The sequence below is a fragment of the Celeribacter sp. HF31 genome, from assembly GCF_011806455.1.
In the GTDB taxonomy this organism is placed as follows: domain Bacteria; phylum Pseudomonadota; class Alphaproteobacteria; order Rhodobacterales; family Rhodobacteraceae; genus Celeribacter.
On the sequence record NZ_JAATOT010000001.1, the window covers coordinates 387,047 to 498,147 of the forward strand.

At 60.9% G+C, this 111,101-nt stretch carries 106 protein-coding genes and 4 tRNA genes (2 of these 110 running past the window's edge); 62 read left to right on the top strand and 48 right to left on the bottom strand.

All coding sequences use genetic code 11. The annotated features are described in order from the left end of the window. Nucleotides 1-59, top strand: partial view of a 6,7-dimethyl-8-ribityllumazine synthase gene (locus tag HCZ23_RS02000; RefSeq protein WP_167600012.1) — the final stretch only. The gene continues 478 nt to the left of window position 1, outside the view; only the last 59 of its 537 coding nucleotides appear in the window; the start codon falls outside the window, past its left edge; the stop codon is at nt 57-59. Nucleotides 60-72: 13 nt separating this feature from the next. After that, on the top strand, nt 73-558 hold the full coding sequence (gene nusB / locus HCZ23_RS02005; protein WP_167600013.1) for a transcription antitermination factor NusB: 486 nt from the start codon (nt 73-75) through the stop codon (nt 556-558). A gap of 134 nt (nt 559-692) precedes the next feature. Here nusB and HCZ23_RS02010 read toward each other — a convergent pair whose 3' ends face one another. After that, complete coding sequence (locus HCZ23_RS02010; RefSeq protein ID WP_167600014.1) at nt 693-1,778, bottom strand: acyltransferase; 1,086 nt, start codon at nt 1,776-1,778, stop codon at nt 693-695. A gap of 146 nt (nt 1,779-1,924) precedes the next feature. Here HCZ23_RS02010 and HCZ23_RS02015 point away from each other — a divergent pair, with 146 nt between their 5' ends. Further along, a complete protein-coding gene (locus tag HCZ23_RS02015) occupies nt 1,925-2,236 on the top strand; it encodes a hypothetical protein (RefSeq protein WP_167600015.1) in 312 nt (103 codons plus the stop codon). A gap of 310 nt (nt 2,237-2,546) precedes the next feature. Then, nucleotides 2,547-3,032: an MmcB family DNA repair protein gene (locus HCZ23_RS02020; RefSeq protein WP_167600016.1), complete on the top strand. Its 486-nt coding sequence runs from the start codon at nt 2,547-2,549 to the stop codon at nt 3,030-3,032. Nucleotides 3,033-3,088: 56 nt separating this feature from the next. Here HCZ23_RS02020 and HCZ23_RS02025 read toward each other — a convergent pair whose 3' ends face one another. After that, nucleotides 3,089-3,280, bottom strand: coding sequence for a DUF6324 family protein (locus HCZ23_RS02025; protein ID WP_167600017.1), 192 nt, complete (start codon nt 3,278-3,280; stop codon nt 3,089-3,091). Between the two features lie 192 nt (nt 3,281-3,472). Here HCZ23_RS02025 and HCZ23_RS02030 point away from each other — a divergent pair. Continuing rightward, nucleotides 3,473-3,549, top strand: a tRNA-His gene (locus HCZ23_RS02030). Nucleotides 3,550-3,587: 38 nt separating this feature from the next. Here HCZ23_RS02030 and HCZ23_RS02035 read toward each other — a convergent pair. Further along, on the bottom strand, nt 3,588-3,809 hold the full coding sequence (locus HCZ23_RS02035; RefSeq protein WP_254869855.1) for an antibiotic biosynthesis monooxygenase: 222 nt from the start codon (nt 3,807-3,809) through the stop codon (nt 3,588-3,590). A gap of 529 nt (nt 3,810-4,338) precedes the next feature. Continuing rightward, on the bottom strand, nt 4,339-4,686 hold the full coding sequence (locus tag HCZ23_RS02040) for a DUF6476 family protein (RefSeq protein WP_167600019.1): 348 nt from the start codon (nt 4,684-4,686) through the stop codon (nt 4,339-4,341). Here HCZ23_RS02040 and HCZ23_RS02045 point away from each other — a divergent pair. The 4 genes from HCZ23_RS02045 (at nt 4,685) to HCZ23_RS02060 (ending at nt 9,050) form a co-directional block, all read left to right on the top strand. Then, nucleotides 4,685-5,701 carry an RluA family pseudouridine synthase gene (locus HCZ23_RS02045; RefSeq protein WP_167600020.1) on the top strand — a complete coding sequence of 339 codons (1,017 nt, stop codon included), beginning with the start codon at nt 4,685-4,687 and terminating at the stop codon, nt 5,699-5,701. The genes HCZ23_RS02040 and HCZ23_RS02045 overlap by 2 nt on opposite strands. A 209-nt stretch (nt 5,702-5,910) precedes the next feature. Next, nucleotides 5,911-6,807 (top strand): RNA polymerase sigma factor RpoH, encoded by an 897-nt coding sequence (gene rpoH, locus HCZ23_RS02050; protein WP_167600021.1) that lies wholly within the window; start codon nt 5,911-5,913, stop codon nt 6,805-6,807. A gap of 107 nt (nt 6,808-6,914) precedes the next feature. Beyond that, nucleotides 6,915-7,883: a Gfo/Idh/MocA family protein gene (locus HCZ23_RS02055; protein WP_167600022.1), complete on the top strand. Its 969-nt coding sequence runs from the start codon at nt 6,915-6,917 to the stop codon at nt 7,881-7,883. A 408-nt stretch (nt 7,884-8,291) separates the two neighbouring features. Next, nucleotides 8,292-9,050, top strand: coding sequence for a triacylglycerol lipase (locus HCZ23_RS02060; RefSeq protein WP_167600023.1), 759 nt, complete (start codon nt 8,292-8,294; stop codon nt 9,048-9,050). A 2-nt stretch (nt 9,051-9,052) separates the two neighbouring features. On the opposite strand, the gene HCZ23_RS02065 is transcribed toward HCZ23_RS02060, so the two are convergent. Then, complete coding sequence (locus HCZ23_RS02065) at nt 9,053-10,222, bottom strand: dipeptidase (RefSeq protein WP_217703098.1); 1,170 nt, start codon at nt 10,220-10,222, stop codon at nt 9,053-9,055. A gap of 143 nt (nt 10,223-10,365) precedes the next feature. Between HCZ23_RS02065 and HCZ23_RS02070 the strand changes: the two genes are divergently transcribed. Genes HCZ23_RS02070 through HCZ23_RS02080 form a run of 3 tightly spaced genes read left to right on the top strand, consistent with a single transcriptional unit; the run spans nt 10,366 to nt 11,401 of the window. Further along, the gene (locus tag HCZ23_RS02070; protein WP_167600024.1) at nt 10,366-10,683 is read left to right on the top strand and encodes a DUF4389 domain-containing protein; all 318 of its coding nucleotides are present in this window, start codon (nt 10,366-10,368) and stop codon (nt 10,681-10,683) included. Between the two features lie 10 nt (nt 10,684-10,693). Beyond that, a complete protein-coding gene (locus HCZ23_RS02075) occupies nt 10,694-10,963 on the top strand; it encodes a DksA/TraR family C4-type zinc finger protein (protein WP_167600025.1) in 270 nt (89 codons plus the stop codon). A 9-nt stretch (nt 10,964-10,972) separates the two neighbouring features. Continuing rightward, nucleotides 10,973-11,401: a hypothetical protein gene (locus tag HCZ23_RS02080; RefSeq protein ID WP_167600026.1), complete on the top strand. Its 429-nt coding sequence runs from the start codon at nt 10,973-10,975 to the stop codon at nt 11,399-11,401. Nucleotides 11,402-11,421: 20 nt separating this feature from the next. Here HCZ23_RS02080 and HCZ23_RS02085 read toward each other — a convergent pair whose 3' ends face one another. The 4 genes from HCZ23_RS02085 to HCZ23_RS02100 form a co-directional block, all read right to left on the bottom strand. Then, nucleotides 11,422-11,901: a GNAT family N-acetyltransferase gene (locus HCZ23_RS02085; protein ID WP_167600027.1), complete on the bottom strand. Its 480-nt coding sequence runs from the start codon at nt 11,899-11,901 to the stop codon at nt 11,422-11,424. After that, the gene (locus tag HCZ23_RS02090) at nt 11,898-13,736 is read right to left on the bottom strand and encodes a M3 family oligoendopeptidase (RefSeq protein ID WP_175580859.1); all 1,839 of its coding nucleotides are present in this window, start codon (nt 13,734-13,736) and stop codon (nt 11,898-11,900) included. The genes HCZ23_RS02085 and HCZ23_RS02090 overlap by 4 nt, the downstream gene beginning before the upstream one ends. A 72-nt stretch (nt 13,737-13,808) precedes the next feature. Then, nucleotides 13,809-14,750 carry an alpha/beta fold hydrolase gene (locus HCZ23_RS02095; protein WP_167600028.1) on the bottom strand — a complete coding sequence of 314 codons (942 nt, stop codon included), beginning with the start codon at nt 14,748-14,750 and terminating at the stop codon, nt 13,809-13,811. A 6-nt stretch (nt 14,751-14,756) separates the two neighbouring features. Then, a complete protein-coding gene (locus HCZ23_RS02100; protein ID WP_167600029.1) occupies nt 14,757-15,047 on the bottom strand; it encodes an SCP2 sterol-binding domain-containing protein in 291 nt (96 codons plus the stop codon). A gap of 138 nt (nt 15,048-15,185) precedes the next feature. Here HCZ23_RS02100 and HCZ23_RS02105 point away from each other — a divergent pair, with 138 nt between their 5' ends. The 5 genes from HCZ23_RS02105 (at nt 15,186) to HCZ23_RS02125 (ending at nt 20,436) form a co-directional block, all read left to right on the top strand. Then, the gene (locus HCZ23_RS02105; protein ID WP_368487270.1) at nt 15,186-15,707 is read left to right on the top strand and encodes a tetratricopeptide repeat protein; all 522 of its coding nucleotides are present in this window, start codon (nt 15,186-15,188) and stop codon (nt 15,705-15,707) included. Nucleotides 15,708-15,748: 41 nt separating this feature from the next. Next, complete coding sequence (locus tag HCZ23_RS02110) at nt 15,749-18,739, top strand: helicase-related protein (protein ID WP_167600031.1); 2,991 nt, start codon at nt 15,749-15,751, stop codon at nt 18,737-18,739. Further along, nucleotides 18,740-19,120: an RNA-binding S4 domain-containing protein gene (locus HCZ23_RS02115; RefSeq protein ID WP_167600032.1), complete on the top strand. Its 381-nt coding sequence runs from the start codon at nt 18,740-18,742 to the stop codon at nt 19,118-19,120. A 53-nt stretch (nt 19,121-19,173) separates the two neighbouring features. Next, nucleotides 19,174-19,512 carry a ferredoxin FdxA gene (gene fdxA, locus HCZ23_RS02120; RefSeq protein ID WP_167600033.1) on the top strand — a complete coding sequence of 113 codons (339 nt, stop codon included), beginning with the start codon at nt 19,174-19,176 and terminating at the stop codon, nt 19,510-19,512. 414 nt (nt 19,513-19,926) lie between these two features. After that, the gene (locus tag HCZ23_RS02125; protein WP_167600034.1) at nt 19,927-20,436 is read left to right on the top strand and encodes a CarD family transcriptional regulator; all 510 of its coding nucleotides are present in this window, start codon (nt 19,927-19,929) and stop codon (nt 20,434-20,436) included. A gap of 237 nt (nt 20,437-20,673) precedes the next feature. On the opposite strand, the gene HCZ23_RS02130 is transcribed toward HCZ23_RS02125, so the two are convergent. The 3 genes from HCZ23_RS02130 to cobS (HCZ23_RS02140) form a co-directional block, all read right to left on the bottom strand. Further along, the gene (locus tag HCZ23_RS02130; RefSeq protein WP_167600035.1) at nt 20,674-21,015 is read right to left on the bottom strand and encodes a hypothetical protein; all 342 of its coding nucleotides are present in this window, start codon (nt 21,013-21,015) and stop codon (nt 20,674-20,676) included. 123 nt (nt 21,016-21,138) lie between these two features. After that, nucleotides 21,139-22,854, bottom strand: coding sequence for a hypothetical protein (locus tag HCZ23_RS02135; RefSeq protein ID WP_167600036.1), 1,716 nt, complete (start codon nt 22,852-22,854; stop codon nt 21,139-21,141). Between the two features lie 183 nt (nt 22,855-23,037). Next, nucleotides 23,038-23,802 carry an adenosylcobinamide-GDP ribazoletransferase gene (gene cobS, locus HCZ23_RS02140; RefSeq protein ID WP_167600037.1) on the bottom strand — a complete coding sequence of 255 codons (765 nt, stop codon included), beginning with the start codon at nt 23,800-23,802 and terminating at the stop codon, nt 23,038-23,040. 73 nt (nt 23,803-23,875) lie between these two features. Here cobS (HCZ23_RS02140) and cobT (HCZ23_RS02145) point away from each other — a divergent pair, with 73 nt between their 5' ends. Then, entirely contained in the window at nt 23,876-24,892 is a 1,017-nt protein-coding gene (gene cobT, locus HCZ23_RS02145; protein WP_167600038.1) for a nicotinate-nucleotide--dimethylbenzimidazole phosphoribosyltransferase, read from the top strand. 18 nt (nt 24,893-24,910) lie between these two features. On the opposite strand, the gene HCZ23_RS02150 is transcribed toward cobT (HCZ23_RS02145), so the two are convergent. The 3 genes from HCZ23_RS02150 to HCZ23_RS02160 all read right to left on the bottom strand — a co-directional run bounded on the left by HCZ23_RS02150 (nt 24,911) and on the right by HCZ23_RS02160 (nt 31,108). After that, on the bottom strand, nt 24,911-26,797 hold the full coding sequence (locus HCZ23_RS02150; RefSeq protein WP_167600039.1) for a monovalent cation:proton antiporter-2 (CPA2) family protein: 1,887 nt from the start codon (nt 26,795-26,797) through the stop codon (nt 24,911-24,913). Nucleotides 26,798-26,992: 195 nt separating this feature from the next. Then, nucleotides 26,993-29,914, bottom strand: a complete 2,922-nt coding sequence (locus HCZ23_RS02155; protein ID WP_167600040.1) for a hypothetical protein — start codon at nt 29,912-29,914, stop codon at nt 26,993-26,995. A 189-nt stretch (nt 29,915-30,103) separates the two neighbouring features. Continuing rightward, entirely contained in the window at nt 30,104-31,108 is a 1,005-nt protein-coding gene (locus HCZ23_RS02160; RefSeq protein WP_167600041.1) for a hypothetical protein, read from the bottom strand. Between the two features lie 119 nt (nt 31,109-31,227). Between HCZ23_RS02160 and HCZ23_RS02165 the strand changes: the two genes are divergently transcribed. Next, a complete protein-coding gene (locus tag HCZ23_RS02165) occupies nt 31,228-31,653 on the top strand; it encodes a hypothetical protein (protein ID WP_217703099.1) in 426 nt (141 codons plus the stop codon). A gap of 3 nt (nt 31,654-31,656) precedes the next feature. On the opposite strand, the gene HCZ23_RS02170 is transcribed toward HCZ23_RS02165, so the two are convergent. Then, entirely contained in the window at nt 31,657-32,385 is a 729-nt protein-coding gene (locus HCZ23_RS02170) for a dienelactone hydrolase family protein (RefSeq protein WP_167600042.1), read from the bottom strand. Between the two features lie 120 nt (nt 32,386-32,505). Beyond that, nucleotides 32,506-32,589 (bottom strand) — tRNA-Tyr (locus HCZ23_RS02175). Nucleotides 32,590-32,744: 155 nt separating this feature from the next. Here HCZ23_RS02175 and rlmB point away from each other — a divergent pair. The 3 genes from rlmB to HCZ23_RS02190 all read left to right on the top strand — a co-directional run bounded on the left by rlmB (nt 32,745) and on the right by HCZ23_RS02190 (nt 34,724). Then, nucleotides 32,745-33,542 carry a 23S rRNA (guanosine(2251)-2'-O)-methyltransferase RlmB gene (gene rlmB / locus HCZ23_RS02180; RefSeq protein WP_167600043.1) on the top strand — a complete coding sequence of 266 codons (798 nt, stop codon included), beginning with the start codon at nt 32,745-32,747 and terminating at the stop codon, nt 33,540-33,542. 221 nt (nt 33,543-33,763) lie between these two features. Then, nucleotides 33,764-34,195 (top strand): CoA-binding protein, encoded by a 432-nt coding sequence (locus HCZ23_RS02185; RefSeq protein ID WP_217703100.1) that lies wholly within the window; start codon nt 33,764-33,766, stop codon nt 34,193-34,195. 4 nt (nt 34,196-34,199) lie between these two features. Continuing rightward, nucleotides 34,200-34,724, top strand: a complete 525-nt coding sequence (locus HCZ23_RS02190; protein ID WP_167600044.1) for a hypothetical protein — start codon at nt 34,200-34,202, stop codon at nt 34,722-34,724. A 29-nt stretch (nt 34,725-34,753) separates the two neighbouring features. Here HCZ23_RS02190 and HCZ23_RS02195 read toward each other — a convergent pair whose 3' ends face one another. The 4 genes from HCZ23_RS02195 to hisA form a co-directional block, all read right to left on the bottom strand. Further along, entirely contained in the window at nt 34,754-35,062 is a 309-nt protein-coding gene (locus HCZ23_RS02195) for a phosphoribosyl-ATP diphosphatase (RefSeq protein WP_167600045.1), read from the bottom strand. 10 nt (nt 35,063-35,072) lie between these two features. Continuing rightward, nucleotides 35,073-35,870: an imidazole glycerol phosphate synthase subunit HisF gene (hisF, locus tag HCZ23_RS02200; protein WP_167600046.1), complete on the bottom strand. Its 798-nt coding sequence runs from the start codon at nt 35,868-35,870 to the stop codon at nt 35,073-35,075. 60 nt (nt 35,871-35,930) lie between these two features. Beyond that, the gene (locus tag HCZ23_RS02205) at nt 35,931-36,404 is read right to left on the bottom strand and encodes a DUF2867 domain-containing protein (RefSeq protein WP_167600047.1); all 474 of its coding nucleotides are present in this window, start codon (nt 36,402-36,404) and stop codon (nt 35,931-35,933) included. A 90-nt stretch (nt 36,405-36,494) separates the two neighbouring features. Then, nucleotides 36,495-37,217, bottom strand: a complete 723-nt coding sequence (gene hisA, locus HCZ23_RS02210) for a 1-(5-phosphoribosyl)-5-[(5-phosphoribosylamino)methylideneamino]imidazole-4-carboxamide isomerase (protein WP_167600048.1) — start codon at nt 37,215-37,217, stop codon at nt 36,495-36,497. Between the two features lie 154 nt (nt 37,218-37,371). On the opposite strand from hisA, the gene HCZ23_RS02215 reads away from it, so the two are divergent. Then, on the top strand, nt 37,372-37,755 hold the full coding sequence (locus HCZ23_RS02215) for a DUF2147 domain-containing protein (protein WP_167600049.1): 384 nt from the start codon (nt 37,372-37,374) through the stop codon (nt 37,753-37,755). 81 nt (nt 37,756-37,836) lie between these two features. Here HCZ23_RS02215 and hisH read toward each other — a convergent pair whose 3' ends face one another. Then, nucleotides 37,837-38,475, bottom strand: coding sequence for an imidazole glycerol phosphate synthase subunit HisH (gene hisH / locus HCZ23_RS02220; RefSeq protein ID WP_167600050.1), 639 nt, complete (start codon nt 38,473-38,475; stop codon nt 37,837-37,839). 20 nt (nt 38,476-38,495) lie between these two features. Further along, a complete protein-coding gene (gene hisB / locus HCZ23_RS02225) occupies nt 38,496-39,083 on the bottom strand; it encodes an imidazoleglycerol-phosphate dehydratase HisB (protein ID WP_167600051.1) in 588 nt (195 codons plus the stop codon). 147 nt (nt 39,084-39,230) lie between these two features. Here hisB and HCZ23_RS02230 point away from each other — a divergent pair, with 147 nt between their 5' ends. After that, entirely contained in the window at nt 39,231-39,752 is a 522-nt protein-coding gene (locus HCZ23_RS02230; RefSeq protein WP_167600052.1) for a hypothetical protein, read from the top strand. A 69-nt stretch (nt 39,753-39,821) separates the two neighbouring features. Here HCZ23_RS02230 and HCZ23_RS02235 read toward each other — a convergent pair. After that, nucleotides 39,822-39,896, bottom strand: a tRNA-Gly gene (locus HCZ23_RS02235). 116 nt (nt 39,897-40,012) lie between these two features. Beyond that, nucleotides 40,013-40,087 (bottom strand) — tRNA-Gly (locus HCZ23_RS02240). A 312-nt stretch (nt 40,088-40,399) separates the two neighbouring features. Between HCZ23_RS02240 and HCZ23_RS02245 the strand changes: the two genes are divergently transcribed. Then, on the top strand, nt 40,400-41,533 hold the full coding sequence (locus tag HCZ23_RS02245; RefSeq protein ID WP_254869857.1) for an NAD(P)/FAD-dependent oxidoreductase: 1,134 nt from the start codon (nt 40,400-40,402) through the stop codon (nt 41,531-41,533). Nucleotides 41,534-41,561: 28 nt separating this feature from the next. Here HCZ23_RS02245 and HCZ23_RS02250 read toward each other — a convergent pair whose 3' ends face one another. Together HCZ23_RS02250 and HCZ23_RS02255 are read right to left on the bottom strand one after the other, a co-directional pair. Then, on the bottom strand, nt 41,562-41,948 hold the full coding sequence (locus HCZ23_RS02250; RefSeq protein ID WP_167600054.1) for an MAPEG family protein: 387 nt from the start codon (nt 41,946-41,948) through the stop codon (nt 41,562-41,564). Nucleotides 41,949-42,089: 141 nt separating this feature from the next. Beyond that, a complete protein-coding gene (locus tag HCZ23_RS02255; RefSeq protein WP_254869858.1) occupies nt 42,090-42,635 on the bottom strand; it encodes a helix-turn-helix domain-containing protein in 546 nt (181 codons plus the stop codon). Nucleotides 42,636-42,711: 76 nt separating this feature from the next. Here HCZ23_RS02255 and HCZ23_RS02260 point away from each other — a divergent pair, with 76 nt between their 5' ends. Next, entirely contained in the window at nt 42,712-43,908 is a 1,197-nt protein-coding gene (locus HCZ23_RS02260) for a benzoate/H(+) symporter BenE family transporter (protein WP_254869859.1), read from the top strand. A gap of 61 nt (nt 43,909-43,969) precedes the next feature. Here HCZ23_RS02260 and HCZ23_RS02265 read toward each other — a convergent pair whose 3' ends face one another. Next, nucleotides 43,970-47,413, bottom strand: a complete 3,444-nt coding sequence (locus tag HCZ23_RS02265; RefSeq protein WP_167600055.1) for a pyruvate carboxylase — start codon at nt 47,411-47,413, stop codon at nt 43,970-43,972. Between the two features lie 250 nt (nt 47,414-47,663). Further along, nucleotides 47,664-49,214, bottom strand: coding sequence for an MDR family MFS transporter (locus HCZ23_RS02270; RefSeq protein ID WP_167600056.1), 1,551 nt, complete (start codon nt 49,212-49,214; stop codon nt 47,664-47,666). Nucleotides 49,215-49,392: 178 nt separating this feature from the next. Here HCZ23_RS02270 and HCZ23_RS02275 point away from each other — a divergent pair, with 178 nt between their 5' ends. The 3 genes from HCZ23_RS02275 (at nt 49,393) to HCZ23_RS02285 (ending at nt 53,847) form a co-directional block, all read left to right on the top strand. Beyond that, a complete protein-coding gene (locus HCZ23_RS02275) occupies nt 49,393-50,022 on the top strand; it encodes a MarR family winged helix-turn-helix transcriptional regulator (protein ID WP_167600057.1) in 630 nt (209 codons plus the stop codon). Nucleotides 50,023-50,106: 84 nt separating this feature from the next. Further along, nucleotides 50,107-52,608 carry an ATP-dependent helicase gene (locus tag HCZ23_RS02280; RefSeq protein ID WP_167600058.1) on the top strand — a complete coding sequence of 834 codons (2,502 nt, stop codon included), beginning with the start codon at nt 50,107-50,109 and terminating at the stop codon, nt 52,606-52,608. An 81-nt stretch (nt 52,609-52,689) separates the two neighbouring features. Continuing rightward, nucleotides 52,690-53,847 carry a Hint domain-containing protein gene (locus HCZ23_RS02285; RefSeq protein WP_167600059.1) on the top strand — a complete coding sequence of 386 codons (1,158 nt, stop codon included), beginning with the start codon at nt 52,690-52,692 and terminating at the stop codon, nt 53,845-53,847. Between the two features lie 465 nt (nt 53,848-54,312). Here the strand turns inward: HCZ23_RS02285 and HCZ23_RS02290 are convergent, their stop codons facing one another. Next, nucleotides 54,313-54,528: a DUF1127 domain-containing protein gene (locus tag HCZ23_RS02290; RefSeq protein WP_167600060.1), complete on the bottom strand. Its 216-nt coding sequence runs from the start codon at nt 54,526-54,528 to the stop codon at nt 54,313-54,315. A 391-nt stretch (nt 54,529-54,919) separates the two neighbouring features. Here HCZ23_RS02290 and HCZ23_RS02295 point away from each other — a divergent pair, with 391 nt between their 5' ends. The 11 genes from HCZ23_RS02295 to murD all read left to right on the top strand — a co-directional run bounded on the left by HCZ23_RS02295 (nt 54,920) and on the right by murD (nt 68,273). Next, nucleotides 54,920-56,011, top strand: a complete 1,092-nt coding sequence (locus HCZ23_RS02295; protein ID WP_167600061.1) for an Mrp/NBP35 family ATP-binding protein — start codon at nt 54,920-54,922, stop codon at nt 56,009-56,011. A 247-nt stretch (nt 56,012-56,258) separates the two neighbouring features. Next, the gene (locus HCZ23_RS02300) at nt 56,259-56,675 is read left to right on the top strand and encodes a universal stress protein (protein WP_167600062.1); all 417 of its coding nucleotides are present in this window, start codon (nt 56,259-56,261) and stop codon (nt 56,673-56,675) included. Between the two features lie 88 nt (nt 56,676-56,763). Further along, nucleotides 56,764-58,377: a BCCT family transporter gene (locus HCZ23_RS02305; RefSeq protein ID WP_167600063.1), complete on the top strand. Its 1,614-nt coding sequence runs from the start codon at nt 56,764-56,766 to the stop codon at nt 58,375-58,377. Between the two features lie 695 nt (nt 58,378-59,072). Next, complete coding sequence (mraZ, locus tag HCZ23_RS02310; RefSeq protein WP_167600304.1) at nt 59,073-59,564, top strand: division/cell wall cluster transcriptional repressor MraZ; 492 nt, start codon at nt 59,073-59,075, stop codon at nt 59,562-59,564. 1 nt (nt 59,565) lies between these two features. Beyond that, nucleotides 59,566-60,555 carry a 16S rRNA (cytosine(1402)-N(4))-methyltransferase RsmH gene (rsmH, locus tag HCZ23_RS02315; RefSeq protein ID WP_167600064.1) on the top strand — a complete coding sequence of 330 codons (990 nt, stop codon included), beginning with the start codon at nt 59,566-59,568 and terminating at the stop codon, nt 60,553-60,555. A 2-nt stretch (nt 60,556-60,557) separates the two neighbouring features. Then, on the top strand, nt 60,558-60,929 hold the full coding sequence (locus tag HCZ23_RS02320; protein WP_167600065.1) for a cell division protein FtsL: 372 nt from the start codon (nt 60,558-60,560) through the stop codon (nt 60,927-60,929). Beyond that, nucleotides 60,926-62,728 carry a penicillin-binding protein 2 gene (locus HCZ23_RS02325; RefSeq protein WP_167600066.1) on the top strand — a complete coding sequence of 601 codons (1,803 nt, stop codon included), beginning with the start codon at nt 60,926-60,928 and terminating at the stop codon, nt 62,726-62,728. The genes HCZ23_RS02320 and HCZ23_RS02325 overlap by 4 nt, the downstream gene beginning before the upstream one ends. Nucleotides 62,729-62,754: 26 nt before the next feature. Further along, the gene (locus HCZ23_RS02330) at nt 62,755-64,227 is read left to right on the top strand and encodes a UDP-N-acetylmuramoyl-L-alanyl-D-glutamate--2,6-diaminopimelate ligase (protein WP_167600067.1); all 1,473 of its coding nucleotides are present in this window, start codon (nt 62,755-62,757) and stop codon (nt 64,225-64,227) included. Further along, nucleotides 64,227-65,636 carry a UDP-N-acetylmuramoyl-tripeptide--D-alanyl-D-alanine ligase gene (gene murF, locus HCZ23_RS02335; protein WP_167600068.1) on the top strand — a complete coding sequence of 470 codons (1,410 nt, stop codon included), beginning with the start codon at nt 64,227-64,229 and terminating at the stop codon, nt 65,634-65,636. Before HCZ23_RS02330 ends, murF begins: the two co-directional genes overlap by 1 nt. Before the next feature lie 96 nt (nt 65,637-65,732). Beyond that, on the top strand, nt 65,733-66,815 hold the full coding sequence (mraY, locus tag HCZ23_RS02340) for a phospho-N-acetylmuramoyl-pentapeptide-transferase (protein ID WP_167600069.1): 1,083 nt from the start codon (nt 65,733-65,735) through the stop codon (nt 66,813-66,815). Nucleotides 66,816-66,875: 60 nt separating this feature from the next. Then, nucleotides 66,876-68,273, top strand: a complete 1,398-nt coding sequence (gene murD, locus HCZ23_RS02345) for a UDP-N-acetylmuramoyl-L-alanine--D-glutamate ligase (RefSeq protein WP_167600070.1) — start codon at nt 66,876-66,878, stop codon at nt 68,271-68,273. Here the strand turns inward: murD and HCZ23_RS02350 are convergent. Both HCZ23_RS02350 and HCZ23_RS02355 read right to left on the bottom strand, forming a co-directional pair. Further along, on the bottom strand, nt 68,270-69,268 hold the full coding sequence (locus tag HCZ23_RS02350) for a DNA topoisomerase IB (RefSeq protein ID WP_167600071.1): 999 nt from the start codon (nt 69,266-69,268) through the stop codon (nt 68,270-68,272). The genes murD and HCZ23_RS02350 overlap by 4 nt on opposite strands. 60 nt (nt 69,269-69,328) lie before the next feature. After that, complete coding sequence (locus tag HCZ23_RS02355) at nt 69,329-70,705, bottom strand: SLC13 family permease (RefSeq protein ID WP_167600072.1); 1,377 nt, start codon at nt 70,703-70,705, stop codon at nt 69,329-69,331. Between the two features lie 103 nt (nt 70,706-70,808). On the opposite strand from HCZ23_RS02355, the gene HCZ23_RS02360 reads away from it, so the two are divergent. Then, complete coding sequence (locus HCZ23_RS02360; RefSeq protein ID WP_167600073.1) at nt 70,809-71,606, top strand: helix-turn-helix domain-containing protein; 798 nt, start codon at nt 70,809-70,811, stop codon at nt 71,604-71,606. 2 nt (nt 71,607-71,608) lie between these two features. Here HCZ23_RS02360 and HCZ23_RS18190 read toward each other — a convergent pair whose 3' ends face one another. Further along, nucleotides 71,609-72,802 (bottom strand): Hint domain-containing protein, encoded by a 1,194-nt coding sequence (locus HCZ23_RS18190; RefSeq protein ID WP_167600074.1) that lies wholly within the window; start codon nt 72,800-72,802, stop codon nt 71,609-71,611. A 154-nt stretch (nt 72,803-72,956) separates the two neighbouring features. Between HCZ23_RS18190 and HCZ23_RS02370 the strand changes: the two genes are divergently transcribed. Next, nucleotides 72,957-73,751: a hypothetical protein gene (locus HCZ23_RS02370; RefSeq protein ID WP_217703101.1), complete on the top strand. Its 795-nt coding sequence runs from the start codon at nt 72,957-72,959 to the stop codon at nt 73,749-73,751. Here HCZ23_RS02370 and HCZ23_RS02375 read toward each other — a convergent pair whose 3' ends face one another. Next, entirely contained in the window at nt 73,752-74,684 is a 933-nt protein-coding gene (locus HCZ23_RS02375; protein WP_167600076.1) for an L-lactate dehydrogenase, read from the bottom strand. A gap of 268 nt (nt 74,685-74,952) precedes the next feature. On the opposite strand from HCZ23_RS02375, the gene ftsW reads away from it, so the two are divergent. The 15 genes from ftsW to recN all read left to right on the top strand — a co-directional run bounded on the left by ftsW (nt 74,953) and on the right by recN (nt 92,591). After that, complete coding sequence (gene ftsW / locus HCZ23_RS02380) at nt 74,953-76,122, top strand: putative lipid II flippase FtsW (protein ID WP_167600077.1); 1,170 nt, start codon at nt 74,953-74,955, stop codon at nt 76,120-76,122. A 21-nt stretch (nt 76,123-76,143) separates the two neighbouring features. Then, the gene (murG, locus tag HCZ23_RS02385; RefSeq protein WP_167600078.1) at nt 76,144-77,241 is read left to right on the top strand and encodes an undecaprenyldiphospho-muramoylpentapeptide beta-N-acetylglucosaminyltransferase; all 1,098 of its coding nucleotides are present in this window, start codon (nt 76,144-76,146) and stop codon (nt 77,239-77,241) included. Between the two features lie 41 nt (nt 77,242-77,282). Beyond that, nucleotides 77,283-78,686, top strand: coding sequence for a UDP-N-acetylmuramate--L-alanine ligase (gene murC, locus HCZ23_RS02390; protein ID WP_167600079.1), 1,404 nt, complete (start codon nt 77,283-77,285; stop codon nt 78,684-78,686). An 89-nt stretch (nt 78,687-78,775) separates the two neighbouring features. Further along, nucleotides 78,776-79,963, top strand: coding sequence for an APC family permease (locus tag HCZ23_RS02395; protein ID WP_167600080.1), 1,188 nt, complete (start codon nt 78,776-78,778; stop codon nt 79,961-79,963). Further along, nucleotides 79,960-80,223 (top strand): DUF2484 family protein, encoded by a 264-nt coding sequence (locus tag HCZ23_RS02400; RefSeq protein WP_368487271.1) that lies wholly within the window; start codon nt 79,960-79,962, stop codon nt 80,221-80,223. The genes HCZ23_RS02395 and HCZ23_RS02400 overlap by 4 nt, the downstream gene beginning before the upstream one ends. A 12-nt stretch (nt 80,224-80,235) precedes the next feature. Beyond that, complete coding sequence (locus tag HCZ23_RS02405) at nt 80,236-80,496, top strand: DUF2484 family protein (protein WP_167600081.1); 261 nt, start codon at nt 80,236-80,238, stop codon at nt 80,494-80,496. 77 nt (nt 80,497-80,573) lie between these two features. Then, a complete protein-coding gene (locus tag HCZ23_RS02410; RefSeq protein ID WP_167600082.1) occupies nt 80,574-82,172 on the top strand; it encodes a DUF6161 domain-containing protein in 1,599 nt (532 codons plus the stop codon). A 60-nt stretch (nt 82,173-82,232) separates the two neighbouring features. Beyond that, on the top strand, nt 82,233-83,204 hold the full coding sequence (gene murB, locus HCZ23_RS02415; protein WP_167600083.1) for a UDP-N-acetylmuramate dehydrogenase: 972 nt from the start codon (nt 82,233-82,235) through the stop codon (nt 83,202-83,204). A 149-nt stretch (nt 83,205-83,353) separates the two neighbouring features. Next, the gene (locus HCZ23_RS02420) at nt 83,354-84,265 is read left to right on the top strand and encodes a D-alanine--D-alanine ligase (RefSeq protein ID WP_167600084.1); all 912 of its coding nucleotides are present in this window, start codon (nt 83,354-83,356) and stop codon (nt 84,263-84,265) included. Continuing rightward, a complete protein-coding gene (locus HCZ23_RS02425) occupies nt 84,253-85,245 on the top strand; it encodes a cell division protein FtsQ/DivIB (protein ID WP_167600085.1) in 993 nt (330 codons plus the stop codon). The genes HCZ23_RS02420 and HCZ23_RS02425 overlap by 13 nt, the downstream gene beginning before the upstream one ends. Next, a complete protein-coding gene (ftsA, locus tag HCZ23_RS02430; protein ID WP_167600086.1) occupies nt 85,242-86,573 on the top strand; it encodes a cell division protein FtsA in 1,332 nt (443 codons plus the stop codon). Before HCZ23_RS02425 ends, ftsA begins: the two co-directional genes overlap by 4 nt. Nucleotides 86,574-86,988: 415 nt before the next feature. Further along, nucleotides 86,989-88,668, top strand: a complete 1,680-nt coding sequence (gene ftsZ, locus HCZ23_RS02435) for a cell division protein FtsZ (RefSeq protein ID WP_167600087.1) — start codon at nt 86,989-86,991, stop codon at nt 88,666-88,668. Nucleotides 88,669-88,960: 292 nt separating this feature from the next. Further along, nucleotides 88,961-89,902: a UDP-3-O-acyl-N-acetylglucosamine deacetylase gene (lpxC, locus tag HCZ23_RS02440; RefSeq protein ID WP_167600088.1), complete on the top strand. Its 942-nt coding sequence runs from the start codon at nt 88,961-88,963 to the stop codon at nt 89,900-89,902. A 186-nt stretch (nt 89,903-90,088) separates the two neighbouring features. Beyond that, nucleotides 90,089-90,925 (top strand): outer membrane protein assembly factor BamD, encoded by an 837-nt coding sequence (locus HCZ23_RS02445; RefSeq protein ID WP_167600089.1) that lies wholly within the window; start codon nt 90,089-90,091, stop codon nt 90,923-90,925. Between the two features lie 13 nt (nt 90,926-90,938). Further along, entirely contained in the window at nt 90,939-92,591 is a 1,653-nt protein-coding gene (gene recN / locus HCZ23_RS02450; protein ID WP_167600090.1) for a DNA repair protein RecN, read from the top strand. Between the two features lie 230 nt (nt 92,592-92,821). Here recN and HCZ23_RS02455 read toward each other — a convergent pair whose 3' ends face one another. Beyond that, a complete protein-coding gene (locus tag HCZ23_RS02455; protein ID WP_167600091.1) occupies nt 92,822-94,186 on the bottom strand; it encodes an FAD-binding oxidoreductase in 1,365 nt (454 codons plus the stop codon). A gap of 153 nt (nt 94,187-94,339) precedes the next feature. Here HCZ23_RS02455 and HCZ23_RS02460 point away from each other — a divergent pair, with 153 nt between their 5' ends. Further along, on the top strand, nt 94,340-96,025 hold the full coding sequence (locus tag HCZ23_RS02460) for a chloride channel protein (protein ID WP_167600092.1): 1,686 nt from the start codon (nt 94,340-94,342) through the stop codon (nt 96,023-96,025). 172 nt (nt 96,026-96,197) lie between these two features. On the opposite strand, the gene HCZ23_RS02465 is transcribed toward HCZ23_RS02460, so the two are convergent. The 3 genes from HCZ23_RS02465 to cobT (HCZ23_RS02475) all read right to left on the bottom strand — a co-directional run bounded on the left by HCZ23_RS02465 (nt 96,198) and on the right by cobT (HCZ23_RS02475) (nt 100,407). Then, the gene (locus tag HCZ23_RS02465; RefSeq protein ID WP_167600093.1) at nt 96,198-96,539 is read right to left on the bottom strand and encodes a DUF427 domain-containing protein; all 342 of its coding nucleotides are present in this window, start codon (nt 96,537-96,539) and stop codon (nt 96,198-96,200) included. A gap of 168 nt (nt 96,540-96,707) precedes the next feature. Next, complete coding sequence (locus HCZ23_RS02470; protein WP_167600094.1) at nt 96,708-98,489, bottom strand: aminopeptidase P family protein; 1,782 nt, start codon at nt 98,487-98,489, stop codon at nt 96,708-96,710. A 43-nt stretch (nt 98,490-98,532) separates the two neighbouring features. Beyond that, nucleotides 98,533-100,407: a cobaltochelatase subunit CobT gene (gene cobT, locus HCZ23_RS02475; RefSeq protein WP_167600095.1), complete on the bottom strand. Its 1,875-nt coding sequence runs from the start codon at nt 100,405-100,407 to the stop codon at nt 98,533-98,535. A gap of 245 nt (nt 100,408-100,652) precedes the next feature. Here cobT (HCZ23_RS02475) and HCZ23_RS02480 point away from each other — a divergent pair, with 245 nt between their 5' ends. After that, on the top strand, nt 100,653-101,240 hold the full coding sequence (locus HCZ23_RS02480; protein WP_167600096.1) for an NADPH-dependent FMN reductase: 588 nt from the start codon (nt 100,653-100,655) through the stop codon (nt 101,238-101,240). An 84-nt stretch (nt 101,241-101,324) separates the two neighbouring features. Here the strand turns inward: HCZ23_RS02480 and HCZ23_RS02485 are convergent, their stop codons facing one another. The 3 genes from HCZ23_RS02485 to cobS (HCZ23_RS02495) all read right to left on the bottom strand — a co-directional run bounded on the left by HCZ23_RS02485 (nt 101,325) and on the right by cobS (HCZ23_RS02495) (nt 103,347). Further along, nucleotides 101,325-101,666 carry a hypothetical protein gene (locus tag HCZ23_RS02485; protein WP_167600097.1) on the bottom strand — a complete coding sequence of 114 codons (342 nt, stop codon included), beginning with the start codon at nt 101,664-101,666 and terminating at the stop codon, nt 101,325-101,327. Nucleotides 101,667-101,850: 184 nt separating this feature from the next. Next, nucleotides 101,851-102,255: a hypothetical protein gene (locus HCZ23_RS02490; RefSeq protein WP_167600098.1), complete on the bottom strand. Its 405-nt coding sequence runs from the start codon at nt 102,253-102,255 to the stop codon at nt 101,851-101,853. Nucleotides 102,256-102,378: 123 nt separating this feature from the next. After that, the gene (gene cobS, locus HCZ23_RS02495; RefSeq protein WP_167600099.1) at nt 102,379-103,347 is read right to left on the bottom strand and encodes a cobaltochelatase subunit CobS; all 969 of its coding nucleotides are present in this window, start codon (nt 103,345-103,347) and stop codon (nt 102,379-102,381) included. Nucleotides 103,348-103,575: 228 nt separating this feature from the next. Here cobS (HCZ23_RS02495) and HCZ23_RS02500 point away from each other — a divergent pair, with 228 nt between their 5' ends. Together HCZ23_RS02500 and HCZ23_RS02505 are read left to right on the top strand one after the other, a co-directional pair. After that, nucleotides 103,576-104,136 carry a fasciclin domain-containing protein gene (locus HCZ23_RS02500; RefSeq protein WP_167600100.1) on the top strand — a complete coding sequence of 187 codons (561 nt, stop codon included), beginning with the start codon at nt 103,576-103,578 and terminating at the stop codon, nt 104,134-104,136. 136 nt (nt 104,137-104,272) lie between these two features. Continuing rightward, the gene (locus HCZ23_RS02505) at nt 104,273-105,250 is read left to right on the top strand and encodes a DUF808 domain-containing protein (RefSeq protein WP_167600101.1); all 978 of its coding nucleotides are present in this window, start codon (nt 104,273-104,275) and stop codon (nt 105,248-105,250) included. Nucleotides 105,251-105,262: 12 nt separating this feature from the next. On the opposite strand, the gene HCZ23_RS02510 is transcribed toward HCZ23_RS02505, so the two are convergent. Continuing rightward, nucleotides 105,263-105,790 (bottom strand): hypothetical protein, encoded by a 528-nt coding sequence (locus tag HCZ23_RS02510; protein WP_167600102.1) that lies wholly within the window; start codon nt 105,788-105,790, stop codon nt 105,263-105,265. A 139-nt stretch (nt 105,791-105,929) separates the two neighbouring features. After that, on the bottom strand, nt 105,930-106,565 hold the full coding sequence (locus tag HCZ23_RS02515) for a J domain-containing protein (RefSeq protein WP_167600103.1): 636 nt from the start codon (nt 106,563-106,565) through the stop codon (nt 105,930-105,932). A 69-nt stretch (nt 106,566-106,634) separates the two neighbouring features. On the opposite strand from HCZ23_RS02515, the gene HCZ23_RS02520 reads away from it, so the two are divergent. Then, on the top strand, nt 106,635-106,892 hold the full coding sequence (locus HCZ23_RS02520; protein WP_167600104.1) for a BolA family transcriptional regulator: 258 nt from the start codon (nt 106,635-106,637) through the stop codon (nt 106,890-106,892). A 122-nt stretch (nt 106,893-107,014) separates the two neighbouring features. Here HCZ23_RS02520 and HCZ23_RS02525 read toward each other — a convergent pair whose 3' ends face one another. From HCZ23_RS02525 to HCZ23_RS02545, 5 genes are all read right to left on the bottom strand, one after another. Then, nucleotides 107,015-107,443, bottom strand: coding sequence for a DUF4177 domain-containing protein (locus tag HCZ23_RS02525; RefSeq protein ID WP_167600105.1), 429 nt, complete (start codon nt 107,441-107,443; stop codon nt 107,015-107,017). A gap of 95 nt (nt 107,444-107,538) precedes the next feature. Further along, nucleotides 107,539-107,805 carry a hypothetical protein gene (locus tag HCZ23_RS02530; RefSeq protein ID WP_167600106.1) on the bottom strand — a complete coding sequence of 89 codons (267 nt, stop codon included), beginning with the start codon at nt 107,803-107,805 and terminating at the stop codon, nt 107,539-107,541. Nucleotides 107,806-107,863: 58 nt separating this feature from the next. Further along, on the bottom strand, nt 107,864-108,349 hold the full coding sequence (locus HCZ23_RS02535) for a thioesterase family protein (RefSeq protein WP_167600107.1): 486 nt from the start codon (nt 108,347-108,349) through the stop codon (nt 107,864-107,866). A gap of 62 nt (nt 108,350-108,411) precedes the next feature. Beyond that, entirely contained in the window at nt 108,412-109,929 is a 1,518-nt protein-coding gene (gatB, locus tag HCZ23_RS02540) for an Asp-tRNA(Asn)/Glu-tRNA(Gln) amidotransferase subunit GatB (RefSeq protein WP_167600108.1), read from the bottom strand. Between the two features lie 86 nt (nt 109,930-110,015). Next, a protein-coding gene (locus HCZ23_RS02545) for a hypothetical protein (protein ID WP_167600109.1) crosses the window boundary here: on the bottom strand, nt 110,016-111,101 show its 3' portion. The gene runs 282 nt beyond the window's last position; 1,086 of the gene's 1,368 nt are visible here — the last part of the coding sequence; its start codon lies off the right edge, out of view; it ends in the stop codon at nt 110,016-110,018.

A 111,101-nucleotide genomic window follows, 5' to 3' on the forward strand; every position in this document is an offset into this window, starting at 1 on the left:
AGTGCGTGGGATTCCACGCGGACGCGATCAAGCTTGCCGGTGACACCAAGCCAGCCTGATGGACGCTTAAAAATGACCGAAGAGAACACCCATCTGAAACCGCCCACCAAGCGCGAGATGAAATCTGCCGCGCGGCTGTACTCCGTGCAGGCGCTGTTTCAAATGGAAGCGGCGGATATGACCGTCGACAAGGTGCGCCGCCAGTTCTACGACCATTTCTTCGGTCTCGAGACTGAGGAAGAGGGCACGTTCATCGACGGTGACAGCGACCTGTTCCACGAGATCACCGAGATCGCGGTGAACGATCAGGCCAAGATCGACCAGATGACCGACCGGGCTTTGGTGGCGAAATGGCCGATCGCGCGGATCGACTCGACGCTCCGCGCGCTGTTCCGTGCCGCAGGGGCCGAGCTTTTGTCTGGCCGCACGCCGCCCAAGGTGGTGATTGTGGAATTCGTGGATGTGGCCAAGGCGTTCTACCCCGATGGTCGTGAGCCGAAATTCGTCAACGCGGTGTTGGATCATATGGCCCGCGAAGCTCTACCGGAGGCCTTTTAAGGCCATCGGGAGAGCGAGCAAATGAAGCATGCGAAGCTCTACCGGAGGCCTTTTAAGGCCATCGGGAGAGCGAGCAAATTAGGCATGTGAAAAGACACCGGAAGCTCTATGAGCTTCCGGTGTCTTTTTTAAACTTAAACTCCGACGATTTTTCGACTGTACTTGGGGAAGCTGAGTTTCGCTGTGGCGATGGCTGCATAGCATCCTGTCATAACCATCGTCGCCCAGATTGTGACGTCAAGCGCGAGCACACCGCTGCGCGGCAAGAGGCCGGATTGCATAAGGATGTAATAGACAATCGGATGCAAGAGGAAGATCCCGAAACTGTTTTCGGCCAAAGACGTGAGAACGGGCAGGTTCTTGTGCTTGAGGCGCTCGAAAAGCGCCAGCAGGGCGAATGTCAAAACAAGCTTTTGCAGTAGCATTAAATCCGGTCCCGCGTAGCTCAGGGAGAGGGTGCGGAATTGAGTGCCGTGATAGCCAAAGCTCATCTGTAGCCCGATAAGCATCAGCCAGAGCACGAAAAGGGTCCAGACGTTGCGTTGTAAACGCGGTGCGATACGGTCCCAGTTTAGAGCGGTTTCGATCCCGATCATGTAGACGGATGAGAAATAGAGCAGCGCATGCAGTTTCGACACATCCCACATGGGTTTGTGCAGGCACAGACTCATAATAAAGGCGAGGCCGAGAATAAGGGCGCGGACTGTGGGTCTCGCGCGGCTATAAACGACATAGAGCGGTGTCAATGCAAAGAGAAAGATCGCAAAAGTGACGTACCAATGCGCGAACACATGGCGTCCTGTGTACAAGAGCCAAAGCGTGTCCTTCGTGTTTTGAACGAAGTCGCCAGTGCCGAAAGCATGTCCGAGATAGCTCGTGACCAGATTGTTTTGTGATGCTGTCAAAAGAAGGAAGGGTAGGGCGAGAATGAGATAGGGCAGCCAGATGTTTTCGATCTTGTCGCGCATGAAGGCACCATAGCTCAGTCGTCCACTGGCGAAGCGCGGTAGGAAGACATGGATCAATATGAAGCCGGACAGAAAAACGAAGGGCGTTGTCCCGCCTTGGAAGAGATTATAGGCGGCGCTTTCTTCGACCGAGAAGGACCGCGGGTATACGCGCGGCACCATATGCGCGATGACAATGATGAGAATGGCGATACCGCGAAGGTATTGAAATGAATTCAAAATCACGATGGGTTCTCTGATGAGACTGCTCACATATTGCTTCTATTGTTGTGAAGGATTGTGCTGAAAATAAGGCTCGTGTGGGATTTTTCGGAGCAAGGGCTGCGACGGAATGCAGCTGGAAAATTCTACCCAACGTGCTACACTTCTTGAATATGTTTCACGTCGGGAGCACTGCCATGCCCAAACTGGTCAAACTCTACATCACCCAGGTGCTGATCGGCTTTGCCATCGCCGCCGCTTTTGTCGGGACGCTTCTCTATTTCAACGTGGCCAATCTCTGGCATCTGGTGACGCACAATGACGTCGGCATCATTGCCGTAATCGTCTTGTGGTTCGCCAATGGCATCGTCTTCTCCGGCGTGCAATTTGCCATTTCGATCATGCGCATGGCCGAAAGCGAGGACGGTGATCAGGGCGGCAAACGTGATGACATTCCGCTCACCGCCCTTGAGCCGATCCCCGTTGAGGCTCAGTCCCGGCGCCGCTAATCCAAAGAGGTCCCAATAAAAAACGCGCCCCGAGAGGCGCGTTTTTTGGTAAGGCGGCGGGGGACCACAGCATCCGTAGCGACGCTTTGCTCCCGATGCCTGATATATCAGGTGGGCGCCAGGTAACAAAACCAGGGTCTTGACAGAGCCAGCTCCCATTCGGTTGCGTAAGGCCTCCGGAGACTTGCGCCCATGTGTACGAAACGAGCAGATCCCGCCTCAGCCCGAGATAGGGCGAACCACGGGAAAGGACAAGGGGCAGAGGGGCAGGGCGTTGAAATTCATGTCCACTTGCGCCAGATATGTCCTCATGCCCGATCCCAGTGACATCACCACCTTCCAACCCGGTCAACGTATGGCCCGCGGCGTCTCACGCCATATGCGCAGCCATGATTTTACCTGCGTCGAGGAACTCGTGCCCGCGCGCGGCCTGCGCGTCGATGTCATGGCGCTGGGGCCAAAGGGCGAGGTTTGGGTGATCGAATGCAAATCCAGCCGCGCAGATTTCATGTCGGACTGCAAATGGCAGGGCTATCTGGACTGGTGCGACCGCTATTTTTTCGCGGTCGATGCCGAGTTTCCGGTCGAGATCCTGCCAGAAGACGCGGGCCTCATTTTGGCGGATGGTTACGGCGCGGAGATCGTGCGGATGCCCGATGAAGACAAACTGCCGCCCGCCCGGCGCAAGAAAATCCACATGATCTTCGCCCGCACCGCCGCCGCGCGGCTCCAGAGCTACCGCGATCCGGGCGTCGCTGGAATGTTCAGGGAAAACGGCATGTTCAAAGAAAAATAGTCTTCTTCGTGGGGGAAATACTCCCGCCGGAGGCAGATGACCTCTCAGGCGTGAGCTTACTTCGCCAGCTTACGCGCTTGTGCGGCAGCTGCGCGCAGCTCCTCGGCGATCTCTTCGGCCTCTTCCGGCTCGAAATCCATCGGAATCTCGATGCCACCCGTCGCCTCGATGAACATGCGCACCATGCCAAGCGTGGTCGGCCCGATCTGAAGATTGGCTTCGATGTCTTTTTCCGAATTGATACCCATGATGGCTCCTTTGTGGATGCCAAGCCGTTTACGCGTTTGCAGCAGATGAGGCAAGTCGGCACTGAGGTTGGCGGGTCTTGTCGCGCTGCGTGCGCGGGGGCCGCCTCTGCGAAATTTATGCCCGCCAAAGCGCCGTTTTGTCCAAACTGCCTCTTGCATTCATCATCACAGGACAGTAAATCCCCCGACAGTGCCGCCTTAGCTCAGTTGGTTAGAGCGCCTGATTGTGGATCAGGAGGTCCCCCGTTCGAGCCGGGGAGGTGGTACCACTCCCCCCCCCGACATATTTGAGTGCTTAGTGGATGGGTCAGATCTGTGGGCCGTTCCGCGCGATTGCACTGTTCACCGATGTCAGCTTGGCCTGCGACATAACCCGCGTCATCCCGCGCGCCAGCGCCGCTTTGGTATGCGGATATTCGAAATGCGTGGCCAGGTCCTTGGGCGACTGCCAACATTCCCAAATTGTAAAACGCCTGCCATTGTCCAAATCCTGCAATACGTCGAACACCACGCATCCCCGCTCGCCCATGAGCAGACCCAGGAGACCCGCGTTTTGACGCTCTCGGCGGCCGCCGCCTTCGACGATCTGGCGCGGTCCAGAACGCGAGATTTACGTGGTCTGGCCGACGGGACGGTTGCCCAGTGCGCGGGCCAAGGCGATGCGCACGGAAATGGAGCGGTTCATTCGGCTAACCCTCGAACTTCAAGGCGAGATTCCGGGCTTGCATTGGCCTGCGACAAAATGTAGCAATTCGGTGAATTGCATGTTAGTCTTCCAATCAGGGAGGACATCATGCACCTTTATGTCGTAGGATTGGCCTATTCGGCCCTGGTCCTGCTTCCGGTCGCATTGTTTGCTTATGCAGCTTGTGAGTGCTGCAAAGGCAAAACAAAAGGCACCTGATCGGAGCGGTTGGACCCAATGCGAACACTCCCGACGATTGGCCTGTCATGGGCCTCATGTTCGGGGGGAGGAACGCGGCGCAGGGGAGGGCGCCGCGTTCTCTGTTTCAGAGCCGCGAATTTTCGAAAAATTGAGTGCCGCGTTCAGTTCGAGTTCAGTCCGACGGGGTTTCGACAGCAATCCGTTGGCGCAGCGCGCCGGTCGCGGCCTCGAAAATCAAAATCTCATCCCCGGCCACCACAGCAACCCAATCGGACCCACGCGTCACCGCCTCGGGCGTCACACCTTCGGGCAGATCGAGCGTCTCGGGCCAGCTCAGCGCAGGGCCCGTATTGGTGCCCGTTTCCTCGAAATCCGGGAAGCGCGTGACAAGGAAGCCAATCAGCACTAGAAACCCGACAATCATCACCCCCAAAAGCCCGGTGACCAGCCGACGCAACAGCGTCAGCCCCGCCGCATCTTTTGGGTCCAACTCGACGTCCTTACTTATCGGATCATCCATGATTGTCACCGTCTCCTTTGTCATCGGGGAACACCCGCCCAAACGTCTTGATAAGGCGATTGCCCGCGATGTGCCAGAAGAAGCCACGCTGTCGCGCTCGCGGCTTGTGAAACTTTTGGCCGAGGGCGCCGTGAAGGTGAACGGCGTGGTTGTCACCGATCAGAAGGGCAAGGTCGAGGCGGGCGATCAAATCGAGATCACGGTCGAAGAGGCCACCGAAGTCGAGATTAAGGCCGAAGACATCCCGCTCGACGTGATCTACGAGGATGACGACCTGATCGTGGTGAACAAACCCGTCGGCATGGTGGTCCACCCGGCGCCGGGCAGTCCGTCGGGCACTTTGGTCAATGCCTTGATGCATCATTGCGGCGAGAGCCTGTCGGGGATCGGCGGTGAGAAACGCCCAGGAATCGTGCACCGGATTGACAAGGACACCTCGGGCATTCTGGTCGTCGCGAAATCCGACAAGGCGCATCAGGGCCTTGCGAAACAATTTGAGAAACACACGGTCGAGCGGAAATATTTTGCCCTGGTCTACGGCGCGCCGGACCCGATGGACCCGCGGTTGCGCGGCGTCAAAGGCGTGAGTTTCGAGGGCTCGAACATTCTGCGCATCACCACCATGCTGGGCCGCCACAAAACGGACCGGCAAAAGCAGGCTGTGTCCTTCACAGAGGGCCGCCATGCGATCACCCGTGCGCGTGTTCTGGAGCTTTTTGGCACGCCGCCGCAACTGGCGTTGGTGGAATGCTGGCTTGAGACCGGGCGCACGCACCAAATCCGGGTGCATATGGCCCATGCCGGGCACGGCTTGGTCGGCGATCAGACCTATGGCGGGCGGCGGAAACTCAATCATAAAGCGCTCTCCGAGGCGGCCCGCGATGCGGTGGATGCCTTCCCGCGTCAGGCGCTTCACGCCGCTGTTCTGGGCTTTATCCATCCGGTGACACGTGAAGAAATGCGGTTCGAGGCGCCTTTGCCCGAAGATATGCAAACGCTTTTGGACACGCTTTAAGCGCCCGTTTTTTGTAACATGCGACCACATGGCCGTGAGCCGGGTGAAATCTTGACGGTTTCGCTTGGGGAACTTTACGGCGTGGGACATGGTTTGTTCAGACTTAGGACATAGGAATATGCGCGCCGCCCCTTGAAAGCGCTAACAGGCCTTCCCAAATGGCATGTTAAGCCTTATAACATAGGCATGACGCGGGAGAGATGTGAGAGATGAGTAATTACGCCAATTTGCCGGCTCCGAGCCCCGAACAGGGTTTGAACCGCTATTTGCAGGAAATCCGCAAGTTCCCGATGCTGGAACCCGAAGAAGAATACATGCTGGCGAAACGCTGGGTGGATCACGAGGACGCCACCGCGGCGCATAAGCTCGTGACCTCGCACCTGCGTTTGGCCGCGAAAATCGCCATGGGCTATCGTGGCTACGGCTTGCCGCAGGCCGAGGTTGTGTCGGAGGCCAATGTGGGGCTGATGCAGGCGGTGAAACGCTTTGACCCGGAAAAAGGTTTTCGCCTTTCGACCTATGCGATGTGGTGGATCCGTGCGAGCATTCAGGAATACATCCTGCGGTCCTGGTCGCTGGTGAAACTCGGGACCACCTCTGCGCAAAAGAAACTCTTTTTCAACCTGCGCAAGGCCAAGGCCCGGATCGGTGCCTTCGAGGATGGCGATTTGCATCCCGACAACGTCAAACAGATCGCCACCGATCTGGGCGTGACCGAGGATGAGGTGATCTCGATGAACCGGCGGATGTCGGGCGGGGACGCGTCTTTGAACGCTACGGTTGGCAGCGATGAGGAAGGTTCTGCGCAATGGCAGGACTGGCTTGAGGATGAAAACGCCGACCAGGCGGCCGATTACGAGGCCCGCGACGAAATGGACACCCGCCGCCAGCTTTTGGTGCAGGCGATGGATGTGCTCAACGAGCGCGAGAAAGACATCCTGATGCAGCGCCGTCTCAAGGATCAGCCGGTGACGCTTGAGGAGCTGTCGAGCCAATATGAGGTCTCCCGCGAACGCATCCGCCAGATCGAGGTGCGCGCTTTCGAGAAGCTGCAAAAACGCATGCAGGAGCTGGCGAAGGAACAAGGCATCCTTGAAAGCGCCTGATCCAATCGACGATTAAAATTTTCAAAGGGGTGGCCGCAGGGCTGCCCCTTTTTCTTTGCGCCTCCATGACGCATGATGGCGGTAACATGATAGAAGGAGAACCGCACATGACACCTGTCCGCTTCGGCGTTTTGGGCGCCGCGCATTTCGCCCGCGAACATATGGCCCGCGCGATCCATGAGGCGGAGGGCGCCACATTTGCCGCACTTGCCACCTCATCCGAGGACAAAGCTGCGCCGTTTCGGGCCTTTGCCCCCGATCTCAAGGTTTTCACCGATTATGACGCCATGCTGGCCTCGGACGAGATCGACGCGGTTTATATTCCGCTGCCCAATCACCTGCATATCGAGTGGAGCCTCAAGGCGCTTGCGGCCGGGAAACATGTGCTCTGCGAAAAACCGATCGCGATGAAAGCGGAGGAGATCGACGCGCTGATCGCCAAACGCGATGAGACGGGACTTGTCTGTGCCGAGGCCTTCATGATCGTGCATCACCCGCAATGGGCGCGCGTGCGCGATCTCCTGGCGGCGGGCGAGATTGGCGACCTCATGCGGGTCGAGGTCGGGTTCTCCTTTGACAACCCGGACGCGGACAACATCCGAAACCGGCCTGAAACCGGCGGCGGGGCCTTGGGCGATATTGGCGTCTACGCCATGGGGTCGACGCGGTTTGCCACCGGGGAAGAGCCACTCAACATCACCCACGCCGAGATCACCCGCGAGAACGGCGTCGATGTCAGCGCCGAATTTTCCGCCCGCTTCCCAAGCTTTACCTATCACGCCTATGTCTCCATGCGCATGGCACCCTTCCAGGAGGTGCGCTTCCATGGCCGCAAGGGTCTGATCATCGTCAAAACACCCTTCAACGCCGGGGTGGCTGGGCAGGCCGAGATCGAAATTCGCGACACCCAAGGCGGGCTGAAACTCGAACGCTTCCCCCGCGTGCGCCAATATGTCTGTCAGGTCGAAACCTTTGTTCGTGCGGTGCGGGAGGGGGCGGACTATCCGTGGAGTTTGGAAAACGCGCGCGGCACGCAGGCGATGATCGACAGCGTATTTGACGCGGATCAAGGCTAAGCCCCGCGACTCGCGCTATTCTATAGATGTTGGAACGGCAAAGGAGGATGACATGAGAATGTCCCGCATGACTGGCCAGAACAACACGGAGGATCCGCCGCAATAACCGGTGCCTCCGGCTCAAGTGGTCGAACCCGTGGAGGGACGTTGGACCGCAGGGCAGGGGCAAGGATTTGGAGGGTTCGATCACGGGTGCCGCCGATTGAGGCTTGTGACCCCGGATGAAGCGAGACGGAGGAGCATGTGCCCCCTCGCTCAAAGGGCCGACGCCTGTGATGACGAACCTGCTGAATGCGATCGGTAAGTGGTGACAGCTGTTAGGCTGTGTATCCTCAGGGAGGTAAATGGACGGGCGCCCTATGGTTGGGCGCCCTTGTTTTGTCCAAAGCCTTCGGCCATATCGCCCCCATGAAGAGTTTGTTTTATGTCTTGGTTTTCGGTGGCGTGTCTCTGCCTTTGGTGGCTATGTCCTCAGCCGATGCGGAGCCGCGTTGCGTGATCTTGCTGCACGGTCTCGCGCGCACCGATGCCTCCATGTTGGTCATGGAACACGCTTTGCAGGCGGCGGGTTACACTGTCGTCAATCAGGGTTACCCTTCGCGCGAGGCACCCGTGGCGCTCCTGGCCGATCCGGCGTTGCGCGCGGGGCGAGCGGGTTGTGGCGAAGGCATTTCTCCCGATGTGGTGACCCACTCCATGGGCGCGATCCTGCTGCGCAGCTTTGCCGCCGATCACCCGGAGCTGGACTGGGGCCGCGTCGTGATGCTGGGGCCGCCGAACCATGGCTCCGAGATCATCGACACCTTCGGGGGCTACGCGGCCTTCGAGACCGCCAACGGCCCGGCGGGGTTGCAGCTGGGCACAGAGAGCCTGCCCGACAGCCTGCCGCCCTTGCCCTTTGAGACCGGGGTGATCGCCGGGAGCCAGTCGCTCAATCCGATCCTCTCGGCGGTGATCGAGGGTGAGGACGATGGCAAGGTCTCGATTGAGAGCACCAAGGTCGCGGGCATGACGGCGCATTTGACCCTGCCGGTGACGCATACTTTCATGATGCAAAACCCGCGCGTCATCGTTCAGACCCTGAGCTTTCTGAACACTGGCGCCTTCGAGCCGGAACTGAGCGCGGGGGATGCGCTCAGCGAGCTGTGGGAACTGGGTGTCGAATAGGTCTATTCGGGCAAAACCGCGCCCAGCACCCGCATCATATTGCCGCCCATGACGCCGGCGATCTGATCCTCCGTGAGGCCCTGATCCATGAGCGCCTGTGTCAGGGCCGCGAGTTCCGACGTGTCGAATTCCACCGTGACCGAGCCATCGTAATCGGAGCCGAGCGCCACATGTTCGGCGCCGACCAGATCGACCGCCGCCTTGATCGTCTTGGCGACCCCTGCGGGCGAGGCGTCACAGGTCACATCCGCCCAATAGCCGATGCCGATCACGCCGCCCGTGGCCGCGATCTGTTGCATCAAACCGTCCTCGAAATTGCGCTTCACCGGGCAATGCGAATGGATGCCGGTGTGCGACAGCACCAGCGGCTGGTCGGTCATCTCAATGACTTCACGCGCCATTTGCGGCGAGGCATGCGCCAGGTCGATCACCATCCGTTTGTCGACCATCTCCTGCACCACGGCGCGGCCAAACTCGGTCAGCCCGGCGTTGTCCTCGCCATGCAGAGAGCCGCCAAGCGCATTGTCGAAGAAATGCGTGAGCCCCATGAGCCGGTAACCTGCGTCATAAATCTGGTCCAGATTGGCGAGATCACCCTCCAGAATATGCCCACCCTCTGCGCCCAAAAGTGCGCCTGTGAGAGGCTGGCCTTCGGCCCGCGCGGCAAGCACCGCGTCGAGGTCGGATGTCGTGCGAATGATCCGCACCTGATCGGGGGCCTTCGCCTCATAACTCTGCATGCGTTTCGCCATGTAAAGCCCGCGCTCGGTCAGATCACCCCAGCTTTTCACCGGCCAAAGTTCCCCGATGGCCAAAAGCGTGATGTTGTCGCGCGCCTCTGCGGAATTGTGATCGTAATTCTGTCCTGCGGGGCTTTTGGTGACGGCGGTGAAGACCTGCACCGCGACATTGCCCTCGCGCAGGCGTGGGAAATCCACATGGCCCCGGCTGCCCCGTTTCAACAGGTCGCGGTTCCAAAGCAAGCTGTCGGCGTGAAGATCGCCGATCACGATCCGATCGTGCAGCGCCTGTGCCTCGGCTGAGACCGGGTAGGGGGCATGCTCGACCACGCCGTTTTGCCCCTTCTCCACGAGGCCCGGCAAAACGCCAAAGAAAAATGCCGCGCCTGCGACAATCACGACGCCAAGGCCGCGCCCAATCCATTTCATCATTGAAAATCCTCCCGTTTTGACGTGAGCCTAGGCGCAGTCGCAAAATCGCCCAAACGAAACCTCGCGTCACCTCTCACGATCATGATGATTTTGGTCGCGCGGTCTTCGCGCTAAACTGCTGCCACAAAACAAAGGAATCACCCATGGCCGACCCGCATGAATTCGATCACGTGATGCCCGAGATGGGCGGCAAGAAACCGGCGCGGCCCGAGGAAATTTCCGAAAACATCGGCGCGCGTATCCTCTATTCGATCATCATCTGGGTGATGATGAGTTTCGCCTCGACCATTATCGGGGTGTTGGCGGTGTTGCAGGCGATCATCATGCTGATGAATGGCAAAAAACCCAACGACCGCGTGGCGGATGCGGGCACAGACATCGGCATCTGGTTCGCCAAGGCGACGCGCTACATCACCGGCGACAGCGAGGTGAAGCCCTGGCCCTGGACCGAGCTGGATTGAGGCGTTTGTGATGGCAGGCGGCTGGGCAAAAGACGGCGCGGTGAGCGAACAGATCGAGGCCTCGATCTCCGACGAGTTGGCGCGAATGAAACACCACCGCGCGCCGGTGGGCGAGAGTTTCACCGAATGCGCCGAATGCGGCGAGGACATTCCAGAGGCGCGGCGCAAGGCCATTCCGGGGGTGAAGCTCTGCATCGACTGCCAGCAGGAGCGTGATGGGGCGTATAAAGCGCGCGGCGGCATCAACCGGCGTGGATCGAAAGACAGTCAGTTGAAGTGAGTAAAGCGTTTGGCACTTCAGAAGACACTGCAAATATTTCGAAAATTCGGGATCGTTCTCAGTTTGAATCTGACGCTTGTTACGATCTATTTTGTCGCTAGTCTCTTGAGGTCCGCGGGGCAGGATAGCGTTCTGGATATCTTTGCGGCGGGGGGTTTCTATTCCGGCTTATGGCTCATGATCATCTACTCTGTAAGGGCTAATTTCCGCGACAGCCTCGTGGTTGCCTTGAGCCAGCTCTTTGTTGGGGCCTCGCTGATTATGGTTGCGACCCTGTCCGTTGGAAAGATGGATTTCACTTTTTATCTTGAGATCCTTAACAGGAACCTGTGGCCCTCATGTGCGGGTTTGATCATACTGACGCCGTTTATCAGTTTGGCGATGCGTTTCGACGCTAAACAAAAAGCAGAGCTCGGAAAGGACGATACTTTGTCTTAAAGAGACGTCATGCAAGAGATTTACCGTAGCTCCAGTTTTAGGATGTGCTGCGGCCCCAACGCACCGCCATAATAGAGCGCGCCGGTGTCGGTAAAACCACCGTTCAGATAGGCTTTGCGGGCGTGCGGATTGCGGCAATTGACCGTGAGATAGCAGAGGCTGCGTTCCGGGTAAGTCTTCGCCAGATAGGCTTTGAGCATCGCGCAGGCCCCGGAGGCAACCCCGCGTCCCTGCGCCTTGTGATCAATCAGAAACATCCGAAGCCCCAACGCGCCCGGCTCCGCAAACTCATGCGCCTCGGCATAGCTTCGATCTATGGCGAAAAATCCGACGGGCGTGCCACCTTCCTCGATCACATGACCGTCGCGATCGGCGGGCGCGCGGCCCATGGTCTCGGCAGGCAGGCCAGAAAACTGCGCCTGCTCCGGCGGTAGGGAAAACCCCGCAACACGGTGCAACGCGCTGCGTGGCAGGGGATTTATTGTGAGATCGGAGCTCACTCCATCGCTTCCAATTCATCAATGAAGCCGGAGATCATCGACAGGCCCTTGTCCCAGAATTTCGGGTCGGAGGCATCCAAGCCAAAGGGCGCCAAAAGCGCCTTGTGGTGTTTCGAGCCGCCCGCTTTGAGCATGTCGAAATACTTGTCCTGAAAGCCCTCGGGTTGTTCCTGATAGGCCGCGTAAAGCGCGTTTACCAAGCCGTCGCCAAAGGCATAGGCATAGACGTAGAACGGCGAATGCACGAAATGCGGCACGTAGGACCAATAGACCTCGTAGCCCTCCATGAAGTCGAACGCCGGGCCGAGGCTCTCGCCCTGCACCGACATCCAGAGCTTATTGATCTCGTCAGAGGTCAGCTCGCCGCCCTTGCGCGCATTGTGGAGTTTGCATTCAAAGTCATAAAACGCGATCTGGCGCACGACCGTGTTGAGCATGTCCTCGACCTTGCCGGCGAGCAAAACCTTGCGCTCGGCGGGCGTTTTCGCGTCTTTCAACAGCTTCTGGAAAGTCAGCATCTCGCCAAAGACCGAGGCGGTTTCGGCGAGCGTCAAAGGCGTGTTGGCCAAAAGCTCGCCCTGATCTGCGGCCAGAACCTGATGTACGCCATGGCCCAATTCATGGGCGAGGGTCATGACATCGCGCTGTTTGCCCAGATAGTTCAGCATCACATAGGGGTGCGCGTCGGTGACGGTCGGATGGGCAAAAGCGCCCGGCGCCTTGCCCGGTTTCACGCCCGCATCAATCCAGCCATCGGTGAAGAACGGCTTGGCGATCTCGGCCATTTTCGGCGCAAAGCCCGCGTAGGCCTCCATCACCGTGTTCTGCGCCTCGTCCCAACCGATGGTGCGGGTCTCTTCCAGCGGAAGCGGCGCGTTGCGGTCCCAGATTTGCAGCTTATCGAGGCCCAGCCAGCCGCGTTTCAACTCGTAATAGCGATGCGACAGTTTCGGATAGGCGGCGACCACCGCGTCCCGCAGCGCCTCGACCACCTCGGGTTCGACGTCATTCGACAGGTGGCGGCCGGTCTGCGGTGTCGGCATGCCGCGCCATTTGTCCTCGATGTCGCCCATCTTGGCCAGGGTGTTGTGAACGCGGGTGAAAATCTTGATATTGTCGCCCAGAACCCGTGCCACTTCCTTGGCCGCCGCCTCGCGCACCGTGCGGTCGGGGTCGGACATCAGCGTCGTCGTGGCCTCAAGGCCAAGCGTCTCGCCATTCACCTCGAATTTGAGATCGGCGACGGTTTCGTCGAAGAGTTTATTCCACGCAGACGCGCCCACCACGGACATGTCATGCTCATAGCGCTCCAGCTCGTCAGAGAGCTGATAGGGCCGCATCTTGCGCATCCGCTCAAAGATCGGCCGATAGCGCGACAGGCCCTCGTGTTTGAGCATTTCTTCGAGCGTCTCCTCGGGAATGCGGTTCACTTCGAGGGAGAAAAACACCAGCGGCGCGGTGTATGTCGTGATCTTGTCCTGAATGTCGGAAAAGAATTTGGCGCGTTCGCCGTCGACCGTGTTTTGGTAATAAAGAAGGCCCGCGAAGGAGCCCAAACGCCCGGCGACCTGCGAAATACGTTCGTCGCGCAGGATGCATTCATACATGCCCGCGCCGTCGAGTTCGGCGAGCTTGCCCTCGTAATCCTCGGCAAAGCTTGCGCAATGTTCTTCGAGCCAGTCGAGATCGCGTTTCACCTCGGGCGCGTCAGTTGCGGGGTAGAGGTCCGTCAGGTCCCAATCCGGCAGGTCTCCGAACTTCTTTGCGCCGCCCTCGGCACTTGCGTCGAAAACCATGTTTTGCCCCGTGTTGTCTCGCCCTGTGGTGAACCGCATCGCATCACTCCTAATCTCTTTGACACAAGAGATAGGCGCTCCGCGCTGGGGATGCAAAGGGGATAGGGCGGTTTAGCCTCCGCTTTGCTCAAAAAGCGCAGAGAGCCGGTCGTAGAACAGCGCGCGCGTGGCGGGCGTCTCCATCGGCACCTCGTGGCGCGCGCCCGGCACGATCACCAATTCGCAGGACGGCCAACGCGTCGCCAGATCCTTGACCGCTTGGATGTTGACGATCTTCTCGTCACCGCCGAGAAAACACATGACCGGCACATCCGGCAAAGCATGCTCAAACGCCCAGTCGTTTTCCCGGATCGCCTCCGTCACCCAATGCGAGGACGGTCCGCCAAGCCCCAGATCGGGCTGGGCCACGACCTGATCGGTCATGTAATCGAACATCTCACGATCCGAGGTCAAAAGATTGTCCTTGAACCCGTGCCAGATCATGTAGGTCTCCGCTTTGGTCCCCGGCGCGCGCAGGTTTTGCAGGCCGAGCGCATGGAACAGCGGCGAGACGAACCGGACCAGAAGTTTCTGAATGGGCGTCAGGCCAATCCCCCACATCGGCGCGGAAAATCCAGCGGCCTGAAAGGGTTTGCGCTCAATCAGCGCCCGGATGCCAATCGCGCCGCCCATGGAATGGCCGATCAGGAACCATGGTTTCGGCATGGATTTCGCCTCTGCCAGTGCAATCACCGCATCGAGGTCTTTCTGGTAGTCCTGAAAGTCTTCGACATGGCCGATGCGTCGGTCTTTCAACAGACGCTCCGCGATGCCTTGCCCGCGCCAGTCGATGGCCAGAGAGGCAAAGCCACGGGCGGCAAAATCCGCCGCCCCGCGACCGTATTTCTCAACGCATTCGGTGCGGCCGGGAAGGATGAAGACCGTGCCCTTCGCGCCCTCATGCGGCCAAAGTCCGACCCTGATCCGCACCCCGTCCGAGGTGGTCAGCCAATAGGCCGAGCCGCCCTCAGGCCCTTGGGCCAGATCGGCAAAATAGGGTGCGGCCTCGGTCATCTGGGATCAGGCCAGAACAGAGCCAAGCTGCATCGCAAGGCCCATGTCGCCATCGACCGACAGTTTGCCCTGCATGAAGGCGGCGGTCGGGTTCACATCGCCCTCGATCATGCCCTGGAAGGTCTCAACGTCGGCAGTCAGGGTCACATCGGCCTCATCGTCAGAGGCGCGCGCGCCGTCGCTGTCGACCACGATGGCGCCTTCGCCCTCGATCACGAATTTCGCGACACCGGCGTCAAAACCGCCGTCCATCTTTTCGTTCAGGGCCGCGACGGCTTTGGTGATGAGATCGCTCATGGGTTTTCCTTTGGTTGGTCTTTACGGAGCATATAGGCACTCATTTGTGACTTTGAACCTCCGCCTCAGAAAGCTACTATCGAAAGTGTTATGAAAGCATTGCGACAATTACTCAAATGTGCCGTTACGTTTCTCGGCGTGCTCTGGCTAATTTTTGCCGGACAGCCGGGGTTTGCGGCGGATCAGGCGCGGCTTGATACGCTTTTTGCCGAATTGTCCGAGGCCGATCCCTACGGTGCCGGTCAGATCGAACAGGAAATTGCGATGGAGCTGTCGCGTTCCGGCTCTGACGCGATGGACTTGCTTTTGGAGCGAGGCCGCGCGGCGATGGAGGTCGGCGACATTCAGGGCGCGATTGGCCATCTGACCGCTTTGGTCGATCATGCGCCCGAGTTCACCGAAGGCTATAACGCCCGCGCGACAGCCTATTTCATGGCCGGGCTCTACGGCCCCGCGATTGCCGACATCGGTCAGGTTTTGGAGCGTGAGCCGCGTCATTTCGGAGCTTTGTCGGGGCTGGCGCTGATCCTGGAAGAGATCGGCGATACGCCCCGCGCCATGGATGTCCTCTTGCAAGTCCAGAAGATTCACCCGCAAATGCAGGGTCTGTCGGATCGGATTGCGCGTCTGGAACTGGTCCTTCAGGGCACGGCGCTCTAAAACCTCTGGCAAGGACAAAAAACGAAGGACATGGCGGGCCAATGACAGGCATGACCGGTCGGATCACGGCAGTGCTCGGCCCCACGAACACAGGCAAAACCCATTACGCCATCGAGCGCATGCTGTCCTATCGCACGGGCGTTATTGGCTTGCCTTTGCGGCTTTTGGCGCGCGAGGTTTACGACCGCATCGTGGCTGCGCGCGGGCCGTCGGTCGTGGCGCTTGTGACCGGCGAAGAGCGCATCGTGCCGCCGCGCACGCAATATTGGGTCTGCACGGTCGAGGCGATGCCCACCGGCATGGGGTCGGATTTCCTGGCTGTCGATGAGATTCAGCTTTGCGCCGATCCCGAGCGCGGCCATGTCTTCACCGACCGTTTGCTCCATGCCCGTGGCACTCATGAGACCCTGTTCATGGGGTCGGATTCTATGCGCTCGGTGATTGCGCAACTGGTGCCCAAGGCGCAATTCATGCACCGCGACCGGTTTTCCCGCCTGACCTACGCAGGGTCGAAAAAGATAAGTCGCATGCCCGCCAGAGCCGCGATTGTCGGCTTTTCTGTGGATGATGTCTATGCCATCGCAGAACTCCTGCGCCGGCAAAAGGGCGGGGCGGCGGTCGTCATGGGCGCGCTTAGCCCGCGCACCCGCAACGCGCAGGTCGAGATGTATCAGAACGGCGATGTCGATTACCTCGTCGCCACGGATGCCATTGGTATGGGGCTCAATCTTGACGTCACCCATGTGGCCTTTTCCTCGACCGTGAAATTCGACGGGCGCCGGATGCGGCCCTTGATGCCCAACGAACTGGCCCAGATCGCGGGCCGGGCCGGGCGCTATCAAACCGACGGGACGTTCGGCGTGACGGGCGAGGCGGAGCCGTTCGACGAAGAGGTGATCGCGGCCATCGAGGAGCATCGCTTTACCCCGCAAAAGAAACTCAACTGGCGCAACTCCCGGCTGGAATTCGGCACAGTCGACCGGCTGATCGGCTCTTTGGAGATGCCGCCCGATGATCCATCCTTGGTCAAGGCGCGCGAGGCGGATGATTTGCAGGCGCTGAAAACCCTGTCGGACCTGAAATCCGTGCGCCCGCGTCTACGTGGTTCGAAAGACGTGCGGCTCCTGTGGGACGTTTGCCGCATTCCCGATTTCCGGGGAATCAGTCATGGCGAACACACGTCACTTCTGGAGCGGATTTTCGAGTTTTTGCATGAATATGGGCGGGTTCCCGACGATTGGATGGCCGGGCAGATCAAACGCATTGACCGCACCGAGGGCAATATCGACACTCTGTCTAAAAGACTCGCCTATATTCGCACTTGGACCTATGTTGCGCAGCGTGAAAACTGGGTCGATGACGAAAGCCATTGGCGCGGCGCGACCCGCGCTGTAGAAGACCGATTGTCGGATGCATTACATGGTGCACTGACGCAAAGATTTGTGGACCGGCGGACGAGCGTGCTCCTTCGGCGGCTCAAGCAAAAGGAGGGCCTTGTGGCCGACGTGAACGATAAAGGTGAAGTGACGGTTGAAGGCGAATTCGTCGGCCGTCTGGAAGGGTTCCGCTTTCAGCAGGACAAGGCGGCAACGCCCGATGAAGCCAAGACGCTGGCCCAGGCCGCGATGGCCGCATTGGCGCCGGAGTTCAGCCTGCGCGCTGACCGGTTTTACAACGCGCCCGACACGGAAATGGATTTCACCGAACAGGGTGGCCTGATGTGGGGCGAGCACGCCGTGGGCAAATTGGTGCCGGGCGACGATGCGCTCAAACCGCGCGCAGTGGCCTTTGTCGACGACGGTGTCGCGCAAGACGTGGTGGAGAAAGTCCAGCGCCGTTTGCAGCATTTCATCGACCGCAAGATCGCGACCCTTTTCGAGCCGCTGTTGAACATGTCCCGTGACGAGGCCCTCACCGGTCTGGCGCGCGGCTTTGCCTTCCGTCTGGTCGAAAACCTCGGCGTGATCCCGCGCGAGCAGATCGCGCAAGAGGTCAAAGAGCTGGATCAGGATGCCCGTGGCGCGCTGCGCAAACATGGTGTGCGCTTCGGTCAGTACACGATTTTCATGCCGCTTTTGCTGAAACCGGCGCCGACGCGTTTGCGTCTTTTGTTGTGGGCGTTGAACGCGAAATTCGACACCTTCCCCGACAGCCCGCCGCCGGGACTGGTGACCATCCCCGCCGTGGTGGACGCCCCCGAAGGCTATTATGCCATGTCCGGCTATCGCCTCTCCGGTCAGCGCGCGATCCGCATTGATATGCTGGAACGTCTCGCCGATCTGCTGCGCAGTCAGGACAGCCGTGGCGGCTTTGAGGCCAACCCGGATATGCTGTCGATCACCGGCATGACCCTGGAGCAATTCGCCGATCTGATGGGCGGCATGGGCTACAAGGCCGAGCAGGGGGAGCGGACCAAGGTGAAAGCCGTCGATCAGGTCATCCCGACCGACGAGGGCGTGGCGCATGAAGACATCGTGCCGCCTGTGCATGAGGGCGACGATAACGCCGACACGCCGGTGTTCGACAAAGGTCTGCCGGATGCGATCAAGCCGGGTGCGATCACCGAAGAGGCGAAAGCCGAAGAGGCCGCCGATCTCTCCGGTGTGGCCGTGAACCTTCCGGATGAGGGCGAAGCCCCCTCTGCCGAGATCGCGGAGCCTGTGGCCTCGGAAGACGAAGCCGCGCAATATGCCGCAGGCGAAGTGCCAGAGGGTGAGGCCGCCGATGCCGCACTCGCCGGTGCCGAGATGGAGGTGTTCTACACTTTCACTTGGGGTGGCAATCGTGGTGGCAACCGCAACGCTGGCCGTGGTCCGCGCCGTGAGGGCGGGGATCGTCCGCAGGGCAAGAAGGGTGGCGGCAAACCGCAGGGCAAAAAAGGTGGCAAGCCGCGTCGTGACGGGGGCCGTGATGGTGGAAAGGGCGGCAACCAGCCGAAGACCTTCTCCGCCAAACCGCCGCGCAAGGAAAAGCAGATCGACCCGGACAACCCCTTCGCCGCCGCGCTGATGGGGCTCAAGGACAAGAAGTAAATGGAAAAGCGGGAGACCATTCGTCTCGACAAGTGGCTGTGGTATGCCCGCTTTTTCAAAACCCGCGGGCTGGCGGCCAAGACCGTGACGGCGGGGCATGTGCGGGTCAATTCCAACAAAGTGTCAAAGGCTTCGACCTCTGTGGGCGAGGGCGATGTTCTGACCTTCCCGCAGGCGCGCCACATCCGGGTGATCAAGATCATGGCCTGTGGCACCCGCCGTGGCCCGGCCCCCGAAGCGCAAACCCTCTTTGAAGACCTCAGCCCGCCCGTCGTCTCGAAGGACCCTGTTCCGTCTGTGCCACGGTTCGAGGGAAAAGGTCGTCCGACAAAGAAAGATCGTCGCATGACGGACCTTTCGCGCCCTGACATGCTTGATTGATCCGGCACTTGGGGCTAGCAAAGGCGCAAATGATCAGATTTGGATGAGCCGCAATGACCTACGTCGTGATTGATAACTGCATCGCCTGTAAATACACCGACTGTGTCGAAGTCTGCCCCGTGGATTGTTTCTACGAAGGGGAGAATATGCTGGTGATCCATCCTGACGAATGCATCGACTGTGGCGTCTGCGAGCCGGAATGCCCGGCCGACGCGATCCGCCCGGACACCGAGCCGGACATGGAGAAATGGGTCGAGCTGAATCGCAAATATGCCGAGGCCTGGCCTGTGATCCTTGAGAAGAAAGACCCGATGCCGGGGTACGAGGACAAAGACGGCGAAGAGGGCAAGCTGGAGAAATATTTCTCCGAGGCGCCGGGCGAGGGCTCCTGAGCCCATCCGTCTTTTCGAATCATGTGGATGATTCGCATATCAAAGGGCCCCGGAACGAGGGCCCTTTTTATATGCAGAGCCCGCTATAAGTCCTTGATTCATGGGTAACCCCCTGAAAACGGGGGGCTCTTGCTGCCGCTTCACTGAGCTGTGCTTTCTTTGGGGCGTTTTTTGTGCTATGGTCATTCAACCACGTTAGGACATATCGACCTCAACCCCCTGAGCTGTGCTTTTATGGGGATTGAGTTTTTCGCGCCTAAATCCGGGCCCTGACACCAGATTGGCAGGGGACATCGCAGAGAGACTGCGGGCTTTTGTGTGTGCCCGTGCCTTATGCGATCCGGGGCGAGAGCGAAAGCGCGATGCGACCGAAAAGGTGGTGCCAACGGTCCCGTCTGAGGAAAACACCTGCAAATGAGCAAGACCAAGAAATCCGAATTCCGCCCCAATGATTACGTTGTTTATCCGGCCCATGGCGTCGGTCAGATCATGTCGATCGAAGAACAGGAAATCGCGGGCATGTCCCTTGAACTTTTCGTCATCGCCTTTGAGAAAGACAAGATGACGCTGCGCGTTCCGACCAACAAAGCCGTCGAATCCGGCCTGCGGTCGCTGTCCTCGCCGGAACTGATTCAGGACGCGATGAAGACCCTGAAAGGCAAGGCCAAGGTCAAACGCGCCATGTGGTCCCGCCGCGCGCAGGAGTATGAGCAAAAGATCAATTCCGGCGACCTGATCGCCATCGCCGAAGTGGTGCGCGACCTGCACCGCACCGACGACCAGCGCGAACAGAGCTATTCCGAGCGTCAGCTTTACGAAGCGGCGCTTGACCGTCTGACCCGTGAAGTGGCCGCTGTGTCCGGTTCTGACGAGGCGGATGCGCAAAAGAAAGTCAGCGATGTGCTCGTGAGCCGCGCCGCCTGATCTTTGAGTATTTCAGCTACAATGAAGACCGCCGGGAGGGAGACCTTACCGGCGGTTTTTTTGTGGCGGTTTTCTTTTTGGAAGGGCGCAAAAGAAAACGCTGTCCCGAAAGGAGACAGCGTTTCTTCTGACGCGCAGGCGCACCGGCCCGGTCAGAGTGCAGTCACCTCAAAACGTCAGGGCCACTGTTTTGAAGTGTGCTGCGATGTCAGTGGGCCGACGAACCTCAGGCCTCGCTCAGGCCTCGGTCCCACTGACGTCACTCCAAAGAGACTTTGAAGTGCCCGCCCATCCAGATCTCGTTTGGTCAGGAGCCATACGAGATCTGAGGCGCAGGATCAGGCCGACCAGGCCGAAGCCGAGAAAGCAGCACTGTGTGAGCGCCGCAGCCAGGTTGAAATCCACGATCAGACTGACCAGAATAAAGAGCGCGCCCAGGATTTTGCTCAGCGAATAGATCAGGCCCTTGCCCTCGATCCAATGCATTTGCAGTGCCGCAAACCCGCCCACATAGATGACGCTGCCCGCGACGCCGATGGCACGGCACAGGAGGGTGACATCAAACTCAGAAATACTCATTACCCTTCTCCCACGCCCTCCTGCACCGTGCAATCGGCCTGTTTTTTCTATGTGAAGGCAGGGATTTCCACATTCCCCAGATGGGGTAGGCGGGTCAAAAAAGCGGTATGAACGTCGAATTTTTCATGCCATTCGGGTCAAATGCGCCAGTGCTTTGTCCCAGGCACGGAAGAACACGAAGCGGCCCGCGTTCTCGCAAAGCTCGATCTTGATCTCCGGGTAGCGCGCGGCGTGTTGTGCCAACATGTCTGGCGGGATTTCGGTGTCTTCAAGGCCTTGTAGGAACTGCACCGGCAGGCTTTGCGCCATGGCATGTAGGTCCTGCGACCAATCCATCGTCATCTGTTCAATCGTGGTCCGGGTGAAAATATCCGCGGCGTTATAATCTTTCGACAGGGTGAAATGACTGCCGTTGAACAGGGCCTCGCGTGTGTCCAGATCGTCCAGCAACGCCAGATCGCCCGGCGCATCGGCGAAAATGTTGCGAATAAACGCATCTTTCCCGGCCTTCTGCGCCAACGCGAAACCCGCCTTGATCAGGAAAGGCAAAAGCCGGGGCGTGTGGCGGGCGGTGGCCAGAATCATGCGGTGCCATTTGTCCATGCAGGCGATCTGATTGGGCTCGGTCACCGGAAAGACCGCGCCACAGCCGACGACACCGGTGATGAGATGCGGAAAGAGTGCGGCGAATTTCGCGACGAACATCACATCGACGCCGAGCGCCAGATGCGGGCAGGGGCCGAGGTCTAGATGCGCCACCAGCTCGGCGATGTCGCGGGCGTAATGTTCCGACAGGCTGCCCGTTGCGGGGGGCGTGTCCGAGGGGCCGTAGCCCCCACGCAGAGGCAGGATCACGCGAAGCCCCAAAGCGCGGGCCCGCGCCTCCGCCGCTCGTGGCCAATGGGTGAAGCCATAATCCATCGGCCAGACCAGCACCGGTTGGCCCGCAGGCGCCCCAAATTCGCGGTAGTCCAACCGGCGTCCGTCGCTCAGGGTCATACTCTGCCAAAGAACGTCCGGTCTGGTTGCATCCTTCGTGAGTTGTGCCCGCACCCCGCCCGGCGCCGTCGCCATATGCATCATCATCAAGACGATGCGGATCAATTCAGCCTGCGAGCGCGTGTCGGTCTTGCTCAGGATGGTTTTCACCTGGGTGCGGATCGTATCGACGGAGCGCCCGCGCGCGGTGGCGATTTCCTGAATATTCTCGGATTTGATCAACCGCCGGATCACGGCGATCTCGGCGGGCGTCAAGGCGAAAGCAGAGGCCAGAACCGCATCGAAGCCCTCCGGCCAGATCAGTTCGGAGGAGAGGATCAGAACCACCGGCCCGGTCTGCGGCAAGACCTCAGGGTGCAGTTTCAAAAGCGTCGGGCGGGAGTGGTCGTCCTTGTGCAATTCCAACAGCGTGTCAGCCGCCACTGCGGCGCGATGATCCAGACGCGCCTTGACCAGAGTGAGCAGGGTTGCGCGTGTGTCCTCGGGCAAGTTGGCGCAACCGAGCGGCGCTCCGACATCGACCCCGAAAAGCGCCCCCGCGGGACCGTTGGCGGCCAGAACGGTAAGCCGGGCGTCGACCAGAATGGCGGTCGATTGCGAAAATCGCGCCATGAGGCCGGCAATCTCATCACCTTGCGGCTGCGCCGAGCTTCGGGCGAGGATTTCTTCGGCGCGATGAAAATGCTTGAGAAGGGCGCTCTCGGACAGGCTGGCAGGCACCGTTTCGCGATCCATATGCGGCAGGAGACGCGCGTAGCGTTCCGGGCATTCGGGGGCGAGCGCCACGTCATAGAGCGCGGACAGGATATCATCCGGAGGAGAAATGCGGGTCTGGTTCATCACGAGCCGAGGGGTACGAGTGGAGATCTTCCCTCAGGATTGCTTGTGGAGGGGATTGGACAAAGGCTTTTTTGACCGTATGGGAAAAGGGAGTGATTTTTCCCCCTTTAAAGGTAGGGTTAACCGGACCTTCCGTGCCGAAACCTGCCTGAATGCTGTGCAAAATAGGCGGCTGCACACGTTTCAGGCGAGTGCGGCAAAGACCGTAAGCGCCATGATGTCTGCCAAACTCTGGGTCGCCCCCAACACATCGCCGGTCTGCCCACCGATTTTGCGGCTGGCAATCCGGGCCGAGACAAAGGCGGTCGCGGTGACGGCGGAGGCGGCGAGCACCGTGGGCACAAAGCCGACCACGATCCAGGACAGCATAAAGGCCACGACCGCGCCGAGGCTCGCGGCATCGCGCGGCGGACGGCCGGTGCGGACCGACAGACCGTCCCCGCGCGCGGGGGGCATCAAGGCCATGAGATAGGGCAGGGGCGCGCGCGACAGCATAGCACTGGCGATCACCGTGGTGACGATCACATCCTCATGCGCCAGCGTCGAGAGCGCGGTGAAGCGCAGCAGCAGAGACAGGACCAGCGCAAGGACGCCAAAAGCGCCAATGCGGCTGTCCCGCATGATCTCAAGACGCCGCGCCTTCTCAAATCCGCCCCAGAAGCCATCGGCACAATCCGCCAAGCCGTCTTCGTGCATGGCACCCGTGACGATCACCAAGGCCGCCAAGGTGAACCCGGCAGTCATCCCGGCCCCAAGCGTCAGCCATCCTGCAATCGTGGCCACGGCCCCTGCGATCAGCCCCACGGCCAGCCCCGCGAGCGGGAAAGCCCATGTCGCCTCCGCCGTGCGTGAGAACCCGGCGCGGACCGGAATGCGGGTCAAAAGGGCCAGCGCCGTGGCGACATCGCCGGGCACAGGTTGGAAACGTGATGTGAAACGGGGGATCATGTGAAATCGTTCCTGTCCTTGTGGGTGCTCCCGGGATAAAACCCCGGCAAGACAAATACAATGAGGACGACCCATGGTGTTCACCGGTGCTTTTACCGATCTCGCGGGCTTTGAACTTTTGCTGAAACAGGCCCCCGGCCCGGATTTGGCGGCAAAACAGGCGGCGGAGGCGCGCAATGCGCAGCTCACGAAACCGGCGGGCGCCTTGGGGCGGCTCGAAGAGATCGGCATCTGGTACGCCAGCTGGCGCGGCGAGGGCCGTCCCAGGATCAGCCAGCCGCAGGTCGCGATCTTTGCCGGCAATCATGGCGTGACGGCGCGCGGCGTCTCGGCCTTCCCTGTGGAGGTGACCGTTCAAATGGTGGCGAATTTCCAACACGGCGGCGCGGCAATCAACCAATTGGCGCGCAACGCAGGCGCATCGATGTCGGTGCATCCGATCGCTTTGGACCGCCCGACCAATGACTTCACCGAAACCGTTGCGATGTCCGAGGAGGATTGTGTCGAGGCGCTTTTGATCGGGTGGAACGCGGTCAATCCGCAATCGGATCTGCTGGTCGTCGGCGAAATGGGCATCGGCAACACCACCTCTGCGGCGGCCATTGCCAACGCCCTGTTCGGCGGTGATGCGGCCGATTGGGTAGGACGCGGCACGGGCGTCGATGACGCAGGGCTAAAGATCAAGGAAGAGGTCTGCGCCGCCGGTGTTGCGCTCCACGCAGGCAAAACGCCTCTGGAGATTTTGGCAGCACTGGGCGGGCGAGAAGTGGCCGCCATGGCCGGTGCGATTGCCCGCGCGCGGCACCTGCGCATCCCTGTGGTGCTCGATGGTTTCATCTGTTGCGCGGCGGCGGCGACGCTTGAACGTGCGGTGCCGGGCGCTTTGGATCACTGCATCGCAGGCCATGTGTCGGACGAGGCCGCACATCCGGCGGTGCTCAGCGCTTTGGGCAAAGAGCCTCTGGTCTCTCTGGGCCTGCGACTGGGCGAAGGCTCCGGCGCGGGGCTTGTGATCCCGCTGGTGAAGGGCGCCGTCGAATGCCTGTCGGGCATGGCGACCTTCGCCGAGGCCGGTGTGTCGGACAAATAAGCTGGAAGGCGATGCCCGTTAGGCCGCATCGCCTTTCTCGCGTTTTCGCTCCAGCTCGGTGAGCAAAGCGGCCTCGAATTCCTTGTCCAGCGCCTGGGATCGCGCCACATAGGCGGCATTCTCAGACACCGGCTTGTTCGGGTCCCAAAGCTCCGCCAGCGCCCGCAGCGCCTCGCGGTCATGCTGGTAATAGGCCTGTTCCGTGACAGCGGCGTCATATTCGGAAAAGCCCATTTCTTCCAAGACATAGCGACCAGCGCGCAGCGAACTGTCGAACATCTCACGCACGATCTTGTTGGCGCCCGCTTTGAACAGCTCATAGACATGGATGCGGTCGCGGGCGCGCACGATGATGAACAGATCGGGCCGCAGGTTCCGGGCATATGTCACAAGCTGCGTCGCGGCTTTCGGGTCGTCCAAAGTGATCACCAGCACCCGCGCCGTATCGATGCCCGCGGCGTGCAAAAGCTCGGGTCGGGTCGGGTCGCCGAAGAAGCCTTTGAAGCCGAATTTGCGCATCAGCTGAATGGTTTTCAGGTCGTGATCCAAGACGGTGGTCTGAAAGCCCGAAGCCTGCACCAGCCGGTTCACCACCTGACCAAACCGCCCGATGCCCGCGATAATGATCTTTTGCTGATCGTCGATTTCGTCGGCGGGCGTTTCCTCGACACGGTCGGCAAGCCTCAACCGCAGATAGTCCTGCAGCATGAAGAACAGCGGCGTGAACAGGAGAGACAGCGCGATGACCAGCAAGACCCGCTCGCCCATGAAGGAGGTCAAAACCCCCTGTTGCAGCGAGAAGGTCGTTAGCACCATGCCGAATTCCCCGGCCTGCGCCAGCGACAGAGTAAAGAGCCATTGTCCCCGCTGGCGCAGTTTGAAAATCCGCCCGATGACATAGAGGATCAGCCCCTTGGTGATCATCAGGGCAAAGGTCAGACCTATGATTGTGACCGGATCGTGGAACAGCACGGTGAAATTGATCCCCGCGCCGACGGCGATGAAAAACAGCCCCAACAACAGCCCCTTGAAGGGCTCGATGGAGCTTTCCAATTCGTGGCGAAACTCGGAGTTCGCCAAGACCACACCGGCGAGAAACGTGCCCAAAGCCGGTGATAGGCCCACGGCGGTCATCAACCAGGCGATGCCGATCACGATCAACAAAGCGACGGCGGTGTAAATCTCGCGCAGGTTGGCGGAATGGATGTAGCGAAACACCGGACGGGTCAGGAACACGCCAGCCAGAATGATCGCGGCGACGGCGCCCAGCGTCACCAAAGTGACGCCCCAGCCCGGCAACCCTTCGACCAGCGTGGCGCTGTGCCCGGCGGCGTTTTCGAGATCAACAGCGCGGCTGATCGAGCCGTCGGGGTTGATCGTCAGGGCTGATCCCACGGCCAAAAGCGGCATCAGCGCCAGCATCGGGATCACCGCGATGTCTTGGGTCAACAACACCGAAAACGCCGCGCGCCCGCCGCCCGTGTGCATCAGGTTCTTCTCGGATAGCGTCTGAAGCACCACCGCCGTCGACGACAGCGACAGGATCATGCCAAGCGCCAGCCCCGTCTGCCACGTCTGCCCGGCCCAGATCGCGGCACCCATGATGGCCGTGCCGGTCAAAACGATCTGCAATCCGCCCATGCCCAAAAGCTTGTTGCGCATCTCCCATAGGCCGCGCGGGTCCAGCTCTAACCCGATCAGGAACAGCATCATCACCACGCCAAATTCGGCGTAATGCAGCAAATCCTCGCTCTCATTGTGTTGCACCAGCCCCAAAATCGGCCCAACGATCATCCCGGCCAAAAGATAGCCCAAAACGGAGCCGAGCCCCAAGCGGCGCGCCAGAGGCACGGCGATGACGATGGCGGCGAGGTAGATAACGGCTTGGGCCAGAAGGCCTTGCATGGGCGTTGTCCTTATCGGGATCGGGTGGCACGACGAACTTGTGACATCATATTCACGCGTCATTACAGAGAGGTAAAGCCCCGCCGCAGCCGCGAAGCGAAGCAACAAGGGGCATGTGAGATTTTAGGCAGTCTTTGCCCAAATATCAGCGAGCCCGCGGACAGCCGCCTTAGCCCTGAATTCTAGCACTGAATTTTAGCCCTGAATTTCAAGCGTGTGAGAGCGCCCGTTCTTGACGTAGGTCAGGCTGTCCGAGCCGATGGATTGCACCCGTCCGCCGTCCAGACGATCGCCGATCTTCACCTTCGCAAACCGCCCCGACGGCAGACGCACAAGGGCGCGGCGATCCGAGCTTGAGCCATAGACCCCCATCAGGTTCAGCTTGCGCAGAGAAATCGCGTTCTTCACCGTCGCCGCACGCGCCACATTGGCCGGGTCGGATTTCGGCAAGGGCGAGTCCGGCACGCGTGCTGTGACTTGCGTCGCGGCCGAACTGGAGGTGGTCCCCGCCTCGGCTGCGGCCGCTGCGGCGGCCTCTGCGGCACGCGCGGCGGCTGCGAGTTTCTCGAAATTCTGCGGACGTGCTTTCGGGATCAACGACACCGTGACGACGGGCGCTGTGCGTGGCTGCTCATCCGGGGTCTCTGTGCGGGCGTCCTCTTCGGCCAGCTCCTGTGCCGAGGCCGGGCGCAGTTTCGGGGCAAAGCCGCCAAGTTCGGCCCGGGTCATGCCGCCCAGATTGGCCTTTTCGGTGTTCTCGACAAGGCTCTCGGGCCGCAGTTTCGGCTGAAACGCCGCGAGCGCCAGACGCAGGGTATCATTCTCATCGACGGGTGCAGGCGCCAGAGCCGCCTCGACCGCCGCGTCCACCGCACTGCCGGGGCGCGGTTTGGGCGTCACATCCGGGCGACCGGCATAGACCACGGCGCCGCCCGGGGTCACTGTGCCCTCGGGCGTGGCGCGAATGAACCCGTCCTCGTCATAGTCATAGCGCGTGCCCGGCGGTGCCGGTTGCAGGGCGGCGCGCGGGGCAGGCTCGCCAATATGGCGCGCCGCATCGGGCAGGGCGCCCGCATCCTGCGAGGAGATCTTCGGGTCGATGGAGGCGGTGTAAACCGCATTGAGATCGTCTTCGCCGGTCTCGCCTGTGCCGTTTTCTGGCGCCAAGGGCCAGATGCCCGTGGCGGCATATTGCGCATTCAGCGCCTCGAGATCCGGTTCCGGCAGCTCGTTTTGTAAGCCCGGAGGTTCGGGCAGGGCGGCCTGTTCCAAAAGTTCAGGCGTCAGCTCTGGCTCCTCTTCGGGGGCAGCTTCTTCGGTCGGCTCCGAGACATCCTCGGCTAGGGCGGTCTCCGCCGGGATCACGATGGTCGCATCTGCCCCATCCGTCCCATCGGTTAGGTCTCTGGACGTCTCCTCGGCCTGTTCCAGCGCGCTGGTCTGCGCGGTCTTCGGCTGTGCATCATCCTCGGGCAACAGCCCGGCGACCAGCCCGATGAGCAAAAGAGCCACCACCAGAATGGCAGTCAGGATCAGGCCCATGCGCGGCGATCTGCGCTCCGTGCGACTGCGGCGGCGGGCACCAAAAACGGTCAGCGCCTCGGCCTCGTCGAGCGTGTTCTCCACCCGGTCAAGTCCGGCGGCCCGGTCGGACATCGGCGTCATCTCCGGCGCGATGCCAGCGCCCGTCAGACTTTGATCGGGGTCCGCGGGGGCCTCGCGTGGCGGTGTGTCTTTGGTCTTGTCGTCCTTGACCTTGTCCATCCGTGTTTTGGCCGCGGTCGAAAGCCCCGACAAGGATTTCAGCGCGCCCTTGGCGACCTGTTTGGCCGCAGCTTTCGGCGCTTTCTTGTCGGCATTCAGGGCTCCAGCCTGGGCGCGCGGCTCGGGGACAATCGGACTCGCGGGCATGGGCGGCGGTTCTGGCAGGGGCGCGGATTTGCCCGGACGCGGCGCCTTGGGCTTCGGGGCCTCCTCGGCCTCCTCAACCGGCAGATCACCAGAGGTCACGGCCACATGCGGGTGGTCATGGACGGGTTTTTCGACCGTCTTGGGCGCCGGTTTCGATGGCTCTTCCGGCGTCTCCCCAGCGGGCTCTTGCGTGGCGGGGCCAAGCGGTTTGGGCGTCGGTGGGGTGCCTTCGGACACTGCGGAGAAGCGGGCCGGGCGTGCGGAGAGCCGCGGTGCCGTCGGTGTCTCCGTCGCTGCGGGCGTCTCCTTGGAGGTCTCTGTCGCGGTCAGGCGGCGGCTTTGGAACGCGGAGGGCGCGGGCGTTTCCTCAACTGGCGGCTCGGGTGCGTCAGAGGGCGCATCAGAGGGGGTGTCCGCAGACGCCGTTTCCGTGTCACGAGCCTCCTCCGCCTCATCTTGTGAAAGGTCTTCCTGTGGCGAGGTTTCGTCCCCGGCTTCCGGAACGAGAGGCAGCGTCTCTTGCGGGATAGCCTCGCTCACGTCTTCCCCCACGTTTTCAACCACGGCGGTGGGGGCGTCGGTGAGCGGCTCGTCAAGATGGGGGGCGATAGCCGCTTCAACCGGCTCAGCCACCACCGGGTCGACCGGGGGCGGCGGCAGGCTGCGTTTGGGCAAGATGTGGATGGCGCTCTCGTCCGGCTCGACCTTTGTGCCGGCACCGATCAGCGCATCCGCGGCTTTCGCGCGACCGAAAAACGGTTCGCCTGCGTAACTGTCGGCGTCGGGCAGGGCCACGAAAGAGATCGGGTTGAAGCGGTGCTCGGTGGCGAAACCTTCCGCTTCTTCAAGGGTTTCGCGGGCAATAACCGCGACTTGCACCTGGCCATCTGTGACTGTGCTGTCCCAGACCAAATCGTCCAAACCATAGGGTGTCGCGCCATCAAGCGCCGCGCGGATCGCGGCATCGCGGGTGGCCTCACCCGGATCTGGGAGGCTGCGATAGAGGATCTGGCTGTTCGGAATCACCAGTTTGGTGGCCAGCCCGGAGGTCGACACAGAGGTGGCGAGCTTGCGCAGCTCAGCCAGTTCCCCGGCCATATCGGGTGCGTCCAGCGCGACCTCGCCCATCTGATGCCAGCCGCTTGAGGCGCGGTGCAATAAAACGATGCCGTCATGGCTCAGGTTGAGGGCAAAATTCGGTTTCATTTCCGCAGGCTGGCTCGATTATTGGGTCTGAATTCTGACTGTCGTGGCACCCTAACGCAGCTTTGGGATCGGGCCAAGGGAAACCCGTGCCCCTGCGGCCAGATGTTCCGAGTGCTGGCGGAACATTGCCGGGTCAGAGGGGCAGGGTGCGGCGCCTGGGCTGATGCGAAGAGGCTGGGCCGTGGCGCGTCACCGCATCCACAACCCGGCCTTTTTGATCTGATTGCGGATCATCTTTTCGCGCCGGGGCAGGTGATCACGGTCGAACATCGCCCGGATCTTATCACCCTTCGGCTGATAGACGAGGCGCTTGATCGGCTCGTAGTCCTTGAGCGCCTTCTTGATCCAATTCGGGCTTGAGACCTCGCGCAAGACCTCGACCACGCGGTCGTTTTCGCGCGCGAACAGGAGCGGGAAGGTGCGGTAATGGCATGAGATCGCGCCATCGAGCGTGTCTTCGGGGATCGTCCGCCGCGCGCCGCCGAAAGAGTGGATCACCAGCGGCAAAGCGACTTGGTCGAGCCAGGGATCAAAGACCTGAAGGCTGGCGGCCTCGGGCGGGTTGTCGCGAATTTCGAGGGCGTATTCGAGGAAACGCTCGCCGAATTTGCGCGGACACTCATAGAAAAAGAAGCCCGCGTTGAAGTAGAGATAGCGCTTCCAATATTCGTCCGGCTGGTCGAGATCGAGCGTGCTTTCGAACTCCAATCCGAAGCGATCGTAGAGCGATTTCCAAATCTCGGTGTAGCCCGGCCCGTAAAGTTCGATCTGCGGCCAGGTGCCCTCGACCTTTTGGGACGCGCAGGGGCGGGTGAAATCGAAAGGCACGGAAGACACAGGGCCGGTGATCAGCGTGTCGCTGTCGAAAAACACAAAAGGCTCGCCTTCGGGCAGCGCCAAAAGGGCCTCGATTTTATTGCCATAGGGGTAACTCTGGCCGAAATGGCGGCTCTCAAAGGGCAGAATTTCCGCCCCCAGCCGTTTGAAAGCGCTCAGCACATCGGCTTGTTTCATCCGTGGATCGTTCTGCCACATCTCGCCCGGTTGCGGTTCGGCGATGAACAACCGGCCTTTGAAATTGGGGTCCATCGCCCGCAGCGAGGCCGCGAACAACAGCGCCTCATACATCAGCCGCCCGTCCTGTCCGATGACGACAATGTTGAACGGGGCTTGGTTTTGAGGCTTACTGGACATGAGAACTCTGAATGATGGGGAAGTCGCGAGCGTAACAAATGATGGTTCGGTCCGACTATAGGGCGGATCATCGTTTATCAAAAGCCGTTAATTCCCCTGTAGTTAAAAGGATTGTTTCCATGGTATCCGGAACGACACGCACTGTTTTAACGTCGCTTCTCTGCCTCACGGCCACGGGCGCCGTGGCAGAGAATTTCACCACCGCCGCAGAGGTCAAACCCATCCTGCAAGCGACCAAGCCGCAATGGATCGCGGTGCGCAATTACGACGGGCAGGACCTGTTGTATTTCACCAATCTTTTGAGCTGGCGCTGTGGGCTGACTGAGGTTTTTTATGGCGTGAACGGTGGCGAGATGGTGCCTTTCGTGATGGAACCCTGCTACCTCGATACGGCGCAACCCAATGCGCTGAAGGCCGAAAGCCTCGACGCGATCCTCGTCAGTTTTCCGCCGGGGAGCATCGAGACGGTCGATCTCAACGTCACTTTTGACGACGGCACGGCGGAACAGGCGCATTACGAGCGCAAGGCCGTGGAGATTCAGTGAGCGCTAGCGCAACACTTCGGCCAGAAAATCCACCAGCGCGCGCCAGCTCCGCGCGGTGGCTTTGACATCGAACCCGAACCCCGGCTGCGCACCCGGTTTGGCGGCGGGGTTGGTAAAGGCGTGGCCGGTGTTGCCATAGGCATGGAGCTGCCATTTCGCGCCGCGCTCGGTCATTTCCTGACCAAAGGCCAGCACGCTGTCGGGACGCGCGAGCGGGTCGTCCCAGCCGTGCATGACCAAAACGTCAGAGACAATTTTCATGTCAGGCGCTGTCGCTGCTCGGTCGAGAATGCCGTGAAAACTCGCGACGCCACCGATCCCGACACCCTCGCGGGCCAGATCGAGCACCGCCTTGCCGCCAAAACAATAGCCCATGGCGGCGGTGCGCTCCGCGTCCACCAAATCCTGCGATTTCAATGCCTCAAGAGCGGCCAGCATGCGCGCGGCGAGCGTGGCGCGGTCGGCGTCGAGTTTGTCCTTGGCGGCATGGGCTTCGGTTGCATCCGTGGTGGTCCAGCCCTGTCCGTAATAGTCGATGGCAAAGCCGACATAGCCCAAAGCGGCCAGTTCCTGCGCGCGGGCCTCTTCGAACTCCGATCGTCCACGAAAGGCGGGGGCAACCATGACGCCGGGGCGGGGACCTGTGAGGGCATCATCCCAATGCAGCGCGCCGATGAAGGGCCCGCCGATCTCGGGGCTGCCATAGGTGATCTCAACGCGTTGCAGGGCCATGTCGCTCTCCTTTTATGATCGCTTCAAATTCGGCGGATCAGACAGGAGTTGCAAGGGGAGAAAAGCCCAGCGTTTACCGAACGCCAAAGCGTCCGAGCCGTTATGTCTGTAGAGGAGAAGTGGTGGGCGACCCTGGAATCGAACCAGGCATGAGTCTCCTCGGCGGAGTTACAGTCCGCTGCCGCACCTTGCAGCCCGTCGCCCACTTTCACGCTGATCTGTGATCTCTCACCGACCGTTTGCGTTCGTGTGGGCGGTGGATACCTATGGGCGCGATGGGCGTCAACAGGAAAATTACTTGTTCTTCGAGATTGCCTGCGCCAAGAAGGGCCAGCCATCAAAATCGGGACACCAAAGCCATGAAAAAACCCAAATGGGTCGTCGAAAAAGAGCAAGCCAAGCGCAAGGCCGCGCAGGAAACCGTCTGGCTGTTCGGGCTTCATGCGGTGCGCGATGCCTTGGCGAATCCGGCGCGCGAAAAATTGCGGCTTTTGGTGACGAAGAACGCGATGGCGAAACTTGAGGCGGAGATTGCCGCCTGCGGGATCGTGCCCGAAGAAATCGACCCGCGCAAATTTCACGATCCGCGCAAGTTCGACATTCCTGTCGATCCGACCTCTGTGCACCAGGGCGCGCTTTTGGAGGTCAAGCCCCTGAGCTGGGGCTCGGTCGAGGAGGTCTGTCTGGCGAAAGGCGAGGGGCTGCCTTTGGTCGTGCTGCTCGATCAGGTGACCGACCCGCATAACGTCGGCGCGATTTTGCGGTCTGCCGAGGTGTTCGGGGCCGAAGCCGTCATCGCGACCGCGCGTCATGCCGCGCCTGAGACCGGCGCCTTGGCGAAAACCGCCTCCGGCGCGCTGGAACGCCAACCTTATCTGCGGGTCCGCAACCTGTCGGAGACCATCGTGAAATTGCAGGAACTGGGGTTCACCTGTCTGGGCCTCGATGGCGAGGCGGACGAGACCATCGACGAGGCGCTGACGTCTTTGTCGGATCGTCCCGTCGCTTTGGTGATGGGCGCCGAGGGGCCGGGGCTTCGGGAAAAGACCAAGGAGACGGTCGACAGATTGGTGAAAATCCCCTTCGCGCGCGGGTTCGGTTCGCTCAACGTCTCGAACGCCGCTGCCGTCGGGCTTTACGCCGCCTCGCAACGCTGAACGCGCAGAGGTGGGGCAAGGCGCGTCCGATTCACGATGCGTTCACGTTTTTCTTACAAACACTTCCATATCGAGAGTCTCTCCCTATCTCATCAGGTGAGACGCGCAGTTTGGAACACGCGCGTAGCTCTCACTGTCCCTCGTTCCACACTTTGTCCCGGGCCTTCTGTTCGTCAGAGCCCGGGCTTTTTTCTTTTTGAAAATGCGCTATCCTCTCGCACATGCAACATGTTGACCAACTGACCGACGCCGACATTGCCCGCATCTTGGGCGACACGAAAGTGATCGCCCTCGTGGGGGCCTCTCCGAAACCGGACCGCCCGTCTCACAGGGTCGGCACATTTCTGGCCGCGCGTGGCTATAAGGTGATCCCGGTCAATCCGGGGCAGGCGGGCAAGGAGCTGTTCGGCCAGACCTGTGTCGCGGCGCTCTCCGACATCACCGAGCCGGTCGATATGGTGGATATTTTCCGCAGGCCCGAAGAGACCGAACATGTGGTCGATGACGCGCTGCATGCGCTCAAAGGGTTGAAATACATCTGGATGCAGCTCGACATCGTCAACGAGAAAGCCGCCGCCCTTGCGCGTGCGCAGGGGGCCGAGGTGGTGATGGATCGCTGTCCGGCGATTGAAATTCCGCGGCTCGGGTTGTGAGCTCATGAGTTCTGTCGTGTTTAACGCGCTGTGTCTGGGAGGTATCGGCACCATGCGTTTTCATTTTTTTTCGGCCCTATACGTTGCTGCACTATGCGCATTCGCGGCGGAGGCTTCGGACTGCAACGATAGAAACAACCAGTGTACAGAGGTCGTTGGCTGTGTTCTGGGAACGCCAAACGAAATGTTTGTCGGTGAGGTTTATGGGGTCTCAGAAGGAGATTTTGGAGTGATCTCGACGAAGGGCGCGCAGTGTCGGGGGGCGTTTGAGAGAACGCTGGAGGGAACTGCAGTGGTCGAAACCGAATGCTCTGATGGCCGCACGGGGAGCGCTGTGTTCGACTATTTCGACCTGAAATCTGGCACAGGCCGTGGTGCTGGTAAGATGTCGGACGGTGCTCAGATCGTTTTTTGGGCAGGAGAGAACTTAAAGGCTTATTTCGAGAGTGGGGAAGGAGCAGGATTGTCCGAATTTTCTCGCTGCGCTTCGGATGCGCTTGAGGCGCTGAATGCTGGGGCGACACTCTAAAATACGGGCCAACACATATGGCCGTCGGGTTAGCGCGAGGCCTTCTCCGCAATCCCCGAAAGCCCCTGACGGCGGGCCAGTTCACCCAGCACATCGTCCAGCGCCACATCGCGCGCGGCCAACATGACCAGCATGTGATAGAGCACATCGGCGGCCTCATAGGTCAGGTTCTCGCGGTCGTTCTTCACAGCCGCGATAATCGCTTCGACCGCCTCTTCGCCGAATTTCTCGGCGCATTTTTCCGGGCCTTTGGCCAGGAGTTTCGCGGTCCAGGAGGTCTCGGGATCGGCGCCTTTGCGCGAAGCAATGACGGTTTCAAGCGCGTGCAGGATGCTCATGCCGGTCTCCTCAGTTGAGCCGCATGGGGATGCCCTTGGAGGCCATATAGTCCTTGGCCTCCTGGATCGTGTAATCCCCGAAGTGAAAGATGGAGGCGGCCAGAACGGCGCTGGCGTGGCCTTCGGTGACGCCCTCGACGAGGTGGTCAAGAGTGCCGACCCCGCCCGAGGCGATGACCGGGATGTTCACGGCGTCCGCGATGGTGCGCGTCATGGCGATGTTAAAGCCCGCGCGGGTGCCGTCGCGGTCCATAGAGGTCAAAAGGATCTCGCCCGCGCCCTTGCTTTCGATCAGCTTGGCGAATTCAACGGCGTCAATCGGGTGGCCGTCCTTGTCCAGCGCGGCCTTGCGCCCGCCATGGGTGAAGATGGCCCATTTGATCGGGTTGCCAGCTTCGTCCCATTCGATGGTTTTCGCATCAATCGCACAGACGATGCATTGGCTGCCGAAGTGATCGGCGGCGCGGGCAATCACGTCCGGGTCGGCCACGGCGGCGGAGTTGAAGGACACTTTGTCGGCCCCGGCAAGGAGCAGGTTGCGCACATCTTCCGTGGTCCGCACACCGCCGCCGATGGTCAGCGGCATAAAGCACTGTTCCGCAGTGCGGGTCGCGAGGTCATACATCGTGCCACGGTTCTCATGGGTCGCGTGAATGTCGAGGAAACACAGCTCATCGGCACCCGCCGCGTCATAGGCCCGCGCGCTCTCGACCGGGTCGCCCGCGTCGATCAGGTCCACGAAGTTCACGCCTTTCACCACACGGCCATCGGCCACGTCGAGGCAGGGGATGATGCGGGTCTTGAGCATGGGGCGCGCCTTTTTGTCTCTCGCCCGAGTCTTTAAAGCGCAAGGGGGGCGGATGCAACGTCAGGCGCCAGGATTTGCACGTGCATTTCCACGGGCGATCCGGCGCATGGCGTCCCGCACGATCAGCACGTGAAACGGTTTGACCACCCTCAGATAGGCCCGCCCCAGCGCATTGTTGCGATGCACCCAGGTCGCCATATGGATGCGGCCCGCGTCCTGACGGATGCAGATGCGGAAATTCAGATGGCTGTCGTCGGTGCCGATGATCAACTCATCCGCGCCCTCATACTCCACAGGAAAAATCGCGCCCTCGCCGCTGTCCGCGGTCTCTGTCTTCAGGCCAAGAGGCTTCATGATCCGATTGCGCAAACGCAAAAGCGCGTCGGCCCAGCCGGGCATCGTCAGGCCGATATTGGCGGCCTCTCGCGGCGACAGGGCGCTTTGGACCGCGTAGCCGTCGATGAAATCGCCGCTTTGCACCTTCGTCCAAAGACGTGAAGTGGCGGGGAGGGGGGTATGTTGAACCTGTGTCATCGGAACTCTTTACGCCATGTTAAGTGTGTTCACTTACAGGCGAACCATGGCGCAAGGAAAGGGACAGCTTGACGCAGGCGCAAGACGGCTTCAGGCCTTCATCACCTTGAGAGCTTCCGCCAGATCAATCGCCCCATCGTAAAGCGCGCGGCCGGAGATGGCCCCATTCAAAGGCGCACCGCAAGCCTTGAGGTTTTCCAGATCGGCAATCGAAGACACCCCGCCGCTTGCGATCACCGGGATCGACACGGCATTGGCGAGTGCTGCGGTTTCCTCGATGTTCGGGCCCTGCATGGCGCCGTCGCGGTTGATGTCGGTGTAGATGATCGCCGAAACACCCGCGTCTTCGAACGATTTGGCCAGATCCGTGGCGTTCACATTGGTCTCTTCGGCCCAGCCCTTGGTCGCGACCATGCCTTTGCGCGCGTCGATGCCGACGGCGACGTGACCGGGGAAAGCCCGCGCCGCTTCGCGCACCAGATCGGGGTTCTCGACCGCCACGGTGCCGAGAATCACGCGCTCCAGCCCTTTGGAAAGCCACATCTCGATCGTCGCCATATCGCGAATGCCACCGCCCAGTTGTGCGGGCACTTTGCATTGTTTGAGAATCTCTTCCACAGGGGCCGCGTTCACCGGCTCGCCGGCAAAAGCGCCATTCAGATCGACAAGATGCAGCCACTCGCACCCCGCTTCGACAAACTCCAACGCCTGCGCCGCCGGGTTCTCGTTGAACACGGTCGCTTTCTCCATCTCGCCTTTGTAAAGCCGCACGGCGTGGCCGTCTTTCAGGTCGATGGCGGGGTAGAGGATCATGGCGCGGGGCTCCTGTCGTGAAACTGTTGCGCTCCCTTTGGCATGATTGCGTGAGAATTGCAAAACCCGCTTTGAGTTGCATGTGCCGCTGCGTTAATCTTGCCTCAAAGCGCCGAACCCGCTCAGGGTAGGGGCATCTTTGGGAGGATAGAATATGAAACATGTGATCTTCGCGGCCATTGCCGCAGTTGGTCTTGCGACACCCGTTTTCGCAGATCCGGTCGAAGGCGTCTGGCAGACCCAGGTCGACGATGGCGCCTATGCGCATATCACCATCGCGCCCTGCGGTGACAAGCTGTGCGGCACGATCAGCCGGACCTTCAATGACAGCGGCGAATACAACTCCGCCAACAAGGGCAAGCCCATCGTCTGGGACATGGTCGCACAGGGCGGCGGGGCCTACAAAAATGGCAAGATCTGGCAGCCCTCGACGGGCAAGGTCTACAACTCGAAAATGGCGCTCTCTGGCAACACGCTGAAGGTCTCCGGCTGCGTCGGGCCGATCTGTAAAGGCCAGACCTGGAGCCGCGTGCAGTAAGCGCTTTCCCGGACCATCAAACAAAAGGGGCCTCAAACGGGCCCCTTTTCATGTCTTTTTCTTGGCGAAAATACTCAAATCCTACGGTGCCCAGCCGAGGAAGTTCGATACGATGCGCAACCCCGCGCGCTGGCTTTTCTCCGGGTGGAATTGCATGCCGATCATATTGTCGCGCGCCACGATGGCGGTGACCTCTTCACCATAGTCGACATGCGCGAGACGGTGCGCGGGGTTAGCGACCTTGAAATGGTAGGAATGTACGAAATAGGCATGATCGCCCTCTGAAACGCCATCCAAAACCGGGTGTGTGTTCGATATGTGCAAGTCGTTCCAGCCCATATGCGGCACTTTTAGCGCCGGATCGGAGGGCTCGATCTTCACCACCTCGCCGCCGATCCAGTCGAACCCGGCGGTCTCTTCGAACTCGAGGCCACGGGTCGCCAGCATCTGCATGCCGATGCAAATCCCCATAAACGGACGACCTTTTTCCGTGACCGCCTCTGAGATCGCTTCGAACAATCCGGTGTAATCGAACAGCTGTTTCTTGCAGGCCGGAAAAGCGCCGTCGCCCGGCAACACGATGCGGTCGGCCTTGGCCACCACATCGGGTTCCGAGGTCACCACGATGGTGCCGGAGCCGTTATCGCGCGCCATGCGCTCGAAGGCCTTGTGGGCGGAGTGCAGGTTTCCGCTGTCGTAATCGACGAGTGCTGTCAGCATGTCAGTCTCTCTTCAAAACCTTAAAGCGCGCCCTTGGTCGACGGCAGGCTGTCGGCCATGCGCGGGTCGATCTCAAGCGCCATGCGCAGCGCGCGGGCGACCGATTTGAACGCCGCCTCGGCGATGTGGTGCGAATTGATGCCATGCAGCTTGTCGATGTGCAGCGTGATGCCGCCGTGGGTCGAGAGCGCCTGAAAGAACTCGCGCACCAGCTCGGTGTCGAATGTGCCGATCTTGTCGGTCGGAAACTCGACATTCCATACCAGAAAAGGCCGCGCCGAGAGATCGAGCGCGCAGGCTACCTGCGTGTCGTCCATGGCCAGCGCAAAGTGCCCGTAGCGGTAGATGCCCTTCTTGTCGCCGACCGCTTTCACCAAGGCCTGGCCGATGGCAATGCCGGTGTCTTCCACCGTGTGGTGATCGTCGATGTGATAATCCCCTTTGGCGCGGATCGTCATGTCGATGAGGGAATGGCGCGACAGTTGATCGAGCATATGGTCGAAAAAGCCCACACCCGTCTGGTTGTCGTAAATGCCGGTCCCGTCGAGGTTGATCTCGACCGTGATCTCGGTTTCCGCAGTGTTGCGGGTGATGCTTGCCTTGCGCATGGGCTGTCCCTCTTCTCGTCACGCCGCTTATACGCGCCTGCGGGCGGATTTGCCAATGCCTCTGCACGGTTGCGGCAGATGCATCTTAGTCATTTGTTAAGCATGTTTGCGTTTTAATAAGAAAGGTAAACAGGAACGGTAACCCGGATGCGTGTGCTCGTATGGCATGAAGAGATCGAAATCTCGGCGAAATGGCAGACCGCCTTTGGGCTGAGGGGGCATCATGTGCGCCGCAGTCGCTCGTCCGAAGAGGTGATCACCCTCTTGCGCGAGGAGCCCTTCGATCTTTTGCTCTTTGATCTTTTGGTGGACGGAGAGGGGGGCTTGGGCGTCGCGTTGATGGCGGAGTTTCATCAGCCCGGCATTGCATCCGTCCTGATCACGTGGCGGGAACCGGAGCTGCATTTCGATCTGTTCGCGCGGCTGTCGTCCCTGCGCTGTGTGCTGGGAAGCCAGACGCCGATAGACGATCTGGTGACCATCGCCGAAGAAATCGTCTGCGGGCCAAGGGGGGATTGCGAGGGGCTGAGCCAAAGCGTGCCGCAGGTCTGTGACAATTGCCAGATTCGCGTGGCCTGTCTGCGCGGCGAAAGCCCTCTGGTGTTTCGGCATCGCGAGGCGGTTGATGTTTTGACGCATGCGGATCAGCGAACCGCCAACTCTTTGTAAGACGAGCGCCACCGGCGGAGACGCCAGTCTTTACTGTTGTATCTGGTCTGTCATATCGGAAAGAGAAATTGGAGCGGGCGAGGCGATTCGAACGCCCGACCCTAACCTTGGCAAGGTTATGCTCTACCCCTGAGCTACGCCCGCTCGCGTCCAGCCTGTGCGTCGGCTCGGTTACGTGAGGCGGCCGGGTGTGCCGTCTCTACCCTAAATCCTCCTTGGGGATGGTCTTGCGATCAGATCGCGTGACCTCGGAGGATATTTGGAGCGGGCGAGGCGATTCGAACGCCCGACCCTAACCTTGGCAAGGTTATGCTCTACCCCTGAGCTACGCCCGCTTCCTTGGGTGAGGCGTGAGATATGAAATCCCGCTCCGACCTGCAAGAGGAAAATTGGATTTGTCGTGATTTTTTCGCAGGCACCGCTCATGGACCTCGGGGCCGGAGCGTCCTCGCCGGACAAATCCCCGGCTTTTTTGCCGCAGAGCTTTTAAGGTGTTTTTAAAATATATCTTTGATGTGGATTAAGGACAGGCTGGCCTCGGTTCGGGTTGTCTGCCGCCATACTTATGACCGCGCCGCAGTCTGATATGCGGCTCAAATCGGACAGATGCCATGACCCTCTCCCAACCGTCTCAACAGACCCACATCATGATCCTCGGCAGCGGCTTCGGCGCGCTGACCGCCGTGCGCGAGATTCGCAAGGAAAAGCTCGACGCCCGCATCACGGTGGTGTCGCCCAACACTCACCTGACCTATCTGCCCAGCCTGATCTGGATGCCCTCGGGGCTGCGGTCCGCCTCCGACATCGACGTCGATCTGACGCGGTTCTTTGCCCGCGAAAAAGTCGATTGGCTCAAGGGCCGGGTGGTCAATGTCCGTGACGGGGGGCGTACAGTCGATATCGAGACCGGCGAAGAGACGCGCGCTGTGACAAATGACGCGCTGATCATCGCCACCGGCGGGCGTTATCTGAAAAAACTACCGGGGCTGGCGGAACATGCGATCATTCCTTGCGAAGGCGCCACCAAAGGCCAGCTCATCCACGACCGCATTCGCGACATGGAGGGCGGCACCATTGCGCTCGGATTCGGCACAAATCCGAAAGAGCCGCAGGCCGTGCGCGGCGGGCCGATGTTCGAATTCCTCTTCGGCATCGACACCATGCTGCGGCAACAGGGGCGGCGGGATAAATTCCGGCTGGTGTTCTTCAACGGCTCTGACAGACCGGGGCAGCGGCTGGGGCCGAAAGCGGTCGATGGCCTGCTGCGCGAGATGTGGAAACGCGACATCTCGGTGCATATCGGCGCGAAGCCCCTGCGCATCGAGGCCGACAAGGTGGTCACCGAGCGCGAAGAGATCCCTGCCGATCTGGTGCTCTTCATGTCCGGCCTCACCGGGCCTCTGTGGCTTGATAATACCGAACTGCCGCGCTCGCCTGGCGGCTTTATTCAGGCGGACGAGAAATGCCGGGTGGTCGGCTGGCCGCGTACTTATGTCGTTGGCGACACCGGATCGTACCCCGGCCCCGACTGGCTTGCCAAACAGGCGCATCAGGCCGATCTTCAGGCCGAGGCTGCGGTCGCGAATATTGCCGACGAACTGGCGGGGCGCGAGGCGAGCCATGATTTCAAGGCCGAGCTGGTCTGTATCGTCGACTCGGTGAACAAGGGCATCCTTGTGTTCCGCAATCATAAACTCGCGCTCACCCTGCCGAAATCGCGGCTATTCCACTGGGCCAAGCGGTTTTTCGAACGGGCCTATCTCAAGGCCTATCGGAGCTGAGGGGGAAGGGGGCGCAGAGGCCCCTTTCTCAGAAAATCGCCATCAGAATGTCGGCCAGAGACAGCACCAAGAGCAGTGCGAAGGTCGAGAGGATGCCGTATTTGCGGCCCCATTCCTTATCGCTGCCCTGCATCCCGTAGGCGTGCAACCCGCGCGAGACGATCAGAACGATGCCCGCGAGGTGGACCAAAAGCGCAGGCGCGCCCTGGGCCTCGAAACCTGCGATCAGAACGAGGGTCAGCGGCGCATATTCGTTGAAATTGCCATGTGCGCGAATGCGGCGATTGAGCGTGTCGTCGCCGCCATCGCCAAGCCCCTGGCCGATGTTCAGGCGTTGTTTGATCACATAGATCGACATGTAGAGATACATGAGGCCAGCGAGGCCCGCGTAGAAAGCAGTCAGTGTCAGGGTCATGATGTGGGTCTTTTGTTATGAGAGGTGCGCGTGCGGAGCGTGCGCCGGTTTTAAAAGGAACACATTCAAAAATCATTGTTTGAAGGCGCACATGTAGTGCGCGCCTGACCCGATGCGACCTCTCGCCGCGTGCAGAGGCGCTCAGACGCGCGGGTAATGCATCGTGTTGTGAAACCGTGTGGGGCTGGCGGTCGGATTGCGGTAGCTGTGCGGCTGATCCGCGGCGAACCGCACTGCCGCGCCCGCGCTGTAGCGTGTCCATGTGCTTTCTTCGGCCTCGCCCAATTGCACCTCCAACGTGCCTTCGGTGACGAAAATATCCTCGACCACGCCCGCGTCATGCGGATGCGAGATATGGGTCTGACGGGGCGTAAGGGTGATCAGAAAGCTCTCCGATCCTAAGGCAGGATCAAAGGCGAAAAGCGTGCGAAAGCGGATGCTCTCAGGAAAGCTGACCGCCGGAGGAGCCGTCGCCGCGCCTTCGAGAAAGGCGGTAAGCGGCAGGTGAAAGCCCTTCGCTAGCTTCCAAAGCGTCACCAGAGTGGGTGAGGATTCGCCGCGTTCGATTTGCCCCAGCATGGCTTTGCTCACACCGGTGATCTCGGCGGCTTGCGCAAGGCTGAGACCCGCCTCGGAGCGAATGGCCTTGAGTGCGATCTTGGGCATGTCCGCCGTTTCTGTTTGCATGGGCTTTCCTCAACTCCCCTCTTGTGCGTTATAGCATCCGTGCGCTATAGCGGTCACGTCCGTTATAGCGCACAAAATGCCCCCGGTTCAATTCCCGTCTCAGAAAGGCCCCGCCATGTTCGGTCTGAAACTTTCCCATCTCGTCGCGGGCGCCGTCGCCGTTCTTTTGGGCTATACCAGCAGCGTCGCGATCATCTTTCAGGCCATCGACGTGCTGGGCGCGACACAGGCGCAGGCGAACAGTTGGATGCTGGCGCTGGGCCTCGGGATGGGGATCAGCGGGCTGGTCCTGTCGCTGCGCTACAAAATGCCGATCCTCACCGCCTGGTCCACACCCGGCGCCGCCCTTTTGGTCATCAGTCTTGACGGCGTGCCCATGGCGCAGGCGATCGGGGCTTTCGTGTTTTGTGCGGTGCTTTTGACGCTCACGGGCCTCACCGGCTGGTTCGAAAAGCTGTCGCATCTGATCCCCGACGCGCTGGGCAATGCCATGCTTGCGGGGATTCTCTTTCGCTTCGGCTTGGAGATTTTCACCTCCATGGAGGAGAACCTGATCCTCGTGGCGTTGATGTGCGCGACCTACCTCGCTGGGCGCCGCTTTTTCGCCCGTTTCGCCATTCCGATGGTCTTGCTCATCGGCATCGTCTTTTGCGCCCTCACTGGCGCCTTTGACACCACGCAGCATGTGAATTTCGAGATCGCCAAGCCGGTGTTCATCCTGCCCGAATTCACGCTGGCGACGCTGATCGGCATCGGCCTGCCGCTTTATATCGTCACCATGACCTCGCAAAACGTCCCCGGCGTGGTGACGCTCAAGGCGGCGGGCTATGAGCCGCCGGTGTCCTCCGCGATCACTGTCACCGGCCTCACCTCCCTAATCCTCGCGCCCTTCGGGGGCTATGCCTTCAACCTCGCGGCGATCACGGCGGCGATCTGTGCGGGGCCGGAGGCGGACGACAACCCGGCGACGCGCTATAAGGCGGTGGTGGTCGCGGGCGTGCTCTATTCCATCGTCGGGCTTCTGGGCGCGGCGGTGATCAGCCTCTTCGTCATCGCACCGAAAGCTCTGGTGGTCACGGTCGCGGGGCTGGCACTTTTGAACACCATCGCGGCGAGCCTCACCGGCGCGCTCAAGGAGGCGGACCAACGCGAAGCGGGGCTTGTGACCTTTATGACCACAGTGTCGGGTATCAGCTTTTTCGGCATCGGTGCGCCGCTCTGGGCGCTGGTGTTTGGCGGGCTGACGTCTTTGATCCTTACGCGAAAGGCATGAAAAAAGCCCCGCCGATGTGGCGGGGCTTTCCAATTTTCGTGCCCGTTTTCGTTCCAGATGCTTACTCGAATTCGACCAGCAAATCCTTGGCGTCGATCTGGGCGCCCGGGGTGACATGGGCGGCCTTGACCGTGCCGTCCTGATCGGCGGTGATCGAGGTTTCCATCTTCATCGCTTCGATGGTCAAAAGCACATCGCCTTTCTTCACCGACTGCCCGGCCACGACCGCAACCGTGGCCACAACACCCGGCATCGGCGCGCCGACGTGTTTCGGGTTGCCGAGTTCTGCCTTGGCGTTGGCCACCACCGAAGAGGCGGCGGAGCGGTCCTTGACGCGCACGGTACGCGGCTGGCCGTTCAGCTCGAAAAAGACTTTGACCTCGCCAATCTCATTGGGGTCCGACACCGCCTGACAGCGGATCTCAAGCGTCACGCCCGGATCAATCGAGGCAGAAATCTCTTCGCCCTCCTGCATGCCGTAGAAGAAGTTCTGCGTCGGCAGCACCCGCACCGGCCCGTATTGCTCGTGGCGGGTGACGTAATCGGTGAAGACCTTCGGATACATCAGGTAGCCGTTGAAATCCTCGTCGTCGAAGTCGACATCCGGGAATTTCGCCGCCAGTTCCGCCCGCAGCTCCGCAAAATCAGCCGGGGGCAGGTGCTTGCCGGGACGTTCGGTGTTGGGTTTTTCCTTGCCCAGAACCTTCTTGATGATCTTGTCGGGGAAACCACCCGGGGGTTGGCCCAGGTTGCCGCGCATCATGTCGACAACAGAGTCCGGGAAGGCGACGTCATGCTTCGGATCCTCGACCTGATCGCGCGTGAGGCCCTGGGAGACCATCATCAAAGCCATGTCGCCGACCACTTTCGACGACGGCGTCACTTTGACGATGTCGCCGAACATCATGTTCACGTCGGCATAAGACTGCGCCACCTCATGCCAGCGCTCTTCGAGACCCAACGAGCGGGCCTGCGCCTTGAGGTTGGTGAACTGGCCACCGGGCATCTCGTGCAGGTAGACCTCGGAAGCAGGGGCTGCGAGGCCGCTCTCAAACGCCTTGTACTGACCGCGCACGGCTTCCCAGTAGTTCGACATTTCGCGGATCGCCGCGATGTCCAGACCTGTGTCGCGCTCGGTGAACCGCGTGGCCTCAACGATAGACCCCAGGCACGCTTGCGATGTACCGCCGGAGAAAGCATCCATGGCCGCGTCCACCGCATCCACGCCCGCGTCAGCGGCGGCGAGGATGGTGGCGGCGGCGGCGCCCGAGGTGTCATGGGTGTGGAAATGGATCGGCAGGCCGACCTCTTCTTTCAACGCCTTGACCAACTGACGCGCCTGCGCCGGTTTCAACAGGCCTGCCATGTCCTTGAGCCCCAGCACATGGGCGCCCGCGGCTTTCAGGTCCTGACCCATTTTGACGTAGTACTTGAGGTCGTATTTCGACCGTGCCGGATCGAACAAATCCCCAGTGTAGCAAATCGTGCCTTCACAGACCTTGCCGCTCTCGATCACCGCATCCATCGCGACGCGCATGTTCTCGACCCAGTTGAGGCTGTCGAACACACGGAACACATCGACGCCGGTCTCGGCGGCCTGACGCACGAATTCCTGCACCACGTTGTCCGGGTAGTTGGTGTAGCCGACGCCGTTCGAGGCGCGCAACAGCATTTGCGTCATGATGTTGGGCATGCGCTCGCGAATGTCGCGCAGACGCTGCCACGGGCATTCCTGCAAGAAGCGATAGGCCACGTCAAAGGTCGCGCCGCCCCAGCATTCGACCGAGAACAGCCCAGACAGGTTGGCCGCATAGGCAGGCGCCGCGTTGATCATGTCAATCGACCGCATCCGGGTCGCCAAAAGCGATTGGTGCCCGTCGCGCATCGTGGTGTCGGTGATCAAAAGCTGTTTCTGCGCCAGCATCCAATCGGCCACCGCCTGCGCGCCTTCAGTCTCAAGCAACTGACGGGTGCCTGCCGCCGGGGTCTCCACTTTGAGCTGCGGCACCACGGGTTTGCGCGCATCTGCGGCGGGTTTCGCGCGGCCAAGCGTCTCCGGGTGACCGTTCACCGTGATGTCGGCGAGATAGGTCAGGATTTTCGTGGCCCGGTCACGGCGCGGTTTGAAATCGAACAGCTCCGGCGTCGTGTCGATGAATTTCGTGGTGTATTCATTCGACAGGAACGTCGGGTGTTTCAAAAGGTTCTCGACGAAAGCGATGTTGGTCGACACGCCGCGAATACGGAATTCGCGCAGCGCCCGGTCCATCCGCGCAATCGCGGCCTCGGGCGTGCGCGCCCAGGCGGTCACTTTCGTGAGCAAGCTGTCGTAATAGCGCGTGATCACCGCACCCGAATAGGCCGTGCCGCCGTCCAAACGGATGCCCATGCCAGTGGCCGAGCGATAGGTGGTGATGCGGCCATAGTCGGGGATGAAGTTGTTGGTCGGGTCCTCGGTCGTCACACGGGTCTGAAGCGCATGGCCGTCGAGTTTCACGTCATATTGGCTGGCCACGCCGGTGGCTTCCATCAGAGATTTGCCCTCGGCAATCAGGATCTGCGCCCGGACGATGTCGATGCCGGTGACTTCCTCGGTGACAGTGTGCTCCACCTGCACGCGGGGGTTCACCTCGATGAAGTAGAACTTGCCGCTTTCCATATCCATCAGGAATTCGACGGTGCCGGCGCATTCGTAATTCACGTGCTCACAGATGCGCTTGCCCAGATGACACAGCTCTTCGCGCTGCGCAGGCGAGAGGAAGGGGGCAGGGGCGCGTTCCACGACTTTCTGGTTGCGGCGCTGCACCGAGCAATCGCGCTCGTAGAGGTGGTAGATGTTGCCGTGCTGATCGCCGAGGATTTGCACCTCGACGTGACGCGCCTTGATGATCATCTTCTCGAGGTAGCCCTCGCCATTGCCAAAGGCGGCTTCGGCCTCGCGGCGGCCCTCTTTGACCTTTTCCTCAAGCTCTTCGACATTGTTGATCGGACGCATGCCGCGCCCGCCGCCGCCCCAGGAGGCCTTGAGCATCAGCGGAAAGCCGATCTCTGCGGCTTCCTTGCGGATTGCGTCAAAGTCGTCGCCCAAGACCTCAGTGGCCGGGATCACCGGCACGTCGGCTTCGATGGCCACCTTGCGCGCGGAGGCCTTGTCGCCCAGCTGGCGCATGGTCTTGGCTTTCGGACCGATGAAGGTGATGCCCGCCGCCGTACAGGCATCGACGAAATCGGGGTTTTCAGAGAGGAGGCCGTAGCCCGGGTGGATCGCATCTGCGCCCGACAGTTTGGCAACGCGGATGATCTCTTCGATGGAGAGATAGGCCGCCACCGGCCCCATGCCCTCGCCGATCTTATAGGCTTCATCCGCCTTGAAGCGGTGCAGCGACAGCTTGTCCTCTTCGGCATAGATCGCGACGGTGCGTTTCCCCATCTCGTTGGCGGCACGCATCACGCGGATCGCAATTTCGCCCCGGTTCGCGATCAGGACTTTCTGGAAATCGGCCATGGCAAGCTTCCCCTCTTGCTGTTTTTCACATCAGGTTAGTGATTTCTGCACTGCAGTAAATCCCTTTAGCGCGCCACATGTGGGGCTGGCAGAAGATTTGCGACGTCAGGCTGCGATTTTTGATGTGATGGGGGCGGGAAATGGCCGGGTTTGCAATTTTTGCAGAAAAAAATGGGGGATTAGCAAAGGCCCGGGCGGTGGAGGCCGGGCCTTTGCAAAGCGGTTTCGCAGGAATCAGAGGGGCAGAATGTCAGCTTTCGCGCGACCGGAGCGGGATTTCGCGCAAGAACACGGCCAAGACCAAACCGACCAGCGCAAGGGCGGCGGCGATCCAGTAGACCGGATGCAGGGCGACGGAAATCGTCTGGCCAATCAGATCGCGCGTGGCCTCGGGAAGCTGCGCCAACATCTGAGGCCCAAGTTCGGCGACATTGGCCAATCCACCCGCCGGACCATCGACCGAGGCTTCGACATTGGCCTCGGTCATCATGGTCGCCATCCGGCTGGCAAAGAGGGCGCCAAAGAGCGCGACGGCGATGGAGCCGCCGACCTGACGGAACATCAATCCCGCCGCTGTGGCGGTGCCGATCTGTTCGCGCGGCACAGCGTTTTGCACGGCGGTGGTCACCACCGGGAAAATACAGCCCATGCCCGCGCCAAGTCCCGTCAAAGACAGCCAGAGCGACCAGGAGTGCATGTCCGGCGACAGCCGTGTGAGCGAGACAAGTGCCACCGTGGCCAGGCTCAGCCCGATCACCGGCAAAAGGCGATAGCGCCCGGTGCGGCTCATATATTGGCCGGAGAGGGTCGAGGCGATGAGGATGCCGAAGGTCATCGGAATGAGTTGCAGCCCGGATTGCGTCGCGGTCGCGCCCTTCGCCATTTGCAGAAACACCGGGATGAAGGTCAGCGCCCCGAACATCAGCGCGCCGGTGACGAAAGAGATCGCCGAGGTGATGGTGAAGACATTCATCTTGAACAGGCCGATCGGCAGGATCGGCTCGGAGGCCTTTTGCTCGATCGCGACAAACCCGAGGGTTGAGATGAGAAACAGCGCCATGAGCGACAGGCCGATGGGGGAGGTGAGGCCGAATTCCTTGCCGCCCAGAGCGGTCAAAAGCACGATGGACGACAGCGACAGCGTGAGTGCGACGGCGCCCGCGTAGTCTACTTTGTGCTGCACGCGACGCCCCAAGGGTTTGAAGCCAAAAACAAACCCCGCGAGAGCCAGCGCGCCGAAGGGCAGGTTGATGTAGAAAATCCAGTGCCAGGACAGCGTGTCGACGAACCAGCCACCTAACAGAGGCCCGGCGACAGAAGAGACGCCGAAAACGCCCGCAAAGACGCCCTGAATCTTGCCACGTTCCTTGGGCGGGATCACGTCGCCGATGATCGACAGCGCCAAAACGAAGAGCCCGCCACCGCCAAGCCCCTGAAGTGCGCGGGCGGCGATGAGAAAGCCCATCGAATTTGCCAGACCGCATAGAATGGAGCCGGTCAGGAACAGAGTCACCGAAAAGATCACCACATTGCGCCGCCCGTAAAGATCGCCGAGCTTGCCATAAAGCGGCGCGACCACGGTGGAGGCGAGGATATAGGCGGTGACCACCCAGGACAGATGCTCCAACCCGCCGAGATCGGCGACGATGGTGGGAAGCGCGGTGGAGACGATGGTCTGATCGAGCGCGGCCAAAAGCATGAGCACGGCGACGGAGCCGATCACCAGTCGGACGGAGGTGTGCTCTTTGGGACGCTCGGATGTGGCCTCATCGGGCCGAGGGGATATGTGCGTGTGCGGCATGGGAACTCCTTTCGCCCGTCCGTGTTGTCATCACGTCGTTGTCATTCCGGCGGGCGTGTGCCTCACGAGGGTGAGGCCTTTGCGGTCAGATAGCGCTAAATGCAGGTATGTGTCAACAGCACATAAATGTGACTGTCATGTAATTGACATTGACACATATTCATGCGACCCCATCGCCATGACCCAAGATCACACTCCCGATATGACGCCTTCTCCAGAGAGCACCCTCGTAAAGCGCCCGGCAAAACGCCCGGCTGACCCGCGCGTGCACGCCGGCGTGCCTGAGTTTCTGACCGGGGAGGGATTTTCCGACCCGGCGGTCACGGCTTTGCTCGATCTCGACCTGTCGCTGTTTCAATGGCGACGCATGGCGGAGAAGGGCGAGTTCAAAGGCAAGGTGATCGCGGGCATGTCTGAGGCGCTGGAACCCGCGCTGTTGCAGGGGCTTTTGTCCGTGGCGCAAATCTCCGCCGGTCTCGGGCGCGACCGGCCCGAGCCGCCGACCATTGGTATGGTCGCAGAGGTCATGTCCGTCGACCCCTCGCGCGCCTCACGCATTGTCTCCGAACTGGTTTCGCGCGGCTATGTGGCGCGTCAGGCGGTGCAGGAAGACGCGCGCAAATCCGTTCTGGTCATGACGCCGAAATCGAAAACCCTTTTGGGCGAGTTCACCCTGTCGAAATGGCGCATCATGGCGCAGGTCTTCGCGGGGTGGTCCGGCGAAGACATTTCCGACTTCTCACGCCTCTTTGCGCGCTATGTGTCTGGGCTGGTTGAGGCGGTCTCTGAGTCTTCCGAGAAACCCTAACCCGGCATCTTTCTGCGCAACGCGCGTGAGAACAATAGAAGAACGCACTTTTCCTCGGCGCGGCTCTTCTGTATCCTGCTCCCCATGAGCAGTTTCAATGAAGACGACGCCTTCGAGGCGGCGGTGCAGCCCCAACGTCCCTCCCTCTCCCAACTCGCGATGCAAGGCGCACGCGAGGCCGCCTTTGGTGCGCCCGACACATCGTATCTCGACACGCTGAACGACGCACAGCGCGAGGCGGTGGAGACGCTCGACGGGCCTGTCCTGATGCTCGCAGGGGCGGGGACGGGGAAGACCAAGGCGCTCACCGCGCGGATTGCGCATCTCTTGAACACCGGCCGCGCGCAGCCGCGTGAAATCCTTGCCGTGACCTTCACCAACAAGGCCGCGCGGGAGATGAAGGGACGTGTCGCCGGGCTGATGGGGATGGAGCTTGAGGGCATGCCCTGGCTCGGCACGTTCCACTCGGTCTGCGTCAAACTCCTGCGTCGCCACGCCGAACTTGTCGGGCTCAAGTCGAACTTTACCATTCTGGACACGGACGACTCGATCCGGCTCTTGAAACAGCTGATCTCAGCGGCGGGCATCGACGAGAAACGCTGGCCCGCGCGTCAGCTCTCCGGCATGATCGACAATTGGAAAAACCGCGCCCTCACGCCCTCTGCTGTCTCTGGCGGAGAGGGCAGTGAATTCAATGGCATGGGCGTCAAACTTTATGCGCAGTATCAAGAGCGTTTGGCGACACTGAACGCCGTCGATTTCGGCGATCTTCTGTTGCATATGGTGGTGATTTTCCAGAAACACCCGGACCTCTTGGAGCAATATCAGCGCTGGTTCAAATACATCCTCGTGGACGAGTATCAGGACACCAACGTCGCGCAATATCTCTGGCTGCGGCTCCTCGCGGGCGGGCATAAGAACATCTGTTGCGTTGGAGATGACGACCAGTCGATCTACGGCTGGCGCGGCGCCGAAGTGGGCAACATCCTGCGGTTCGAAAAGGATTTTCCCGGCGCCAAAGTTGTGCGCCTTGAGCAGAATTACCGCTCCACGCCACATATCCTCGCCGCCGCCTCGTCGGTGATCGCGGGCAACCGGGATCGTCTGGGCAAGGAGCTTTGGACCTCTGAAACCGACGGCGAATTGGTGCGCCTTATCGGCCATTGGGATGGCGAAGAAGAGGCGCGTTGGGTCGGCGAAGAGATCGAGGCGCTGCATGGCGGAACGCGGAGCCGCCTGCGCAAATATTCCCTCGACGACATTGCCATTCTGGTGCGCGCCTCGCATCAAATGCGCGCTTTCGAGGATCGGTTCCTCTCCATCGGGCTGCCGTATCGCGTGATCGGCGGGCCACGGTTTTACGAGCGGATGGAGATCCGCGATGCCATGGCCTATTTCCGCATCGTCACCCAGCCTGAGGACGATCTGGCGTTCGAGCGCATCATCAACACGCCGAAACGCGGGGTGGGCGATAAGGCACTGCAAGAGATCCAGATGTGTGCCCGCCGCCATGGCGTGCCGCTTTTGGAGGCGGCGGGGATTGCCGTGGAAGAGGGGCTTTTGAAGGGCAAGGCCAAGTCGAGTGTCGCGCAACTTGTGGCCGACATCGAGCGGTGGTCGTCGCTGAACGTCCAACAGATTCGCTACGGCGTCGAGGACGAAGATGCGCTGGTGGAAGACGTCGCCTATGACCCCGCCGAGATCGGCCATATCGAATTGGCCGAGAAAATTCTCGACGAATCTGGCTACACCGCCATGTGGCAGAACGACAAAACACCTGAGGCGCCGGGGCGGCTCGAGAACCTCAAGGAACTCGTCAAAGCCCTGGAACAATTCGACAATCTCGCAGGCTTTCTCGAACATGTCGCGCTGATCATGGACAATGACAGCGGCGAAGACGGCGAGAAGGTCACCATCATGACGCTGCACGGCGCCAAGGGGCTTGAGTTCCCGGTCGTCTTCCTGCCCGGCTGGGAAGAGGGGCTGTTCCCGTCGCAGCGCTCGATGGATGAAAACGGCACCAAGGGGCTCGAGGAAGAGCGCCGTCTGGCCTATGTCGGCATCACCCGCGCCGAGGAGCTTTGCACAATTTCCTTTGCCGCCAACCGCCGGGTCTACGGTCAATGGCAATCGCAGCTCGCCTCGCGTTTCATTGATGAACTGCCGGTCGATCACGTCGACATCCTGACGCCCAACGGCCTTTACGGCGCGCAGGGTGGCATGGGGGGCAACATGGGGGGACGTGATGGGGGACGTGATCGGGCGCTTGACGATTATGCCCAGACCTCCGCCACTCGCTTTAACGAGCGCGCGTCCAAGGCCGATGTTTACAATTCGCCGGGCTGGAAACGGATGCAGGAACGCACCCAGAGGGCCGGCACGCCGCGTGCGCCCGTCACGCTCGATATGAAAGCCAGCGCGTCCTTTACGTTGGGCGACCGGGTGTTCCACAAGAAATTCGGCTATGGCGAAGTGATGGAAATCGAGGGCGAAAACCTCACTGTGGAATTCGACCACTCGGGCACGAAAAAGCTCAAGGCAGGGTTCGTGATGCCCGCCGACCAAGCGGGCGACGTGCCATTCTGACTCAGAATCAGTGGGTTTTTACGGGCAATTAAGGAGTTTCGGATAGGCTCAGGCCTGATTTAAACCCTGAGATATGTCCCGATGCCCCTGAGAATCGAAGCCATCGACAGCCAGTTCGCGGCCGCGACCGGATCAAATGTGAATTCGGGGCCGGGGACCTCACAATTCGACTATCCGCCGACCTCGACCAATGGTTTGATCATCGAATCCCAGCCGGGCGATGACAGCCCCTATATCTTTTCGCCGGGCGACACCTATACGCTGACCTTCTCCGGTCAGGGCGGCGACACGATTGAAAACGCCACGGTGGTGCGCTCCGACTATATCGATATGAATGGCGATACGGGCTATGCCGTGGTGTTCGAGGGTTACGACAGCAACGGCGATCTGACGCAGGTCGTCTGGACGCCGGAATTCGATCTCGAAAGCTGGTATTGGGACAATTTCAGCGGCGGGCAAACGCCGGGCTTCTACAACACCGACCAATCCGCAGCGACCACCTATCAGGCCGTGTGTTTCGAGGCTTCTATGCTGATTGAAACGCCCGACGGGTCCCGTGCCGTCGCTGATCTGAAGCCGGGCGATCCGGTGGTGACCCTTGATCACGGGGTGCAACCGATCCGCTGGATGGCATCGCGGCAAGTGCGCGGATGGGGTCGGCATGCGCCGGTGATCTTTGCGCCCGGCAGTTTTGACAATCCGGAGCCTGTGGTGCTGAGCCAGCAACACCGCATCCTGCTCGACCTGCCGACCGAGGGGATGCATCCGGCGGGGCGCCAGCTTTTGGTCCCGGCGGTGTCCTTTGTCGATGGGCGAAACGTCCGAGTGCGGCCGCGCGATGAGATCACTTATGTGCATCTCTTGCTCGAAGATCACGGTCTGGTTTCCTGCCACGGGATCGCCTGTGAAAGCCTTTATCTGGGGCAGGTGGCGCGCGATGTCTTGGGGGTGATGGACGGCTATACCCCTGGCGGAATTGCTACGGGCTCGATCGAGAGCTTCCTCGACCTTTTTGCGGGGCACAGGGCGCAGCAACCCGCGCGCCCCTTCCTCTCCCCGCGTGAAGGTCAGGCTTTGCTGCACCGTCTGGCCGGACTGCCGGAGCGCAAACCCGCCATGCTCATGAAACGTGGGCGCCAACATCAGCGGGACTATCGCCTCGACCCGACGAAGTATCCCGGCGCGCCCGGCTTGCGCGGCCTGCCGGCCTTTGAGCGCATACTTGAGCTCGCGGCCTGAGTATCCGGCCTGAGCGCCAGCTCCGCCTTTCCCTCTGAACTCTGCTAAAGACCTCTGCCCAAAACGCCGCATCTCCGGCGCGTTTTCGCATGTCTGAACAAAAAAACACCCGCGTCCAGGGAGGAGGAGAGGACGCGGGTGCTCTTGCATCGGACCACGAGGGAGGAGGAGTGGGTCCGTATAAGAAAGAAATGCGGCGGTGTCAGGGAGGAGGAAGACACCGCCGCCTTCAGTCACGATCCCTCAGGGAGGAGGAAGAGAGATCGCATCTCTGGGGCGAGGCCCCGTTATTGGTGCGACGATGCCAGGGAGGAGGAAGCATCGTCGCTCTGGTCTTCAAGGTCCCAGGGAGGAGGAGAGGGACCCCGAATTCCGGTATCTGGTGCGGCAGCGCCAGGGAGGAGGAGAGGCGCCGCCGCAGGTATCAGGGCCTCAGGGAGGAGGAGGAGGCCGTGATGAGAATTCTTATTTGCCGTATGCGGCCTCGTGGGCCACGGCGTTGATGGATGCGCGGGACATGCCCAGATCGCGCAGGTCGCGGTCGCTCAGGCCGGAGAGTTCCAGCATCGTCTCGCGATAAACGCGGTAACGGGCAACACGTTCCCCGAGTGCTTTGAACAGCCCGCCGAAGAGACCGGAGGAAGCCGTTGCGGCGCTGTTGATGTCGTTTGCGTAAGCCATGTGACTTTAACCTTAGATATGCGTTCGGACCGATGTCCGCAGGATGCGCCGCCGCTCGGTCCCTTCGGGCTTCTGCCGGTCTTCGAGTGAACCACCTGGAGTGAACCGTGAGGTCTTTCGAAGCAAACCGCTTTGGTGCGGTCGAAGGTGCCTGCCTTGGCTGCTGTTGAACCTAATATTGTGGAATTGCTGCGTTTGCACAATCCACCCAATCGGCATTGCCGCTATGCAGAATATGCATGAGTGGTCCTGACCTATTTTTCACAGTGCCTATTCTCTATGCATTCGGTCACGGGTATCGGTGGATTGAGCGCTGGAAATAGGTCAGTAAACCCCCTATTTCGTAGGGAAAGCCGACCAAACCGCCGACCAAATTGAAAGAGGGGACCCTATGTCCGTCACGCAAGACCAAATCATGGCAGAACTGCGCAAAGTGGCGCTGCCCGGGGGCTCGAATCTGGTGGAATCCGACCTCGTGCGCGCTCTGACGCTACGTCACGGCGAGGTCAGTTTCGTGATTGAAGCGCCGGATGCCGCCACCGCACAGGCCTGGGGACAGGTCGAATCGCAGGCCAAAGCCCTGCTCGAAGCGCTCGATGGGGTGGAAAAAGTCTCCATCGTCATGACGGCTCACGGCCCCTCTTCGCCGAAGCCGGCGCCCGCCGCCGGAAGCGAGCCGCCGAGTCTCAAGATCGGCCGTCATCCGACCCCGCAGCAGGGCAAACAAGGCGTGCCGGGCGTCAAACACATCATCGCCATTGCCTCCGGCAAGGGCGGCGTGGGTAAATCCACCGTCTCCGCCAACCTCGCCGTGGCGCTGGCGCGTCAGGGGCGCAAGGTCGGCCTGTTGGATGCCGACATCTACGGCCCGTCGCAGCCGCGCATGATGGGAATCAACAAACGCCCCGCCTCGCCGGATGGCCAGACCATCGAGCCGCTGCACGCTCATGGCGTCACGCTGATGTCCATCGGTTTCATGATCCCGGACGGCGAAGCGGTCGTCTGGCGCGGGCCGATGTTGATGGGCGCGATGCAGCAGATGTTGGGGCAGGTGGCCTGGGGCGAGCTGGATGTGCTTTTGATCGACATGCCGCCGGGCACCGGCGATGTGCAGCTCACGCTGGGGCAAAAGACCGAACTCACCGGCGCGCTGGTGGTCTCGACGCCGCAGGACGTGGCGCTGATCGATGCGCGGCGCGGTATTTCGATGTTCGAAAAGCTGAAGGTGCCGGTGCTGGGCCTGATTGAGAACATGTCCACCTATGTCTGTCCGAACTGCGGCCATGAAGATCATATCTTCGGCCATGGCGGTGTCGCGCAGGAGGCGGACAAACTTGGCGTGCCGCTTTTGGCGGAGCTGCCGCTGGCGATCGAGGCGCGGGTTGCGGGGGACGAAGGCACGCCGGTTGCGGCGGGCGATTGGCCATTGGCCGCGCCCTATATGGCGCTCGCCGAGCGGCTGGTGAAAATCGGCGTAGCCTAAGCCTCGCCCCTGACGCGCTCCTAAATCCTAGGTTTCAAAAGAGATTTAGCGCCCCTCCTGTGTGGGGGCGCTTTGCATTTCACTCTGCACGAATTTGCCAATTGGGCCCTTTGGGTCTATACTTAACGGGCTGAAAAGCATCTTGCCACGATGTGGAACACTGCTGCGCATCGCTTACCTGCGATGCGTTTTGCCGAAAGGATATCGACGGGCCGGCAAGCCCGCTAAAATTCCCCGAAAGGACGACATGTTTACCAAAATTATGGTCCCTGTGGACCTCGCTCATGTGGATAAGCTGACCCGCGCGCTGGACGCGGCCGCTGATCTCGCATTGCATTACAGTGCCTCCGTCACCTATGTCGGTGTCACCGCCGAAACCCCGGGCTCCTTGGGGCATAACCCGCATGAATATGCAGAACGTCTGGCGCAATTCGCGCAAGACCAGGGCAAACGCCACGGCTTCGCGGTCGAAACCCGTGCTGTGGTCAGTCACGATCCGGCCGTCGATCTCGAAAAATCTCTGGCCAAAGCGGTCAAGGAGGCGGGCGCCGATCTGGTCGTCATGGCCACCCATGTCCCGAATGTCGCAGATCATTTCTGGCCGTCGCATGGCGGCAAGCTTGCCAGCCACACCGACGCCTCGGTCTTTCTCGTGCGCGGCTGATCCGGCCTGACGCCGATTTTATCCCCCTCTGCGCGCGCTGTCTCAGAGGGGAGGGCGTTTCACATTCAAATCTCTAAGGAGTATTCATATGAGCGATGACGGCATTCCCGCCCCAGAGGGCGACGCCGCTTTGATCGAGACCGATTACGAAATCGGTCAGGACAATATCACCACAAGCGTCGGGCCGGTGGGCCTCGATATTCATAACCCCGTTTTCCTGATTTCCGGGCTCTCCATCCTGATCTTCGTCCTCGTGACGCTGGCCTTTCAAGAACAGGCCGGGACGATTTTCACCCATCTGCGCGATTGGCTGACCTCGACCTTCGATTGGTTCTTCCTGTTGGCGGGCAATATTTTCGTGCTGTTCTGCTTTTTCCTGATCCTGTCGCCTTACGGCAAGGTGCGGATCGGCGGCATGGAGGCCACGCCCGACTATTCTTATAGCGGCTGGTTCGCGATGCTCTTTGCGGCGGGCATGGGCATTGGCTTGATGTTCTATGGCGTCTCCGAGCCGATTTCGCATTTCACCTCCTCCTTCGCCGACACCGCAGGCACGCCCGAAAGCTGGGCGCCGCTGGCCGGCGCGCCGGGCGATGTCGAGGCTGCGCGTCGTCTGGGCATGGCGGCGACGATTTTCCATTGGGCCTTGCACCCATGGGCGATTTACGCGGTCGTGGCGCTCTCTCTGGCGTTGTTCTCCTTTAACAAGGGGCTGCCCCTGACAGTGCGCTCGGTGTTCTACCCGATCTTTGGGGAACGCATCTGGGGCTGGCCGGGCCACATCATCGACATTCTTGCGGTCTTCGCGACGCTCTTCGGGTTGGCGACCTCGCTGGGTTTCGGTGCGGAACAGGCCAATGCGGGGCTCAATCACCTCTTCGGCATTCCGGTCAACGATGTCTCAAAAGTCATCCTGATCGCCATCATCACCGGCTTTGCGCTTTTGTCCGTCGTGGCGGGGCTCGATGCAGGGGTCAAACGCCTGTCCGAGATCAACATGGCGCTGGCGGCGCTGCTGTTGATTTTCGTGATCGTTGTCGGCCCGACCATGGCGATCCTGACCGGGTTCTTTGCCAATCTGAAGGCTTACGTGGTCGATCTTCCCGCGCTGTCCAATCCGTTCGGGCGCACGGATGACAATTTCCGCCAAGGCTGGACGGCCTTCTATTGGGCCTGGTGGATTTCCTGGTCGCCGTTTGTGGGCATGTTCATTGCGCGGGTGTCGCGGGGGCGGACCGTGCGGGAGTTCCTGATTGCCGTGCTGATCGTGCCGATGCTGGTTTCTGTTCTCTGGATGACGGCCTTCGGCGGTACCGCGATCAGCCAGATCGTCAATGACGGCTACACGGCGGTGACCGATGCGGCGCTTGAGTTGAAACTCTTCGCCATGTTGGAGGCTCTGCCCCTCAAAAGCATCACCTCCTTTATCGCGATCATTCTGGTCATCGTGTTCTTTGTGACCTCGTCGGACTCCGGCTCTCTGGTGATCGACACGATCACGGCGGGTGGCAAGGTCGACGCGCCGGTGCCGCAACGCGTGTTCTGGGCGGGCTTCGAAGGCCTCGTCGCGATTGCGCTTTTGCTGGGCGGTGGCCTCGGTGCGCTTCAGGCGATGGCGGTTTCGACCGGCTTTCCCTTCACCATCGTGCTGTTGTTGGCGTGCTACGCCACATGGCGCGGCCTGCAAGCCGAGCCGCGGTAACCGCCATTTGCATCCACGCATTTAAAGGGGCCTTCGGGCCCCTTTTTCATGGCGATATTTCGCGTCATGGGATGTCATGGAGCTCGTCGCCCCTCATCCATGGGACTTCATGGGAATTCTGGGAATTCATGGGCATCTGCCAGTGGAGCGAATCACTTTCACACACAATCCTGTGGATAACTTGGTGGATTGCTTGCGGGATTGGAGAGAGCTGTGGGGTGTCTCTCGATTTTCCAGGGAGATCGTCCGGTCTTTTGGGGATACTAAATATGGTTGAGTGAGGTCTAAATATATCTACATATGCTCTCATTTTCGTGAGGACGTCCCTCTAGCCCTTGAGTGTCAAGGGTCTGTGGAGCAAGATATGGTGCCTGTGGAGAAAAAATCCATTGATTACCATGAATTCCCATAGCATAGTGAGTTCATCCGGTGAGGTGGAGATGAGCGGCGCATTCAAGACCGCGAAAAAAGACCCATAAGTCAGGTTCATACAGGCATCCATTCTCTCCAGAACAAAGAGATCCGGCGCGCGAGCGAGCAGACATCCCCCCAGGTGGCGCGCGCAGTCCGGACAACCCGTTGATCGGGACGAGGGCGGCGGATTGAGCAGTGGCAGCAGCTCATTCCGCCGTTTCGCTTAAAAGCCCCCGGAGTTTCGGGGCAGGGACAGGATAAGGAGCGCCCCGGTGGTCGGGATGTTTATCGGCGAACACACCTTTAAGGTGGACGGAAAGGGACGCGTGTCGATCCCCGCCGATTTTCGTCGTGAACTCGAACTAGGTGATCCTCTGGCCGCCGAGACCGGCCGTCCCCGCATGGTCATCGTCTACGGCCACGACAAACAGAAACAGCTGATCGTTCACACCTATGAGGGCTACCGCGCCTTGGCCGCCGACATCGCGCGCCTGCCGCGGGGTTCGGAAAAGCGCAAGATCATGGAGCGCATGATCCTCAACCGCGCGCGCCCGACCGAGGTGGACAACGATGGCCGTCTGGTCCTGCCGCAGCCGTTGCGCGACAAGATCGACCTCGATGGTGTGGCCTATTTCGCCGGCATGGGCGAGACTTTCGAGATTTGGAAGCCGGAGACGCACGAGGCTGTGGATGCCGCGATCTCCGACAAATGGCTGGAAGAGCAGGGCGAGGATTTCGATCCGCTGAGCCTCTTGGACGATCTGGAGGTCTGAGATGGCCTCGGATGACAAAAAACCCCACATCCCGGTCCTGCTGAACCCGCTTCTGCGGGAATGCGCCCCCATCACGGGCCGTTGGCTCGATGGCACCTTTGGCGCGGGCGGCTATACAAAAGGCCTGATCGCAGAGGGCGCAGATCACGTCACCGGCGTCGATCGCGATCCGCTGGCGCATGAGATGGCTGCCGCTTGGATCAACGAGCCTCCCTATAAAGGCAAGATTTCCCTCGTGCTCGGCACCTTCGGTGAGATGGATCAATATGCCTCGGACCTCGATGGCGTGGTGCTCGATCTCGGCGTCTCCTCGATGCAGCTCGATCTGGCCGAGCGTGGCTTTTCCTTCATGAAGGACGGCCCGCTCGACATGCGCATGTCGCAGGATGGCATGTCTGCCGCAGATTTCGTCAACACGGCGGATGAGGCAGAGATCGCCGCGGTGCTGTTTCACTACGGCGAGGAAAAACAGTCGCGCAAAATCGCCCGGGCCATCGTCAAGGACCGCGTCGAAAAGGCACCGTTCACCACGACTTTGCAACTGGCGAGCCTGATCGAGCGCCTGCTGCCGCGCAAGAAACCGGGGCAAAGCCATCCGGCGACCCGCACCTTTCAGGCGATCCGCATCGCGGTGAACGACGAATTCGGTCAGCTCATTGAGGGGCTCGAAGCCGCCGAGCGCGCGCTCAAACCCGGCGGTCAACTGGCGGTCGTGAGCTTTCATTCGCTCGAAGATCGCGTGGTCAAACGTTTTTTCCAAGCGAGGGCCTCGACGGGGGGTGGCGGGTCGCGCTATGCTCCCGAACAAGAGGTGAAAACACCCGGTTTCGAGCAGCTCTCCAAAGCCATCGGTCCCGATGCGGACGAGCTAGACGTGAACCCGCGCGCGCGGTCTGCGCGGTTGCGGGTCGGTCGGCGGACCAACGCGCCTTTCGAGGCGGTGGACCGGGCGTCCATGGGGTTGCCGAAACCAGTTCTGAGGCGGGATTAACGATGCGTGGGTTCTATACTATTGTTGCAAGTCTGGTGGTTATGGGGTTGGGCTTTTGGGCCTACCAGGAAAACTATGCCACCCAGCGCGTGCTCAAACAGGTCAGCCATCTGCAACGCGAGATCGGTCATCAGCGCGAAGAGCTGGCCGTGTTGAAAGCCGAATGGGCCTATCTCAACCGCCCGGATCGCCTGCGTGATCTGGCCGAAATCAACTTTGACCGTCTGGGTCTTTTGCCGTTTCAACCCGAACAATTCGGTCGCGTCGATCAGGTGGCTTTCCCGCAGGAAGAAGACCTGATCCTGGAGTTGACCGAGACCTATGATGTGGTGGGGTCGCTGGGGGCGATTGACGCCGGAGAAGGTGAAGAATGACGATCCGCACGCCGCTCCGCCCGCTCATCCGCGTGTTGCAAGCCCGGCAAAAGGGCGAAAACCCCGACGCCATCGAACGCGAAAACCTGCGCCTGCGTCACGAGGAAATGCGCGACCGCTCCCGCCTTCGGGCCGAGGGGCGGCTTTTGGTCTTGGGCCTGTGTTTCGTCTCGGCCTTTGTTGTTGTCGGTGCCCGCATGGGGCAGGTGTCGGCCACTGTGCCCGAAGAGCCGCGCGCCGAGGCCTCCGGCACGCCCATTTTGGCACAGCGCGCCGACATCGTGGACCGCAACGGCCGCATTCTGGCCACGAACCGCGTGACCAATTCGCTCTACGCCCAGCCGCAGGAAATGATCGACCCGATCCATGCCGCCGAGGAACTGGTGCGGATTTTCCCCGATCTCGACCGCGAGCGCCTGATCCGCGACTTCACCGGCACGCGTAAGTTCCTCTGGATCAAGAAAAAGATCGCCCCCGAACAACAGCAGGCCGTGCATGACATCGGTGAGCCGGGTCTGTTGTTTGGTCCGCGCGAAGAGCGTTTGTACCCCAATGGCATGCTGGCCGCTCATGTTTTGGGCGGGACCAAATTTGGTCGCGAAGGTGTGATGAGCGCCGAGATTGTCGGCCAGTCCGGCATCGAAAAAGAGATGGACGCCTATCTGCGCGACCCGGCCAATGGCGACAAGCCGCTGCAACTTTCGATCGACATGACGGTGCAGACCACCATTCGCGAGGTGCTTTACGGCGGCATGCGGATGCTGAACGCCAAGGGCGCCGCCGCCGTGATGATGGATGCCAACACCGGCGAGATCATTTCGCTTGTGTCGCTGCCGGATTTCGACCCGAACTCGCGTCCGAAGTTTTTCGAAGGCAAGGACCCAAGCAACAATCCGCGTTTCAACCGCGCGGTGCAGGGCGTCTATGAGCTTGGCTCGACCTTCAAGATTTTCGCCGCCGCGCAGGCGATGGAATTGGGGCTGGCCGGTCCCGACACGTTGATCCCGGCCACCCCGCCGTTTCGCTGGGGCAAGTTCTCCATCGGTGAATTCGAAGGCCACAACTACGGCCCGAACCTTAGCCTGACGGGCATGATCGTCAAATCCTCGAACGTCGCCACCGCCCATATCGCGCAACAGATCGGTGTGGAGCGTCAACAGGCCTTCTTGAAATCCTTGGGCTTTTTCGAACCTGTGCCGGTGGAACTCTCTGAGGCACCGTCTGGCAAGCCGCTGTTGCCGCCGCATTGGTCGGAGCTTTCGACTCTGACCATCGGCTATGGCCACGGGCTGTCGGCCTCGCCCTTGCATCTGGCGACCGCTTACGCTTCGCTCCTGAATGGCGGCACGCAGGTCACGCCGACGCTGATCAAACGCGATGGCTTCGTGCCCAAAGGTCCGCGTGTGGTGCGCGAAGAGGTCTCGCGTGCGGCGCGTTCTATGCTGCGCCAAGTGGTTTCAAGCCCCGAAGGCACCGCGTCCTTCGCCGAAGTCCCGGGCTATCACGTCGGCGGCAAGACCGGCACGGCAGACAAGCCGCGCCCGCAAGGCGGCTATTACGAGGACAAGACCATCAACACCTTTGCCTCGATTTTCCCGGCGGAAGACCCGAAATATGTGCTGATCGTGACCATGGACGAGGCGGTGGAAACCTCTGGCCCGAAACCGCGTCGCACAGCCGGCTGGACCGCCGTTCCGGTCGCCGGCGAGGTGATCCGCCGCACGGCGCCGCTTTTGGGATTACGTCCCGAGATTGAATCCCCCTCCCAAGCTGCGGTAACACTGACCGCGACGCATTGAACGACGAGCAAACGGAGAGCGCGGTCATGATGAAATCTCTATCGGAGCTGGGATTGACCGCGCAAAGCGGCGGAGAGACCCAAATCACCGGGCTTTCCGTCGACAGCCGTCGGGTTGAACCGGGCCACTTGTTTGCGGCACTGCCGGGCGCGCATGCCCATGGCGCCTCTTTCGTGCCGATGGCGCTCACCATGGGTGCGAAAGCCATTCTGACCGACCCCGAGGGCGCGCGCATGGCCGCCGATGCGATTGCCGAACACCGCCCGTCCGTGGTGGTGGTCGAAGACCCGCGTCAGGCGCTGGCCTATGCCGCCGCGCTGTTTTATGGCGCGCAGCCCGATGTCATGGTCGCCGTCACCGGCACCAATGGCAAAACCTCGGTCGCGAGTTTCACGCGCCAGATTTGGCAGCTTCTGGGTGTGCCCGCGATCAACATCGGCACCACCGGCGTCGAGGGCGATTGGCAGGCGCCAAGCCCGCACACCACGCCGGAGCCGATCACGTTGCACGGCATGTTGTCAGAGGCTGCGCATGCGGGCGTGTCCCACGGCGCGATGGAAGCCTCTTCGCATGGGCTGGCGCAACGGCGTCTCGACGGGGTCGAACTGACCGCCGCCGCCTTCACCAATTTCACCCAGGATCATTTGGATTATCACGCCACGTTTGAGGCCTATTTCGCCGCCAAGGCCGGGCTCTTCACCCGCGTGTTGCCCGAGGACGGCGTGGCCGTCATCAACATCGACGATGCCAAAGGCATGGAACTCGAAGGCCTCTGCGCCGAACGTGGCATCGACGTGATGCGCGTGGGGCGCTCGGATGCGTCCGACCTGCGCATTGTCGGCCAACGGTTCGACGCGACGGGTCAGGACCTGCGCATTGATTTCGTGGGCAATATCTACCAGATCCGCCTCGATCTGATCGGCGGGTTTCAGGCCGAAAATGTCATGGTCGCAGCCGGTCTCGTGATGGCCTCAGGGGCCGATCCCGAAGAGGTGTTTTCCTGCCTGCCGAAACTGACCGGCGTGCGTGGACGGATGCAACATGCCGCGACGCGTGACAATGGCGCGGCGGTGTTCGTGGACTACGCCCATACCCCCGATGCCGTCGCCACCGCGATCAAGGCGCTGCGCCCGCATGTCATGGGCCGCATCATCGCCATCGTCGGCGCAGGCGGCGATCGGGATAAAACCAAACGCCCGCTGATGGGCAAGGCTGCGGCGGAAAACGCCGATCTGGTGATCGTGACCGACGACAATCCACGCTCGGAAGACCCCGCGTCGATCCGGGCCGAGGTTCTCGCCGGTGCGCCCGACGCCATTGAGGTCGGAGACCGCGCCGAGGCGATCCTGCGCGGCGTCGATGCGCTGCAACCGGGCGATGCTTTGTTGATCTGCGGCAAGGGGCATGAGAGCGGCCAGGTGATTGGCGACGACATCTTTCCGTTTGACGATGTGGAACAGGCCTCCATGGCGGTCTCTGCGCTGGATGGAGCGCTGTGATGAGTTCTGTGAGGCTCTGGACCTCGGAAGAGGCGGCACATGCGACGGGCGGCCGGGCGACGACATCCTTCGAGATCACCGGCGTTTCCATTGACACGCGCACGATCCAGCCGGGCGATCTGTTCGTCGCTTTGAAAGACATCCGCGACGGGCACGATTTCGTGGCGCAGGCCTTGGAGAAAGGCGCCGCCGCCGCTTTGGTGTCGCGCATTCCCGAGGGCGTGGCCGAAGATGCTCCGCTGTTGATCGTGGACGATGTGCTGCCCGCTTTGGAGCGCCTTGGTGCAGCCGCGCGCACCCGCGTCGAGGGCAAAGTCATCGGCGTCACCGGCTCGGTGGGCAAGACCTCAACCAAGGAAATGCTGCGCGCGATCCTCTCTGAGCAGGGCAAGACCCATGCCGCAGAGGCCAGCTACAACAACCATTGGGGCGTGCCCTTGACGCTCGCCCGCATGCCGAAAGACACGGACTTCGCCGTCATCGAGATCGGCATGAACCACCCCGGCGAGATCGCGCCTTTGGCCCAACTCGCGCGTCCTGACGTGGCGATGATCACGACGGTCGCGCCCGCGCACATGGCCGCTTTTGAAAGCTTAGAGGGCATCGCGCGCGAAAAAGCCGATATTTTCAAAGGGCTTGTGCCGGGCGGTGTGGCAGTCTTCAACGGTGATCTCGATGTGAATGACATTCTGGCGAGCGCCTGGGATGGCAACACCATCCGCTTTGGCGAAGACGAAACCTGCGCCGCACGGCTCATGTCTGTGGAATTGGACGACGGGTCGACGCGGGGCGTGGCTGTGATCGACACGGATCACGTCGATTTCACGCTCTCAACCGCCGGACGCCATTTTGCCGCCAATGCGGTGGGCTGTCTGGCCGTCGCCTATGCTTTGGGGGCGGATGTGGGAAAAGCCGCGCAGGACCTCACGCTTTGGGCGCCGCCCGAGGGGCGTGGTGCGCGCGAAACCATCACTTTGCCTGTCGGCGCGCCGGTCGAGCTGATCGACGATGCCTTCAACGCCAACCCGACGTCCATGGCCGCCGCTCTTGAGGTGCTGGCCAAGGCCCAGCCGCATGACACAGGCCGCCGGATCGCCATTCTGGGCGATATGTTGGAGCTGGGCGAAAAGGAAAACGCGATCCATGAGGGGCTCGCGGCCCTGCCGTGGTTTGCCACCGTCGATGCGGTGCATTGTGTCGGACCTTTGATGCGCGCGCTCTACGATGTCTTGCCCGAGGGGCGGCGCGGCGAATGGTTCGAGACGGCGAAAGAGGCGATTCCGGCGCTGTCGGCGCTGATCGGGCCGGGCGATGTGGTGCTTGTGAAAGGCTCCAAAGGATCGAAAGTCAGCCTTCTGGTTGACGCGCTGCGGGAATTGGGACAAGAGCCGCAGCACTCTAACGCATAAGTGCCGCAGCACGCTGGCGCATAAGTGCGGCGGTACAGGAAAAAATGCGTGCTATCGCACAGGATGAAGCACGGTGACGAAAGGTAAGTTGAGCGCATGTTGTATTGGATTTCGGGCCTCTCCGATGGCGGGGATTTTTTCAACCTGTTTCGCTACATCACCATGCGCTCGGGCGGAGCGTTTTTCACCGCGCTGATCTTCGCGATGATCTTTGGCCGTCCGCTGATCGACATGTTGCGTCGTCGTCAGGGCAAGGGACAGCCGATCCGCGATGACGGCCCCGAAACCCATTTCGCCAAGGCCGGCACACCTACGATGGGGGGGTTGCTGATCCTGACGGCTTTGTTGGTCTCGACGCTGCTCTGGGCGCGGCTCGACAATCCTTACGTCTGGATCGTGATGTTCGTGACCTTTGGCTACGGGTTGATCGGCTTTGCCGACGACTACGCCAAAGTGTCGAAATCCAACACCAAGGGCGTGTCGAGCAAGGTGCGGCTTTTGCTGGGCTTCGTGATTGCGCTGATCGCCTCTGTCTGGTCCTCCATGGTGCACCCGGAGGAGTTGCAATTCCAGCTGGCGCTGCCGGTGTTTAAGGATTTGCTCATCAATCTGTGGTGGTTTTTCATTCCCTTCGCGATGATTGTCATCGTGGGCGCCGCCAATGCGGTGAACCTCACCGATGGTCTCGATGGTCTGGCGATCATGCCGGTGATGATCGCCGCCGGAACGCTGGGCGCCATCGCCTATGTCGTGGGCCGTGTCGACTTTACCGACTATCTCGGCCTGCATTACGTGCCTGGCACCGGCGAAATCCTTGTCTTCACCGCCGCTTTGATCGGTGGTGGCCTGGGCTTTCTGTGGTTCAACGCGCCGCCTGCCGCCGTGTTCATGGGCGACACCGGGTCTTTGGCCTTGGGCGGCTCTTTGGGGGCGATTGCAGTGGCCACCAAACACGAGATCGTTCTGGCTATTGTCGGCGGTTTGTTCGTGGTCGAGGCCCTGTCCGTGATCATCCAGGTGCTCTATTTCAAACGCACCGGCAAACGCGTCTTCCTGATGGCGCCGATCCATCACCATTACGAGAAAAAAGGCTGGTCCGAGCCGACCATCGTGATCCGGTTCTGGATCATCTCTCTGGTGCTTGCGCTCATCGGTCTGGCGACGCTGAAACTGCGGTGAATTGAGAGGGGGCCAAGGCCCCCTTTTTTTGAGTATTTGGACAGCAAAGGAGCGAGCGTGATGATCCCTGTGCTTGGATACGTTGGTCAAAAAGTGGCTGTGTTGGGTCTTGGGCGGTCCGGTCTTGCGACCGCGCGCGCGTTGGAAGCCGGGGGCGCAGAAGCGCTGTGTTGGGACGATTCCGTCGAGGCGCGGGAGCGGGCGGAAGCCGAGGGGTTTACCATTCACGATCTGCACAAAGCGGGCGCTTTCGACGGCGTGGCCTGTCTCGTCGTCTCGCCCGGCATTCCGCATCTCTACCCGGAGCCGAACAAGGTGATCGCGCTGGCCTGGGACGCAGGCGTGCCGGTCGACAACGATATCGGGCTATTCTTTCGCTCGCTGGGGCAGGGCGATTGGATGGAGCATGACACGCCGCCGCGGGTCATTGCGGTGACCGGGTCGAACGGCAAATCGACCACCTCCGCGCTGATCCATCATATTTTCGAGGAAAACAGCACGCCGTGCCAGTTGGCGGGCAACATCGGGCGCGGGGTGCTGGACATTGAGCCGCCCGAGGAGGGCGAGGTGATCGTGCTGGAATTGTCCTCCTATCAGACCGATCTGGCCCGCGCTTTGACGCCCGATGTGGCGGTGTTTACCAATCTCTCGCCGGATCATCTCGACCGTCACGGCGGCATGGGCGGCTATTTCGCGGCCAAGCGGCGGCTGTTTGCCGAGGGAGGGCCGGATCGCGCCGTGATCGGTGTGGACGAAAAAGAAGGCCGCTATCTGGCGAACCAATTGGTGGAAAGCCCGGACGATTTGCGGCTCATCCGCGTGTCGTCGGGGCAAAAACTCGGCGGTCCCGGGTGGAACGTCTTTGCCCGCAAAGGCTTCCTGTCCGAGTACCGTAAGGGCAAGCAAACCGCCTCGATCGATCTGCGCGATATGGACGGGTTGCCCGGCGCGCACAACCATCAGAACGCCTGCGCTGCCTATGCCGCCGCTCGCGCGTTGAACCTGTCACCGAAAAGCATCGAAGCCGCTTTGCGCAGCTTCAAAGGCCTGCCGCATCGCTCGCAACTTGTGCGTGAGCTGAACGGCGTGCGCTATGTGAACGACAGCAAGGCGACCAATGTCGACGCTGCCGCCAAGGCGCTTCAGGCCTTTCCCCGCATTCGCTGGATCGCGGGCGGGCTGGGCAAGGATGGCGGGGTCGAGGATTTGAAACCCTTCCTCGGTTCGGTGTCGAAAGCCTATCTCATCGGCTTTTCCGCCCGCGATTTCGCGTTGCAGATCGGCGATACGCCTTACGAGATTTGCGAGACGATGGATGTTGCCGTCGCCAAAGCCGCACATGAGGCGGAGGAGGGCGAGACCGTGCTTTTGGCGCCTGCCGCCGCGTCCTTTGACCAGTTCCCGAATTTCGAGAAACGTGGCGAGGCCTTCGCAGCAGAGGTCGAAAAGCTGAGTTAACGTCCGAGAAACGCCAGCAATCGGGTCTCTGCGGCCGACAGTCCGCGCACCGCTTTGACGCTCACGTCCGGCAGGTCGTCCACCTCGGTCAGTGCGATGACATCGGGGTGGATGTAGCTGTTGCGCGCCACGGTCGGGGTGTTTTTCAACCGCTGGGCGGCGGCCTCGGACAGGCCTTTGATCGTCGTGACGCCGGCCTCGCGCGCCTCGAACGCCGCCAGCGTTCCGGCCCAGGTGCGAAAGGTTTTCGCGCTGAACCCCGCCTCCGTGTGATCGGCGATATAGCTGTTGAGCTGATCCGATCCGACATGATGCACCGTGCCCGCGTCATCGAGCCAGGTGATCAGCTCTGCGCCGGGCAGATCGCGCGCGGCGTCCAAAGTCTTGAGCAGCTTGCGATCCGTGATCCGCCGCCGCACCTTTTGACCGCCCTTGGCCACATAGGACAGTTGCAGGCCCGACGCCGTGAGTTTGAGATGTTTGCGCCGCAAAGTGAGCGCGCCGTAAGAGCCATTCTCGGCGGCATATTCGGCATTGCCGATCCTGAGTCCGAGTTTGTCGATCAACAACACGGCGGCGGCAAGCGCAAAGGCGCGGTCGCCGGGGTCTTCGGCCAGATCGCGGGTCACGCGACGGCGCAGTCGGGGCAGGGCTTTGCCAAAATCGGCCAACCCATCGAATTTGATCTGCGCGCGCGCCGCAGACCAGTCGGGGTGATAGCGATATTGCTTGCGGGCGCGGGCGTCAAAGCCGGTGGCCTGCAAATGGCCGTTGTCTTTCGGGCTGATCCAGACGTCGGTGTAGGCGGGCGGCACGGCCAAGGCCTCGCAACGGGCACGCAGCGGTCCATGCGCCAAAGTGGTGCCGTCCGGTCCGCGATAGGTAAAGCCCCGCCCGCAGCGCAGACGGGCAATGCCAGGCGCGCTGTCGGGGTAGAACACCAGACCTTGCGGGATCTCTGCACCGAGGCTTTCTTTTTCCAGATCGCGCGGCATCCCCTGTGCTCCCAGATGTTGACGATGTGAAGCCAACGCGGGACGGGCCGCCGGGGTTCCTCAGATCCAGCCCAGAAGCACCCACCAGAGGTAATCGAGCGGGATGAAGACCAGGAACGTCAGCGCCGACATCGAGAGCGTCATCTTCATCAGGTGGCGCGTGCTCTCGCCCGCAAGCCCCATGGCGACGATGAGCGGCCCGACCTGGTAGGGGAAGATCACGGTGGAAAACCCGATGACCTGGGTCATCAACACGGCTTCGAGTGAGAACCCTGTGGCCTGCGACAATTCTTCTGCCAGCGGCGTCAACACGGCGGGAACGCCCGGCATGGTGGTGAACACAGACGTCAGCGCGCCCAGTGTCGACAGAGAGAAGAAGTTGAGGAAATCGTGGCCCTGCGCGAGCGGCAGGACGCCGACCACTTGATGCGCAATGATCGTCCCGAGGCCCGAACTGTTGACCACCGCGCCCAGAGCCAGAGCGCCGGAGACAAAGAGCAACATGCCGAAATCGACCGCGCCTTTGAACACCGGCGGCGGCACAAGACCCAGACGCGGCACCAGCAAGACGAGCGTGGTCGCAAGGCCGACCCAGGCGGCGTTGATATGGTGCAGCTGATCGGTGGCCCAGAACCCGATGGTGACCAGAAGGATCGCCATCAGGATCATCTGTTTGCGCGAGGACGCGGGGGTGTCTTGGCTCACCTCGACCTGGACCGGCGCGACTTTGGCCGGGAAGAAATACAGCGTCAACAGCACCAGCGCGATGGATTTGACCACGCCCAGCACCGGGTAATGCAGCAAGAGGTAGTCGGCGTAGGAAAACTCCATGCCAAAGACCTTGTCGGCCATGCCCGAGAGAATGATGTTTGGAATATTCGACGGCAGGATCGCAAAGCTGGGCATATTGGTGCCGAAGGCGATGATCACGGCGACGCCGATCCGACCTTTCGAGCCCTTCTCAAGCCCCAGCATATCGGAGAGCGCCATGCCCACCGGCACCAAAACGGCGGAGCGACCCAAGGACGAAGGCATGACAAAGCCCAAAGCCATGCCGATCACCATGAGGCCCCCGATCAGCATCGGATAGCTTTTCGACAGATGCGGGCGGGCGACTTCGCCGATCTTGGCGCCAAGCCCGGAATGCGTGATCGCAGCCCCGATGACAAAGCCCGCGATGATCAGCCACATCGCGGTGGAGGTGAAGCCGGAGAACACCACATCGGGCGCGGCCAGACCGGGCAAGAGAAGCGCGGTGAAAAAGAACAGGGACGCCAGATAGCCGGGCACGAGGCCCGTCGCCCAAAGCCCTAAAGTGACCAGCACGATGCCAAAGATCAGCGCCTGGTTGGCGGCGAAAATGCCGGGAACGGTGAGGGCGATCACGAGGGCGATCAGGGTGATGACCGCAAGGACGGCTTCTCTGAAATAAGTCATGTATACTCCTGCGCTTGGGGAGGGGGAGTGGGCGCTGGCGGGTGGCGGGCGCGTGTTGCGAAAAGATGTAGAAAAAATGTCGGAAATGCGGTAGAGCGACATTATGCCAAATCATGTCGAATACCTGCCAAACCCGGACGCGCCGCCCACGGGCATCGGGTTTGACCTCACGCCCGGTCGTCCCGTCATCGCCCGGCGAGAAGAGTTTCGCGGGGGCTATGCGGTGGAGCCGCACAGCCATCCGCGCGCGCAATTGGCTATGTGTTACAACGGGGTGATGCGCCTTCAGGCCGGCGAAGATGTCTGGATCATCCCGCACAAACACGCGATCTGGATTCCGCCTGATGTCGAACATCAGCTCAGCACACAGGGCCCGGTTCTGACCCATCACCTTTATGTCGCGCCACTTTACGTGTCCCGCGCGAGCCTGCCGCAGAAGATGACGGTGCTGCGCACCTCGCCTCTGTTGCGCGGGGTCGTGGAGCGCATGGTCGAGGGCGGATTGGCAAAGCCCGAGGTGCGGCGGCTGGCCTGGGTGGCCTTAGACGAGATCGGACGGCTGAGACCCGCTGCGATGCATTTGCCCGGTGGGCGCGATCCGCGTCTTGTCGCGGCGATGGGGATATTTTTACGTCACCCGGAAGAGCGGCGGGGCTTGGCGGAGATCGCCCATGAGGTTGGGACCTCGGAGCGCACCTTGGCGCGGCTGTTCGTGACGGAAACCGGTAAGAGTTTTCGCGACTGGCGTGCGCGGCGGCGGATTTTATTCGCGCTCGAACGGCTGGAGCAGGGCGAAAGCAGCACCGATCTGGCGGCACATCTGGGCTATTCCAGCCCTTCGGCCTTCATCGCCGCCTTCAAACGCGATCTGGGCGCGCCACCCTCGGCGTTTCGGGGATAGCCTTACGCGGCGGGGCTCAGCGCTGGTTCGGGCAGCCGCACGATCCGGCGCACGGGCTCCTGCGACAGATGGCGCAGGGCGGGCGGCAGGGGCGAGAGGCTTTGGCTATGGGCGGTGATCAAAAGGCTCTCCGCCCAGGCACCATTTGCCAGTACCAGTTCATGCCGGTCGAAGACCAGATGACAATACTGCGCGAGACGACAGGATGGGCGCGCGCTCACCCCCGGCCAGGACAAAAGCTTGCGTGCGGCAATAATATGGTCGGGCGCCTGCTGCGGCAGCGCAATGCGATGTTGCGGCGAGACGATCAACTCGCGCACGGGCACGCCGGGGCCAAGAGCGCCGGGGCGAATGCGGATCGGCTGCATCTTATGCGGGCCTGTGCCAAAGCGATACGTGCGCGTGCGCATCAGACGCAGCGATTGCAAACCATGATCATAGGTCCGCACAAGATCGCCGGGGCGCAGGGCCTCGACCGGGCGGGGGCCATGCTCGGTGTCGATCATGGTGCCCTTGAGAAAACAGATCGTGCCGGATTGAAAGGAAAAGTCGGAGGCGGATTGGCTGTTGTAATTCAACCACTTGACTTGCGTGACCGAGCCATCCGGGAAAGAAATCAGCGTGCCATAATTGCCATCGTCGCTCAGGTAAGGTTGAAGGTCGGCATAGGAATTGATGCCCGGGTAGTCGATCAAAAGGATGTCGCCATCGGCGGCGGAGTAATCCTCGATCGTGTCGAAGCCGCTGCCATCGGCGATGATAAAGGTGTCGGCGCCCTCGTGCCCGTAGAGCGTGTCATTGCCCGCGCCACCCCGAAGCGTGTCGCCGCCAGTCCCGCCGTAGAGGAGGTCATCGCCATCGCCCCCCAGGAGCGTGTCATTGCCGTCGTCGCCATAGAGCGTGTCGTTGTCAGCGCCACCATCGATATAATCGTTGCCATCATTGCCAAAGAGCGTGTCCTGACCGGCCTCGCCATAGATTCTATCGTCTCCACCATCGCCCTGAACCGTGTCTGCCCCGTCTCCGGCATAGATCGTATCGCCGCCGTCGGCAGAGTTCAGGCCATCGTTGCCGAGAATCTGATCGTCGCCCGCGCCACCATAGATGGTATCCGAGCCTTCGCCGCCTTTAATGGCGTCGTTCTCGGTGGTGCCTTCTATGGTGTCGTCGCCACTGGTGCCGTCGATCTGTGCCATGGTTTTGAGCCGTTGTTTTGCCGTCAGGGTAAACAACTTGCCTTTCCCAATGGTGAATTGGCGAGATGTGTTTGTCGAAAGACTGTCTCTTAGGTGCTTGACCGAACGGCAAATTCACGCCTCACTTCGAAAGAAACAGAGAGCGGGGATGCGAATGCTACAGGGGATCATGATTGCGCCGCCCATCTTATCTGCCCTGATCGTGGTGCTCTGCGTTGTGGCCCTGTGCCTTGGCGCCTATGGGATGACACGTCGGGTTCTGGGGCGCGGGGCGGATGCCGAGCGACGGGAGCTGGCGGGGTCGGTGATCTTTCGGGTCAGCGCGCTGCATGGTCTCGTCTTGGCGCTGGTCTTTGCTCAGGAGGTGGTGAACCTGCGCGATGTCTCGACGGTGTCCTCGCGGGAGGCGGCTTTGGTTGGCGATGTGTTCTACGATCTCAAGCGCTATGATGCGGCGCAAACCCTGCCGATCCGGGAAAGTCTCGCGCTCTATACCCGCCATGTTCTGGAGACCGAATGGGGCCTTTTGGCCGATGAGAACCAGTTGCACGACCAGGCCTGGGCGGAATGGGAGGCGACCTATGAGGCGATCCTCGATCTGACGCCCGAGACGTTGCGACAGGAGAGTCTGCGCGCGATGATGCTTGATGGCATTCGCGATGTGTCGATGCTTCGGCTCGAGCGGGAAGAGGCCGCGCGCGCGGGCGTCAATCCCTTGTTCCTTACGGCGGCCATCGTGGGGGTGATCCTGACCGCGGCGGCCTATTTTACCTTTGAGCCTTCGCGTCTGAACCTGTTGCTCCTGACGATTTTCTCGTCTTACACCGGGCTCATCATCTTTTTCATCATCGCCTTCGCCAACCCCTATCACGCACCGGGCAAGGCGGCGCCGGTGAGTTTTGAATTGCTTTATCAGGGCGAAGTGCGAGAGCTGGCAGGCGGCGGGTAATCAATACTCCAACGCGTCGAGCGTCTCTTTCAACAGCCGTGCCGAGGCCCCAAGCGCCTCATGTTCCGCGTCGTCCAGCTCCGGGAACAGATCCGACACCACGCCTTGGCCACCAACGATGCGGGGGATGGAGAGGGCCACGTCCTGCACACCCTCGACCTTTGGCGTCACGATGGAGACCGACAAGACCGTTTGCTCATCCCGCGCGATCGCCCGCACCAGACGCTCAAGCCCCGCGCCGATGCCGTACCAGGTCGCGCCTTTGCCGTTGATGATCGTATAGGCGGCGTTACGCACCCCGTCGTCGATCCGCGCCTTGACGCCTTCGGTCAGGGGGACACGCATCTGGGCGGCGAAGTCTTTCACCGACAGCGCGCCTGCGCGCGCCGAGGACCAACACAAGACCTCGCTGTCGCCATGTTCGCCCAGCACATAGGCATGCACAGAGCGCGGCGCGACGCCCAGATGTTCGCCGATCAGATGCCGGAACCGTGCGGTGTCGAGGATCGTCCCCGATCCGATCACCCGCGACGGCGGCAGGCCGGAGAGCCGCGTGGCGATCTGGGTCATGATGTCGACCGGGTTGGTCGCGACGAGCAAGATCGCGTCGGGTGCGGCGTCCAGCACCTTGCCGATGATCTGGCGAAACACTTCGGCGTTGCGGGTCAAAAGCTCCAAGCGGCTCTCGCCCGGTTTTTGCCCCACACCGGCGGCGAGGATCACAACGCCCGCGCCTTTCAACTCGGCGTAATCGCCCGCCGTCACCACGGTCGAGGAGGCAAAGGGCACGGCATGGGCGATGTCCTCGGCCTGCGCGCGGGCGAGGCCTGCGTTGTAATCGACAAAAACGATCTTGCTCGCGGTGCCTTTCAAGGCGATGGCATAGCCTGCGGCGGAGCCGACCATGCCCGCGCCGACGATCCCGATTTTCATGTGCGGACTCCATATGTGGGAGGGAGAGGGTGAGTTGGTGCCAGACTGCGGGGATTCTCCTTAACGATCAATGATGTCGGACAATAAGGCGGATCAATTCGCGTTTTGGCATGTCTTGACAGAGATGTCGGCAAATCCCTGCCTTTATGGCGTTTCATCGCTCTGAGGCCACAATCTGTAGTGGCGCAGAGCCGGAAAAGCCGCTATTCTGAACAAATCAGACCCGGAAAACCGGGCGTAAAATGATAACGAGGCAGTAGGCGGTATCATGACAGAGATGGTGTATGGCTCGGCGCCGATGCGCGTGGGAGAGCCGATCTTGCCGCGTTGGTGGCGGACAATCGACAAATGGACGCTGTCCTGCGTCTTTATTCTTTTTGGTGTCGGGCTTTTGTTGGGGCTCGCGGCCTCGCCGCCTCTGGCCGAAAAGAACGGGTTCACGGACCTGTTCCACTACGTCAAACGTCAGGCGTTTTTTGGCTCCGTCGGGCTGATGGTGATGATCGGCATCACCATGATGGACCCGGCGCGTGTGCGCCGTTTCGCCGTCGTGGGTTTTGTCCTTGCGCTGATCTCTCTGTTTCTTTTGCCTGCTTTCGGTACGGACTTTGGCAAGGGCGCGACGCGCTGGTTCTCTTTGGGCTTTGCCTCTGTCCAGCCCTCTGAGTTCCTGAAACCCGCCTTCGTCATCACCTCCGCTTGGCTCATGGCCGCCGGTCTTGAAATCGGTGGGCCTCCGGGGCGGATGTATTCTTTCCTGATCACTTCGCTTGTGGTGATCCTTCTGGCGCTGCAACCGGATTTCGGGCAGGCCTCTCTCATCCTCTTTGCCTGGGGTGTGATGTATTTCGTCGCCGGTGCGCCGCTGACGCTGTTGGTCGGTATCGCGGGGCTCGTCGTTCTGGGCGGCACCTTCGCCTATAACAACTCCGAACACTTCGCGCGCCGCATCGACGGGTTCCTGAACCCGACAATCGATCCCACGACCCAGATCGGTTACGCCACCAACGCCATCCGCGAGGGCGGCTTCTTTGGCGTCGGCGTGGGCGAGGGGACCGTGAAATGGTCGCTGCCCGATGCGCATACCGATTTCATCATTGCGGTTGCTGCCGAAGAATACGGGCTGATCCTCGTGCTCGTGATCATTGCGCTTTACGCGACCATCACCGTGCGCTCGCTCTGGCGCTTGCTCAAGGAACGCGACCCCTTCATCCGCCTTGCGGGCACCGGGCTCGCCTGTGCGTTTGGCATTCAGGCGTTCATCAACATGGGCGTCGCCGTGCGGCTTTTGCCCGCCAAAGGCATGACGCTGCCGTTTGTGTCCTATGGCGGCTCGTCCCTGATCGCTTCCGGCATTGCACTTGGTGCGCTTCTGGCCTTTACCCGCACCCGTCCGCAGGGCGAGATCGGTGACATCCTGATCCGTCGCGGCCGCTAAACGATATAAAAGAGGTTCCAAATGACCCAAGCCCCCCTTCTTGTCATCGCCGCCGGCGGCACCGGCGGACATATGTTCCCGGCGCAGTCCCTGGCCGAGGTGATGCTGGCGCGGGGCTGGCGGGTGAAACTGTCGACCGATGCCCGTGGCGCGCGTTACACCGGCGCCTTCCCGCAGGGGGTGGAGATCGAGGTCATGCCCTCCGCCACCTTCGCGCGCGGTGGATTGGCGGCGAAAGCGATGGTTCTGCCGCGCATCATGGGCGGCGTGTTCAAAGCCATGTCGAATTTCATGCGCGACAAGCCCGCCGTGGTGGTGGGCTTTGGCGGCTACCCGGCGATCCCGGCGGTGGCGGCGGCGACGCTGATGAAGCTGCCCCGGATGATCCACGAACAGAACGGCATTCTGGGGCGGGTCAATCAGGTCTTTGCCAAACGCGTCGATAAGGTCGCCTGCGGCACCTGGCCGACCAAACTGCCCGAAGGCGTCGAGGGCGTCTACACCGGCAATCCGGTGCGCGGCGCCATTCTTGAAAAATACGCGGCACCTTACATTGCGCCCGGTGACTACCCGATGGAAATTCTGGTGATGGGCGGCTCGCAAGGCGCGCGCATCCTCTCCGACGTGGTGCCCGAAGCCATCGCGCGGCTGCCGGAGCGGATGCTCGCCAATCTGCGCATCAGCCAACAGGCCCGCGCCGAGGACCTCGACCGCGTGACCGAATTCTACCAGGCGCGCGGCATTCAGGCCGATGTTCAAACCTTTATCCACGACGTGCCGAAACGGATGAGCGAGAGCCAGTTGGTGATCACCCGCTCGGGCGCGTCCTCTGTGGCGGATGTGTCCGTGATCGGACGCCCTGCGATCTTCATCCCCTTCGCGGCGGCCACCGCCGATCACCAGACCGCGAATGCCCGCGGGCTTGTGGAGGCCGATGCGGCGATCATGATCCCCGAAAGCCAGCTGACGCCCGAGAGCCTCGCCGAGCAGATCGAAAACGTTCTGAGCCACCCCGACGGCGCTTTGATGATGGCGCAGGCGGCGCTGTCGGTGTCGAAACCGCAAGCGGCCGAAGAATTGGCGGCACTGGTCGAAGATCTGGCTTTCAAGACAAAATAACGATGCTCTTTCAGGGCACGACAGACGAGTGAGACGATAAGATGAACGCGAGCGTAACCAAACTCCCCACCGAAATGGGCCCGATCCACTTTGTCGGCATTGGCGGCATCGGCATGTCCGGCATTGCCGAGGTGCTGTTGAACCATGGCTATCGGGTGCAGGGGTCGGATTTGAAGGCCTCGAAAATCACCGATCGTCTGAAAGAACTGGGCGCGGTGATCTATGAGGGCCAACGCGCAGAAAACCTCGAAGACGCGGAGGTCGTGGTGATCTCCAGCGCCATCAAACCCGGCAACCCGGAACTGGACGCCGCGCGTCTCAAGGGCCTGCCGGTGGTGCGTCGCGCGGAGATGCTCGCGGAACTCATGCGTCTCAAATCCAACGTTGCCGTCGCGGGCACGCATGGCAAGACCACGACCACGACGCTGGTCGCCGAACTTCTGGTCGCGGGCGGCATCGACCCGACGGTGATCAATGGCGGTATCATCCACGCTTATGGCTCGAACGCCCGGATGGGGCAGGGCGACTGGATGGTCGTCGAGGCCGATGAGAGCGACGGGACCTTCAACCGTCTGCCCGCCACCATCGCCATCGTCACCAATATCGACCCGGAGCATATGGAGCATTGGGGCACCATCGAGAAGCTGCGCGAAGGCTTCTACGATTTCGTCTCCGGCATTCCGTTTTACGGCCTTGCGGTGTGTTGCACCGATCACCCGGAGGTGCAGAGCCTTGTGGGCAAGATCACCGACCGCCGTGTCGTCACCTATGGTTTCAACGCCCAGGCCGATGTCCGCGCCGTCAATTTGACCTACAAAAAAGGCGTGGCGCAGTTCGACATCGTTCTGGCCGCCGAGGATATGGTGATCGAGGGCTGTACCCTGCCGATGCCGGGCGATCACAACGTGTCCAATGCCTTGGCCGCTGTTGCCGTCTCGCGTCATCTCGGCATGAAGGCCGAAGAGATCAAACAGGCGCTTGCGGCCTTCGGCGGGGTGAACCGTCGCTTTACCCGCGTGGGCGAAGTGAACGGCGTGACGATCATTGACGATTACGGCCACCACCCGGTTGAAATCGCCGCCGTGCTGAAAGCCGCGCGTCAGGCCTCCGAAGGCCGCGTCATTGCCGTGCATCAGCCGCACCGCTATTCGCGTCTGCACAGCCTGTTCGACGACTTCTGTACCTGTTTCAACGAGGCCGATGTCGTCGGCATCGCCGAGGTTTACGCCGCAGGCGAGGAGCCGATCGAAGGCGCGTCGCGCGACGATCTTGTCGCCGGTCTTATCCGTCACGGCCACCGCCATGCCCGCGCTGTGACCTCCGAGGACGATCTGGTCCGTCTTGTGCGCGAACAGACCCGCGAGGGCGATATGGTCGTCTGTCTGGGTGCAGGGACGATTTCCGCCTGGGCGCATAACCTGCCGGAGCGGCTCTCCAAGGGCTGAGGCTCAAAAGCGGACCTCTGCTTTGTTCTGACGCAGAGACAGAGGTGTGGCTCCGGGATACTCTTATCGCACCTTCTCTGGAGACCGCCATGTCCGACCATCTCAAACGCCGCATCGGCCCCGGATTGCTCACCGCTTATGGCGTGGGCGTCATGGTCGGTGCGGGGATTTACGTCCTCGTCGGCACGGTCGCGGCACAGGCCGGAATTTACGCGCCCTTGGCCTTTTTGCTCGCCGGTCTGATTGCCGCGCCCTCAGCACTTTCCTACGCCGAATTGTCCACCCGCATCCCCGAAGCGGCGGGCGAGGCCGCCTATGTCGAGGCGGGTTCGGGCTCGCGCGCTCTGGGGCTCATCGTCGGGCTTGCCATCGTTGCGGGTGGCACCCTGTCGTCCGCCGCCGTTTTGCGCGGGGGCGCGGGTTATCTCACTGCGTTCGTTGACATTCCTTTCAATCTCGCCGTGATCGGATTGGGCCTGATACTGGTCTGTGTCGCCATCGTCGGCGTGCTCGAAAGCCTCGCCATGGCGGCTCTTTTCACCGTGATCGAAGTCATCGGTCTTATGCTTGTCGTCTGGGCCGGTTGGCAGGCGCCGGTGTCGCCAGATTTCACTGCCCCCGCCGCGCCTTATCTGCCCGGCATCGGCGTGGCCGCGACGCTGGCGTTTTTCGCCTTCATCGGCTTTGAGGACATCGTCAACATGGCCGAAGAGGTGAAACACCCCGAGCGCAGCCTGCCCATCGCCATCATCGGCTCCCTGATCATCACCACGCTGCTCTACGCGGGCGTCACGGTGACCGCCGTGCGCGCCGTCCCGCTCGAAGACCTCGCCGCCTCTGAGCGCCCCTTGGCGCTGGTCTATGAGGCGGGTGGCGGGCATGTCGTCGTGCTCTCCGCCATTGCCGTCACCGCCGCCTTGAACGGGGTTCTGGCGCAGGTCGTCATGGCCGCGCGGGTGCTCTTTGGCCTTGGCAAGCGCGGCGGGCCTCTTGGGGTGCTCCGCCACACCCATCCGCGCTTTGGCACGCCGGTTCTGGCCACCCTGTTGATCGGCGTGGTGGTGATCGGGGCGGCGCTTGTGCTGCCGGTTTCCGATCTGGCGGGTGTGACCTCGACCATCTTGCTCGTGGTCTTCACACTGGTGAACGGATCGCTCATCTTGCTGAAACGCAAGGCCCCCAAAGCGCCCTTCCGCGTGGCCGCTTGGGTGCCCGTGGTTGGCCTGGTCTTTGCGCTTCTGGCCCTGGTCGCTTTTGCCTTCGGAGCCGTCTCGTGAACGGTCTTGTCGAGGTCGTCGACAACCCCCTGATAGCGCTCGCATTATGGGCGCTTGCCACCATGGCGCTTGCTCCGTTACCCTTGCGATACCAGATTCTCCCCGGATCGGCGCTTTTGCTCGTGCTGCCCGTGGTGCTCATCTGGACCGGGCTGACCTATGGGGTCTGGCCGGTGTTGATCGGTTTAGCTGCTGCCGTGTCTTTGTTTCGAAAGCCGCTCAAGGTGCTGTGGAGGCGTCTTGTGCGGGGAATCAAATAGGAAGTGGCCGCTATGACCCTGTCCCTCACACTGGCCTGTTTCTGGGCCGTGCTCGCCAATGTGATCGCGATGTTCCCGTCGCGCCGCCACCATTGGCCCGCAGCCTATGTGCTGATCGCGCTGGGGGTGCCGCTTTTGGGATTTGTCACCTATGAGAACGGGCCTTGGGTGGGGCTTGTGGTGTTTGCCGCAGGCGTGTCGATCCTGCGCTGGCCTGTGGTTTACTTAGGCCGTTGGGTGCGGCGAACCCTGACGCGCGGCCCGGCGGAATAGGGCAAATCCGCTGTTCCGGTTTGCGGGGGAAGCCGTTAAGATTTGTGTCAGATTGATGCGATTGGGGCGGGCCGGATTTGGATATTTCTGAGATTAAGGACGAAAAGACGCTTGAGGCGTGGTTGCAGGGGCGTCCTCGTGAGGATGCGGTTGCGGTTGCTGCGCGGGCGGCGCTGCGGGTGTTGCCGGTTTATTGGCAGTGGAGCCTGTCAGAGAATGCGCGCAAACGTGATTTGACTGCTATACATGTTCTGCGCTCCGTCTTGATTTCAGGGGTTGCAGTGGTGTCTCTAACTCCTGAAATCGAAGCCTCTGCTAGCTATGCCTCTTATTTTGCGGATGCAGCCAGTTATGCCACCGAAGCCGCCGCTGATGCTTCCGCTTATTCAGCCGAAGCTGCTGTCTATTCCGTAGTTCGTGCTATCGAAACCGCCGCCTATGCCGCTGAATCCGCCGGCTACGCTGCTGAAGCCGCTGCCGAAGTCGCCGAGTCTGCCGAAGAGGCTCGTGCGATTGTTTGGCGGTCGATACGGATGGATTGCGCCGCCCTGGAAAAGGGAGAAGATATTTTCACCTTTCCGCTGTGGAGTGGAAAGGTGCCTTTTGAGAGATTTTGGCTGGATATAGAACAAGCGCTCACACACTCGAAGAATGCACCTGAAACATGGAGATTTTGGCTCGATTGGTACGCCGCCATGCTCGACCCGATCAAGAACCCGCCTGATTGGGGGCTTTACGCGCAGGTCGCCCTAATCGAAGATGAAGCCTGGGATTATGGCCCGGAAGCGATTGCAGAGCGGATTGAAAAGATTGAAGGGGCGCGTCAGTCGAAGCAGGACACAAGAAGTGTGGCGCGTGAGGAGGCGCAACTTCTGCTTAAGCAAGTCGAACGACTCGAGAGAGTTGTTCCAGCGCTTTCTAATGAAATAGCAGCACTCCGAGAGCATTTCGAGCAAGTTAAAGATCAGGCGAAAAGCATTGATCAAAATCACTCGAAAGCAAGTAAAACAGCTGAAACGATACTTGCGCACACTGCGAATGCAATAGCGCAAAGCGAAGCCACAGTTGAGCAACGCTTCGAGGAGCTTCAAGCCGAATATGAGGCCAAATTTCAGGCGTCTCTTGATACGTTTAACGCCGCCAACCGGATCAAGGCGCCAGTTGAGCTGTGGTCTGAAAAGGAACGTGAGCACGAAGAACAACGGGACAATGCATTTGGAGGTTTCGTCTTAGGGCTTTTTGTCATTGCGATCGCAGTAGGTTGGGTCGGTTACACGCTTTTGAACCCAAGTGAAAACTTGATTTTGGCGCTATCACCTGTGGGTTGTGACCTTATTAAGCACCCCGAGCTGTGCAAAGGCTTCAGTTTCCGTGGTATGATCTTGTCAGGTTCCGTGCTGACGCTTTTGACGCTCGCGCTCTGGTTCACCCGCATTCAGATGAAGCAATATCTCTCAGAGCGCCATTTGGTTTTGGACGCGCGAGAGCGCCGCGCTTTCGCCCAAACTTATATCGGACTGATTGAGGAAGGAGATACCAGCAAAGAGGCCCAAGAACAGCGCGCCTTGGTCTATGCTGCACTGTTCCGGCCGAGTTCTGACGGTATCATCAAAGACGAAGGTGGGATTGATCCGTCGCTCACGGCGGCGCTGAGTAAATTGCTGGCGGGGAAGTAACCCTTCCCCCCATCCCCCAATCTGCTATGACGCGCTAAACCCGATGCAAGAGAGCCGTACATGACCCAGACCTACCCCACGCCCCGAGGCAAGCTGACCGAGAACCGGGCTTTGGCCGATCTCACGTGGTTGCGTGTCGGCGGGCCGGCGGATGCGCTGTTTCAGCCTGCGGACCTTGAGGATTTGCAGAGCTTTCTTGCGGATCTCGACCCCTCCGTTGCCGTCTTCCCGATGGGCGTCGGCTCGAACCTGATCGTGCGCGATGGCGGCATTCGCGCCGTGGTGATCCGCATGGGGCGGGGGTTTAATGGCATTGAGATCGAGGGCAATCGGGTGACCGCGGGTGTTGCCATGCTCGACGCCCATGTGGCGCGCAAGGCGGCGCAGGCCGGGTTGGATCTGACCTTCCTGCGCACCATTCCGGGCGCCATCGGGGGCGCTGTGCGGATGAATGCCGGGTGCTACGGGTCCTATGTGGCTGATCATTTCGTCTCCGCCAAGGCCGTGACGCGCGCTGGCGAACTGGTGACACTCACCGCCCAGGATTTGAAGTTTCAATACCGCCAGACCGACCTGCCCGACGGCTATGTGATCGTCGAGGCCACCTTTGAGGCCGAACGCGGCGATCCTGCCGAGCTTGAGGCGCGCATGGCCGATCAGCTCGCCCGCCGCGATGCCTCCCAGCCGACCAAGGAACGCAGTGCGGGCTCGACGTTTCGCAACCCGGCGGGGTTCTCCTCGACGGGCAAGGCCGACGATGTGCACGATCTCAAGGCCTGGAAAGTCATTGATGACGCGGGGCTTCGGGGCTTTTCCATCGGCGGCGCGCAGATGAGCGAGATGCATTCCAACTTCATGATCAACATGGGTGAGGCCACCGCGCATGATCTCGAACTTTTGGGCGAGACGGTGCGAAAAAAAGTATTTCAAAACGCCGGTCTCGCGTTACAGTGGGAAATTAAGCGCATCGGCGAATTTTCTGGCGATCCGATCCCGGATGGCCTTGCCGAAGCACAAATTTCCGAGGCATAAGTGCCTTACGCGCTCTGAGCAGGGCGTGTTTTCCCGAAAGGGAATAAATCAGACCCCGAAACGGGGCGATTTTTCAAAGGGTCGCACAAGATGACCCAATGTGTCACGGGTCGCGAAAAGACGATCCTGTAAATTTGAGGCGAGTGGACATGTCGAGCAGGCAGTCCCCGAAAGTCGCGGTCCTCAAAGGCGGTCCCTCTGCTGAACGCGAGGTGTCTTTGTCTTCCGGTCGCGAATGCGCAGAGGCGCTTCGGGGTGAAGGATTCGAAGTGGTTGAGATCGACGCAGGCGAAGACCTGTGCGCGCAGCTGGCGACGGTCGCGCCCGATGTCGTGTTCAACGCGCTGCATGGCCGCTTTGGCGAAGACGGCTGTGTGCAAGGCTTGCTCGAATGGATGCGCCTTCCCTACACCCACTCCGGCGTGCTCTCCTCTGCTTTGGCTATGGATAAGGAGAAGACCAAAGAGGTCTACCGTGCCGCGGGCCTTCCCATCGTGCCCTCCAAACTGGCGTCCCGCTTTGAGGTCGAGGCCGGTCATGTGATGGCGCCGCCCTATGTGGTGAAACCTTATAACGAAGGGTCTTCCGTAGGCGTCTATCTGGTCCATGAGGGCGCCAACGCCCCGCGTCTGGCCGAAGAAATGCCGCCGGTCGTGATGGTCGAACAATATGCGCCGGGGCGTGAGCTGACGTGCTCTGTGATGGGCGACAAACCGCTCTGCGTCACCGATATTCTCACCGACGGCTGGTATGACTACGAGGCGAAATATGCCGAGGGCGGCTCGCGCCATGTCTGCCCCGCTGACATCCCCGAAGAGATCACGAAAGCCTGTCAGGATTACGCGCTCAAGGCGCATCAGGCGCTTGGCTGTCGCGGTGTGTCGCGGACGGATTTCCGTTGGGATGAGGCGAAGGGGCTGGACGGTCTGGTGCTGTTGGAAACCAACACCCAGCCGGGCATGACGCCGACCTCGCTCTCGCCGGAACAGGCGCAAAAGAGCGGCATCACGTTTGGCCAGTTCTGCAAATGGATGGTGGAGGACGCCTCATGCGACCGATAGATCCCACAGAATTTGCAAAAGGTCCGACACTTGGCGGCTCCGCCCGCGTGTCCGAGGCCGTGGCCCGCGCCATTCGCGCACGTCGTGGTCAGGGCGGCGAAACGGAGGGTGCGCCGCAGCGTCCGCGCGATCCGGCACCCTCACGCGCGGCCTACCGGATGAACCGCCTTTGGCTCACGCCGTCGTTTCGCTTTTTCCTCCGCCGGATCGCGCCGGTCGCGGCCGTGGCCGCCTGTGTCGCTTTGTGGTTCGCACCGCAAGACAACCGCGAGGCCTTCATGGGCCAGGTCATGGCGATCAAGGCCGAAGTGCAGAACCGCCCGGAATTCATGGTCAAACTCATGGCCATCGACGGTGCGTCGGGCGAGCTGTCCGAAGACATCCGCGAAGTCATGGCGCAGGATTTTCCGGTCTCTTCCTTTGATCTCGACCTGCCAGGATTGCTGGAACAGGTCGAGAGCCTGGATGCGGTCGAAAGCGCCGGGCTGCACGTTCGTGCGGGCGGCATCTTGCAGGTGGACATCGTCGAGCGCACCCCCGCCGTGGTCTGGCGCTCCGATTTGGGCCTCGAGATGCTGGACGCCGAGGGGCACCGCGTTGCTGCCTTGGACAGCCGTCTGGATCGTCCCGACCTGCCGCTGATTGCGGGCGAGGGCGCGGATCGTGCCGTGCCCGAAGCCATGGCGATCCTCAAAGCCGCCGGTCCCCTGACCCCGCGTCTGCGCGGGCTGGTGCGGGTGGGCGAGCGGCGCTGGAACCTCGTTTTGGACCGCGATCAGGTGATCCTTTTGCCGGAGGTCAAGCCGCTGGGCGCGCTGGCGCAGGTGGTGGCGCTGGATCAGGCCAAAGACCTTTTGGGACGTGATGTGGCCGCTGTTGACATGCGCCGTCCGACCCGACCGACCGTGCGACTGACCGAGGCCGCACAAGACGAATTGAAACGCCTGCGGGGCGTCGAACTTGGAGTGTCTTATCGATGACCGATTTGTACGAAGCCCAACGGGCGATGCGGAACATGCGCAAAGCCGCCCTGCAACGCGGTGTGATTGCCATTCTCGATGTGGGCAGCTCGAAAATCGCCTGTCTGGTGCTGCGCTTTGACGGCGAACGTTTCATGGGCGGCGATGGGGTGGGGGCCTTGGCCGGTCAATCGTCCTTCCGCGTCATCGGGGCCGCCACAACGCGGTCGCGCGGGGTGCGGTTCGGCGAGATCGACGCCATGGCCGAAACCGAACGCGCCATCCGCACCGCCGTTCAGGCCGCGCAGAAGATGGCCCAGACCCGTGTGGATCACGTCATCGCCTGTTTCTCTGGTGGCAACCCGCGCTCCTATGGCATCGCGGGGCAGGTCGAGGTCGAATATGACACCGTGTCGGAACAGGATGTCGCCCGCGTGCTCGCCTCCTCCGATGTGCCGGATTACGGCAACCACCGCGATGTGCTGCACGCCCAGCCGGTGAACTTTCAGCTCGATCACCGCTCCGGCCTCAAGGACCCGCGCGGTCAGATCGGACAGAACCTCGCCGTCGACATGCATATGCTCACGGTGGACACCGCCACGATCCAGAACCTTCTCTATTGTATCAAGCGCTGTGACCTCGAAGTCGCGGGGCTGGCCTCCGGCGCGTATGTGTCGGGCATTTCCGCCCTTGTGGAAGACGAACAGGAGTTGGGCGCGGCCTGTATCGACATGGGCGGCGGTGCGACCGATGTGTCGATCTTCATGAAGAAACACATGATCTATGCCGACAGCGTGCGCATGGGGGGCGATCACGTGACCTCTGACATCGCGATGGGGTTGCAAATCCCGCTGGCCACCGCCGAGCGGATCAAGACCTTTTACGGCGGCATTGTCGCCACCGGCATGGACGACCGCGAGATGATCGAGGTCGGCAGCGATTGCGGCGATTGGGAGAAAGACCGTCGCACGGTGAGCCGCGCCGAGTTGATCGGCATCATCCGGCCCCGCGTCGAGGAGATTCTCGAAGGGGTGCGCGAATGTCTGGATGCCGCAGGGTTTGAACATATGCCCAGCCAGCAGATCGTGCTGACGGGGGGCGCCTCGCAAATTCCGGGGCTCGATAGTCTGGCGCCGAAAATCCTCGGCCAGAATGTCCGCATCGGACGGCCCTTGCGTGTGCAAGGCCTGCCGCAGGCGGCCACGGGCGCGGCCTTTGCCTCCGCCGTCGGCTTGTGCCTCTTCGCGGCCAATCCGCAGGACGAATGGTGGGACTTTGAGATTCCGGCGGAACGCTACCCAGCGCGGTCTCTGAAACGCGCTGTGCGCTGGTTCAAAGACAATTGGTAAGCGGTTGCAGCCCCTATTGCAGCGCGTGCGGGGGCTGTGATAGACACTACATATAGGCAGAAGCCCCGGGAAACGGGGCGGATAGACATAAGGCACATGAGCAGTGCCCGGACATGACAGCGATGCTTTGCGGCATTTCAGCCTCTTTTTCAAAGGGCGAGGCAGTCGCATCTTTCCGTATGTCTGTCTGATAGACCGCTAAATCTGGTCCCATGCGCAAAATCCCGCCGAAAATCGCGGCATTATACCCCATATTTTGTGGCAATTCCGTGTTTTTGGGATGACGACTCGTGCGAAACCCCATAAGATTTAGCGTGAATAGGTAAAGTTTGCCCCGATTCAGGGGCGGGGACATCGGGCGGTTTGGGCAGAATGTGCAAGCGCCCCGGCACGAGAGAAAGCAGGCGGTACACTCATGGCTTTGAATCTGACGATGCCCGAGCGGGACGAGTTGAAACCCAAGATTACGGTCTTCGGCGTCGGCGGCGCGGGCGGCAACGCGGTGAACAACATGATCGAAAAGGCGCTTGAGGGCGTCGAATTCGTCGTGGCGAACACCGACGCGCAGGCGCTGCAACACGCCAAGGCACAGGCCCGCATCCAGATGGGTCTCAAAGTCACCGAAGGTCTGGGCGCAGGCGCACGTCCCTCCGTGGGCGCCGCCGCAGCCGAGGAAAGCATCGAGGCCATCGTCGACCAACTGGCCGGCGCGCATATGTGCTTCATCACCGCCGGTATGGGCGGCGGCACCGGCACGGGCGCGGCCCCGATCATCGCGCAGGCCGCGCGTGAGCTGGGCGTTCTGACCGTCGGCGTTGTGACCAAGCCGTTCCAATTCGAAGGCGCAAAACGTATGCGTCAGGCCGACGAAGGCGTCGAGCAGCTTCAGAAAATGGTCGACACGCTGATCGTGATCCCGAACCAGAACCTGTTCCGCCTCGCCAACGAGAAAACCACCTTTACCGAGGCCTTCTCCATGGCCGATGACGTGCTGTACCAAGGCGTCAAAGGCATCTCTGACCTGATGGTGCGTCCGGGTCTCATCAACCTCGACTTTGCCGATGTGCGTTCCGTGATGGACGAAATGGGCAAGGCGATGATGGGCACCGGCGAGGCCACCGGCGAAGATCGCGCCGTGCAAGCCGCCGAGAAAGCCATCGCCAACCCGCTTCTGGACGAGATTTCGCTCAAAGGCGCGAAAGGCGTGTTGATCAACATCACCGGCGGGCACGACCTGACGCTGTTCGAACTGGACGAGGCTGCGAACCGCATCCGCGAAGAGGTCGACCCGGAAGCCAACATCATCGTCGGCTCGACGCTCGACAACGACATGGACGGCGCGATGCGTGTGTCCGTCGTCGCCACCGGCATCGACGCCACCGTGGTCGCCGAAGTGCCTGTGCCGCGTCGCCGTCTGGCCGAGCCGCTGCAAACCCCGGATGTGGTGGAAGAAAAGCTTGAACAAGCCGCTCCTGCTGCTGTGGCTGCTGCTGCCGCTGTCGAGGCCGCGTCCTACGAAGAGCCGGCCCAGCCGACCCTCGATGTCTTCGATCCGCAGGCGACACAGGCCCGCTCCGAAGCGCGTCGCGAGGCGCCCGATGAGAGCTTCCGCGCGCTGGACGACGATCTGCCGCCGCCGGCTTATCAGCCGCGTCCGCAGCCCGCGCCGCAACCGGCCATGCACGAACCGCAAGCCGACGCTTTCGTCGCGCCCCGCGCGCCCGCTCCGGGCACGCCGTCGCCCGAAGCCATGGCCCGTCTGCAAGCCGCCGTTTCCAAACAGCCGCGCGCTGACGTGCGTCACGAGCAACAGCAGCCGCGTTACGCCCAACCGACAGCTCAGCCCGCCGGGGAAGCCAAACCGGCCCGTTTCGGCATCAACTCCCTGATCGGTCGTATGACCGGCCACGGTGGTGAAGAAGAAGCGCGCCAAGCCGCTCCGACCGCGCCCGCACCGCAACCGCAGCAGGCCCGTTTCGGCGCCCAGCCGCAGGTGCGTCCGCAGGTCCATCAGGCCTATGACGAAGATCAGGACCCGAACCCGGAAAACGACAAGATCGAAATCCCGGCCTTCCTGCGTCGTCAGGCGAACTGACATAGATCTGTGATTGGGGCTTTGAAGTCCGCATGACCTTAGGTCACAATCACAGATATTACAGACCCTAAAAGGCCGCCTTCGGGCGGTCTTTTTTATTTTAAAACAAATGCTTGCTGCGTTGCGGCAAGGCTTTGCGCGGTTTTTTGCCTCCGCACAGAGAGAGATGTTTCAATCCGTTACAAAGATTGAGTTGAGCTGGGGCGGGGGGAATGGTTATTTCCATATCAACCAAGCCCGGAGTGTATTCGGGCAGAGGTGAACAGACAGTTAAAAGCACAAACAGTAAAACATGAGGCACAAAGTGCAGAGCACAGTCGCAAAAGAAATCCGGTTTGACGGGGTGGGTCTCCACTCCGGGACGCCCGTGTGCCTTGTGCTTTCGCCTGCACCTTCGGGGCAAGGCATCGTCTTTGTGCGCTCAGATCTCGCCGAAGACGCGAACGCCCGCATTCCCGCGCGTTGGGATGCCGTTGTGCCCTCGCAGCTGTGTACGCTCATCCGCAACGAAGACGGCGTCGAGCTGTCGACCATCGAACATATCATGGCGGCGCTTGCGGGCTGTGGCGTGACCAATGTCACCGTCTCCGTCGATGGCCCGGAAGTGCCGATCCTCGATGGCTCTGCCGCGCCCTTCGTCGATGGCATCCTGGCCGTCGGTCTCGTGCGTCAGGACGGTCCGGCGCGGGCGCTCAAAATCCTGAAACCTGTCGAAGTTGAGACCGAGAATGCCACCGCGCGTCTCGAACCTTCTGAGGCGATGGAGATCGAATTCCACATCGATTTCGCGGATCGTGCGATCGGCGTGCAGGACAAACATCTCGTGATGGCCAATGGCGCCTTCGTCCGTGAACTGTCGAACTGTCGCACTTTCTGCCGTCAGGCCGAGGTCGATTTGATGCAGGCCAATGGTCTGGCTCTGGGGGGTGTGGCCGGTGAGAATGCCGTCGTTTTTGATGACGACAAGGTCAACGGCGGGCCTTCCGGTCTGCGCCACGACGACGAGCCGGTGCGTCACAAGATGCTCGATGCTCTGGGCGATCTCTACCTTGCGGGTGCGCCGATTCTGGGCCGCTACGTCGGTCAGAAATCCGGCCATGCGGTGACCAATGCGCTCTTGCGCAAGCTCTTTGCCACGCCGGGCGCCTGGGCTTTTGTCACGGTGGACGCGAAAACCGCGAAACGCCTGCCGGGCGCCGGTGTCAGCCGCGCCGATCTGGCCTTTTGCGCCTGATCTTTCGGCTCATCTTTTGGCTCGGGCGAGCAACAGGACAACCCCACATTCCAGCGCATTTTACGACGTGACGATCACGTGACGACTTTTCCCGTCTAAAGGCGTTTTGCCTCGGATTTTTCTGTGCTAGGAGTGTGGGCACGCCCCCAAGGAGGGGCGTGTGGAACGGTGAGGGTAGGGCCTTTCATGACGGCACGAAAAACAGGTCATTTCGCAGTAGTGCTCGGATTTTCCATGGCTTTTTTGACAGCCTGTGGAGACAACGGTCCGACGCGCGATTTGGAAGGCTACCCGGCAGAAGAGATCTACGCCCGCGCGGAATATGAGATCACGCAAAAGGATTTCGGCGACGCCGCGCAGTATTTTGGCGAGGTCGAGCGCCTCTACCCCTATTCCGACTGGGCGAAACGCGCGCTGATCATGCAGGCCTTCTCCTATCACCGCGACAAGGATTACGAGAACGCCCGCGTTGCTGCGCAGCGCTTTCTCGATTTCTACCCCGCCGACGAAGATGCCGCCTATGCGCAATACCTTCTGGCGCTCTCCTATTACGACCAGATCGACGATGTGGGCCGGGACCAGGGCCTGACCTTCCAGGCGTTGCAAGCGCTCCGTGTCGTGATCGAGCGCTATCCTGACACCGAGTATGCGCGCTCCGCGATTCTGAAATTCGATCTGGCCTTCGATCACCTTGCTGGCAAGGAGATGGAGATCGGGCGCTACTACCTGAAGCACAAGCATTACACCGCCGCGGCCAATCGGTTCCGTGTCGTGGTGGAGCAATTCCAGACCACGCAACACACCGCTGAGGCGCTGCATCGTCTGGTCGAAAGCTATCTGGCGCTGGGTTTCGTCGAAGAGGCGCAGACTGCGGGTGCGATCCTCGGTCACAACTACCAGTCGTCGGAATGGTATCAGGACAGCTACAAATTGCTCACGGGGCAGGGGCTTGAGCCGAAGGCCTTTGAAAACAACTGGCTTGGCGCGATCTATCGTCAGATGATCCGCGGCGAATGGCTCTGAGGCTCACACAAAAATGCTGAGAAGTCTCGACATCCGGGACATGTTGATCATCGACCGGCTGGAGCTTGAGTTTCAGCCGGGTCTCAACGTTTTGACCGGCGAGACCGGCGCGGGCAAATCCATCCTTCTTGACAGTCTCGGCTTTGTTCTGGGCTGGCGCGGGCGTGCCGATCTGGTGCGCGCGGGGGCCGCGCAGGGCGAGGTGACGGCCGTGTTCGACCTGCCCAAAGGCCATGACGCCGAAGAGGTCCTGACCGAGCTGGGCATGGACACCGACGATGGCGAGCTGATCCTGCGGCGGGTGAACACGGCGGATGGGCGCAAGACCGCTTGGGTCAATGACCGGCGGGTCTCGGGCGATGTCCTGCGGCGCCTGTCGGAGGTTCTGGTCGAGCTGCATGGTCAGCATGATGATCGCGGCCTGTTGAACCCGCGCGGACATCGCGTTTTACTCGACACTTTTGGCGGGGTTGAGTCGCTCTTGGCCACGACCCGGAGTGCGTGGAAAACGCTGGCTGCGGCGCGCAAAGCACTGGCTTTGGCCGAAGCCGAACAGGCCGCGTTGAAAGAGGAAGAGGACTTCCTGCGCCACGCCGTGGGCGAGTTCGACGCGCTGGCGCCGGAGCCGGGCGAAGAGGCCAAATTGGACGCCGAACGTCGCCTCATGCAATCGGCGGAAAAGATCGCCGCAGATGTCGCCAAGGCGCATCAGGCGCTCTCCTACGATGGTGGTGAGGGCATGTTGTCGGATGCGCTCAAGTGGCTCGAAGGGGCTGCGGAAAAGGCCGATGGGCGGCTTGATAGCGCGATCGAGGCGCTTGGGCGGGCGCTCAATGAATTGGCTGAGGCGCAATCCGATGTCGAAGAGTGCATCGAGTCCTTGCGCTTCAATCCGCATGATCTGGAAGTGCTCGAAGAGCGGCTCTTTGCGATCAGAGGCTTGGCGCGCAAGCACAATGTTCTGGCCGATGAGCTGCCGGTCTTGGGCGAAGAATTCCGCAGCAAACTCGCCGCGCTTGATAGCGGTGCGGGCGATCTGGCCGCGCTGGCCAAATCTGTGACACAGGCGGAAAGCGCCTATGACGCGGCTGCGAAAGCTCTGACCGAGGCCCGCCAAAAAGCCGCGTCAGAACTCGACGCGCTCATGGCCCGCGAATTGGCGCCCCTGAAAATGGAGCGCGCGGTGTTTGCGACCGAAATCACCCAAGGGGAGCCGGGCGCCGAGGGTCGCGACGAGGTGTCTTTCACCGTTGCCACCAACCCGGGCGCGCCCTCTGGGCCTCTGGGCAAGATCGCCTCCGGTGGCGAGCTGTCGCGCTTTCTCTTGGCGCTCAAGGTCTGTCTGACCCGCGACCAGACCGGTGTGACGATGATTTTCGACGAGATCGACCGTGGCGTCGGCGGCGCCACCGCCGATGCGGTCGGGCGACGGCTCAAGGCGCTCTCCGACGAAGGCCAAGTGCTGGTCGTGACCCACAGCCCGCAGGTGGCGGCACTTGGCGGCCATCATTGGCGCGTGTCGAAACGGGTTGAGGGGGGCGTGACACTCTCTGAGGTGACGCCGCTGGACGCGGGTGCGCGAGTCGATGAATTGGCGCGGATGCTGTCAGGCGACACGATCTCTGATGCCGCGCGAGAGGCGGCAAGGTCGCTTTTGGCGGGCTAAATCAGAGGCTTAACTGCCTTAATCAATCTGTAGCAGATCTCTTTTATACTGGTGCCCGTGAAGGGTAGCGAGTTTTGGGCGCGGAGTTTTCCGCGCCCGTTTTCTTTCAGCGTCCGGTTAAAGCGTTTTTCAAAAAACTTGAGGCACTCAATTTTTGAAAAACGCAGCAAGATCAATTCAGTGTCGCAACGTTTTTCGCTCAATCTGATTCAGATTAAACGAAAAACGCTTTAGGGCACCATTTTGCCGGGATTGAGGATATTTGTCGGGTCCATCGCCGCTTTGATCTGGCCCATGATCCCCCATGCGGCGCCATGTTCCTCCGGCATCAGCCCCTTTTTGCCCATGCCGATGCCATGCTCGCCCGTAATCGTCCCGCCCAGTTTCAGCGCCCGTTCGGCCATCAGATGTGCCAGACGTTTGCCCTCTTTGATCTCCGCCGCGTCATTCGGGTCGACCAACAGGATCGCGTGGAAATTGCCGTCGCCGACATGGCCCAAAATCGGCCCTTTTAGGGGAGAGGCCGCGATGTCGGCGCGGGTTTCTTCGACCGCTTGGGCCAGTTTCGAGATCGGCACACAGATGTCGGTGACCACCGCCTTCGCGCCTTGGCGCAGTGCCAGACAGGCCCAATAGGCATGGTGGCGCATGGTCCAGAGCGCGGTGCGATCTTCGGCCTTTGCGGCCCATTGGAAATCCGAGCCGCCAAAATCATGCACGATCTCGCCAAAGGTTTCGACCTGTTCGGCGACGGTGGCCTCGGAGCCGTGGAATTCGACGAAAAGATGCGGTTTCAGTGGGAAATCGGCGCCGGAGTATTTATTGACGGCCTCTACGCTTTCGGCATCCAAAAACTCAATCCGCGCCATCGGCAGACCCATCTGGATCGTCGCGATCACGGCCTCGACGGCAGGGGTGATGTCGTCAAAGGAACAGACGGCGGCGGAGATCGCCTCCGGCTGACCATGGAGCCGCACGGTCATTTCGGTGATCAACCCAAGCGTGCCCTCGGAGCCCACGAAAAGCGAGGTCAGATCATAGCCCGCCGAGGATTTCCGCGCCCGGCTTCCGGTGTGAATAATGGTCCCGTCGGCCAGAACGACTTCGAGCCCGATGACATTCTCTTTCATCGTGCCGTATCGCACCGCCGTCGTGCCGGACGCTCGCGTCATGGCCATACCGCCGAGCGAGGCATTGGCGCCCGGATCGACCGGGAACATCAGACCGGTGCTGCGCAGCTCGACATTCAACGCCTCGCGGGTGATGCCGGGCTGAACCACGGCGTCCATATCGGCGTCATTGACCCGCAGCACCCGGTTCATGCGGTTGAAATCCACCACCAGACCGCCGCAGATCGCCAGCGTCTGCCCTTCCAAAGAGGTGCCGGCGCCAAAGGCCGTCACAGGCACACCATGGGCGTGGCAAATTTTCATGATCTCGGAGACTTCCGCGGTGGTTTCCGGGTAGGCGACCGCCTCGGGTGGCGTGTGCGGGAACCAGGTCTCAGACAGGCCATGCTGATCGAGTTCGGACTTGGATCGGGTGAGCCGACCCTCTAGAACATTGGAAAGCGCGGCATATGCTGTGTCAATCATGGGGACTCACTTGTCTGTTAAGGCCCGGCGACCATAAAGGAGGCGGGCAGTCAGGGAAAGCGGATGCGCATGTCTGGGCGGTTTTGAGCGACTGTCGCTGCGTCAGAGGGTACGGGGCGAGAACGACGATAAAAGCGAGGGCGGGGGAAACAGATGGCCGAGGACAAAACGGCATATCCGGCGAAAGCGTTTCAGGACATCCGCGAGGGTCTGATCGAGGCGCTCGACCTGATGCGCCGTCGTGGGCCGAGCCAGATCCAGTTCTGGTTCATTGCGCTGTTGATCGGGATCGCCTCGGGCTTTGCCGCGCTGTCGTTTCGCAAGGCGATCGATTATCTGCAGGGCCTGTTTTACGGCACCCATGACCTGCGCCACCTGCACAGTTTCGCAAGCGAGCTGCCTTGGTTCTGGGTGCTGCTTTTGCCGGTCTTCGGCGGGCTTTTGGTCGGCATCGTGTTGAACTGGTTCACGCCGGACGGCCGCGTGCGCTCGGTCGCCGATGTGATCGAGGGCGCCGCGATGAACGAGGGCCGGGTGGAGAAACGTGCGGGCCTTGCCTCCGCGCTGGCCTCTCTCATCACGCTTTCCACGGGCGGCTCTTCGGGGCGCGAAGGGCCCGTGGTGCACTTAGCGGGGGTGATCTCGACATGGGTGTCGAACCGGCTGCATGCCGATGGCATCACCGGGCGGGATCTCTTGGGCTGTGCCGTGGCCGCCGCTGTCTCGGCCTCATTTAACGCGCCCATCGCGGGCGCCTTGTTCGCGCTCGAAGTGGTGCTCCGTCATTTCGCCGTCCACGCCTTTGCCCCGATTGCCATCGCCTCTGTGGCGGGCACGGTGATCAACCGGATGGAATTCGGCGGTGTGACCGAATTCACGCTGGCCGCCGAGGGTGCCCTGACGTTCTACGTGGAATTGCCGGCCTTTTTGCTTCTTGGGCTTTTGTGCGGGTTGGTCGCCGTCCTGATGATGCGGACGATTTTCATGGCGGATGATTTTGGCAGCTGGGTGCAGGAAAAGCTGCACCTGCCGCCAGTGCTCAGACCCGCCTTCGCCGGGCTCCTGCTGGGCCTGATCGCCATCCAATTCCCACATATCATCGGGGTCGGCTATGAGACGACCTCTTATGCGCTCACCGGACAGCTGCTGTTGTGGCAGGCGGTGATCTACACAGTGATCAAGGTCATCGCCGTCTCCATCACCATGGCGGGCCGCATGGGCGGGGGCGTGTTTTCGCCGGCGCTGATGGTCGGGTCGCTGACGGGGCTGTCTTTCGGCCTCGTGGCGACGGCGATCTTTCCGACCGTCTCCGGCACTGCGACGCTTTATGCGCTTGCGGGGATGGGGGCGGTGGCGGCGGCCGTTCTGGGCGCGCCGATTTCCACCACCTTGATCGTCTTTGAACTCACTGGCGACTGGCAGACGGGATTGGCGGTGATGGTCACCGTCTCCTTGTCCACCGCTTTGGCGTCGCGTCTGGTGGATCGCTCGTTCTTCCTCACCCTTTTGGAGCGCCGCAACGTGCATCTGGCGGCGGGGCCTCAGGCCTATCTCTTGGCCACCGTCCGGGTGCATCAATGCTACCGCAAACCCGACGCCCCGCGGGCGGCCTCCGAGGAGGCCTGTCGCGAGCTGATCGGGCAGGGGATTTACCTCTCGCCCAATGCCACGCTGGAAAAGGCCATGCCTTTGTTTGAGAAGAACAATCTGATCTTTATCCCGGTGGTGACCCTGCGCGAGGACACCGGCGCCGAGCTGCATGGCGCGTTGTTTCAAGTCGACGCGTTGCGGGTGTTTTCGCGTAAACTGGCGGAAACGGCGGCGGAAGAGCATTCGTAAACGCAAAACGCGGGACAGATCTGCCCCGCGTTTTCATGAGTATTTAAAGCGTTTTTCGTTTAATCTGAATCAGATTGAGCGAAAAACGTTGCGACACTGAATTGATCTTGCTGCGTTTTTCAAAAATTGAGTGCCTCAAGTTTTTGAAAAACGCTTTAGACCAAGAAAAAGTTCAGAGCTGCTCGACAGCGGCCTTTTGGGCGTAGAAGGCGATGTAGCCTTTGACCTCTGCGGCCACGTCATTGGGCTCTTCATAGCTCCAGGCGGCGTTTTCGATCACCACGGATTTGGTGTGAATGTCGAAATGCTTGGCCGTGCCTTTGAACGGACAGGCCGCGACGGTGTCGGTTTCCTCCAAAAACGCCATGGCAAGGTCTTCGCGCGGGAAATAGATCACCGGCGGGTAATCACCCTCGGTCAACTCCAGCGCATTGGCGGTTTCGCCCAGAACGGCCCCGCCCGCGCGCACCACCCATTTGCCCGCAGCGGGGCGAATTTTGATGTGATCTCCCATGTCGTCGTCCTTTTTATTTGTGTTGCGCGCAGCTTAGACCCATTGACCGCAAACATGAAGCCAGACGGGCCTGAAAACGTCCCGTCAAAACGTCGTATAAAGGGTCGCCACAACGCGCTTTTGTCGGTTTCGACAAGGTTCTATCAGGCTTTGCATGTCAGGTATATGTCAGACAGGTGCAACCGCTTGCCGCAGCCAGGTTTTGGCATGTTTGGAGACACGATCCTTGAGCTTATCCCAGACCTCTTCGTGATAGGCGTTGATCCAATCCTGTTCCCAGGGAGCCAGCTCGTCGGCGAGGATCAAAGTGCGGTCGATCGGCACCCAGGTGAGCGTCTCGAAACTCAGCATCTCGCGGGGATCGGCGCCGGTCAGCTCAGGCCCCTCCTGCACCACGATCAGGTTTTCGATGCGGATGCCGTAAGCGCCTTCGCGGTAATAGCCCGGCTCGTTCGACAGGATCATGCCCTCTTCGAGCGGCAACATCGAGAGCCGGGAAATCCGTTGCGGGCCCTCGTGAACTGACAGGTAAGCGCCGACACCATGGCCTGTGCCGTGGTCATAATCGCGCCCCATCCGCCACAGTGGCGCACGCGCCAGCGCATCGAGGTGCCCGCCCGCCACGCCACGCGGAAAGCGCGCTGTGGAGATTGCGATCATGCCCTGCAACACGGCGGTGAAAGCGGCGCGTTCCTCCGCGCCCGGATCGCCCAAAGCGACGGTGCGGGTGATGTCGGTGGTGCCGTCTTGATACTGCGCGCCGCTGTCGATCAGCAAAAGCTCACCTTCTTTCAGCGCGCGGTTCGTGTCGTCGGTCACCCTGTAATGCACGATGGCGCCATTGGGACCGGAGCCACAGATCGTGTCGAAAGAGATGTCCTTGAGCTGACCCGTGGCGGCACGGAAGGATTCGAGTTGTTTCACCACTTCGATCTCGGTCAAATCCTCGGGCATCTGTTCGGACAGCCAGCTCAGGAACTCGACCATCGCCGCGCCGTCTCTGAGATGTGCCTCGCGCGAACCGGCGATTTCCTGGGGCGTTTTGCAGGCCTTCGGCAGAATGCAGGGGTCCGTGCCCTCAACGATTTCGGCGTGTTTCAGCATGGTTTTGACCGCGAAGGGCGCGCTGCCGGGATCGACCAGCACACGCCCCGTCAGCTCCGCCAAAGCGGCGCCGAAAGCGGCACGCGGCAGGATGGAAATGCGCGGGTCCGGGCCGAGATGGGTATATTTCGTGGCCTCGTCAAACAGCATCAGCCTCCCGGTCACGGTCAGAATGCCAAAGGCCTGCACCACCGGGTTATGCGCGATGTCAGAGCCGCGAATGTTCAAGAGCCACGACAGGCTGTCGGGCAGGGTGAGCACCACCGCTTCGGCGCCCTGTGCCGCCACCGCGTCGCCAATTTCCGCGAATTTCTCCTCTGAGGTTTTCCCCGTAAGCTCAAAGGGTTGGGTTGCCACCGGCTCAGAGGGCCGGGCCGGGCGGTCGCTCCAGATTTTGTTCACCAGATTGCCCGTGGAGATCAGCTCCTTGCCGCTGCCCGCAAGCATCTGACGCAGGCCCTCGACCTCACGGATCGTGTGCAGCCAGGGATCAAAGCCGATCTTTTCCGCCGTCTCTCCCAAAAGCCAGCCGCCCAAAGACGTCCCCGGCCAATCGACGTAATCGAAAATCTTCGAATCGCATTGGGCGCGCACCTGAACCGTATACCGCCCATCGGTGAACACAGCCGCACGGCCCTTGAGCACCACGGCAAACCCCGCCGATCCGGTGAAGCCGGTGAGCCAGGCCAGACGCTCGTCACAAGGGGCGACATATTCGCCCTGATGCGCATCGGCGCGCGGCACGAGAAAGGCGTCGAGCCCGGCCTCACTCATCTCTTGGCGCAGCGCGGTCACACGCGGGGCGGCCTGGTCTGGGCGAGAGGTCACGTCAAAGCTTTGGAACATTTTTCAATGTCCTTCATTGCAGTTTAAAATACTCAAATAGCGCTCAAGAGGCGCGGCGCATGCCCATCACGCGCGCACGCGCCCGCGGGTCACTGTCGAACAGGGACGCGAGCTGCTCCGTCATCGCACCGGCCAGTTGCTCGGCGTCGGTGATGGTCACGGCGCGGTCGTAGTACCGCGTCACGTCATGGCCGATGCCGATGGCCAAAAGCTCCACCTGACGGCGTTTTTCGACCATGGCGATCACATCGCGCAGGTGTTTTTCCAGATAATTCGCGGGGTTGACGGAGAGCGTGCTGTCATCGACCGGCGCGCCGTCGGAGATCACCATAAGGATCTTGCGCGCCTCGGGACGCGCCGTGATCCGGCGATGCGCCCATTCAAGCGCCTCACCGTCGATGTTTTCCTTGAGCAGGCCTTCTTTCATCATCAGGCCCAGATTGGCCCGCGTCCGACGCATCGGCGCGTCGGCGGATTTGTAGATGATGTGGCGCAGATCGTTCAAACGGCCCGGCTGTTGCGGACGGCCCTGGCTCAGCCATTCCTCGCGCGACAGCCCGCCTTTCCACGCCCGCGTGGTAAAGCCCAGGACCTCGACCTTGACGTTGCACCGCTCCAGCGTGCGGGCCAGCACATCGGCACAGATTGCGGCGATGGAGATCGGGCGTCCGCGCATCGAGCCGGAGTTGTCGAGCAAAAGCGTCACCACAGTGTCGCGGAACTCGGTGTCTTTTTCGACCTTGAAGGACAGCGGCGTCGTCGGGTTCGCCACCACACGCGCGAGACGCCCCGCGTCCAAAATGCCCTCTTCGAGATCGAACTCCCAGGAGCGGTTCTGTTGCGCCTGAAGACGGCGCTGCAATTTGTTCGCCAGTCGCGAGACGGCGCCTTTCAGCGGCTCCAACTGCTGGTCGAGATAGGCGCGCAGGCGTTCAAGCTCGGCGGGTTCCGCCAGTTCCTCGGCCATGATCTCTTCGTCATGCGCGGAGGTGAAGACCTGATAATTCGGGTCGGCATCCGAGATGGGCGCGGGCTGCGGCGGTTCGACGTCGCTCTCGTCCTGCGGCAGCTCGACTTCCTCGGAGAACTCATCCTCGGCCATGTCGTCGGAGGACGCGGTGGCCTCCTGCATGTCCTGCTGTTCTTCCTGGGTGTCTTCGGAGCTGGCCTCGTTTTCGTCCTCCTGCTCCTGCTCTTCACCCTGGCTGTCCGGCTCTTCGTCCTGTTCCTCGGTCTCGGCGGATTGATCCTCTTCCGGGTCAGTCTGATCCGGGTCCTCGCCCAGCTGATCGCCGTAGCCAAGCTCTTCGATCACGCGGCGGGCGAGGCGGGCAAAGCCCTTTTGATCCTCAAGCAGACTGTCGAGGTCTTCAAACGTGTCCGTCGTCTGACCTTCGATGAAATCGCGCCACAGATCGAGCACATTGTCCGCACCTGCGGGCAGCGTCCGCCCGGTCGCCTTTTCGCGGAGATAATAGCCCATCGCCTGCGCCAGCGGCGCGTCTTCGCGTTTGGAAATGCCGTCATAGCCTCGGCGCATGGCCTCATGGCCGATCTTGGCGTCGATGTTCTTGCCGGTGCCGGGCATGAAGCGCGCGCCGGCGGCCTCGCAGCGTGCGGTTTCCAGCGCGTTGTAGATGTCATAGGCCATCTGTCCCGGCGGGGCGTAGCGTTGGAACGTGCTTTGGTCGTGGAATTTATGGCGCAAAGCCAAAGCGTCGGCGGTGCCGCGCGCGATCAGCACCTCATCCTTCGACATCCGGCGCGACACTTGCGGCAAGCGCACGGTATCACCGGAAATCCCCGAGGGGTCCATCGAATAGGTGACGGTCAAATCGCCATCGTCGGCCAGGACTTTCGTCGCTTCCGCGAGTGCTTTTTTAAACGGATCGGCCGGGTTGTCTGAGGGCTTGGTCATAGGCTCGTTAAATCATGCGATTTGAGGCCGGGCAAGCGAAAGACAAACGAAAGAGCCGTGCAGGGATGCGACCGGGGATACGCTGAAAAAAGCGCCAAGAGTCAAGGACGTCGCAGGGGTGCACAGGCTTTCCAACTCTTGCGCACATAATGTCGTCTTGAAGCTTTTGTATGTGCGGATTTATTTAGGGGCAAGACACATCACCCCCTCCTCCCCGAGATGTGCGTATGTAAAAGGAAGTCCCTATGTCCAACCCGAAAATTGCCATCGTTATTGGCTCCACCCGTGATGCCCGTTTTGCCGACAAACCGGCGCAATGGCTCTTTGCAAAAGTGAAAGAGCTCAGCTCTGATCTGGATTTCGATCTCGTCGATCTGAAAGATTACGAATTGCCGATGTTCAACGAGATGGCCTCGAACCTCTGGATGCCGTCCTCTGACGAAAAAGCTGTCGCATGGCAGGAAAAAATGGCCGAATATGACGGCTATATCTTCCTGACGCCCGAGTATAACTCCTCGATCCCGGCCTCGTTGAAAAACGCGCTGGATCAGGCCGGTAAGGAATGGGTGCGCAAACCTGCCGCCGTTTTCGGTTACGGTGCTGTCGGTGGCGCGCGTGCGGTCGAGCATCTGCGCGCCGTGGTGATCAACCTGCAAATGGTGCCGGTGCGCTCCGCCGTTTACATCTCCGGCTCCGACTTCTTCAAAGTGTCCCCGCTGGGCGCCAATGCCGAGATGTCCGAGATCGAAGCGGGCATCCTGCCGTCCGTCGAAGCGATGCTGGGTGATCTGACCTGGTGGACCAAAGCCACGAAAGCGGCACGCGAGGCGTAAGTCTTTCTAACGATGGTATAAACCACGCACATGTAAGGCGAAAAGGCCCGTCATTTTGGCGGGCCTTTTTACGTGGATCAGGCCTCAACCGCCGAGCAGAATCCCGCGACATTGCCGCATGTTTTCGGCGGCCAGCGCCTTGGCACGGTCCGCCTCGCGCGGGTCGAAAGAAAACCGCGACACGGCCAGCAATTCGCTCTGTGATACATGGCCCGCGATGCGCAGCTCTTCATAGGCAGGCCCGGACTCTGGTGAAATCAGCGCCGCCAAAAGCTCCTGCATCGCCTCTTTCAATGCATAAAGTTCCCGATCCTCATGATGCTGAGCCTCCGCCGACAGCCGTCCGGCGCAATAGGCGAATTGCCGGGCCAAAGGGTCGTCGGCGGGCACAGGGGCGGCGCGCAGCGGCGTGGCAAAAGCGGACATAAGACACAAAAGCGCAGCCGTTTTTCCGATCCAGCCCAAGGGTTTAGAGCGGGTTTGGGAAAGAGACTCTGTGCGTGCGTGTCGTGTCATGGCCTTTGTCTGTCGTGGATTTGTTACATTGAGGCTAGGCGGGATTCGTCTTTCTGGCAAGAGTTTTGTATATACTATGGCTATACCTTTCGGTTCAGCTTAAAATCAGGGCGCGGCACTGCGCGATCTCGACCTCGGCGCGGTGTCTGGCGAGTGCGGCCTCTTCGGGCCGGCTATTGAACCGCATCCCGGTCAGCAATTCGCTATGGGCAAACTTGGCAACCAGCCGCAGGTGCAGCACGTTTGGTCCCTCATCAACCGGGCTGACGGCGTCGAGCAACGAGATCATCGCCAGTCGCTCTCGGGCGATCCGGTCGCTGTCCATTTCGGCAAACATCCAGCTGAATTCCAACTCCGCCGAAAACCGCCCGGCGCAATAGGCAAAGCTGCGCAACAGCGGGTCCGAAAGAGAGCTGTCCCGGGCCGGGAGGGCCGGGGCGGACTGGGCCGCAGTGAGGCTGATGACCAAAGCGGCGGTTATGACCGAGAGCCAACGCATGGTATCAGCGTGGCAGAAATTGGTTTCACGGCGCTTAACCACGGCGCGCGTTGCGCCAATGTCTTGATCCCAAAGAAAAAGCGGACCCGAAGGCCCGCTTTCAATCTCGAATTGATAGCGCGTTTAGCCCGCCACAGAGGCTGCCGACTCGGGCAGTTCCTCGTCAAAACACCGCTGATAGAATTCAGCCACGGTCTGGCGCTCCAATTCATCGCATTTGTTCAGGAACGTCAGGCGGAAGGCATAGCCGACATCGCGGAAAATCTCCGCGTTCTGCGCCCAGGTGATCACGGTCCGCGGGCTCATCACGGTTGAGAGATCGCCGTTCATGAAGGCGGTGCGGGTCAGATCCGCGACGGTCACCATCTGGCTGATCGTCTTGCGGCCTTTTTCCGTGTTGTAATGCGGCGCCTTCGACAGGACGATATTCGATTCCGCATCGTGGCTCAGATAGTTGAGCGTCGCGACGAGGCTCCAGCGGTCCATCTGTGCCTGGTTGATCTGTTGCGTGCCGTGGTACAGGCCCGTCGTGTCGCCCAGACCCACGGTGTTGGCGGTGGCGAAGAGGCGGAAATAGGGGTTCGGCGTGATCACCTCGTTCTGGTCGAGAAGCGTCAGCTTGCCGTCCGCCTCCAACACGCGCTGGATCACGAACATCACGTCGGCGCGGCCCGCATCATATTCGTCGAACACGATGGCGCAGGGGTTGCGCAGCGCCCAGGGCAGGATGCCTTCCTGGAACACCGTGATCTGTTTGCCGTCCACGAGCTTGATCGCGTCTTTGCCGATCAGGTCGATCCGGCTGATGTGGCTGTCGAGGTTCACACGCACCGACGGCCAGTTGAGGCGCGCGGCCACCTGTTCGATGTGGGTGGATTTGCCCGTGCCGTGATAGCCCTGAACCATCACGCGACGATTGTGGCTAAAACCCGCGAGGATCGCCATCGTGGTGTCCGGGTCGAATTTATAGGTCGGGTCCAGCGCGGGCACACGGTCCGAGCCTTCGGCAAAGCCTTTCACCGTCATGTCGGTGTCGATGCCGAAAACATCGCGCACGGAAATGGTTTCGGTCGGTTTTGCGCTCGCGTCCATGATCTTGCCCGTTCTCTTGGAATTCGTCTCACCTGACTTCTTGCCCTGTCGCGCCGTCGGGTGCAAGGGGCAGTGCGCCGCAGAGGCCCGCATTCTCTGAGGGCGCCCTGTGCAAAGCCTCACGGCCCTGTGATCTGTTGTGATTGTCGCGCGGTGATCTGCCCTTGGATCCGTCCCGTAGCCTTTACAACCTCGACGCTGGGTCGGGGCATTTAAGGGAGACACCTCATGAAACGCACGATTTTTGCCGCCGCCACCGCGACGCTTCTGGCCACCACCGCATTTGCGGACGATCACATGGCCAAGAACCCGATGGTGGGCGGTGCCGAGATGTTCGCCGACAAAAATATCGTCGAAAACGCCGTGAATTCCGCCGACCACACCACGCTTGTGGCCGCCGTTCAGGCTGCGGGTCTTGTCGAGACGCTGTCGGGCGAGGGGCCGTTCACCGTCTTCGCGCCCTCGAACGAGGCCTTTGCCGCGCTGCCCGAGGGCACGGTCGAGACCCTCCTTGAGCCTGCAAACAAGGATCAGTTGACCAAAATCCTGACCTGCCACGTGGTCGCCGCTGACGTGATGTCCGAGGCGCTTGTCGGCATGATCGAAGACGACGGCGGCGTGCATGACGTGCCGACCGTGGGCGGTTGCACGCTCAAAGCCATGGTCAAAGACGGCATGGTGATGATCGAGGACGAACAGGGCAATGCTGCCACCGTCACCATCGCCGATGTGGACCAATCGAACGGCGTGATCCATGTGATCGACAAGGTGCTTTTGCCGGCCATGTAATCTGTCGCGGTTCATGCGGAGGCGGGGTGTGTGCGATATGCGCGCGCGCCCCGCTTTTTTATGCGGTTCGGGTTGGCCTTCTGATCGGTTCGTGCCTAGATACGGTCCAATGTAGTTTTTCTGTGGGGACAATGAGATGAGCGGTCTTCTGGCGCTTTTGGACGATGTCGCGGGGATCGCGAAAGTGGCGGCGGCCAATGTGGACGATGTCGCGGCACAGGCGGCGAAAGCCTCCGCCAAGGCCGCAGGTGCCGTGATTGACGACGCCGCCGTGACGCCGAAATATGTCCATGGCTTTGCCCCCGCGCGCGAATTGCCCATTGTCGGCAAGATCGCGCTTGGCTCGATCCGCAACAAATTGGTGATCCTTCTGCCGCTGGCGCTCCTCCTGTCGAGCTTTGCGCCTTGGCTGATCATGCCGCTCTTGATGCTGGGGGGCTCCTATCTTTGCTTCGAGGGCGCCGAGAAAGTCTATCACCTGTTCAAACCCCACGCGCCCCATGCCGATGGTCAGCCCGCACAGGGCGACCCCACCCATCTCGAAGAGCAAAAGGTCTCCGGCGCGGTGAAAACCGATTTCATCCTCTCCGCCGAGATCATGACGATCATTCTCTCCGCACTCGATCCGGGGCTGTCGATCTGGTTCGAGGCGGGCGCATTGGCGCTCGCGGGCATTCTGATCACCGTGGTTGTCTATGGCAGTGTCGCGTTGATCGTCAAAGCCGATGATTTCGGGCTTTGGCTGGCACGTGTCGGACGGCTCTCGGCCACCCGTACTCTGGGGCGTGGCATTGTGAAATTCATGCCGTTCCTGATGAAGCTTCTGATGATCGTCGGCACGGCGGCGATGATCTGGGTCGGCGGCTCTATCGTGATCCACGGGCTGCACGAGTTGGGCCTGCACCATCCCTATGAGGACATCCACCATATCGCCGAACTGGCGGCGCATGCGCTCAAAGGTGCGGCGGAGTTCGTCACCTGGTTCGTTACCGCCTTCTTCGATGGTATTTTCGGCCTGATCTACGGGTTGATCCTGATCCCCATCGTGGCCAAGGTGATCAATCCACTGATCCGTGCCCTGCGTGGCAAAAAAGCAGACGGGGCAGCTCATTGAGCCTAATCGGTTTTACTCCTGGGCCCGTGGCTTTCTGCGTGCGCCTTGGACGGAGTGCGGTACCGGGCGATTTTGCGACTGCGCCTGTTTTTGGACGTGACAGGTCAGCCGGGCAAAGATCGCCGTCATGATGCTGCCCGTGACCCAAACCAGTGCGGCTATGGGGTGTGAGACCAACTCCATGGGCACAAGCAAGGTGGCAGAGGCAAAGGTCAACGGCAAATAGATCAGGCTCAAAAACCTGTCCCCGTAGAACAGCACATTCGCCAGATGTGTCACGGTCAAGGCAAGACCTGCGGCCAAAAGCGACGTGACGGCAGCCGCCCAGAGCACATTCATCGGGCCAGATGCCCAAAACCTGCGCAGGCGCACGCCGATGACCATAGCCGACAGAACCGCCACCGAGGTCAGCAGCGATGCGGAATTCAATCCGAATTCTGCGACGAAATGCGGATGGCTCGACAGCAGCATGCAGGTTGTGCTGGTCCACAGAAAGGACAAATGGAAGGCGATGTTCCACATGCGATATGACATTTTCATGGTTCGACCCTGCATGGCGCCAGATGAAGAGGCCTTATTTTACACGCGCTAAGCTTGCCACCGGGTTAAATCCGATCCGCGGACACTAAAAAAACCGCCCGGTTGGGGGCGGTTTTTAAAGGCGATGCGTGCCGATGGATCACTTGAACCAGCGGCTTTCCTTGAGCTGGTCCCAGGCCCAGACCACCTGTTGCAACTGCTCCTCTTGCGAACGGTCGCCGCCGTTCACGTCGGGGTGCAGCACCTTGATCAGGGCGCGATATTGTTTCTTGATCTCGGCCTTGGTCCAATGGTCCTTGGCCTCCAGAATCTCGATCGCCTGACGCTCCACCGGCGGCAATTTGCGGGTCGGCGCCGAAGGGTCCGATTTGCCCGGATTGCGCGTGGCGTTTTCGCCCAGAACCTCATGGGCATCGTCGATGCCGAGGCGTTCCCAGGCGCGCTGTTCGACCGATTTCTTGCCAAAGGGCTTGGTCGGGCGGTCGCCGGTCTGGGACGATTTATGGGCCGCATCCATCTCGGCCTCGGTCGCATTGGTGAAGAAATTCCACTGCAGATTATATTCGCGCACATGTTCCTTGCAGAACCATTTGTACTCGTCGAGGTGATCCGGGGAGCGCGGCGCACGATACTGGCCCGCTTCCTCACAGCCCTCCCATTCGCATTTGCGTTTGGAGGTTTCGAACGCGCCGGACATGCCTCTGCGGCCGCCGCGTTTGTTCTTTTTCGCGGAAGATACCGACATATCAAAACCGAAGGGGTCTTTTTTATCCATCTGCCTCAACCTTTTCGACTCGGACGCAAGACTTTAGATGAGAACGACAAAATGGAAAAGGGGCCGATGATGACAATTGCCGATCAAATCCGTGAACGTTTGCAAAATGCCTTTGCGCCCAGTGAATTGCTGGTCGTGGATGACAGCGCTGCGCACGCGGGACATGCGGGCACCGAAGGCGCCTCGGGCGAGACGCATTTCAACGTGCTGATCCGCAGCACAGCCTTCGAAGGCCAGTCCCGGGTCGCGCGCCACCGCATGGTGCACAAAGCCTTAGGCGATCTGGTGCCCCGCATTCACGCGCTGGCGCTTGATCTGGATGTCTAAGCGCAGGGCTTAAAGCGTTTTTCGTTTAATCTGAATTAGATTGAGCGAAAAACGTTGCCACACTGAATTGATATTGCTGCGTTTCTCAAAAAATGAGTGTCTCAAGTTTTTTGAGAAACGCTTTAAGACTCGCGGTCTTCGGCGATTTCCTCGGCCACATCGGGCGCGACTTTGCGGGCCTCGGCGCCTGCGCCTTTCTCGGGCTTCGCGGGGAAGGGCACGGACGGCGGCGGCGTGTCACGATCTGCGGCCAGCGACTTGCGCGCAGGTGCGGCCTCGACCACGGCTTCAAGGGTAGACGCCATCTCGGAGGCCTCTCCAAGCTCGCGGCGAAACACCAGAACCGTATGATAGTTCACGGTTTTCGACGTGATCCCGGCGCGTTCTTCCATCGGCACCAGATCGGCGCGCAGATACTCCCAGCCCTCGCGGCCCTTTTCGTTCAACAGGCTCTGCATCGCCTGCGCGATCCGGGCTTCGGGCGTTTTCGCGCCCTTGGATTTCTCGCCTTTGCGCGGGGCGGGCAGGGTCAGGTATTCGTAACGGGGCATTCGAGCGTCTCCTTGTTGCCCCCGGTGTAGCCGATCTTCTGAGGGGGTCAAGTGCGCAGGAATCACATGCGCATGGAACCGCAAACCTGTCCCGATCAGGGCGTGGCGAAGGTGCCGTATTCCGGCTTGTCGCCCGCGAAGACTCCAAAGTCGCTTTCGCGGCGGAAAATCAGCACGGCTTGTTTGCCTTCGACGCCGTTCAGGGTGAACTCGTCCGAGCGCAGATAGGTCCAGCCGTCGCCGGCCATCGCGTTCAAGCGCACGGTGACGGCATCGGCGAGCCGGGCCTGTGGTGTTTGCGCGGCGGAACTGGCTTCGCCCTCATGGGGGGCGGGAATGGCGATATATTCGTAATGGGACATGGCGATCTCCTTCCTGTCATAGCCTTACGCGAGAGGGCTTAACGGAGGATTGACGCCATCAGGCGGCCTTGTTCGCCAGAGAAATCGCACGTCCGGCCTGTGCAGGACGGGGCAGAGCAGAATGCGCCTGTTTCAGCGCCGCGAGATTTTCCGCGATCTCCGGCGGAAAGGGCACGACGCGCGGCCCCGACATGTCGATATGCAGGAGCAATTCCTCGGCAGTCGCTGCGATCCAGCCGTCTTCGTGATGGATCTCATGGAACAGCACCATGCGCTTCGCGTCAAAGTCCAAAAGCTGCGTCTGAACCCGCACCCGGTCGCCCAGTTTCAGCTCGCGCTTGTAACAGATGTGCACCTCGGCGGTGTAGCTGGTGTGCGCTTGGGTCTTGGCGTAGGTCTCGCCCAGCCCGAGGAGCGGGTACATCTGATCGCCGCCCAAATCCATGATCACGGCGTAATAGGCCATATTGATATGGCCGTTGTAATCCACCCAGTCGGGGCGGACATCGATCAGTGTGGAGATATGCGGCGTAGGAAAGGTCATTCTCTGCTCCTGACATGAAAAAGCCGCCCCAAAAAGGACGGCTTGCTCAGTTTGGGCACGGCTCAGAGGCCGAGCTTGGATTTGACCAGCGCGTCCACCGCTTTCGGGTTGGCCTTGCCGCCGGTGGCTTTCATCACCTGACCGACGAACCAGCCCGCGAGTTTCGGGTTGGCTTTGGCTTTCTCGACCTGCGCCGGGTTGGCGGCGATGATCTCATCCACGGCGGCCTCGATGGCGCCCGTATCGGTCACCTGTTTCATGCCGCGCGCTTCGACGATCTCGGCGGGGTTGCCGCCCTCGGTGTAGACGATCTCGAAGAGGTCTTTGGCGATCTTGCCGGAGATTGTGTCCGCCTTGATCAGCTTGACGATCTCGCCGAGTTGCTCCGGGCTGACCGGGCTTTCCGCGATGTCGGTGTCGTCCTTTTTCAGACGGCCGAACAGTTCGTTGATCACCCAGTTGGCCGAGAGCTTGCCGTCTTCGCCGACGGCCACGACTTTCTCGAAAAAGTCCGCATTCACCGTGTCGGCGGTCAAAACGCCCGCGTCATATTCCGACAGGCCGAAGTCTTTGACGAAACGCGCTTTTTTCTCGTCCGGCAGTTCCGGCAGGCTTTTCGCGATGTCGTCCACCCACTCTTGTTCGATCTCCAAGGGCAGAAGATCGGGGCAGGGGAAATAGCGGTAGTCGTGTGCTTCCTCTTTTGAGCGCATGGACCGGGTTTCGTTCTTGGCCGCATCATAGAGGCGGGTTTCCTGATCGACCGTGCCGCCGTCTTCGAGGATGGCGATCTGGCGGCGGGCCTCATAGTCGATGGCCATCTGGATAAACCGCGTGGAGTTCATGTTCTTGATCTCGCAACGGGTGCCCAAATGCGAGAAATCCTGCGTCTCCTGGTACTTCTCATACTGACCCGGACGGCACACGGACACGTTCACGTCGGCGCGCAGGTTGCCGTTCTGCATGTTGCCGTCACAGGTGCCCAGATAGCGCAGGATCTGACGCAGTTTCAGGACGTAAGCGGCGGCCTCTTCCGGCCCGCGAATGTCGGGGCGCGAGACAATCTCCATCAGCGCCACACCGGTGCGGTTCAAATCGACGAAAGACATGGTCGGGTCCATGTCGTGGATCGATTTGCCCGCGTCCTGTTCAAGGTGAATGCGCTCGATCCGCACCTTGCGGGCGATCCCGGGCTCCATATCGACCAAAACCTCGCCTTCGCCCACGATCGGATGGTAAAGCTGCGAAATCTGATAGCCCTGCGGCAGGTCCGGGTAGAAATAGTTCTTGCGATCAAAGGCCGAAAACAGGTTGATGTCCGCCTTGAGACCTAGCCCCGTGCGCACCGCTTGCTCGACGCAATATTCGTTGATCACCGGCAACATGCCCGGCATCGCCGCATCCACGAAGGACACGTTCGAGTTCGGCTCATTGCCGAATTGCGTGGAGGCGCCGGAGAACAGCTTGGCCTCGGAGGCGACCTGGGCGTGAATCTCCATCCCGATGACGAGTTCCCAATCCTCTTTCGCACCGGCGATGGTCTTCACTTTCGGTGCGGCATATTCGAGATGGTCAAGCATGATTTGCGGTCCTCGATTGGCGTTTTCTAGCCTTCTAGGACAGGGCCGCGCGGGGGGCAAGAGGTCAAGCCGCGCAACCTTGCGGCTCAGACGGCGTCGGCCTCACGAATTTTGACGCCAGTGGAGGTGTAATGCACCTGTTTGCCGGTTTCGAGCACGTCCATCCACATGAGGCTCAACATGCCGCGTATGCTGCGCGCGTCCATATTTTCCCAAATCTCAGGCAGCACATAGAGCAGATCCTCTTTCAAGAGCGCTGGTACATAGGCGTCAATCGCAGTTCTGAGCGGCCCTGTCTCAGTGGTCTCTCTCACGGTCATCAGGCGATGCGCCATCAGGTTCACGGCCATTTGCGTGCCGGTGTAGGTGACAAAATCCTCGACAGCTTCGATGAACAGCTCGGGGTCGACTTTGGCCTGCGCCTCTTCGTCATATTCAAGGGCCGTCAAATAGGTCAGCGCATAAGCGCCCTTGCCGAAGAGAGGTTCGGTCTGTGCCGCCAGCGCACGCGCTGTGGCGTCGAGTTCTGGATAATCGCCGAACCACCGGGGCAAGAGCCGGAGGCCGTGCCGGGTATAAATGCGCGGGTTGGCGGGATCGAGCCGCTGGAGCGTTGTGAATTTGGCCCGGATTTCCTCTGCGCCATGGGGGCTTCCGATGCAGAGCTCGTAGTCGATATGGGCCAGAAGCGCGCTGTCGTACTCACGGGCGGGAAAGCGATGCAGGATTCGGTTGGCTTCTGAAAAATGCGCCAGAAACGCCTCGAGATTTTGCGGCTTGATCATGTCAAACGAGATTTCCCCGCGTGCGGCCCAACCGGCGGCGACATGCGCCCGCGCGTAAAGCGCGGCCGCGATATAGTCGTCGGGCTGCGCCTCAAACCGGTCCCGATAGGGCTGCACATTGTCGCGCAAAGTGTCGAGGTTGATATCGAACCCGCCCTCATAGGCGGCGTCCCGCATGACGTCGAAGGGCTGAAACAGGTGATCCAACAAGGTTTGGTTGATCGCGTAGCCGGTCGGCGTGGCTGCGCACCGGCGATCATTGTCGCGCAAGAGGTCGTGAAGCGCCTGCCAGTCGCCGTCCGCACCGAACCGATCCATTTCCTCAATGGCTCTGCGCTCGTCGAAGAGATCGGGATCGGTCTTGTCTGAACGGAAATCAATAAACAG

Excerpts from the sequence above, each read along its gene's own strand:
- HCZ23_RS02215 (WP_167600049.1), top strand. The coding sequence starts at position 37,372 with ATGAAACATGTGATCTTCGCGGCCATTGCCGCAGTTGGTCTTGCGACA.
- HCZ23_RS02020 (WP_167600016.1), top strand. The coding sequence starts at position 2,547 with ATGCCCGATCCCAGTGACATCACCACCTTCCAACCCGGTCAACGTATG.
- HCZ23_RS02165 (WP_217703099.1), top strand. The coding sequence starts at position 31,228 with ATGGTATCCGGAACGACACGCACTGTTTTAACGTCGCTTCTCTGCCTC.
- HCZ23_RS02095 (WP_167600028.1), bottom strand. The coding sequence starts at position 14,750 with ATGACCGAGGCCGCACCCTATTTTGCCGATCTGGCCCAAGGGCCTGAG.
- HCZ23_RS02445 (WP_167600089.1), top strand. The coding sequence starts at position 90,089 with ATGACGGCACGAAAAACAGGTCATTTCGCAGTAGTGCTCGGATTTTCC.
- HCZ23_RS02160 (WP_167600041.1), bottom strand. The coding sequence starts at position 31,108 with ATGTCCAGTAAGCCTCAAAACCAAGCCCCGTTCAACATTGTCGTCATC.
- HCZ23_RS02420 (WP_167600084.1), top strand. The coding sequence starts at position 83,354 with ATGTCGAGCAGGCAGTCCCCGAAAGTCGCGGTCCTCAAAGGCGGTCCC.
- hisF (WP_167600046.1), bottom strand. The coding sequence starts at position 35,870 with ATGCTCAAGACCCGCATCATCCCCTGCCTCGACGTGGCCGATGGCCGT.
- HCZ23_RS02185 (WP_217703100.1), top strand. The coding sequence starts at position 33,764 with ATGCAACATGTTGACCAACTGACCGACGCCGACATTGCCCGCATCTTG.
- HCZ23_RS02265 (WP_167600055.1), bottom strand. The coding sequence starts at position 47,413 with ATGGCCGATTTCCAGAAAGTCCTGATCGCGAACCGGGGCGAAATTGCG.
- HCZ23_RS02125 (WP_167600034.1), top strand. The coding sequence starts at position 19,927 with ATGAGCAAGACCAAGAAATCCGAATTCCGCCCCAATGATTACGTTGTT.
- HCZ23_RS02155 (WP_167600040.1), bottom strand. The coding sequence starts at position 29,914 with ATGAAACCGAATTTTGCCCTCAACCTGAGCCATGACGGCATCGTTTTA.
- HCZ23_RS02135 (WP_167600036.1), bottom strand. The coding sequence starts at position 22,854 with ATGAACCAGACCCGCATTTCTCCTCCGGATGATATCCTGTCCGCGCTC.
- HCZ23_RS02035 (WP_254869855.1), bottom strand. The coding sequence starts at position 3,809 with ATGGGCGAGCGGGGATGCGTGGTGTTCGACGTATTGCAGGATTTGGAC.
- gatB (WP_167600108.1), bottom strand. The coding sequence starts at position 109,929 with ATGCTTGACCATCTCGAATATGCCGCACCGAAAGTGAAGACCATCGCC.
- HCZ23_RS02405 (WP_167600081.1), top strand. The coding sequence starts at position 80,236 with ATGACCCTGTCCCTCACACTGGCCTGTTTCTGGGCCGTGCTCGCCAAT.
- HCZ23_RS02055 (WP_167600022.1), top strand. The coding sequence starts at position 6,915 with ATGACACCTGTCCGCTTCGGCGTTTTGGGCGCCGCGCATTTCGCCCGC.
- HCZ23_RS02110 (WP_167600031.1), top strand. The coding sequence starts at position 15,749 with ATGACAGGCATGACCGGTCGGATCACGGCAGTGCTCGGCCCCACGAAC.
- HCZ23_RS02045 (WP_167600020.1), top strand. The coding sequence starts at position 4,685 with ATGATTGTCACCGTCTCCTTTGTCATCGGGGAACACCCGCCCAAACGT.
- HCZ23_RS02360 (WP_167600073.1), top strand. The coding sequence starts at position 70,809 with ATGCCAAATCATGTCGAATACCTGCCAAACCCGGACGCGCCGCCCACG.
- HCZ23_RS18190 (WP_167600074.1), bottom strand. The coding sequence starts at position 72,802 with ATGGCACAGATCGACGGCACCAGTGGCGACGACACCATAGAAGGCACC.
- HCZ23_RS02470 (WP_167600094.1), bottom strand. The coding sequence starts at position 98,489 with ATGTTCCAAAGCTTTGACGTGACCTCTCGCCCAGACCAGGCCGCCCCG.
- HCZ23_RS02455 (WP_167600091.1), bottom strand. The coding sequence starts at position 94,186 with ATGATTGACACAGCATATGCCGCGCTTTCCAATGTTCTAGAGGGTCGG.
- HCZ23_RS02060 (WP_167600023.1), top strand. The coding sequence starts at position 8,292 with ATGAAGAGTTTGTTTTATGTCTTGGTTTTCGGTGGCGTGTCTCTGCCT.
- HCZ23_RS02070 (WP_167600024.1), top strand. The coding sequence starts at position 10,366 with ATGGCCGACCCGCATGAATTCGATCACGTGATGCCCGAGATGGGCGGC.
- fdxA (WP_167600033.1), top strand. The coding sequence starts at position 19,174 with ATGACCTACGTCGTGATTGATAACTGCATCGCCTGTAAATACACCGAC.
- HCZ23_RS02280 (WP_167600058.1), top strand. The coding sequence starts at position 50,107 with ATGAGCAGTTTCAATGAAGACGACGCCTTCGAGGCGGCGGTGCAGCCC.
- HCZ23_RS02355 (WP_167600072.1), bottom strand. The coding sequence starts at position 70,705 with ATGACTTATTTCAGAGAAGCCGTCCTTGCGGTCATCACCCTGATCGCC.
- murB (WP_167600083.1), top strand. The coding sequence starts at position 82,233 with ATGACCCAGACCTACCCCACGCCCCGAGGCAAGCTGACCGAGAACCGG.
- HCZ23_RS02305 (WP_167600063.1), top strand. The coding sequence starts at position 56,764 with ATGAGCGATGACGGCATTCCCGCCCCAGAGGGCGACGCCGCTTTGATC.
- HCZ23_RS02330 (WP_167600067.1), top strand. The coding sequence starts at position 62,755 with ATGATGAAATCTCTATCGGAGCTGGGATTGACCGCGCAAAGCGGCGGA.
- cobS (WP_167600099.1), bottom strand. The coding sequence starts at position 103,347 with ATGGACGCGAGCGCAAAACCGACCGAAACCATTTCCGTGCGCGATGTT.
- HCZ23_RS02525 (WP_167600105.1), bottom strand. The coding sequence starts at position 107,443 with ATGCCCCGTTACGAATACCTGACCCTGCCCGCCCCGCGCAAAGGCGAG.
- HCZ23_RS02150 (WP_167600039.1), bottom strand. The coding sequence starts at position 26,797 with ATGCAAGGCCTTCTGGCCCAAGCCGTTATCTACCTCGCCGCCATCGTC.
- HCZ23_RS02395 (WP_167600080.1), top strand. The coding sequence starts at position 78,776 with ATGTCCGACCATCTCAAACGCCGCATCGGCCCCGGATTGCTCACCGCT.
- lpxC (WP_167600088.1), top strand. The coding sequence starts at position 88,961 with ATGAGGCACAAAGTGCAGAGCACAGTCGCAAAAGAAATCCGGTTTGAC.
- cobT (WP_167600095.1), bottom strand. The coding sequence starts at position 100,407 with ATGACCAAGCCCTCAGACAACCCGGCCGATCCGTTTAAAAAAGCACTC.
- HCZ23_RS02320 (WP_167600065.1), top strand. The coding sequence starts at position 60,558 with ATGCGTGGGTTCTATACTATTGTTGCAAGTCTGGTGGTTATGGGGTTG.
- murD (WP_167600070.1), top strand. The coding sequence starts at position 66,876 with ATGATCCCTGTGCTTGGATACGTTGGTCAAAAAGTGGCTGTGTTGGGT.
- HCZ23_RS02170 (WP_167600042.1), bottom strand. The coding sequence starts at position 32,385 with ATGGCCCTGCAACGCGTTGAGATCACCTATGGCAGCCCCGAGATCGGC.
- HCZ23_RS02510 (WP_167600102.1), bottom strand. The coding sequence starts at position 105,790 with ATGAAAATGTCATATCGCATGTGGAACATCGCCTTCCATTTGTCCTTT.
- cobT (WP_167600038.1), top strand. The coding sequence starts at position 23,876 with ATGGTGTTCACCGGTGCTTTTACCGATCTCGCGGGCTTTGAACTTTTG.
- rsmH (WP_167600064.1), top strand. The coding sequence starts at position 59,566 with ATGGCCTCGGATGACAAAAAACCCCACATCCCGGTCCTGCTGAACCCG.
- HCZ23_RS02040 (WP_167600019.1), bottom strand. The coding sequence starts at position 4,686 with ATGGATGATCCGATAAGTAAGGACGTCGAGTTGGACCCAAAAGATGCG.
- HCZ23_RS02290 (WP_167600060.1), bottom strand. The coding sequence starts at position 54,528 with ATGGCTTACGCAAACGACATCAACAGCGCCGCAACGGCTTCCTCCGGT.
- HCZ23_RS02270 (WP_167600056.1), bottom strand. The coding sequence starts at position 49,214 with ATGCCGCACACGCACATATCCCCTCGGCCCGATGAGGCCACATCCGAG.
- HCZ23_RS02205 (WP_167600047.1), bottom strand. The coding sequence starts at position 36,404 with ATGACACAGGTTCAACATACCCCCCTCCCCGCCACTTCACGTCTTTGG.
- rlmB (WP_167600043.1), top strand. The coding sequence starts at position 32,745 with ATGAAAAAACCCAAATGGGTCGTCGAAAAAGAGCAAGCCAAGCGCAAG.
- HCZ23_RS02425 (WP_167600085.1), top strand. The coding sequence starts at position 84,253 with ATGCGACCGATAGATCCCACAGAATTTGCAAAAGGTCCGACACTTGGC.
- HCZ23_RS02370 (WP_217703101.1), top strand. The coding sequence starts at position 72,957 with ATGCTACAGGGGATCATGATTGCGCCGCCCATCTTATCTGCCCTGATC.
- ftsZ (WP_167600087.1), top strand. The coding sequence starts at position 86,989 with ATGGCTTTGAATCTGACGATGCCCGAGCGGGACGAGTTGAAACCCAAG.
- HCZ23_RS02130 (WP_167600035.1), bottom strand. The coding sequence starts at position 21,015 with ATGAGTATTTCTGAGTTTGATGTCACCCTCCTGTGCCGTGCCATCGGC.
- HCZ23_RS02075 (WP_167600025.1), top strand. The coding sequence starts at position 10,694 with ATGGCAGGCGGCTGGGCAAAAGACGGCGCGGTGAGCGAACAGATCGAG.
- murC (WP_167600079.1), top strand. The coding sequence starts at position 77,283 with ATGAACGCGAGCGTAACCAAACTCCCCACCGAAATGGGCCCGATCCAC.
- HCZ23_RS02230 (WP_167600052.1), top strand. The coding sequence starts at position 39,231 with ATGCGTGTGCTCGTATGGCATGAAGAGATCGAAATCTCGGCGAAATGG.
- murF (WP_167600068.1), top strand. The coding sequence starts at position 64,227 with ATGAGTTCTGTGAGGCTCTGGACCTCGGAAGAGGCGGCACATGCGACG.
- HCZ23_RS02090 (WP_175580859.1), bottom strand. The coding sequence starts at position 13,736 with ATGCGGTTCACCACAGGGCGAGACAACACGGGGCAAAACATGGTTTTC.
- murG (WP_167600078.1), top strand. The coding sequence starts at position 76,144 with ATGACCCAAGCCCCCCTTCTTGTCATCGCCGCCGGCGGCACCGGCGGA.
- HCZ23_RS02015 (WP_167600015.1), top strand. The coding sequence starts at position 1,925 with ATGCCCAAACTGGTCAAACTCTACATCACCCAGGTGCTGATCGGCTTT.
- HCZ23_RS02255 (WP_254869858.1), bottom strand. The coding sequence starts at position 42,635 with ATGCAAACAGAAACGGCGGACATGCCCAAGATCGCACTCAAGGCCATT.
- HCZ23_RS02485 (WP_167600097.1), bottom strand. The coding sequence starts at position 101,666 with ATGTCCGCTTTTGCCACGCCGCTGCGCGCCGCCCCTGTGCCCGCCGAC.
- HCZ23_RS02375 (WP_167600076.1), bottom strand. The coding sequence starts at position 74,684 with ATGAAAATCGGGATCGTCGGCGCGGGCATGGTCGGCTCCGCCGCAGGC.
- HCZ23_RS02285 (WP_167600059.1), top strand. The coding sequence starts at position 52,690 with ATGCCCCTGAGAATCGAAGCCATCGACAGCCAGTTCGCGGCCGCGACC.
- rpoH (WP_167600021.1), top strand. The coding sequence starts at position 5,911 with ATGAGTAATTACGCCAATTTGCCGGCTCCGAGCCCCGAACAGGGTTTG.
- HCZ23_RS02025 (WP_167600017.1), bottom strand. The coding sequence starts at position 3,280 with ATGGGTATCAATTCGGAAAAAGACATCGAAGCCAATCTTCAGATCGGG.
- HCZ23_RS02275 (WP_167600057.1), top strand. The coding sequence starts at position 49,393 with ATGACCCAAGATCACACTCCCGATATGACGCCTTCTCCAGAGAGCACC.
- mraZ (WP_167600304.1), top strand. The coding sequence starts at position 59,073 with ATGTTTATCGGCGAACACACCTTTAAGGTGGACGGAAAGGGACGCGTG.
- HCZ23_RS02245 (WP_254869857.1), top strand. The coding sequence starts at position 40,400 with ATGATCCTCGGCAGCGGCTTCGGCGCGCTGACCGCCGTGCGCGAGATT.
- HCZ23_RS02520 (WP_167600104.1), top strand. The coding sequence starts at position 106,635 with ATGACAATTGCCGATCAAATCCGTGAACGTTTGCAAAATGCCTTTGCG.
- HCZ23_RS02465 (WP_167600093.1), bottom strand. The coding sequence starts at position 96,539 with ATGGGAGATCACATCAAAATTCGCCCCGCTGCGGGCAAATGGGTGGTG.
- ftsW (WP_167600077.1), top strand. The coding sequence starts at position 74,953 with ATGACAGAGATGGTGTATGGCTCGGCGCCGATGCGCGTGGGAGAGCCG.
- HCZ23_RS02535 (WP_167600107.1), bottom strand. The coding sequence starts at position 108,349 with ATGACCTTTCCTACGCCGCATATCTCCACACTGATCGATGTCCGCCCC.
- hisH (WP_167600050.1), bottom strand. The coding sequence starts at position 38,475 with ATGCTGACAGCACTCGTCGATTACGACAGCGGAAACCTGCACTCCGCC.
- HCZ23_RS02460 (WP_167600092.1), top strand. The coding sequence starts at position 94,340 with ATGGCCGAGGACAAAACGGCATATCCGGCGAAAGCGTTTCAGGACATC.
- hisB (WP_167600051.1), bottom strand. The coding sequence starts at position 39,083 with ATGCGCAAGGCAAGCATCACCCGCAACACTGCGGAAACCGAGATCACG.
- HCZ23_RS02350 (WP_167600071.1), bottom strand. The coding sequence starts at position 69,268 with ATGCCGCGCGATCTGGAAAAAGAAAGCCTCGGTGCAGAGATCCCGCAA.
- HCZ23_RS02115 (WP_167600032.1), top strand. The coding sequence starts at position 18,740 with ATGGAAAAGCGGGAGACCATTCGTCTCGACAAGTGGCTGTGGTATGCC.
- HCZ23_RS02505 (WP_167600101.1), top strand. The coding sequence starts at position 104,273 with ATGAGCGGTCTTCTGGCGCTTTTGGACGATGTCGCGGGGATCGCGAAA.
- HCZ23_RS02260 (WP_254869859.1), top strand. The coding sequence starts at position 42,712 with ATGCCCCCGGTTCAATTCCCGTCTCAGAAAGGCCCCGCCATGTTCGGT.
- HCZ23_RS02295 (WP_167600061.1), top strand. The coding sequence starts at position 54,920 with ATGTCCGTCACGCAAGACCAAATCATGGCAGAACTGCGCAAAGTGGCG.
- HCZ23_RS02300 (WP_167600062.1), top strand. The coding sequence starts at position 56,259 with ATGTTTACCAAAATTATGGTCCCTGTGGACCTCGCTCATGTGGATAAG.
- HCZ23_RS02325 (WP_167600066.1), top strand. The coding sequence starts at position 60,926 with ATGACGATCCGCACGCCGCTCCGCCCGCTCATCCGCGTGTTGCAAGCC.
- cobS (WP_167600037.1), bottom strand. The coding sequence starts at position 23,802 with ATGATCCCCCGTTTCACATCACGTTTCCAACCTGTGCCCGGCGATGTC.
- HCZ23_RS02195 (WP_167600045.1), bottom strand. The coding sequence starts at position 35,062 with ATGAGCATCCTGCACGCGCTTGAAACCGTCATTGCTTCGCGCAAAGGC.
- HCZ23_RS02100 (WP_167600029.1), bottom strand. The coding sequence starts at position 15,047 with ATGAGCGATCTCATCACCAAAGCCGTCGCGGCCCTGAACGAAAAGATG.
- ftsA (WP_167600086.1), top strand. The coding sequence starts at position 85,242 with ATGACCGATTTGTACGAAGCCCAACGGGCGATGCGGAACATGCGCAAA.
- nusB (WP_167600013.1), top strand. The coding sequence starts at position 73 with ATGACCGAAGAGAACACCCATCTGAAACCGCCCACCAAGCGCGAGATG.
- hisA (WP_167600048.1), bottom strand. The coding sequence starts at position 37,217 with ATGATCCTCTACCCCGCCATCGACCTGAAAGACGGCCACGCCGTGCGG.
- recN (WP_167600090.1), top strand. The coding sequence starts at position 90,939 with ATGCTGAGAAGTCTCGACATCCGGGACATGTTGATCATCGACCGGCTG.
- HCZ23_RS02480 (WP_167600096.1), top strand. The coding sequence starts at position 100,653 with ATGTCCAACCCGAAAATTGCCATCGTTATTGGCTCCACCCGTGATGCC.
- mraY (WP_167600069.1), top strand. The coding sequence starts at position 65,733 with ATGTTGTATTGGATTTCGGGCCTCTCCGATGGCGGGGATTTTTTCAAC.
- HCZ23_RS02190 (WP_167600044.1), top strand. The coding sequence starts at position 34,200 with ATGAGTTCTGTCGTGTTTAACGCGCTGTGTCTGGGAGGTATCGGCACC.
- HCZ23_RS02490 (WP_167600098.1), bottom strand. The coding sequence starts at position 102,255 with ATGCGTTGGCTCTCGGTCATAACCGCCGCTTTGGTCATCAGCCTCACT.
- HCZ23_RS02065 (WP_217703098.1), bottom strand. The coding sequence starts at position 10,222 with ATGATGAAATGGATTGGGCGCGGCCTTGGCGTCGTGATTGTCGCAGGC.
- HCZ23_RS02530 (WP_167600106.1), bottom strand. The coding sequence starts at position 107,805 with ATGTCCCATTACGAATATATCGCCATTCCCGCCCCCCATGAGGGCGAA.
- HCZ23_RS02515 (WP_167600103.1), bottom strand. The coding sequence starts at position 106,565 with ATGGATAAAAAAGACCCCTTCGGTTTTGATATGTCGGTATCTTCCGCG.
- HCZ23_RS02250 (WP_167600054.1), bottom strand. The coding sequence starts at position 41,948 with ATGACCCTGACACTGACTGCTTTCTACGCGGGCCTCGCTGGCCTCATG.
- HCZ23_RS02500 (WP_167600100.1), top strand. The coding sequence starts at position 103,576 with ATGAAACGCACGATTTTTGCCGCCGCCACCGCGACGCTTCTGGCCACC.